Origin of the sequence: Methylobacterium oxalidis (assembly GCF_007992195.1) — a bacterium.
Taxonomy (GTDB): Bacteria; Pseudomonadota; Alphaproteobacteria; order Rhizobiales; family Beijerinckiaceae; genus Methylobacterium; species Methylobacterium oxalidis.
On record NZ_BJZU01000052.1, the window covers coordinates 1 to 86186 of the forward strand.

An 86186-nucleotide genomic window follows, 5' to 3' on the forward strand; every position below is an offset into this window, starting at 1 on the left:
CCCGCATCCGGATTCGCGACGTGGACTTGGGATCCAGAAACATGGCGATCAATCCCCAGCGACGCGCCGGCCCCGTCCCCGGCCCGCGGGGACCGGAGGTCTGTCCGACATCCATTGACCGTGTGACGGCCTCCTGCGCGCGGCACCTGCGCTGCCCGCGGCCTGCGGCAGGCACCGGACGCGCTCGCGCCGGTCCGAGAACTGCCGCCGGTCCGCGGACCGATCGTGCCCGCCGAGGCCGCACCGCCGGAAGGTCTTCAGGATCGTCCTGCCAAGCTCCTCGCCGCGAGCTTGATCATACCGATGCCCCCTCCGTCGATGAGCCGTTCGGCTCGTTCGTCTCAGTTGAATCAACGACCGTATTCTTATTTTTGTCGATTAGATCCCGCACAACATATATTCGCGATGCAGATCCAGAAAGCACGCCGGTCGTGAAGATTTATAAACTTTAAATTGCACTCATAATACGAGCGGTAACTACGCAGATCAGAAAAAGTACGCTTTGCGACCGATTTTCTAGATGGTTCTGTCTCGTACGACTCTGTGCGCTGAGAATCTCAGCACAGGGATGCTTGTCCCAAATCGCGATAATTTTCAATAACTCTGTGTTATTAGAACGTATTAGTCACTCGCACCGTACGAGATTGAACAGGATCGGGCGTCCTGTGCAACCGTGTCGAACCGAAGAGGGGAAAATGCGCGGGACGTTGCCGCTGCTGCTCGGGCCACGGCAGTATTGCCGTTTATCAAGACTTGAGAAACCGACTTCAGGACAGGCAAGACGCGGAAAAGCCGCTGTCGAGGCTGGCAGGAGCGTGTCAGGGATGGTCGCGCCTACACTCTGATGTCGACGCGCCGCCGCCGCTCGGTGGCAGCGCCGGCGCCCGGACCATCCTGCCCGCGAGGCTCCGGACGCTGCACGAGTTCCACCGTCACGATGTCGCGGGCATTCTCACCCCGACGCAATTGTGAATTGCGCGCCGACAGTTCGAGATCCGCCTGCCGCAGCAGGCCGATCGAGGTGAGCGGCACGCCGCTGATCATCGGCCGACCCTCCGACAACGCCGCGCGGGTCCGACGCACGGGACGGCCAGTCAGCACGAGGCGCGCGAAGATCCGGTTTCCGAGATCCGTCGAATGCCGCGAATCCGGCTCAGGCCCGCTCGCGCCGCCGCAGCAGGTACTCAAGGCGCTCCTGCCAGCTCTGCGACTGCTCGGCGGCGGAGAGTTGCAGCCCGCGCTTCGTCGCCATGAGATCGAGGATCATGAGGACGATCCAGGGCCCACCGATGCCGAAGAAGAATCCCATCGCCCGTCGCCTCCCGGTCAGCGCGACCTCGAGAATCGCGGCCGCCGATGATAGGCACCCGGACCGGGGCGGCAAGCGTGCGTCCGGTGCGGTATCCTGGCGGATCCGGGAGGCTGGGGTCGGGCGTTGTGTCCGGAGCCCGGTTCCCTTCTTTGTCCAGCACCGGCAGTTGGACGCATATGCGCCGCGGCAGCCCTGGTGCATGATGATCGCGCCCGATCATCTGCGACGCGTTCCTGTTTGCTGACCTCATGCCCCGTTCCGTGACCTACCGGATCACCGACAGACCCGACGGCCGCTTCGACGTCGTCGTGACCCTGGAAGCGACGGGGGCAGACCCCGTCAAGACCTTCCTGCGGGACGGGGTCGGAACGCTCGCCGAGGCCGAGGCCTGGGTCGAGGGCCTGCGCATCCTCATGGCGGCCGTGGGCGCTCCCGTGGCCCGGAGCGAGGACGCAGAGGCGGCCGTGCCCGAGGCCGCGCTGCACCGCTCCGATCTCTGAGGGATCGCCTCAGGGCAGGATCGGCGTGCAGACGGAGCCGGCACCCGGCCCGAGCGGGACCACGGCGACCGGGACGCCGTAGAGGCGCTCCAGGCTCGCCGGGGTGATCGTCTCCTCCGGGGGCCCGAGCCCCGCGAGGCGCCCGTCCCGCAGCAGGGCCACCCGGTCGGCGCAGAGAAAGGCGTGCCCGGGATCGTGCGTCGAGAGCACCACGCCGAGACCCCGTCCGGCGAGGCGGCGGATCTGGCCGAGCACCCGGGCCTGGTTGCCGAAATCCAGGCTCGCCGTCGGCTCGTCCATCACGAGGAGGCGGGGCTCGCCCGCGAGCGCGCGGGCGATCAGGGCGAGCTGGCGCTCGCCGCCGCTGATCTCGGTGTAGACGCGCTCCGCGAGGCGGGCGATGCCCAGGTCGTCGAGCGCGGCCTCGGCGGCCGCGTGATCCGCCCGGCCCGGGCTCGCGAAGGCCTCCAGCCGGCTCGCCCGGCCCATCAGGACCACCTCGCGCACGGTGAAGGGGAAGAGGGCGGCGTGCGCCTGGGGCACGTAGGCGATGCTGCGGGCGAGCCGCGCCCGGGACCAGCGGGCGGCGTCCTCTCCCTCCACCAGCACGCGCCCGGCCTTGGCGGGCAGCAGGCCGAGCAGGGTCTTGAACAGGGTGGTCTTGCCGCAGCCGTTGGGGCCGAGCAGGCACAGCACCTCGCCCGCCGAGAGGGCGAAACCCACCCCCGCGCCGACGATGCGCGCGCCGTAGCCGAAGGCGAGATCCTCCACGCGCAGCAGCAGGGTCTGCGCGCTCACGACCAGCCCCGCCGCGCGGTGGCGAGCAGCCACAGGAAGAAGGGGGCGCCGATCAGCGCCGTGAGGATGCCGAGCGGCACCTCGATCACCGCGACCGTGCGGGCCGCGAGATCGACCGCCAGCAGGTAGCCCGCCCCGAGGAGCAGGGAGGCGGGCAGCAGGCGCCGGAAGTCCGGCCCGACGAGGAGCCGGGCGACGTGGGGGACGATGAGCCCGATCCAGCCGATCACGCCGGTGACCGACACCGCGGCGGCGGTGACGAGGGTGGCGGCCGCCACGAACAGGGGGCGCAGCGCCCGCGTCTCGACGCCGAGCGCGCGGGCCTCCTCCTCGCCGAGGCTCATCAGGTTCATGCGCCAGCGCAGCAGCACGAGGGGCGCGAGGCCGATCAGGATCGCGGGCAGGATCGCGCCGATGTCGGGCAGCGTCACCGCCGAGAGGCTGCCGAGCAGCCAGTAGGTGATGGCGGGAAGCTGGTTGTAGGGGTCGGCGAGCACCTTGAGGAGCGAGATCGCGGCGCCGAGCACCGCCCCGACCGCGACGCCCGCCAGCACGAGGGTCAGCACCGGGTCGTGGCGCCTCACCGCCGCGCCGACCCCGTAGACGATGGCCACCGCCCCGAGCCCGCCGAGGAAGGCCAGCCCCTGGATCGCGGCGACCGGCAGGGACAGGAAGATGCCGGCGACCGCGCCGAGGCTCGCGCCGGCCGAGACGCCGAGGATGTCCGGCGAGACGAGGGGGTTGCGGAAGAGGCCCTGGTAGGTCGCCCCCGCCGCCGCGAGGCCGGCGCCGACCACGAGCGCCCCGGCGACCCGGGGCAGGCGCACCTGCAGGATCACGGTCTCGGCCGTCGCGTCGACGCCGCTCGGCAGGCCGAGGAGCTTGGCGGCGAGCACCGCCACGATGTCCCCCGGCGGCACGCCGTAGCGGCCGGTCGCGAGCGACAGGAGGGCGAGGAGGAGGAGCGCGAGGACGGGCAACAGGCCGCGCAGCAGGCGTCGCGGCAGCGCGGCCGCGGCGCCCGCTCCACCGGTGGCGACGGCGCGCGTCACCGCCCCGCGCCCTTCAGGAGCGTGCCGATCTGCTCGGGCGTGAGCTCGACGTGGTAGAAGAGGCGGTAGAAGTCGCGGGTCGCCGCCTCGATCGGCTCGGGGAACAGGTCCGGGTGCAGCACGCCCGCGAGCCAGCGCAGGCCGATCAGGCGGTTGACGCCGGGCGGCGCGTCGAACCAGCCGAAGGGCAGGCGGGGCGCCTGATAGATCCGGCCGGCGCGCACGGCCCTGAGGCCGCTCCAGAGCGGGTCCGCGGCGAGGCTCGCGCGGAACGGCGCGTCGAGGGTGAGGATCACGTCCGGGTCCCAGGCGAGAACCTGCTCGGGCGAGACCGTGGTGAGCCCGCCCCGGCCCGCCGCCGCCGCGACGTTGCGGCCCCCCGCCACCTCCAGCACCTCGGTGTTGATGGAGCCGGCGAGCCCCGTCTCCAGCCCCTTCGGCCCGCGTCCGTAATAGACGCGCGGGCGCTTCTCCTCCGGGACCGTCGCGACCTTCGCGGCCACCTCCGCGAGCGTGCGCCCGGCGGCGTCCGCGAGTTCGGCGGCGCGGGCTCCCGCGCCAATCGCGGCGCCGAGGCCGCGGTAGGTCTCGGGGATCGCCGCGAAGCGCCCGTCGAGGAGGAGATAGGGTATGCCGGTCTGCTCCTGCACCCGGTCGGCGAGGGAGGCGTAGGTGGGCCCCGTCGAGCCCACGTCGACGATGAGGTCGGGCTTCAGGGCGAGGATCGCCTCGACGTTGGCCGTGTTGCCGCGCCCCGTGAGGCGGCCGGTCGTCGGCAGGTCCCAGGTCTCGGGGGCGAGGTAGGGCCTCTCGTCGGGGTAAGGCGCACGCACCCAGCCGATCAGCTTGGCCGGCGCGAGGGTGTAGAGGAGCACCGAGGCCGGGGGTCCCGCGGCGAGCACGCGCTCGACGCGCTCGGGCAGCGTGACCCGGCGCCCCGCCGCATCGACCACGTCACGGGCCGCGGCCGGAGCGAGGCCGCCGAGGAGGCCGAGCAGCAGGACGAGCGCGCGGGCGGCGAGCCGGGTGCGGGCGCGCGGCTGTGGGGCGGGAGGCATGGCGGCGTGTGTCTCGGCGGGCGGGTCTCGGGCAAGCTTAGTGCGCGGCCGCGGTTCCGCCTATGCGGCCCGCGAGCCCCCTCGCGCGAAGGTGGGACACTCCGCCGGCGAACCACGCCCCGCCCTCGTCGCTTGAGAGAGGCGCGTTCACAACCGAGGGTCTTCCATGTGGTATCTCTACGGCCTCGCGGTGCTGGCCGGCATCGGCAACGCGGTGCAGTCCGGCACCAACGCCGCGCTGGCCAAGACCCTGGCGCAGCCCTTCGCGGCGGGGCTCGCGGTGGCCTGCGTGACCGGAACGACCTTCCTCGTGGTCGGGCTTGTCTCCGGCCGGCTCAGCCTGCCGAGCGCCGAGCAGGCCCTGCAGGCGCCGTGGTGGGTCTGGATCGGCGGCGCGCTCGGGGCCGTCGTCGTGTTGTCCCAACTCTTCGTGGCCCGGCAGATCGGGGCGGCGCCGTATCTCGGCATCCTCGTCACGGCCGGCGTCGCCACCTCGATCCTGCTCGACCATTTCGGCTGGGTCGGGTTCGAGCCGCATCCGGCGGGGCTCTGGCGCATCCTCGGGGCCGTCCTGATGGTCGCCGGCGTGACCCTGGTCGCGGTGACCTGACCCGATCCGTCGATTCCCGCGCGTTCCGGTTGCGGCCGGTTAAGACCTTGCCGGCAGGATGCGATCCGGACCACGGAGACGTGACGGATGCGGTGTCTTCTCCTCTGCGGGGCCGCGGCCCTGACCTTCGCGGGCGCCCTGCCGGCCGAGGCCCGGGGCGGCCGGTTCTCGGGCTTTCGCGCGCACCACACGCCGGTGCGCGCGTCCGAACCCGTTCGCACCCGGGCGGAATCGGCACCGCTCGGCGGCCTGACCCTGCGGCTCGGGCCGGAGGCGGCCTCGCGGCCCGTGCCGGTCGCCGGCGCCCTCCCGGTGCGCCCGCTGGTGGGCGCCGCCACGCCCGTCCCGGTCGCGGGTCCCGCGCCGGTCCGCGAGGCGAGCGCGAAGGAGCCCCGCTGCCCGACCGGGCGGCTCGTCGGCGGAAGCCAGGACCCTGCCTCCGGCTTCTGCCTGATCAACTGATCCGGGAGCCGCGCACGCCCGGGACCGAGCGGACCCGGGGCGCGCGCGGCGACCTTCGACCAAAGTCCGATCGACGGGCGCACGCCACGCGGTAGCCTCAGGCGGGCATCGCGGGGAGGCGGCATGCGGGGCGAGGCTTCAGGGACCGCGTCGGAGACGGCGCTCGCCGAACGGATCGCGTCCGAATTGCGTGCCGCCGCGCGCTTCCACGCGCGGAACGGGCACGGCGCCGTCGCCGAAGCCCTGCACGGCGAGGCCCACCGCCATGCCCGCGAGGCGGCGCAGCTGCGGCAGCGGGCGCTGTCCGCTCTCGAAGCCCCGGCCTGAGCCGGCCGGCGCGGTACGGATCACTCGTCGAGGCCGATCAGCGCCGCGTCGCCGCCGGAGGCGGCGGTGTTGATCGTCACCGTCTGCTCGGCGGCGAAGCGGGGCAGGTAGTGGGGGCCGCCGGCCTTCGGGCCGGTGCCGGAGAGGCCGCATCCGCCGAAGGGCTGCACACCGACCACCGCGCCGATCATGTTGCGGTTGACGTAGACGTTGCCGTGGGGAAGCCGCTCCACCACCCGCGCCACCGTGGCGTCGATGCGGGAATGGATGCCGAGGGTCAGGCCGTAGCCCGTGGCCGCGATCGCCTCCAGCACCCGGTCGAGATTGGAGGCGTCGTAGCGCGCGACGTGGAGGATCGGGCCGAACACCTCCTCGGCGAGATCCGCCGGCCCCGCGACCTCGTAGATCTGAGGCGCGACGAAGTGGCCGCCCGCGGGCGGCCTGCCGTCGAGGTGGATCCGCGCGCGGACCCGCATCCGCGCGGCGTGCGCGTCGAGGCGCCGCTTCGCCTCGGCGTCGATGACGGGACCGACCTGTGTCGCGGGGTCGCGCGGGTCGCCGAGGCGGAGTTCGCGCGCGGCGCCCGCCACCATCGCTATCACCCGGTCGGCCACGTCCGCCTGCACGAGGAGGAGGCGCAGGGCCGAGCAGCGCTGGCCGGCGGAGCGGAAAGCGGAGGCCACGACATCGTCGGCGACCTGCTCGGGCAGCGCCGTGGCGTCGACCAGCATCGCGTTGATGCCGCCCGTCTCCGCGATCAGCGGCACGATCGGCCCGTCCTTGGCGGCGAGTGCCCGGTTGATGCCCCGTGCCACCTCCGTCGAGCCCGTGAAGACGACGCCGCCCACGCGCGCGTCGGCGACGAGGCGGGCGCCGACCGCGCCGTCGCCCGGCACGAGTTGGAGTGCGCCTGTCGGGATGCCGGCCTGGTGGAGGAGGCGCACGGCCTCCGCCGCCACGAGGGGCGTCTGCTCGGCGGGCTTGGCCACGACCGCGTTGCCCGCCATCAGGCCGGCGGCGACCTGCCCCGTGAAGATCGCGAGCGGGAAGTTCCAGGGCGAGATCGCGACGAAGACGCCGCGGCCGCGCAGCGCCAGACGGTTCGATTCGCCCGCCGGACCGGTGAGGGCACGGGGCTCGGCGAACAGGCGCCGACCCTCGAGCGCGTAGTAGCGGCAGAAATCGACCGCCTCGCGCACCTCGGAGAGCGCGTCCTCGATGGTCTTGCCGGCCTCCGCCTGGAGCAGGTGGATCAGGCGTCCGCGCCGTGCCTCGATCAGGTCCGCCGCCCGCTCCAGCGCCGCGGCCCGCTCGGCGGCCGCGGTGGCGTCCCAGGCCCGGACCGCGCGGGCGGCCGCCGCCACGGCCGCGTCGGCGGTCTCCGGAGCCGCCTCGACGACGCGGCCGACGACGCGGCCGTCGATCGGGCTGCGCACGTCGCGGGCCAGGCCCGCCTGTTCGGCCCCGTCGAGGAGGGGGGCGGCGCGCGCCGGCCCCGCGGCGGCGCGCGCCGCGGCCAGCAACGCGTCGAGCTCGGCCACGGCTCCGAACTCGATGCCGGCCGCCACGCGGCGGCCCGGGCCGTGGATCTCCCGCGGCAGGGGCAGGCGCGGGTGGCGGGCGCGCTCCGGCGCGCCGACGCTCTCGGCCGGGCGGCGCAGCAGGGTCTCGACGGGGACGGACGGGTCGGCGGCGAGGGAGACGAAGGAGGAGTTGGCCCCGTTCTCGAGGAGCCGCCGCACGAGGTAGGCGAGGAGGTCGCGGTGGCCGCCCACCGGCGCGTAGACGCGGCAGGCCGTGCCGGGCCGCCGCGCGAGGAGACGCTCGTAGAGGGCCTCGCCCATGCCGTGCAGGCGCTGGAACTCGTAGCCCTCGGGCGTGCCGGCCCGCTCCGCGATGCTCGCCACGGTGAGCGCGTTGTGGGTGGCGAATTGCGGGAAGAGGTGGGGCCGGTGCGCGAGGAGCCGCCCGGCGGCGGCCATGTAGCTGAGGTCGGTCGTGCTCTTGCGGGTGAAGACCGGGTAGTCGGCCAGGCCGCGCTCCTGCGCCCGCTTCACCTCCGTGTCCCAGTAGGCGCCCTTCACGAGCCGCACCATCAGCCGCCGCCCGAGTCCGCGGGCGAGGTCGGCCACGTGGTCGATCACCGGCAGGCAGCGCTTCTGGTAGGCCTGCACCGCGAGCCCGTAGCCGTCCCAGCCCGCGAGCGAGGGATCGGCGAGCACCGCCGCGAACACGGCCAGCGACAGTTCCAGCCGGTCGGCCTCCTCGGCGTCGACCGTGAAGACGAGGTCGTGCGCGCGGGCCGCCCGGGCGAGGTCGAGGAGGACGGGCACGAGTTCGTCCATCACGCGGGCCCGGCTCAAGGGCTCGTAGCGCGGGTGGAGCGCCGAGAGCTTGACCGAGATCCCGGGCCGTCCGGGCAGCGGCGCGTTGCCGGCGGCGCGGCCGATCGCGGCGATGGCCCCGGCATAGGCCGCCCGGTAGGCCTCGGCGTCCGCCGCCGTGCGGGCGCCCTCGCCCAGCATGTCGAAGGAGTAGCGGTAGTGCCGGGCCTCTCCCGTGCCCGCGCGCCGGAGGGCCGCCGTGATCGTCTCGCCGAGCACGAAGTGGCCGCCCATCACCCGCATCGCCTGGCGCGCGGCGGTGCGCAGCGCCGGCAGGCCGATGCGCCGGGCAAGGGAAGCGAGCACGCCCTCGGGCGTCTCGCCGGGCTGGATGATCCGGGCCGAGAGGCCGAGGGCCCAGGCCGAGGCGTTGACGAGGAGGGCGCCGGAGCGCGTGGCGTGGTGAGCGAAATCCCCCTGGCCGAGCTTGTCCTCGATCAGCCGGTCGGCGGTGGCCGCGTCCGGGACGCGCAGCAGCGCCTCGGCCAGGACCATCAGGGCGAGCCCCTCGCGGGTCGAGAGGCTGTACTCGCGCAGCATGTCCTCGACGCCGCCGAGGCCGCCCTCCGCCGCCCGGATCGCCTCGACGAGGTCGCGGGCGAGCGCGTCGACCCGCGCCTCGGCCGCGGCGTCGCGCCTCGGTCCCGCCAGGGGATTTCCCAGGAAGCCCCGAACGAGGGCGGCATCGTCCGCCGCGTAGGGCGCGGCGAAGGCGGGGAGGGCGGGCGGCACCGGGAGCGGCATGGCGGACGTGCCTCGGACGGGCGCGCGGCCCTCTCGCCCGGCGGCAGGATCCGTGCCGGGGATGCGCCTGTCGCGCACGGGCCGGCGGGCGGCGGCATTGTAGGCGGAGGCGCCGTGCCCCGCGAGATCCGCCGCGCGCGTGCTACCGCGCGGGCGGCGTCTTCCAGTCCTCGTAGGCACTGTGGCCGGGCGCGCCCTGGTCCGCGGGCTCGGTGGCGCCGGGCGAGCCCGCTCCCTCGGGGCGGCCGGTCCGGGGCTGATCCGGGTAGGCGCGCGGGCCGGCCGGCGGCTGCGCCGGATCCTCGCCGGGCCCCGGATCGGCGGGTCCGGGCTCGGGATCGGTGATGCGGCTCATGCGCGGGTCTCCTCCGGAATGCCTTGACGCTCCAGGGAGACGGCCGGGCGGCGGAGCGGGTTCCCCCGCCGCTTCGGCCAATCGCGTCAGTGCAGGGCTTGGTGCTCGCGCTTGAGCACGTAGCCGTTATCGGTGAGCCGGGTCCGCCGGGCGGCCGGGACGTCCTGCGCCCGCCAGTAATGGGTGACGAGGCTGCGGCGGGTCTGCGTCGGGTCGAGGATCGGCGCGCCACCGTGCAGGACCTGGCTGTGCCAGATGAGCACGTCGCCCGGCTCGCCGTAGAAGTAGACCGGCTCGATCTCCCGGGTCGTCTCCGCGACGTAGGCCTGAGCGGGCGCGAGGTCGTAACCGAGAGCCGCGATGCTCCCGTTCGGAAACAGGTAGGGCGGGATCTTGTGGCTGCCCGGATAGACGAAGAGCGGTCCGTTCCGGTCCGTGTAGGTGTCGAGGCAGATCGAGGAGACCGCCATCTTGTCCTTGACCGGCGGCGGCATGAACCAGCTGTCGTAGTGGGCAGTCTGCGCGCTGCCGTAGAGGAAGTTCAGGGAGTTGCAGACCATCGGATCGCCGTCGAGGAGCTCGTCGAGCACCTGCGTCAGGCGGGCATCGAGGTTGCACGACCGGATCACGCTCGAATCGAGGAACAGGTCGTTGATCTTGACCGGCCCGGAGAAGGCGGAGGCGGGCACGTCGGCGATCCGCATCCGCCGCCCCGACAGCTCGCCCGAGATGATGTCGACGGTGACCTCGGGGTAGCGGTCGCGATGCTCCAGCAGGCCCCGGACCTCGGCGTTGACCGCCGCGATCGTCTCTGGCGCGAAGAACTTCGGGAGGATCAGGTAGCCGTTGTCGTCCCAGAACGCTCGCTGCTCCGACGTGAGGGCACGCTCGGACGAGCCGGTGATTTTCTTGAGGAAGTTCAACATGGGATTCCGTTCGGATCGATCGGTCCGGTTGGGCGGAGCGATTGGTGGCCAGAGACCGGAACCTGTCAACCGGCCAGGGAGATCATCGCGGGCCGCACACGATCTCGGCAGGACCTGTGTTGAATTCTCGGTACGGTTGCTGGCCGACACGCGTCGATTGATTTGATCGAGCGTATCGTCCGCGCCTGATCCACCGTCGACCTCATCCATCTGGAGGATGATTTCTGCCCTTCTCGGCGGCTTTCTGTAGCGGCCTGCGGAGGGGTTGCCATGCAGAGAGTGACGTATCAGCCGCCCTGGATCGCGCGTCGGGCCGAACGCCTGCGCGCCCGCCGCGGCAAGGGGCGCGTGGTGCGCTGGATCGCCTATGCCGGGTCCCCCGCCGCGGACCGGCCGGACCGATCCGAGACCGCGCCGAACGAGGCCGGCCGGGCGCGGGACGCGGACGGCGCAGAGCCTCCGGGCAACATCGTGCACCTGCGCCCGCGACCCGGATCGAGCCCGCAGATCCCGGGCTGAGGACTCACCGCGGAGCCCGTCCGGCGGCCTCGGGGACGGGGCCGGTCGGCCGGCCCTTGCGCCGCGCCGCGGGATCGCGCACGGGTCGGGCATGAAGCAGCTCGAAGCCCTCATCGCCTGGACTCCGATCCGCTGGGCGGACCTGCGCCCCGAGACGGCCGGACAGGTCGCCGTGCTGCCCTTTCCCGACACCGAGGGACGCGCCAAGGGCTTCATGATGAGCGCGGGCGCGAGTTCCTCCGCCCTGCGGACGCTCTCCGAGGAGCAGCGGATCGCGCGGCTCTTCATCGACTTCAACACCCTGGTGGTGCGCGACGGGCTCGATCCGCAGACGGTGCACCGGGCCTTCCTCGCCATCGACGAGTACCGCTTCCGCATCGCGCCGGACACCGAGGGCGCGGAGTTCGAGGATCCCCCGGAAGAGGATTGAGCCTCGTTTCCGGAAACACTCCGCGACAAAAAACGCCCTCGGCCGCGGACGCCCAAGCCTCGACACCGGCTCCGGTGCCCTACCTGATGGCAGGCCAGACAAGGCCGCGCCGGAGGTTCCATGGCCGGAAGTCCCATCCTCGCGACACGCCGCGCCGTCCTCGCCGGCGCCGCGCTGCTGCCCGCATTCCTGCCCGGCGCGCTCCGGGCGGCCGAGGGCGCGCTGATCCGGCGGCCGATCCCGTCCTCGGGCGAGCCGCTTCCCGCCATCGGGATCGGCACCTCGCGCCGCTACGAGGTGGAGCCCGTGCCGGAGAAGATCGCGCCCCTGCGGGAGGCAGTGGAGCGGTTCGTGGCGCTCGGCGGCACGGTCATCGACACGGCGCCGAGCTACGGTACAGCCGAGGACGTGCTGGGCCAGATCCTGCAGGGGGGCCTCCGGGAGAAGGTGTTCCTGGCGAGCAAGGTCAGCGAGACCGGGCGCGAGGCCGGCGCGGCGCAGATCGCCCGCTCCTTCGAGCGCCTGCGCACGGACCGCATCGACCTCATCGCCGTGCACAACCTGATCGACCCGGCGAGCAACCTCGCGACCGTGCGTGACCTGAAGGCCAAGGGCCGCGTCCGCTACGTCGGCGTCACGGTCTGGCGGGACGGGCAGTTCGCCGAGCTCGAGCCGCTGATGAAGCGCGAGGCCCTCGATTTCATCCAGGTCAACTACGCCATCGACAACCGGGCGGCGGCCGAGCGCGTCCTGCCGCTCGCGGCCGAGCGCGGCATGGCCGTGATGGTCAACGTGCCCTTCGGGCGCGACCGCCTGTTCAAGGCCGTGCAGGGGCGCGAGCTGCCGCCCTGGGCCGCCGAGTTCGATTGCGCGAGCTGGCCGCAATTCTTCCTGAAGTACGTCCTCGCCAACCCGGCCGTCACCTGCCCGATCCCCGGCATGGCGAAGGTCGCTTACGTCGAGGACAATCTCGGCGCCGCCCGCGGGCGCCTGCCCGATGCCGCGGCGCGGGCCAAGATGGAGGCGTTCATCGATGCGCTCTGAACCCACGCGCCGCGCGGCCCTCGCGCTCGCCCTCGGCCTGCTGGCCCTCCCGGCACAGGCCCAGGACGCCGCCGGGAAAAAGCCCCTGCGCATCGGGATCATCGGCGCGGGCAAGATCGGCGGCACCATCGGCACCCTCTGGGTCAAGGCCGGGCACGAGGTGATGTTCTCCTCCCGCCACCCGGAGGAATTGAAGGGGCTCGTGGAGGGCCTCGGCGAGCGGGCGCGGGCGGGCACGCCGGCCGAGGCGATCCGCTTCGGCGAGGCGATCCTCGTGGCGGTGCCCTACAAGGCCTATCCGCAGCTCAAGGCCGATTACGGCGAGCCCTTGAAGGGCCGGATCGTGCTCGATGCCGGCAACGCGACGCAGGCGCGCGACGGCGACCTCTACGCCGAGGTCTCGGCCAACGGCATCGGCGCGACCAGCGCCAAGTACCTGGCCGACGCCCGGCTGGTGCGGGCCTTCAACGCCGCGAACTACCGGGTCTTCGAGGCCAACGCGAACCGGCCCGCGCCCCGCATGGCGGTGCCGATCGCGGCCGACGACGAAGCGGCCCTGGAGATGGGCAAGCGGCTCGTCTCGGATGCCGGCTTCGACCCCGTTGCGGTCGGCACGCTGAAGGACGCGGACCGGTTCGCGATGGGCTCGCCCGGCTTCGGGCACAACCTGTCCGCCCCGGACCTGCGCGCCAAGCTCGGACTCGCCCCGTGAGGCGGCGGGCCACCGCGGCCGATCCTGTCCATGGCTGAGGCGGCCCCGGAGCGGGGTTTCCTCGCCCGGCTCGTCGACGTGCGGCCCGCGGAGGGCCGGGCGCTCGCCTGGTCCTGGGCCTACATCTTCTCGATCCTCGCCGCCTACTACGTGCTGCGGCCGATCCGCGATCAGATGGGGGTGGCCGGCGGCACCGAGAACCTGCCCTGGCTGTTCACGGCGACGCTCGTGGGCATGCTCGCCCTCAACCTGCCCTTCGGCTGGCTGGTGAAGAACCTGCCGCGAGCCCGCTTCGTGCCGCTGACCTACCGGTTCTTCGCCCTCAACATCCTGCTCTTCGCGCTCGCCCTGTACCTCGCTCCGCCGGAGGCCGACGTCTGGATCGGGCGCGTGTTCTTCGTCTGGCTGTCGATCTTCAACCTGTTCGTGGTGTCGATCTTCTGGGCGACGATCGTCGACGTGTTCTCGACGGAGCAGGGCAAGCGCCTGTTCGGCTTCATCGCGGCCGGCGCCACGCTCGGCGCCATCGCGGGCTCGGCGGTGACGGTCTCCCTCGCCCGCTCCGTGCCGACCTGGGCGCTGCTCCTCTGCGCCGTGGTGCTGCTCGAGGCGGCGGTGTTCAGCATGCGGGGCCTGGCACGGCTCTCGGAGAGCCTGCACCGCGTCCCCGCGGAGTCACCCGAGCATGCCCCGATCGGCGGCAGCGCGCTCGCCGGCCTCACCCGGACGCTCGCCTCGCCCTACCTCCTGAGCATCGGCCTGTTCCTGCTCCTGTTCTCGGTCACCACCACCTTCCTGTATTTCGAGCAGCTGAACATCGCCAAGCGCAGCTTCCCCGACCGGGGTGCGCAGACGGCCTTCTTTGCCGGCGTCGATCTCCTGGTGAACGGGCTGACGCTCGGGGTGCAGCTCTTCCTGACCGGGCGCATCGTGCGCAGGTTCGGCGTCGGCTGGACCCTGGCCCTCCTGCCCGCGGCGAGCGTGATCGGCTTCGCGGCGCTGGCGCTCGCGCCGACCATCACGGCCTTCGTCGTCGTCTATGTGCTGCGCCGGGCCGGCAACTTCGCGATCGCGCGCCCGGTCCGCGAGGTGCTGTTCACGGTGGTGCCGCGGGAGGACCGCTACAAGGCCAAGAGCTTCATCGACACGGTGGTCTACCGGCTCGGCGACCAGGTCGGCGCGTGGTCCTACGCGGGGATCGCGGCGCTCGGCTTCGGCGCCACGGCGGTGGCGGTGACGGCCGTGCCGCTGTCGCTGGCGTGGCTCCTCAACAGCCTCTGGCTCGGGCGCGCGCAGGAGAGGCGGGCGCAGGAGAGGCGGACGGACGGAGCCGGCGAGGCCGATGCCGCCCGTCCGGGCCCGGCGCCGGCCTGAATCAGCGCCGTCGGATCCGCCGCGAGCGGGCCGGAGCCGGCGCGAGGCGCAAGGAGGGGCTCGCCGCGCGCGAGGCGGCGAGCAGGGCTGCGAGGCCGGCAAGGAGAGCGGCCGAGGAGAGGACGGTGGCGGCATGAGCGCCGCTCAGGTGCTCGGCCAATGCGACGATCGTCATGGATCTGCCCTCCGATTCCCGTTCCGAAGGGTGGTCGCCGCATGGTTAACGGATCGTTAAGGCCGATCCTCCGGAGCGAGCGCGTCGAGGCGGGCGCGGCCCTCCTCGGTGATCTCCCAGACCGCGAAGGTGCCGCCGATATGCGGGCCCGCCTGTGTGCCGACCCATTGCAGGCGACCGGCCCGCTCCAGGACGCGCAGGCGCGCATGGTCCCGGGGCCAGGCGCGGTCCGGGCTCTGCTTGATCGAGATGCGGCCCTCCACCGCGATGGCGGCCTTGTTGAGCAGACGACGCTCGTGGCGCGGCATGTATCCTCCTGTCCGACGTTCTGCGGCGGCCGTGCGGCCGCGAGGCGAGGGCCATCGCCGCCGGCGCGGGGCGATGGGTGAGGGGCCGTGCGGCCGTCCGCCCAGGAGCGGGGGAGGGCCGTGCGGCGCGGGTGGGATGGACCCGACGTCCCGTCGAGGCCCGGGGCATCCTCCAGGATGCCGTGGCGCTGCCTCCGGCGAGGGGCGGACCGGCCGAATCGGCAGGATCTCGGGAAGCGCCGGCGAAGCTTAACCGCAGAATTGCCACACGCAAGGCTCAGTTGAGACGTTCGATCAAGGCCCCCGCCGAGCCCTGATCATGGCGCCTCCGTCACACCCGCGAGGCACTGGACGGGGGGCCGTCCGGTCCTGTTAAAGGCATTTGTTAACCACGATCCGGGGAACCTGCCGCCGGGCTCCGGGGTCACCCCGGCAGCCGAGCGGAGCCGTCGCGACGCGGCGGGGAACTGGGAGAGGGTGTTTGCAGGGACTGCGCCTCAGCCTCGCGGGCTGCCTCGGCCTCCTGATCGCGCAGCAGGCCGCGCCGCTCCGCGCCGAGCCGTCGGTCGAGCCCCTGCCGGATGCGGCTGCGCCGCCCCTGTTCCTGCGCATACGCCCGCAGGGTGCGCCCCTCGACATCGGCGCGGCCGGGGGCTCGGCGCCGCTCACGGAGGCCGAGATCGCCCGCAGGGCCCTTGCGGCGCGCGAGGCGGTGTGGGAGCGCGCGACCGCCCGCGCGCGCATCGCGATCGCCTCCGTCTGCACGGGATGCCTGAAACCGGAGCCCGCCGCGCCGGCCCCGGCTCCCGAGACCGCGGGGACGGCCCCCGGGACGCCCGCCGCGATCCGCTCGGCCGAATCGATCACCGGAGGAGATCCATGACGCAATCCCATCCGACCAGCGGCGCCACGCCGGACCCGAACTGCCCCGTCTCCCTCGACCTCCTCGGCGAGGTCTACCGGGCCGACGATTACGACCTGCCCGAGATCCTGGCCCGGATCCCGCCGCTGACCCGGGCGAAGCTCGCCGCCTACCTCTACGGCAAGAGCCACATGCACCAGCTCGGCCTGACGGTGGCGCGCGCCTGTGAGCGGGACGATCTCGTCCGGGCCGCGGGCGAGATCGGCTCGGTGATCCACGGGCAGGCCCATCTGAAGCCCGCCCGGCCCGCTCCGAGCGAGCCCGCCGCCCGCCCCGGCGCGGCCAAGCCCGGCGCCCCGCGCAAGATCAGCCTCGGCGGATCGGCCGCCAAGGGCCGCAGTTTCGACGACTGATGCCTGCCGCGCCTCGGCACCGCCCTCATCCGGCTCCCGGACGGACCGGCGCAGGGGCGCGGCGGCTTGACAGGGAGCCCAGGGCCGGGCGGGCGAACGCTCGGCTCGCGGAAACGAGCCGGCCGAGCCCGAGGTCGGCGGCAGGCATGGATGGAGGCGACGGGATGTTCGGTGCGTGGTGGAAGCTCGGGGTCGATGCCACACTGCTGGCATTCGAATCGCAGCAGGTGATCGGCATGCGGCTGGTGAAGCTCTCCGCCGGCGGCGCCGCCGCCCAGGTCGAGGCGCAGCGCATGGTCAACGAGAAGATCATGGCCGCCGGCGAGGCCGCCCTCCTCGTCGCCTCCGGCGGCTCCACCGCCCGGGTCGTGGCGGGCTACCGCCGAAAGGTGCGGGCGAACGCGCGCCGCCTGTCGCGCGGGTAGCCGCGGAAAGGCAGTCCTGACGGCCGCCGTCCGTGGTTTCGCCCAATATTCGCGCGATAGTTGTGCGCAATCTGCCCAACAACTGCCGTTAACGATCCCTTAACCATGCCTTCGCATCGTCCGGACCGGACGACGGAAGAGGATGGACGACCATGTACGAGCAGCAGGTGCGCGAGCGCGCCTATTACATCTGGGAAGATGAGGGCCGGGTCATCGGGCGGGCCGAGGAGCACTGGTTCCGGGCCGAGGCCGAACTCGGCACGGCGCGGGCGGAGATCCCGGCCAAGCCTGCGGTCGAGGCCGCCGCGAAGTCGGCCAAGGCGTCCGCGAAGAGCGCGAAGGCCGAGGCTCAGGCTCCGGCCGAGGCCGTGAAGACGACCGCCAAGGCGCCTCCCAAGACCACCTCGAAGCCCGCCGCGAAGCCGGCCAAGGCCGAGGCCGAGACCAAGCCCAAGGCGCCCGCCAAGGCGGCGAAACCGGTCTCGAAGACCGCCGAGGCTTCGGCCAAACCGGCCAAGGCGGCCGCGAAGGACTCTGCCAAAGCCCCTGCCAAGACCCCTGCGAAGGCGAGCGCCGCCAAGGCGAAGTCCCCTCGCACCGCCGGCGCCTCCCTGCACTGAACGCCGCGGTCCGCCGCGCTTGAAGGGCCCGCCTCCACTCGGGGGCGGGCCCTTCGCGTTTCCGCGCGGAGCGGACCGTCGGGCTCGATCCTGCGGAACGCGCCTCGGGCTCGGCCGTTGTCACGGCAAAGCTTGACCGAACGAGCGGCCTTCGCTCCCGACGCGAACCCGAGAGAGGCGCCCATGAGACCCGCACCCGCCTTCCTCGCCCCCCTCTTGTCCGCCGCGCTCGCCCTTCCGGGCACCGCTCTCGCCGGCCCGCAGGCCGCTCCGTACCGCTACGCGGACCCGTCGGCCGCCCCGCTCCCCGTGACGGTGGGTGGCCGCGCCCCCTGGAGCCGGGACTGGGAGTACGATTCGGGCAGCGACAACGACCGGCGTCCGGAACTGCCCTATTACCAGCAGGGGCGCGGCCAGCAGACCGGCGGCCCGGCCCGCAATCTCCTGCCCGACGACGGGCTGCATCTGTTCCCGCGCTGAGATCCGGCCATGCGCGTGAGAGCGGTCATCTTCGACATCGACGGGACGCTCCTCGACAGCGTGGACCTGCACGCGCGGGCCTGGGTCGAGGCGTTCGCCCATTTCGGCGTGACGACCGCAGAGGCCGACGTGCGCCGCCAGATCGGCAAGGGCGGCGACCAGCTGATGCCGGTCTTCCTGCCCGAGGAGCGCGTGGCGCGCGAGGGCGAGACCATCGAGGCTTACCGCTCGGACCTGTTCAAGCGGGAATATCTGCCTCAGGTGCGCCCGTTCCCCGGGGTGCGCGCCCTGTTCGAGCGGATCCGCGCGGACGGACGCCGACTGGCGCTCGCCTCATCCGGCAAGCGATCCGAGGTCGAGCATTATCAGGAGATCCTCGGGATCGCCGATCTCGTCGACGTGACGACGAGCGCGGACGACGCGGACCGCTCGAAGCCGCATCCCGACATCTTCGCGGCGGTCATCGAGAAGTTGCGCCCGATCGGCCCGCGCGAGATGATCGCGGTGGGCGACACGCCCTACGACGCGGAGGCCGGCGCCAAGGTGCGCCTCGCGACGATCGGCCTCCTCTGCGGCGGCTTCCCCGAGGCCGACCTCTCGGCGGCCGGCTGCACCGCGATCTACCGAGACCCGCAGGACCTCCTCGACGGCTACGCAGGCTCGCCGCTCGCCCGATAGGACGGAGCCGGAAAGCGCCGACCTTGCGGAAAACCCGCCTGTGGGTCGTGCGCCGGCCCTGTTGCGGCGATGCGACATCGGTAACGTGCCGGCTACCAATTCGCCGCGAGATGACTGGCGCGGGGCGCGCAAAGGGTTTAGCGAGCCGCCGCGACGGAACAGGATCCCTTGCGGACGAGCGGAACATGTCTCAGCCGGCCCAGTCGAATTCCGAGACCGACCTCAAATCCCTGCCGGAGCAGGTCGAAGAGGCGGTGCGCAACCGGGCGGTGCCGATCAGCCACCTGCTCCGGCTGATGTCGGCCCTCGACGCGGACGAGAGCGCGAACGAGAACCTGCGGGTGCAGCTGCGCGCCCGCATCGGCATGCCGCTCGGCGCCTGAGGCGACCGGCGGACCCGATCCGCCTCAGCGCCTGCGGCTGCGGCGCGCCTTGCGGGGCGCGCCCGCCGCTGCCCGCTGCATGCAGGCATTCCAGATCTGCCGCCCGATCGCGTGAGGGCCGAGCCCGCGCGGGTCGGGCGTGGCGAAGACCCGCGCCCGCGCCTCGTTGCGGCAGGCGGCGTCCTGAGCGCTGCGGATCGGAGGCTCCGCCCGCGCCTCGCCCCCGGACCCGACGACACCCAGGATCAGGCCGAGGCTGAGCACGACGTGCGGCAGGACGAGGGGAAGGGGACGGCGGCTCTGGGGCGACTCGAGCATGGAGGTCGATCCTCTGTCGGTTGCGCGGCGGACCTCGCGTTCGGCGCGAGGCGCATGGCGGGAAGATAGGGCGATCCGGGCAGGCGGCTCCGCACCCGGCGACGAATGATCTGTCGCGCCGGCGCACCGGCCGGTTCAACGGACGCGTCGAGAAAATCAGCCCTGCCCTCAGGGTAGGAGCCAGAGGCAGCCGGCCGCCTCCCGGACGGCGAGGCACTCGAAGGGGGCACCGCCCACCATCGCCCGCCGCTCGACGGCGCCGATCGCCCCGCGCGGTACCCGGCGGCAGCCGGGCTGCGCGCCGAGCCGCGCGGCGGCGGCCTCCCGGTCGCCCTGCGCGTCCGCCATCAGCAGCCGCAGCTGGACGAGGGAGTCGCAGACGATGGCGTCGGGGGCCTCCTGCGCCGGCGCGGCCCCGCCCGCGAGGGCGAAGAGCCCCGTACCGGCGATCGTTGCCCACCCTCGACCTGTCCGCATGGGCGCCCCCTTCCGCGCGTCCTCGCGGCTGAGCTAGGGCCGCGACCCGGCGGCGGCGAGGGCCGCCAAGTCCGCTCCCCGCGATCAGTAATAGGGGGCGTAGCCGTAGGGGCGGTAGAAGGGCCGCGGGCGGGCGTAGCCGTAAGGCCCGTAGAAGCGCCGCGGCCCGTAATAGCCATACGGACGGTAGTAGCGGCGGCGCCAGTACGGGCGCGGCGGGCCGACGTAGAAGCCGAACTGGGCGGGTGTCGGCCCGGCCTCCCCGGAGATTGTCCTGGCGGCGAGGGCCGGGTCCGGACCGAGCGGGGCCGCCGAGGCCGCCTGAAGTCCGGCGAGGATCGCACCCGCCATCAGGGCCGATGCGAGGAAGAAGCGCTTGCGCATGCCTGTCTCCAATCGAACCGGGCGCCCCGGCGCCGGGGCGCGCGGGCGGACGATCGGTGCCGCCCGCTGAACGCTGCCTGAAGGCGCCGGCGCGGTGCGGCCCCTGCCGCGGCGTCAGCGGCGCGGCCGGTCGGGGGCGGCCTGCGTCCGGGCCGCGGCGGGGGCCGGGGCGGCGGTTCCGGACAGCGTCCAGTGGCAGGTCCCCGTCCCCTGCAGGCTCAGGCAATCGTAGGCGGTGCCGCCGAGTTCCACGTGGTCGGCGAGCGCCTGGACGCGCTCGCGCCCGATCAGGGCGCACCCGAGATGCTCGGCACGGTCGTCGGCCAGGATCGCCGAGACGGCGGCGGGATCGTTGCGGTTCGTGCGCAGGAGAAGGCGAAGGTTCGCCAGGGACGGGCAGGCGACGAACGGCGCCGGTGCGGCCGCGGGCGTCGCCGGTGCGGCCTTCCTCGGCGCGGGCGCAGTGCCCTGGGCAACGCCGGGCGCCACCGTGAGGAGCAGGAGGAGCAGCGGGGCGGCGCGGGCCGGCAGGAGAGAGCGCAGGACGGGGTCTCGCATGCCGCAGCCTCGGTGAGCCTCGGGACGGGGCGGACCCTAGCAGGGGCGGTCGCCCACCGCCACGCGGGGCTCGCCGTCGCCGGCGGCGCTCCCGAGCGTGGACGCCGCCGGCCTCAGCCGCCGCGCTTGCGGAAGCGCTTCAGCACCCGCTCGCGCCGCAGGCGGGAGAGGCGCTCGATCCAGAACACGCCGTCGAGCTGGTCGATCTCGTGCTGGTGGCAGGCCGCCCGGAACCCTTCGGCCGTCTCCTCGTGCCAGGCACCGTCGAGATCCTGGTAGCGCAGGCGCAGGCTCGCCGCCCGCTCCACCGGCTCGGCGATCCCGGGCATCAGCACGCTGCCCTCTGTCGCGCTCGCCCGCTCCGGCGAGCGCCAGACGATCTCGGGGTTCACGAAGATCTCGGCCTCGGCGCCGGGTTCGAGGCGCAGCACGACGAGGCGCTGCAGGCGCCCGATATGCGGGGCGGTAAGCCCGACGGCCTGGGCCGCGTCGAGCGTGTCGCGCACATCCGCCGCCAGCGCGCGCAGGGCCTCGTCGAAGACGTGCACTGGTTCGGCCGGCCGGCGCAGGCGGGGATCCGGGTAGAAGATCAGCGGTTGAACGGCCAAGGATGATATCTCCGGCTGATTGGCAAGGACTCATGCAGCCATGGATTGAGAAATGACGGCGCTCATCAGGCCGACGCCTGATGCAAGCTCCGAGATCGGCGCCGGATCATTGCGATCGACCCCGCGAAAACCCGATCTCTTCCGGCGAGTGGCCGGAACGAAGCCGGCGGTGAGGTGTTGGTCCGCCAACGTTCCGAGGAGAGCCTCATGAAGATCCTACTGGCCGGCGCCATCGCCGCAGCCTCCATCGCCGCCTCCGTGGCCACCACGGTCCCGGCCTCCGCGCAGCGGATCGACATCGGTCCCGGCGGCCCGAGCATCGACCTGCGTTCACGCGGCCAGCGCGAGCGCGACTTCCGCCGCGATTCCTGGCGGCGCGACCGCGACTACGACCGCCGCTACTACCGCACCGAGCGATTCGACGACGACCGCCCGCGCCGCTACGAGCGCCGCGGCTACGGCTACTGACCCGGCTCGCGCGGAGCCCGAAACTTCCCCGGGAAGGGGCCGGTTCGCCGGCCCCTTTCTTGCGTTGCATCATCACGATCGCGTGTTCGCCGCGCCGTGCGAGGTGAATCTCAGGAGCTGCGTGCGTTCCGGCACTGCTCCCCTCTTGTGCAGATCCGGACATCCGGCTAGGGAAACTTTCGCAGATTTATCGGGAGAAAGTGGCAATGAACCTTCGTGTTTCCAGCAGCTTCGCAGCTCTCGCCCTGGCGGTCGGCGTCCTCGCCGCCCCGGCGGCCTTCGCCAAGCCGATGAGCGGCGCCAGCGCCATCAAGATGATAGACACCGACAACGATGCCACGATTGACATGAAGGAAGTGGAGGCAGTGGCCTCCGCGACCTTCGACCGTCTGGAGAAGGACGCCGACGGCACCCTCGACGCCAAGGAGCTGAAGGGCCGCCTCTCCAAGTCCGGCCTGAAGCAGGCTGATCCGGACAAGGACGGCACCGTCGACAAGAAGGAGTACCTCGCGGCCGTGGCCGAGCGCTTCAAGGCAGCCGACCCGGACAACGACGGCACCCTCGACGCCAAGGAGCTCCAGAGCCCCGCCGGCAAGGCGCTGCTCGCGCTGATCAAGTAAGCCCGCCGCACCACGGCCGAGGCGTCGCGAAGGCCGCTCCCACCCGGGAGCGGCCTTTTTCCATGTGCGCCTGCCCCGCTCAGTACTCCCATTCCGCTCCGACGCCCACCGCCGTGCGCCCATCGCTGCCGGCCTCGCCCTGGATCTTCACCCGGCGGGTCACGTCGTAATCGACGGTGGCGGCGGTGTCGGCGGGCTTGGCGCCAGCGCGCACGCCGACACTGAGCCGGTCGCCGATGTAGCGGGAGGCACCGAGCGCCGGGCCGCCGCTCGCCCCCGTCGAGACGTCGAGGCTGTCGAGGCCGAGCCCCTTGCGGGCCTGCTCGAAGACGTCGACGCCGCCCGCGCCTCCCGAGAGCTGCGCCACCCCCTGGGCGAGTTGAAGCGCCTGGAACGGCGAGAGCTTGGCCGCGGCCTTCTTGAAGAGCAGGCGAGACAGCACCTCGTCCTGCGGCAGGCTCGGGTCCGAGGAGAGGGCGAAGGCCGGCGCGTCCGCCGCGCCCGTGACGGCGACGCGGGCGGTGACCTCGGCGGCCTTGGTCTCGGCGACGAAATCGAGATCGGGCGCGGTGAGTTCGCCCCCGAAGGTCAGGCGTCCGCGCGTGAAGTCGAGGCGCTGGCCGACGACGCTGAGGCGCCCGCGCCGCATCTCGAAGGCGCCGACTGCCCGCGGATCCCGCGAGGAGCCCGTGAGGCGCAGCGCGCCGCCGAGCTCGGCATCGATGCCGCGCCCGCGCACGAAGATCCGGTTCGGCGCGCTCACCGCCACGTCGAGGGTGGCGTCGAAGGGGGCGGCTGGCCGGCCCTTGCGCCGGGCCGCCGCTTTGCCTGCAGCAGCATTGCCCGCCTCAGTCCTGCCTCCGAGCCGCGCCCGCATCTCGGGCGGGGTGTTGACGCGGCGGATGCCGGGAAGCGGCTGCACGGTCGCGGGCAGGCGGTCCGGCACCGCGACGTCGATCGAGACCACGTCGACGCGGCCCGACACCCGCGGCGTGCGGGCGAGCGGCCCGCTGACCGAGAGGTCGAGGCTCGCCACCGCCTGCATCAGCGGGCTCGACACCAGCTCGGCGCGGGTCGCCGAGAGGCGGAGCGAGCCGGGGAAGCCCGCTTCCGGCGCCACCGAGACCCGGCCCTCGCCGCGCAGCGTGCCGCCGTTGCGGGTCGCGGCGGTGAGGCGTTCCAGCACGATCGCGTCGCCGCGGCCGACGGCGCGGCCCTCGATGCTCGTGAGGCGGATGCCCTGAAGGGGATCGTCGAAGCTGCCGCCCGAGAGCGTCGCCGAGCCCTCCACCCGCGGGCTCGCGAGCGTGCCGCCGACCGTCGCGTCGAGGGCGACCCGGCCGCCGACCCGCTGGCCGCCGGCGCTGAGGAGAGAGTTGGCGAGCGCGGCCTCCAGTGTGCCCCGCAGCGCCAGGTCGAGGGAGCCGCCCGCCTCGACCGGCAGCGACCCCGTGACGGACGCCTCGACGCCGCGGCCGGCGGAGATGCGCGCATCGAGGCTCGCGCGGCCCTCGCCGAGGGTGCCGCTCGCCCGCGCGTCGATCGGCGGCAGGCCGGCCTTGCGGGTCTCGGGCGTGACGAGGCGGGCGAGCGCGAGGCTGTAGCGCCCCTGCGGCCGGGCAGCGGGGCCGCTCACCGCCGCCTCGCCGTCGAGGGTGCCGGAGAGGGCAAGGCTCGGGCTCGCGATCCGGGCGAGCGAGAGAGGGAGCGCGCGCAGGGCGATCCGCAGGTCGAGATCCGCGCCGGCCCGGCCGGAGAGGTCGAGGCGCCCGCTTCCCGCTGCGATCGCCAGGTCGTCGATACGGACGGCGCCGGGCTCGAAGGTCAGCGCGGCAGGCCGGGCGAGCGCCAGCCGGTCGGAACCCCGCGCGGCCGTGAGGCGGGCCAGTTCGAGGCGCGGGTGCTCGGCGGCGACGAGCCGGGCGGCGCCGTCGAGATCGAAACCGCGGGCCCTCGCCCTGAGCGTCAGGTCGCTCGCCGCCGGACCACCCGCGGCGGCGAGGCGCAGGGTGTCGAGGGTCTCGGCGCCCGCCACGAAGCGGTCGGCCTCGAGGCGCCCGTCGAGAACGGGACGCCCGAGGAGATCGCGGCCCTTCAGGTCCGCGTCGAGGCGGGCGAGACCGACCGTGCCGGCCCGCAGCGAGGCGGCGGTGGCGCGGATCGCCGCGTCCTGGCGCCCGCCGGTCCGCGAGAGGCTCAGGCTCGCCTCCAGGCTGCCGCCGAGCGGGGTCAGGGCGAGGGCGGAGAGGTCGTCGAGATTTCCGGCCCGAGCGCTCAGCGCGCCTTCCGCGAGCCAGGTCGCAGCGTCGAGGGCGGCGCGGCCCTCGACCGCGACGGAGCCGAGCCGGAAGGCGAGATGCGCGAGGGACCACGCCTGCGGCGCGGGCCGCCCGATCCGGGCCTCGCCGGAGAGGGCCTTGCCGGCCACCTCGCCGGAGAGCCGCAGCGTGCCGTCGAGGGCGCCCGTGAGGTCGGCGAGCACCGCCTCGGCCCGGAGATGGCGCAGAGGACGCCCCATCGCGGCGGCCTCGGTCGCAACCACGGTCGCGGCGAGATTCGGCCGCTCCAGGCTGCCGGTGAGCTGACCGTCGAGGCGGGCGCTCCCGGAGAGCTTCGGGTCGAGGGCCGAGAGGTCGCGGAGATCGAGGCCGAGGCGGGCATCGGCGACGCGCGCCGTGGCGCGCCCGTCGAGGCGGACCGAGATCTCGGCCCCGTCGAGGCGCAGCGCCTCGAAGGCGTAGCCGTCGTAGACCTGCCCGAGGCGGCCGGTGAGGCGGGGCCGGAGGCCGAGCAGCCGGACGAGGGCCGCCTCGCCGAGGACGAGGTTCTCGGCGCCGAGATCGAGATCGGCACTCAGCCGGCGCCGGGCCGGGTCGCCGCTCAGGGTCGCGGCGGCTGTCAGCGCGCCTGTAAGGGGCCGGCCGGCGAGGTCGGCGAAGGCCGAGAGGTCCGAGAGCCGCGCCTCGGCCCGGCCGGTGAGCGTGTTCTGGCCGATCCGGCCCGCATAGCCGGCCCGCACGGTCGGCCCGTCGAGGCGCAGCGTCTCGACGCTCAGGATCGCGTCCGGCTCGAGATGGCCGCGCAGCGTCAGGGACGCTTCGCCGCCGAGCGCGCGGCGCAGGGCCGGGTCGGCGGGCGAGAGCCCCTCGACCCGGGCATCGGCGGCGAGCGCGAAGCGGGCGGTCCTGAGGTCGGCGCCCTCGGGGGCGGCGCGCAGGCTCGCCTCGACGCGGCGGAGCGTGCTGCCCCCCGCGCGCAGGCCGCCTGCCCGCAGCGACCCCTCGATGCGGGGACGGGCGAGGGGGCCCTTCACGCTCGCGTCGAGGACGAGGGTCTCGAGTTCCGCATCGCCGGCCCTTGTGAGGCCGCCCTCCGTCGGCACCGCGCGGGCGGAGAGGGTGAGGTCGGCCTCGCGGCCGGCGCTCAGGCTGCCGCGCGCGTCGAGCCGCGCGGTGCGGGAGGTCAGCTCCAGGCGGTCGAGGCTGAGGGCGCCGCTGTCGGCGAGCCGCATCCCGCCCTCGAGCTTCGTCGTGCCCGCGAAGATCGCGGCGGCGGGGCCCGGCAGAAGGCCCTCGATGCGGGAGGCGAGATCGAGGCTGAAGCGCCGCTCGGCGCCGGCGCGCGCGATGCGGGCCGTGCCCCTCGCTCCGACGCTCTCGCCCGCGTCGAGGTCGAGCCGCGCGTTCCAGGCGTCGAGGGTGCCGCGCCCGTCGAGATCGAGCCGGATCGGCGCCTCGCCCGGCACTCCGAGGCCCTTCGAGAGCAGGCCGCCCGCGGCCTCGGTGAGGGACGCGGTGACGTCGAGCCGCTCGCCCTTCGGCACGAAGAGCAGGCGGGCGGCGAAGGCGCCCGGCGCGTCGAGGCGGCGGATCGCGAGGTCGAGGTCGAGCCCTTCGGCCGGCGCCCCGAGCTTCGCCTTGCCGGCGGCGGAGAGCCGGGCCGCCTGGCCCGCGATGGGTTCGCCGAGGACGAGCTCGGCGAGCTTGAAATCCTTGATCTCGACCTTGACGGGCAGGTCCGGCAGGAGCGAGCCGTCGGGCTCGGGCGTCGCCGAGGCGGGAGCGGGCAGGGGCCGGCGCAGCACCTCCAGACGCCCGACCTCCAGGCTGTCCACCTCGAGCCGGCCCGACAGGAGGGCGATGCGCCGCCAGACGATGCGGGCCCGGTCGAGGCGCAGCCAGACCCCGTCGCGGTCGCTGATCGCCACGTCGCGGATGACCGCGTCCGAGGAGAGTGCCCCGTCGACGCCGCCGATGGTGACGCGGGAGGAGGGGGTGGAGAGGGCCCGCGAGAGCAGGCCGCCGAGCACGGTCTTCTCCCCCTCCTCGGCCGCCCGCCCGATCCCGGACGAGGCGACGGCGAGGAGGCAGAGGATCGCGAGAAGGGCGAGGATCCCGCTCCTGCGGGAATGGGCACGCGGCGCCCTGCGCATCCTGTCGAGCGTCGCGCGCATCAGAAGGCCTGGCCCAGGCTGATGTAGAGGGCGGCCGGCGGGTTGCGGTCGCCCTTGATGCGGTCGAGGGGGAAGGCGAGGTCGACCCGGATCGGTCCGATGCCGGTGTAGTAGCGGAGCCCGATGCCCGCCGCGTAGCGGATGCGCTCGTCGAAGTCCGGCAGGCTGCCGGCGAAGGCCGTGCCGGCGTCGACGAAGGGGACCACCCCGATCGTGTCGGTCACCTTGATGCGGGCCTCGAGCGACGCCTCCAGGAGGCTGCGGCCGCCGACCGGCAGGTTGAAGGGTCCGCGCGGCCCGAGGGTGCGGTAGGCGTAGCCGCGCACCGAGCCGCCGCCGCCCGCGAAGAAGCGGATGTTGGCGGGGATCTCGTCGAGGTTCGCGCCCGAGATCGAGCCGAAGCCGAGCCGGCCCGCCAGCACCGTGTTCGCCTCGTCGTCGAGGGCCCAGTAGGCGGACCCCTGCGCCTTTGCGACGAAGATGCCGGGGTCGGAGCCGAGGAAGCTCGGGTAGGGGGTGGCGGAGGCGGTGACCCGGAACCCCTCGGTCGGATCGAGCAGGCTGTCCGTCGAGTCGTAGGAGACCGAGACCGGCACGCCGACGAGGCGGTAGTCGATGATGCCGAGCGCGTCCTGCGAGCGGCCCACCTGCCCGTCGAGGCCGACCTGGGCGAAGGCGGTGTCGGAGAACCGGTAGCGGAGCGCCGCGGTGCCGCCGGCCGCGTCGACGACGTAGCTCTGCTGCGCCTCGCGGCCGCCGAACGCGTTGGCGACGAGGTCGGTGCGGGTGCCCCAGAGGGCGGGCTTCACGAAGGTCGCGGAGAGCCGGCCGCCGAGGCCGTTCGAGTCGATGCCGGCGAGCTTGCGCTGGCGCGCGTAGAGATCGTTGCCGAGATAATTGATGTCGGCGTCGATCCAGAGCGTCTCCGCGCCGCCGAACAGGTTGCGGTTGGCGTAGTAGCCGCGGAGGCCGGGGCCATCGACGGTGGAGTAGCGGGCGGCGACGCCGATCAGGTTGCGCTCCCGCTCGGTCACCTCGACGAAGATGGGCAGGTTGCCCTGGGCGTCGAGGCGCTCGCCCTCGCGGACCCGCACCGAGCCGAGGCCCTCCACCTTGGCCACCGAGCGGCGCATGTCCGCGAGCGCCTTCGGGGAGTAGGGGTCGCCGGGCTCGGCGTAGATGAAGGAGCGCACCACCGCCGGGTCGATCTCCTGCGTGCCGCCGACCGCCACCTCACCGATGCGGGCGAGGGGACCGGGATCGACCGTGAAGGTGACGTCCATGACGTGGGCGGCGTCGTCCACGACGGGGTCGCGCGAGACCGCCTTGGCGAAGGGGTGGCCGAGGGCCCGGAACCGGTCGACGATGCGCGCCTCGCGGGCGAGCACGGTGGCCGAGCGGGCCGGAACCTCCCCGTCGACCCGGGTGAAGCGCTCGGGCAGCACGGCGTCCGGGAAGGGCGCGCCGCGCGGGTCCCGCACGGTGACCGAGCGGAGCGTGTAGAGCGGCCCGGAATCGATGGCGACCTTGACCGGCACCAGGGCCCGCCCCCGCGCGCCCTCCGCCGCGCGGGCGGCGGCGGCCACGCTCGCCTCGGTGCCGAGCGCCACGCCGTCGACCCGGATCGCGACGCGGCCCGCGTAGTAGCCGTAGCCGGAGAGTGCCTCGGGCAGGCGGCGGAGATCCGCCTCGGCCCGGCGCACGAGGCCCTCGCCGTCCGGCGGCGGCTCCCGGCGGAGGCGGTGGAGGGCGGAGGTGTCCTGCAGGGCCTTGAGGAGGTCGTCGTCGTCCGTGCCCGTGATCCGCACGGCGTAGGGCAGGGCGGCCGCGCTCGGGGCGGGAGGCTCCTCCTCGGAACCGAACAGGCCGAACAGGTCGAAGGCCGAAGCCGGCGCGGCGGCCGCGAGCAGCCCCGCGGCGAGCGCGAGCGGGCGCAGCCAGAGAGAGACCGGATGCAGCCAGGACGATGCGGACGAACGGCCCCGCCTCGGGGTCACGGAAACCACCCGCCGACGCGTCTCCTCCTCAGTCCCGTTCGCGGCAGGCGAAGGGCCGGGAAGGGTGCCGGAGATTCGTTAAGGCGCTGGTCTGCGTCATCTCAAAGCCCCCGCTTCGACGCCGGATCGCGGAGGGCGGAGCAGCCGGGTCAACCCCGTGTCCGGCCCCGGAGGAGCCGTGCCCGCGCTGCCGCGCTCGATCGGCCGAGCCTAGTCGCCGAGGATGGGCGAGGCAACCTGGGTGCGGCCGAGCCCGCACGTCACGGCTGCGCGAGGCCGTGCCTGCGAGGGTGTCCGGATGCGGTCGAGCCGATGCCTTCGCTCGGCAATCCGTCAGGCCGTCACGCGTGCGGGGAAGCACGCACCCGCGCGGACCCGCCTTGCCGCGGCGACACCGGATCCCCAAGTCCCGTCTCGACCCGGCCGGACACCGCGCCGGGCCTTCTCTCCTGGACGCCGCGCCCTTCGCGCGGGCCGGGTGATGATTGGCAAACTGCCGCTCCTGTGAGGCTTTTGGGAGACCGTTGCCGAACTTTTCGCGCGGCAGGCCGTTCTGACCGCCGGAGAGACCTGCCATGCGGGGAACTTCGGTTGCGTCCAACCGGATGCTGAGGCATTGGCTGTCCCGTCTCGACAGGTCCTGCTCGGGACCTGAAGCCGGCGGCACCCTTCTTGCCGACCGAGCCGGCGGCGGACACCGCCCAAAGCCAAACTGAGACACCGAATGAGAAAGGTCAGATGAGCGCATTCGACTACAGGAATTTCGACGACCGCCGCCAGAACTCCCAGAATGCCAAGGCGGCCCTGTTGGCCAAGTTCAAGGCCCGCCCCGCAGCCGATGACCCGGAGATGATCGCCAAGGCGCGGGCACGCGCCGAGGTCGCTCGCGCCCGCGACGAGCGCATCCGGGAGCGCGAGGCGGCCCGCATCGCCGCCGAGAAGAAGGCGGCCGAAGAGAAGCGCGCGCGCGAGGAGGCCGAGCTCGCCGCCCAGATCGCCCGCGAGGAGGCCGAGCTCGCCGCGTCGCAGGAGCGCAAGGCCGCCGAGCTCGCGGCCAAGAAAGCCCTGCGCGACGCGCGCTACGCCGCCCGCAAGGCGAAGGTCAAGTCGCGCCGCTGACGGCGCGTCGCCGGGGCCGCAGCGGCCTCGGCCCGGACCTCGAACCTCCCGATGCCAAAAATCCCGTGCCGGCCCTCGCCGGCGCGGGATTTTTTCGTGGCCCGCGTCCCGGGACGGGACGCAAGCCACCCCGTGCATCCCGCGTTGACGCGCGCCGGCAGCCTGGCCGACACTGAGCTCCGCGGAGCCGCGATCTGCGGCAGGAGCGACGGGAAAGGATGCGGCCATGACCAGCGTCGATGTCGAGATGGTGAAGTGCGCCTGCCCGGACTGCGTCTGCGTGATCTCCGTCGGTCAGGCCATCACCCGCGACGGCAAGGCTTTCTGCTGCGACGAGTGCGCGGACGGGCATCCCGACCACCAGGGCTGCGACCACGCCGGCTGCACCTGCCACGGCTGAGGCGCAGCCCCCTCAGAACCGCGCCTTCAGGAACAGGCGGACGCTTCGGCCCGGCAGCAGGATCTCGTCCTTCTTGCCCGAGGCCGAGTTGCGGATGCGGTCGTCGAGGAGGTCGCGTCCCTGCAGGCCGAAGGTGATCTCGCTCGCGCCGAAGACGGCCGGGTCCAGGGGCGCCGTCCGGTTGATCTCGGCGCGCCGGTCGTTCCAGCCGGGCGTGACCGTCTCGAGCGGCGCGACCTCGGTGTGGGCGAAGGCTGGAGCAGGGTCACCCGCGCGAACCATCCGTCCGCCCGCAGGAACAGCCCGCCGCCGACCCGGTGGGGTGGGATCCTGGGTACGAAGGTGCCGTCGTCGAACTCGGCGCGGACGAAATCGTACTGCGCCTCGACGCCCGCGAAGCCGTCGCCGATCGTCAGGAGGTCGAGCTGAGCGCCGATCTCGCGCCGGCTCGACTGGAGACCGAGAGCGCGCGTGAGGGTGCCAAGGCTCGTCGGCACCGGCACGGGCTGCAATTCGAGCCGCCCCTCCGCCTCGCGGTTCTTGAAGGTCGCCCGCACGCCGTCGGTCCCGCCCTCGGACAGGCCGCGCTCGTCGTGCCGGTAGACCCAGCCGCCCGCCCAGAAGCGGATCACCTCGAAGGGCCCCTCGGCCGGCCGGTACTCGCCGCGCCGGGCGCGTAGGTCGAGGCGGAGATCCCGGGACGCTCGCCGAGGGCATCACCGAGCGTCCGCGGCTGGTCGCGCAGGATCTGGTCGCGCGTCACCACGGTGACGGGCGAGAACGTGTCGGTGACGACCGGCAGCATACCGGGACCGGGACCAGGGCTCGGCGCGGGAGAGGGCCGGGCCTCGATCGGGCTCACCGAGGTGACGGTGAGTTCGGGCAGGCTGGCAGAAGCCTGCTTGCGCCGCGGCCGGCACCACCAGGAGTGGCAGCGCCGCCAGAGGCAGGACAGCCCGCGTCGGAAGCGCTCTCATCCAGAAGGATCCGTCCGGACCGGCCCGCATCACACCTTGAATGAACGTTATATTGTTTCATTGCCCGCGTGATGCGAATGCGCAAGAGGGTCTGCGAGTGGGCTGACCCCTCGGGAAGGGCGCGTGGCACGGACGCATCACAGGGATGCGGCTTCGGGAGGGTGATGATCAGGGCCGGGTCCCATGAGGAACAGTAGGAACCGGCAAAGTCCTGGAAGAAGGCAGAGGGCGCTTCGTAAAAGGACTGTCTGATTTCATACGTTCCTGGTTCCGCACTCGGCGAACTAGAGAAATTTTTACACAGCCCTCAGAAACCCTTAGATTTCAGACACAAAATAGATCAAAAGTTTCGACTCCCGTTTGAATTTGACTGATTTCCCGCTAACATACGATCGTTTCGCTGAGCGCCAGGGTGGAGTCGGATCAGATCCCGGCGCGGCAGCGAGCGCGGCGGCCGGGCTGCCGGATGTCTGCGGATCCCGCGGGCGAGCCGGTCCGAGCCCCGAACCGAGGAGGGGAGCCTCGTCAGGAGCCGGTCCGGCGTGAGCCGTTCCGGGAATCGTTCAGGAAGGCGCGCTGGCAGGGGCCTCGCGCCGCAGGGCCGAACCTCCACGATGCGGCGCGTATCGGGCCGCGGGGGATCGGCCTGAGGGAGTCGCCGATGGACACGCTGCCGCGCTACGCGGTTCCGACTCCTCGCACCGGGACGGCAGCCCTCGGCGCACGTCGCGGGAGCGGATCGGACACCGCGCCCGAGACGCCGGGCGGCCTTCTCGCGCGCAAGCTCGGGAACTTCGTCGATCTGTCGGATCAGGAGCGCGAGGTTCTGGACGATCTCGTGCGCCAGCACCGCCAGTACGGCCCGCGGGAGCATCTCAGCCTGGAGAACGGCCACTCGCGCTCGGTCAGCCTGATCCTGGAGGGCAGCGCCTGCCGCTACAAGATCCTGCCCGACGGGCGGCGCCAGATCCTGACCCTGTTCATCCCGGGCGACCTGTGCGGGCGCTGCCTGCCGGATCTCGACCTCGGGGACGAGTCGATCGTCACCCTGACGGCGGCCACCGTGGCCGTCATCCCGCGCCAGGCCTTCGCCCCGATCATCGAGTCCTACCCGCGGGTCGCTCGGGCACTCGCCTGGAACGCCATGGTCGAGGAGGGCGTCCACCGGGAATGGATCGTCAACATCGGCCAGCGCACGGGCTACGAGCGCATCGCGCACCTGTTCTGCGAGCTGTTCCACCGGCTCGCCGCGGTCGGCCTGACGCAGGGCCTGCGCTGCGAGCTGCCCCTGACGCAGGGGGAGCTCGCCGACGCGCTCGGCCTCTCGGCGGTCCATATCAACCGGACGGTGCAGCAGCTGCGCAGCGACGGCCTCATCTGCCTGCGGGGGCGCGAGCTCACGATCCTCGATTTCGCCGCCCTGCAGAGCGCGGCGATGTTCGACGGGCAGTACCTCCACCTGTCGCAGGCGGCCCGCCGGATCGAGGCCGGCACGATGCGGACCTACCCCGACCTGTGAGGCCGGGCGGCGCGTAGCCGGCACGCTGTCCCGGGTGAGCGGACGCGGCGGATCGGGCCGGCGCCGGTACGAAGGCGTCTCGACGGCATCCGGCTCAACTTTTGTGAATGTATCGGGAGGGCGGCGCCCGGCTTAGTGGGGCGCCCGGCGGGACTGTCCCGGCCCGGGGTTTCGCACGCGGCCCTCGCTCGCCGGGGCGCCGCGGCTGCGGGGAGGGCGGCTCACGCGATGGACGCGGTCTTGCCCCAGGTTCCCTCAGACGCTCCGCGAGAGATCTCCGCGCCCGCGATCCGGAACCGGCTGCTCCGGACCCTGCCGGCGGAGGACCTCGCCCTGCTGCGGGGCCGGGCCGAGACGGTGGCGGTGGAACCCGGCATGCGCCTCGCGCCCGCGAACGCGCCGATGACCGACGCCTACTTCCTCGAGAGCGGGCTCGCCTCCGTCAGCCTCGCCACCGCCGACGGCAGCCGGCTCGAGGTCGGCATCTCCGGGCGCGAGGGGCTGGTGAGCCCCGCGCTCGTGCTCGGCGTCGAGCGCACGCCCTTCGAGACCGAGGTCCGTGTCGGCGGACAGGCCCTGCGCCTCGGCGCCGAGACCCTGCGCGAGGCGATGGCGCGCAGCGAGGCCCTGCGCCGCCTGCTGATGCGCTACGTGCAGGTCGTCACCCTCTGGACGAGCCAGACCGCCCTCTCGAACCGGCGTCACAAGACGGAGGAGCGCCTCGCGCGCTGGCTGCTGCTCGTCCACGACCGCCTCGACGGGGACGATCTCGCCCTCACCCACGAGACCCTCTCGACCATGCTCGGCGTGCACCGGCCGGGCGTGACGGTGGCCGTGCATGAACTGGAGAGCGGCGGCATGATCGCGACGAAGCGGGGCCTCATCACCATCCTGGACCGGGACAAGCTGGTGCGGCTCGCGGGCACCAGCTACGGCTTCGCCGAGGCCGAGTACGAGCGCCTGATCGGGCCCCTGCGCGCGCCTGCCTGACGCGCTCCCGGACGCCGTCGCGGCACTGAGCGTCAAGATGTTCTTTAAGGTTCGGAAGTAGAAGTGGCGCAACCAAAGGTAAACGCGGCCGGCGAAGGTTGATCCCAGGGCGGGCCGCAGGGGAGCGCCATGTTTCCAGCTGCGCCCGGCGAGGCGGACCGCGTCCAGGCCCTGCACGCCCTCCGGATCCTCGACACCGCGCCCGAGGCGCATTTCGACGCGATCTGCCGGACGGCAGGCGCGCTGTTCCGGGCGCCGATCGCCCTCGTCTCCCTCGTCAGCGAGGACCGGCAATGGTTCAAGGCGCGCTGCGGCCTTGACCTCGACGGCACCTCGCGCGACGTCGCCTTCTGCGCCTACGCGATCCTCTCGGAGGAGGTCTTCGTGGTCGAGGACGCGGCCGCGGATCCGCGCTTTCGCCATAACCCGCTCGTGACCGAGCACGGGGTGCGCTTCTACGCGGGCGCGCCGCTGATCCTCGGCCCGAACCTGCATGTCGGCTCGCTCTGCGTGATGGACACCGTCCCGCGCGGCTTCCGGCCCGACGAGATCCGGCAATTGCGCGACCTCGCCGCGGTGGTGGTCGCGCAGCTGCGCCTGCACCGGACGGAGCAGGATCTGCGCGAGCGCGAGGAGCGTCTGCGCCTCGCCCTCCGGGCCGGTCGCATGGTCGCCTGGGAGCGCGACCTGCGCACGGGCCATGCCACCCGCTCGGAGAACGCGCAGGATCTCCTCGGCATCGGCTCGGGGCCGATCTCCCTGATGCTCGACCGTGTGCACCCGGACGACCGCGCCCACGTGGACCGCTTCAGCGCCTACGGCGGCACCCTCGACGCCGTGGAGTTCCGCTACCGCACGCAGGCCGGGCGCCAGCTCTGGCTGTGCATGCGGGCCGAGCAGACCGAGCCGGACCGCATCGTCGGCATCACCTTCGACATCACCGACCGCAAGGTCGCGGAGGCGCGCCTGTGGCGGGCGGCCAACCACGACCCGCTCACCGGCCTGCCGAACCGCGCCCTGTTCCAGGAGCGTTTCCGCGAAGCTCTCGGCCGAGCCGAGCGCACGGGCGCTTGCGTCGGCCTCCTCCTCATCGACATCGACGATTTCAAGGACGTCAACGATACCCTCGGCCACGACGCCGGCGACGCGCTCCTCATCGAGATGGCCGCCCGCCTGTCGGAGATGGCGCGGGCGGGCGACACGGTGGCGCGCCTCGGCGGCGACGAGTTCGCGGTGATCCTGGCGGGCTCGCCGCGGCTCGAGGCGGCCTCGGTGTTCGCCGCCAACCTGCTCGACCGCCTGCGCCAGCCCTTCGCCTACCGGGGCCGTCCGCTCCCCACCAAGGCGAGCATGGGGCTGGCGAGCTTCCCCGAGCATCACCGGCTGCCCGACGAACTGATGAAGGACGCCGACATCGCCCTCTACAGGGCCAAGTCCTCTGGGCGGAACCGGGTCACCGTCTACGCGCCCGAGATGCGGGCGCTCACAGAGAGGCGGGTCACCGTCTCGGCGCAGATGCGGGATGCGCTGCTCGGCGGGCAGATCGTGCCGTTCTACCAGCCCAAGGTCTGCCTCGCGACGGGGCGGATCGTCGGTTTCGAGGCGCTCGCGCGCTGGCTGCACCCGGTCGAGGGCGTGCTCGCACCGGGCTATTTCGGCTCGGCCTTCGAGGATCCGGAGCTCGCCCACGCCATCGGCAGCCGCATCGTGGCGCAGGTCGCCGCCGACATGCGCGGCTGGCGCGCCCGCGGGCTCGATTTCGGCCAGGTCGCCGTGAACGTGTCGTCGGCGGAGTTCCACCGGCCGGACCTCGCCGAATCGGTGCTCGCGACCCTGCAGGCCGAGGGGGTGCCGCCGAGCTGCCTGGAGATCGAGGTGACCGAGACGGTTTTCCTCGGCCGCGGCTCCGACTTCGTCTCCGCCATCCTCCGGCGTTTCCACGAGAGCGGCGTCACCCTGGCGCTCGACGATTTCGGCACGGGCTACGCCTCGCTCACCCATCTCAAGCAGTTCCCGGTCGACCACATCAAGATCGACCAGAGCTTCGTGCGGGGCCTCGACCAGGACGGGGACGACGCCGCCATCGTGGCGGCCGTGATCGGGCTCGGCCGCGCCCTCAACACGCGGGTGACGGCCGAGGGCGTCGAGAGCCCGGATCAGGTCCGCCGCCTGCGCGCCATGGGCTGCGGCTTCGCGCAGGGCTACCTCTACGCCAAGCCGACGGCCGGCTCGCGCGTGCCCTGGCTCATCGCGAACTGGCCGGCCCTCGACGAGAGGGCCGCGGCCGGAACACAGGCCGCACCGCACCGCGCCGCCGCGGGCTGAGCGGCCCGACGGACCCGAGGCCCGCGCAACGGCTCCTTCACTCCCCGCGTGCCAGGCTCACGCCGAGCGGGGAGGGGCGGCATGCGGACCTACGACGTCGTGGTGGCGGGCGCGAGCATCGCTGGCTGCACCGCCGCGATCCTGCTGGCCCGGCGGGGCCTCAGCGTGGCGCTCCTGGAGCGCAGCCCGCAGGCCGGTGCCTACAAGCCGCTCTGCACCCACTACATCCAGTCCTGCGCGCTGCCCGTCATCGAGCGCCTCGGCCTCGCGGCGCCGCTGGAGGAGGCGGGCGCGGTGCGCAACGCCATCGACGTGCACACCCGCTGGGGCTGGGTCCGCGAGCCCGACGCCGACGCCGCCCACCCCGCCCACGGCTACAACGTCCGGCGCGAGACCCTCGACCCGCTCCTGCGGGGCATCGCGGCGGCGACGCCCGGCATCGACCTCCATCTCGGCCATGCGGTGACGGGCCTGATCCGCGAGGGAGGGCGCGTGCGGGGCGTCACCGCACTCGGCCCGGCCGGCGTCCCGCTGAGGCTCGGTGCGCGGCTCGTGGTCGGCGCGGACGGGCGCGCCTCCCGCGTCGCGGCGCTCGCCGGAATCGAGGGCCGCACGTCGCCGAACGGGCGCTTCTTCTACCTCGCTCAGTACCGCGGCCTGCCGCGGGAGGGCGAGCGCTCGCGCATGTGGTTCCTCGAACCCGACATCGCCTACACGTTTCCCAACGACGACGGGATCACCGTGGTCGCCGTCTCCCCGGCCAAGGCGGGTCTCGCGGCGTTCAAGGCCGACCGCGAGGGCTCCTTCGCGCGCTTCGTGCGGGCGCTGCCCGAGGGGCCGGCGCTCGATGGTGCGGAGCGTGTCGGGCCCATGATGGGCTTCGTCGACTGGCCGAACCAGGCGCGGCCGCCTACGCGGGCGGGTCTCGCCCTCGTCGGCGACGCGGCGCTCTCCGTCGATCCCGTCTGGGGCACGGGCTGCGCCTTCGCCTTCCGCTCGGCCGAGTGGCTCGACGCGGCCGCGGGCCCCGCCCTCGCCGCGGCGGCAGGCGATGCGCGCGGGGAGGGCGCGCGGGACTCCGCCCTCTCGGCCGCCCTCTCGGTCTACGCGCGCCGCCATCGGGCGGAGCTGTCCGGGCACGCGTTCCACATCCGCGACTTCGCCGCCCGCCGCTCCTGGCGCTGGCCCGAGCGGATCCTGCTCTCGGCCGCGGCCCGCGACGAGGATTGCGCCCGGGACCTCTTCGCCTACGCGGCGCGCAACATCGGGCTCGCGCGGTTCCTCTCGCCCGCCGCCCTGCTGAGGGCGGGGCGGGTGAACCTCGCCCACCGCCTGCGCCGCGCCCCGCGGCCGGAGGCGGAGGCGCCGGCCCTCGGCTGATCAGGCCGCCCGCGCCGTCCCGCCCGGTGCGGGGAAGGGCTGCAGCAGCACGCGCCGCCCGGTGAGATCGTGCACCGTGACGCGCCACTCCGCCCAGTCGGCCCGGCGCCCGAGGTTCCGCATCACCCCGTCGGCGACCCGGCGTGCCCGGTCGCCGAGCGCGTCGGGACGGCGCACCACCACGCCCCGCGCGTCGAAGACGCACTCCGTGCCGTTCGTGCAGTGGAAGCGATAGCGTGCCATCCGCGTCGGTCTCCGCCTGTTCGAGCCTGTGATTGATGTCCTGTTTGTTCTAGTTATGTTCTCTACGAAGGCGAGGGTGGACAGCCGCGCGAAGTGACGCAGCGCCGCCCCGCCGCCGAAGGCCGATGCGACGTCTCCCGCATTCAATGCGGCGGATCGCAAGCCTCCGTTAAGGCTTCCGTGGCGATCTCGTCGCAGGGAACCGGGAAAGCGCTTCCGAGCGGCTTCCCTCTTGGGCGGCTCGGACCCGCGATCGGCCGACGCGGCCCGCGTGCCGATTTTTCGGCCGATTCTGGGACTAGCCCGGTTTGTGCTTCGCCCCTGGCGGATCTCATCACTCTGCGACGGACCATGACCCCGACCTTGAGTTTCACGCTGCGCACGACCCTCGTCTCCCTCCTGCTCTCCGGCGCCTCTCTCTCCCCGGCCCTCGCGGCCGAGGCCGGGGGCGGCTCCACGATCAGCGGTCCCGCGACCGTCATCGACGGGGACACGATCGAACTGCGCGGGATTCGCATCCGCCTCTACGGGATCGACGCTCCCGAGGCCGCGCAGACCTGCGAGGACAGCGCGGGCCGGAGCTATCGGTGCGGGCGGGCCGCCGCGCACGCGCTGGCCGGGCGGATCGGCTCGGGCACCGTGACCTGCGAGCCGCACAAGGATGCGAGCGGGCGCAGGGCGGCCGTCTGCCGGATCGGACACGAGGATCTCGGCGCCTGGATGGCCTCGCACGGCCATGCGGTCGCCGACCGCCGGCAGTCGACGCACTACGCGGGCGCCGAGAGCAAGGCCTGGGCGACGCGGCGCGGCATCTGGGCCGGCACTTTCGAGGAACCCGCCGAGTGGCGCCGGGCGAGCCGCTCGGCCGAGGCCGCGGCGGGCGCGCCGCGGGAGGAGTAGAGCCTCTCGACGGGGCGGGGGCGCCCCCGAAGGCTTCTCGCCGCCGGGCTCCCGTGCGAACAGCGCGACATGCCCTCGCTCCTCGCCTACGCCGCAGCCGCCCTTGCCGAGATCGCCGGCTGCTTCGCCTTCTGGGCCTGGCTCCGGCTCGGACACTCGGCCGCGTGGCTCGCGCCGGGGCTGCTGGCCCTGGCGCTGTTCGCCTATCTGCTGACCCGCGTCGAGGCGGAAGCCGCGGGCCGGACCTTCGCGGCCTACGGCGGCGTCTACGTCGCCGCCTCGATCCTGTGGCTCTGGCTCGCGGAGGGGCAGCGCCCCGACCGCTGGGATCTCACCGGCGGCGCGGTCTGCCTCGCCGGAACGGCCATCATCCTGCTCGGACCCCGGGCCTGAGCGTCGGCAGGCGCGATTCCCTCACGCGACAGCCTCGAGCCGCTGCGCCCGTCCGCTGTCCGCGGGCGGTCCGGCCTGGGGCTGGGGCTGGGCGTGTACGAGGCGCAGCGGGGCGGCCCTCGGCTCGGTGCGGGCGGTCATCAGGGCCATGCCCGCGTCGGCGAGGCGTCCCCTCTCGCCGGGCCCGAGTTCGCCGAACAGGTCGTCGATCGCGCTGAGCCAATCCTCGCGCGACGGCTCACCTGTCTGACCGAGGAGGAACAGCATCACGTCGACGAGGCGCTCGCGCATCGATCGCGGCTCGCGATCTGGAACCTCGGAGGTTCGGTGGACGCCGGGTAGGGAGCCTGGCGGCCGCAACTCCGCCTCGCGCGGTAAATCACCTTGGGGAGCCGGCGGGGCGGAGGCTGTCCCGCCATCCTGACGCACAAGCGCGAGACAAGCGGTGCCGACGGCGCGCAAAGTCGCAAACATGCCCCCACCCTGCCCGTTGGCCCCCGATTCGGAGGCGTCGAAGGCCGCATTTCAATCAAAGGCTACGTATTTTTCCGGCAGTCGTCTGTCCGCGCTCGTACCCTCGACCCCACCCGCGAACGCAGTTTGAAGACTCAGTGCGGTTTCGGGCGAAGGGCCGCACGCCGAAGGTTCGTCGCGGACCCACGGCGATCTCGCACGGTCTCCCGAGAGATGGGCGCGACTGAAATCCATGCAGGATCTGCACGATATTTGCACCGATTGGCGACGCATTGCCCAGACGCGCCCCGAAGGACGCTTCTATATTGATCACGACTCGCGATCGGAGGTGCAGGATGCGCACGCTTCAATGGCTCATCCTGGGCTTCGGGCTCGCGGCTGGCGCGGTCTGGGTGACGATGCCGCCGCGGCCGTCTCACTCGCAGGTCCGCATGCAGGCGCGGGGGACCGTGCCGGCGATGCCGGCAACCCTGCCTCCGTCCGCTGCGGCTCCGGACGATCGGGACCGCTACGACGCCGACGATTTCGACGCCTTCTAGGGTCGGGCGGACGCTTCGCGCCGCAAAAAGAAACCCCGCGCGCCGTGCGGCCGCGGGGCCAAGTCGGTCGGACAGTCGGCCGGCGTGAGGGGTTGCAGGCGCTCCTGACCTATTGGCGTGAGAGCCAATAGGCAGAGAGGTGGGTCAGTGCGGGCGTTTCCGAAACCGGCCGGCCTGGAAAGGTGAATTGCACCTCTGAGATCGCTGCCGCTCGGCCCATCCGCCGATGCAGGAACCGGTCGTTGCCCGCGGAGCACACCCCGTCGGCATTCGGTTGCGCGCACCTTGTCAGTGCACAATCCGGGGATTAGGCGTGGGGGCAGCAAAACGCTGCAAAATCAGTAGTTTAGCATCATTCAAAAGTACGGCGCCGCGGGCTCGGTACGCGCGGCGAACGCGGTCGCTTGCGCGTCCCCGAAGGTCGGCGCTTGTCTCGAGGCAGGGTCATGAAGTCGTTCCGGCACCCACATCCGACAAATCGCATCCGGCGTCTCGCCCTGTCGGGCGCGTCGCTCGCGGTCCTGGCCGCCGGCCTCCTCGCGCAGGCGGCGCTCGCCCAGGAGGCGACGTCGCCGCGCCGGGGATCGGCGAACCCCTCGGCCGCGGGCGCCAGCGCGCAGCTCGGGGAGCTGAGCGTCGAGGGCGTGGGCAACGGCCGGGGTATCGGCGTCCCCGAGGATCCGCGAGGGCCCATCAACGGCTACGTCGCCAACCGCTCGACCGCCGGCACCAAGACGAACACTCCGCTCCTCGAGACGCCGCAGGCGATCACGGTGATCGGCCGCCAGCAGCTCGACGACCAGAAGCCGGTGAGCCTGCAGGAGGCCCTGCAGTACTCCCCGGTGCTCGGCGCGACCTTCGGCTCGGACACCCGCAACGACTGGTTCCTGATCCGCGGCTTCCCGGCCCAGGAGGTCGGCCTGTTCCTCGACGGGCTGCAGCTCTTCGAGACCGCCTACGCCACCTGGAAGCTCGAGCCGTTCGGGCTGGAGCGGATCGAGGTGCTGCGCGGGCCCTCCTCGGTGCTCTACGGCGGCACCGGCCCGAGCGGCATCGTCAACGCGGTGAGCAAGCGCCCGCCGCTGGTGCCGCTGCGCTACGTCGAGGCGGGCGTCGACGAGTACGGCAACGCCTACGGCGCCTTCGATATCGGCGGTCCGGTCGCGACGACGGAGGGGCAGGGCCAGTTCTTCTACCGGCTGGTCGGTCGCGCCCGCGGAGGCGGCACGCAGGTCGACTACATCAACGACGACAGCTTCTACATCGCGCCCTCGTTCACGTGGCGGCCGGACGCGTCGACCTCGTTCACGGTGCTCTCCTCGTTCAGGCACGACGACACGAAGGGCCAGAACTTCCTGCCCTACGTGGGGACCGTGCGGCCGGCGCCCTTCGGCTTCATCTCGACGAGCCTGTTCACGGGCGATCCCGGCATCGACAAGTTCACCCGCGACCAGGCCCTGATCGGCTACGAGTTCGAGCACCGCTTCGACAACGACATCGTGGTCCGCCAGAACGCCCGATACGGGCAGCTCGACGTCAACTACCGAACCCGCTTCGGCGGCGGCTACGCGACCACGCCCGCGGCCGCCGACCTCAGCCGCTTCAACTTCCTGGCGCAGAACTCGGCCACCCAGGCCGACATCGACACGCAGGTCATCGCGCCCTTCCGCACCGGCTTCCTCGACCACACGCTGCTCGGCGGCGTCGAGTACCGGCGCTACGACATCAACAACGTCCAGGATTTCGGCTTCGGGCCCTCGCTCAACCTGATCAACCCGGTCTACACGCCGAACGCGCCGTTCACTGTCGCGCCCTTCCAGAACAACTTCCTCACCCAGAACCAGGTCGGCCTCTACCTGCAGGATCAGATCAAGTTCGACCGCTGGACGCTGGTGCTGAGTGGGCGCAACGATTGGGTCAACACCGACAACGACAACCGCCTCGGTCCGAGCGGGAACCGCGACGTCAGCGCCTTCAGCGGCCGGGTCGGGCTGATCTACACGAGCGACCTCGGCGTCGCGCCCTACATCTCCTATGCCCGCAGCTTCAACCCAATCGTTGGCGTCAATGGCGTTGGCCAGATCCTGCGGCCCGAGACCGGCGAGCAGGTCGAGGTCGGCCTCAAGTACCAGCCGCTCGGCTTCGACGGCTACATCGGCGCGTCCGTGTTCGACCTCTACCGGCAGAACGTGCTCGCGACGAACCAGGCCAACGTCCTGCAGACCATTCAGAATGGTGAAGTCCGCTCGCGCGGCGTCGAGCTCGAGGCGGTGGCCAACCTCATGCCGGGCCTGCGCCTCGTCGGCACCTACACCGCCTACCAGCTCCAGGTCACCCGGGACACGGACCCGACGATCATCGGCAAGACGCCGACGAACACGCCCCAGCAATTCGGCTCGATCTTCCTCGACTACACGATCCCGACTGGACCCTGGAGCGGCTTCGGCTTCGGCGGCGGCGTGCGCGGGGTCGGCGCCTCCTATGCCGATCCGCAGAACCTGTTCAAGGTCTCGCCCTACATCGTCGGCGACGCGGTGGTCCACTACGACTGGGAGGGCTGGCGCTTCGCGCTCAACGTCCGGAACATCTCGGACGAGCGCTACGTCGGCAGTTGCTCCACGGTCTCGGCCTGCTTCTACGGCGACCGCCGCCGCATCCTGGCGAGCGTCGGCTACAAGTGGTGAGGCGGGGTAGCCCCGTCCTCTCGGTGCGCGGGCAATCGATTCCCTTCCGCATCCGGACGTTGTAGCGTCGCGAAGGATTCGGGAGGGAAGCCCCGATGAGGCCCGATCGCCGCCGCTTCGTCGCCTGCGCCTGCTGCGCCGTCCTCGGAGGCCTTGCCCCCGCCGCGACCGCGATCCCTCCGGCACGTGCTGCCGGAGCCAAGCGCACGGATCTCAGCCCGGACCAGGCCCTCGCGCTCCTGAAGCAGGGCAACCAGTCCTTCACGACGGACGCGCCCTTCCGGCGCGAGGCGTCCGACCGCGACCGGCGCATCGAGATCGCGCGGGGCCAGACGCCCTTCGTCGTCCTGGTCGGCTGCTCGGACAGCCGGGTGCCGCCCGAGCTCCTGTTCGGGCGCGGCCTGGGCGAGCTGTTCATCGTGCGCAACGCCGGCAACACCGTCGACACCACGGCGATGGGCTCCATCGAGTACGGGGTGGTCGAACTCGGCGTCCCGCTCGTCGTGGTGCTCGGACACGAGAAGTGCGGCGCGGTGCAGGCGGCCGTCAGCGTCGTGACGGACAACGCCGTGTTCCCGGGCAGCATCGGGAAGATGATCGAGCCGATCGTGCCGGCCGTCCTGAGGGCGCGGGGGCAGCCTGGGGACTTCATCGACAACGCGGTGCGCGAGAACGTGCGGCGCACGGTGCAGCGTCTGCGCACGGCCGAGGCGCTCTTGGTGGATCCCATCCGGGCCGGCAAGCTCAAGATCGTCGGGGCGCGCTACGACCTCGACGACGGCAGCGTCGACTTCTTCGAGGAGGGCTGAGCCTCGCGAGGCCGCCCGTACCCTTCCGGACTCAGCACTTCTCTGGCGCGGCGCACCGCGAACCGCCGAAGCTTGAGCATACTTGTCGGAGCGGGGGTCCCGAGACGGCTCCCGTGAGGGAGTCGTTGATGTCCTGCGGTAACATACCGACGGTTGTGGTCGCCTCGAACGCCCTGGCCCGGGAGGGGCTGAGGTCGCATCTGCACGGGTCGCGGTTCGCGGTGATGCCGGGCGATGGGGCGGCGGGCGGCCCGGCGCCGCTCCTCATCGTGGCGATGCTCGACGAGCCCCGCAGCGCCGAGACCGTTCGCACCCTCCGCGCGGCCTGGCCCGAGGCGCGGCTCGTCCTGTTCACCGGCGCCGCCGGCCTGCCGCCGGAGGACCTCTGCGCCGCGGCCAACGGCATCCTCGACGGCGCGGCCGGACCGGCGAGCCTGATCGGAGCGCTCGAACTCGTGATGGAGGACGTGGCCGTGCTGTCGCCGGGCCTCCTCGGCCGCCTCATCGAGCATGCCCGCCCGGCCCTGGCGAGGCCGGCCGCATCCTCCGCCCAGGCGGCCGCCCCCGGCCTCGCCGCGCCCCTCTCGACCAGCGAGGTGAAGGTGCTGCGCTGCCTCGCGGGGGGCGCCTCGAACAAGATGATCGCCCTGCGCTACGCACTCGCGGAGCCGACCGTGAAGATCCACGTCAAGAACATCCTGCGCAAGCTGAAGGCGCAGAACCGGACGCAGGCCGCCATCTGGGCCCGCGAGAACGGGCTCCACCCGCTCTGAGGCGTATGGCTTCGCCGCATCGTCTCACGCCGAGCCGGGACGCCGTCCGGCGGAAGAGGCTCCGGCGCCCCGATCCGAACCTGTCCAGCGCGCGCTCAGGCCTCGCGCTCGCCCCGCCCCTCGGCCTTCACGGCGGTGAGCCTGCGCAGCACCGTGCGGACATGGGCGCGCACCTGCTCGCGGCGGGCCACCGTCTCGTCTCTTCCCTCGTTGCGTGATCCGCCGGCCGTGCTCATGGAGTGCCACCCGTGTCGATGCGCGGCCCGCGCTCGCGCGCCGGCAGCAGGTGTACGGCTGAAGAGTTCGCCTCTTAATCCGTCTGCGCCAGACACTGGACTGAAATCATAAAACACGGGCTCAATAAAGGTATATAATCCGAATCGTTCTGTTAGGACGTCATTAATCTAAACGACTGATGAATTGCTGATGGCCTACCTCAAGCTGACAACAGCATCGCGTGCGAGATCCTGCCGCGACGTCTCCGCAGAGCGGACGGAGGCGGTAAACCGGACGACCCGGCGGGCGGACACCGCGCACAGCGCCGCGGCCCGCGGCCGTCAGGGAGGAGCGAACCCGTGCTGAAGCGCTTCTACTTCGACCTCGTATCCCGGGAGCGTGTCATCCCGGACAGGACGGGCATCGAGGCGGCGGACCTGGAGGAGGCGCTGGAGGAAGCGGAGGCGGCCCTGCAGGAGATGCGCGAGAGCGGCGAGGCGGCCGAGTTCGACGAGGGCTGGAGCCTGCTGATTCGCGACGAGGCCGGCGCCTCCCTCCGGAAGCTGCCGATCCTGGTCTATCTCGCCTTCACGCAACTGATGATGGATGCGGGCGAGCTGCTGATGTTCGTCACCGAGACTTGAGGGCCCGAGCCCCATCCGAAAGAATTCCTCGCTCTCGTGCGAAGACGGTCGACAATTTTCACATCTCGTCAACCAGTACGCGCCTTCGCAGGCGCGAATTTCGCGCGACATCGAAAAAGCATCGTTTCGAGTGCCCGCCCCATTTAGGACGCCTTTAGTATCTCAATGGCCAAGCTAGAACTCTAACCGAGGGGGAGCGCATGGCCGACTACGTGCTGGAGGGTCCGCGGTGGGGCGCGGGGGCGCGGGGAACGAGCGGCGGCACCGTGACCTGGGCGATCGACGCCGCCCTGCCGGCCGCCTTCGCGAGCGTCATCCAGTCCGCCTTCGCCACCTGGGCGAGCGTGGCCAACATCAGCTTCCAGCAGGTCGCCTCCACCGCCACAGCGAACATCGACCTGACGCAGGGCGCCATCGACGGGCTCGGCAACACGCTGGGCTACGCGAGCTACAACTTCTCCGGTCAGCGCATGAGCGCGGCCACCGTCACCTTCGACTCGGCTGAGGGCTGGCGCGCCTCGGGCAGCAAGGTCGTCAGCAACCAGGGCACCGACTTCTACCTCGTGGCCCTGCACGAGATCGGCCACGCGCTCGGGCTCGACCATTACAACGGCAAGCCGGAGGTGATGAATTCGATCATCAGCCCCGCCATCACCGGCCTGATGGCGGGCGACATCGCGGGCATCCAGGCCCTCTACGGGGCGGCCCCAGCCGCCCCGCCCGTCTCGACCGTCACGCCCCCGGCGCCCGTGAGCCCCGCGCAGCCGACCGCCTCGGCCTCGGGCGTCACCGCCGTCTACCGCTTCTACGACGCGAGCACGGGCGACCACTTCTACACGACGAGCACGGCCGAGAAGGCGCAGATCCTCAAGACGCTGCCGAGCTACCAGTACGAGGGCGTCGGCTGGGCAACGCCCCAGGACGGCCCGAACACCATCGACGTGTTCCGCTTCTACGACACCAAGACCGGCCAGCACTTCTTCACCACCGACGCGGCCGAGCGCGACACCATCCTGAAGACGCTGCCGAGCTACCACTACGAGGGCGTGGCCTTCGAGGCCTATGCCAGCGCGGCCGCGGCAGGGGCGGGCGGCGTGACGCTCGAGCGCTTCTACAACACGCAGACGGGCCTGCATCACTACGCGGCCAACGCCGCCGAGGCGGCGGCCATCAACCAGGGCTCGGCCGGGCCGGGCTGGGTCGACGAGGGCCGCGCCTTCACCGTCCACATCCCCACCGACGGCATGCTCTTCGCCTGAGCCGGACGCGCGCCGAACCGGTGCTCGCCCCGCGGAGCGATCCGCGGGGCCTCCCGTTCGCGGCGGCCGCCGTCAGATGTCCTCGCCGGGCCGCGTCAGAGGTGCGCCGGCGGTCGCGGTCGCCGGCTGCAGCGGCCGCTCGTTGCGCACGGCCATGATGTTCCACACGGCCAGGGCGAGGTAGGGACCGACGAAGACCAGGAAAAAGACCAAGCTCATGCTCGCCTCCCGTCAGGTGAGGAGACCAGGCCCCGAAAGCGGGCATGCGACCCTGCACCCTTGACGCTTAAGTCTCGAGCGGTGGGTTCCGTTTCAAGCGAAGGTTGCATCACCGCGGCGGGACCGCGAGCGTTCGCGGCACATCGCCCGCTGACGTGGCGGCGGACGGCGTATTCGCCAGACGACCGGGCGTATCGCTGCCTTGCCCGCGGGTCACGGATGGTTCCCGCCATCGAACGCGTTGGTCCAGTGGCAGTGTCGCCGTCGCGCTCGCAAGCACCGGCGAGCTGAAGCGGGAAGAGGCACTTGCGGGCGCGCCGGCTCATCGATGGGAGCGGCGCCGAATCCGAAGGCGGCAGGCAGAGGCTCGGTCGCCCGCCGCGCCGTCCGCGCCCTATCGTACGCAATCTCCCGACGCGGCGTAGGGCTTCAGCGCGTGGCGTGAGAGGCCGCGTCGGCCCGGCCGGGCACCGACCCGCGCATTCCAGCAGACGGTCCGCATCGGGAGCGGATTGGCTGACACCCTGGTGCGCTGTAGGATGGCTCCCTGTGGCCTCCTTCGAGGGTGTTGCCATGACCATGAACCTCCTGGTCTTCGCCGCCGCGCCGCTGCTGATCGGACTGACGGCAGCCATCGTCGTCCTCATCGCCGAGCGTCGGAACGAGCGCACGCCCTGAGCCGGCCCGAGGCGTGCTCGCGATCGGGCGGCAGCCGTTCCGGCGACCGCCTACACCCTGCGCGGTCGAGCCAGGAGGATGGCCGTGCCGACCGTCGATCGCTTCACGCGGGACGACACCAATGAGCTGGCCAGGACGGCTCCTGCCAGGGGGTAGGCCTGAAGGGCCGCGGCGACATCGAGCACGAGCCCCAGGACGAGCGTATGCGTGCGAAGTTCCGGAGCAGCGATGTAGTTGTCGACGAGGCGAGCCACGGCCTCGGGCCGGAGAAGCCCTCGATCCAGCAGCTCGAGCACGGTCGGGTCGGAAGCAGGAGCTGTGGCCATGGCGCTGTCTGGCAGGTGTCTGAGGCTGGGCTAGACGATCGGCCGAGCACATCCAACCTCGAAGCGTAGCGCCGGACGACCCACCGGGAACTTGTGCTCCGAGCACAACAGAGCGACGACGATGACGGGATCCGGAGACCGGATTCGGATTGATGTCTTTGCCAAGCAGACGAAGCCGCAGTCGAATTCCAAGCGTTCCGTCAAGTTTCAGACAGTGACTGAAGCGCAACACCGCTGCCATCCCACTCCAGCGCAGGCGGAAAATTGCAACTTCTAGTTTGACGCGCTCCGAGCGGTGTTTCAGATCTGGTTAACGGCGGTGAAACTGCGTGGAAGCCTCGCATCCATCAGGGCCGTGAGGGAATTTGCGCTCGTGGATCAACTCAAGGCGTTCTCCTGGGACAGCATCGTCGATCGAAAAGCTGAGCCAAAGCCGCCTGAGAAGCATGCGCCCGCCGAGGAGCGCATCACGACCGTCCTGCGACTGATGAATTCTTCCGACGATGCGGCAAGCTCCGGACCGCCCACGCGCAGATCGTCGCCCGAGGACTGGGTCAGCCTGATCGAGCGGGTTCGCTCCGCAGCCTCGCGCGTCAGGGAGGTGGAGAACCACGCCCACGAGCAGGAACTGCGGGTGCAGGATCTGCTGGAGCGGGTGCGCGAGGACATCGCGAGCGCGAACGAGCGCGTGAAGATCGCGGAAGCGCACGCGCGAGACATCCAAGCGCGGGCGGATGCCCTGCTCAAGGCGGCTGACGAGCGGGTCAAGGCAGCCGAGGACCGCGCCCGCCTCGCCGAGGAGTGGCTGGCACGCGTCTACGACACCATCGCCAGCGAGTTCGCGTTCGCCCAGCCCGAGAAGCGCTCCGCATGATCGCGCAGGCCGCTCCGGCGCGGACCGGCGTTGTCCGACAGGACGCGCAGCAGAACGTCGTGCCCCTGTTCGCGGAGCACGACGCTTCCGGAAGCCCGAAGGCCCAGGATCCGGCGGAGGAGGCCGACTGGCCCGGAGCCATCCAGCTCGTCCGCGATGTCGGCGCACGGGTGCGGCGTGCGCGTGAGCTGGCGCACGATCTCACCAGGCAGTCGCAGGTTCTCGTTCAGCGCAGCATCACGGATGCCGAGGCGGCGGAAGAGCGCGCTCGGGTCGCGGAGGCCGCCGCACAGAGCGCCATGCGGCGCGCGGCCAAGTCGGAGAAGGCCGCGCGACTGGCTGAGGAGCGTGCTCGCCTCGCCGAGGAGCAGATGCAGGCCGCCAAGGCGAGCGAGGCCGAGGCGCGGCTGTGGCTGGGCCGGCTGTACAGCTGCCTCAGAAGCGAGTTCGACAGCCTCACGCTCGAATGACGTGGCCGATCCGGGGGCGATGGTCCCGCCGGCAGCCAACGGATGGCGGGCACCTGTGAGAGGATCGAGAGGCCCGCCCCGCGTCTCGTCGTCCCGGCGCCGCGCTTCAGACCTGTGCCAGGCCACCGTCCACGCACAGGTCCGCGCCCGTCACGAAGCTGCTCTCGGCGCTGGCGAGGAAGAGGGCCGCAGCCGCCACCTCCTCCGGTCGCCCCAGCCGTCCGATCGGGATCCGGTTCGTGAGCGCCTCGCGAACCTCGTCGGTGACGGCCTGGAACAACGCCGTGTCGATGGGGCCGGGGCTGACGACGTTGACGCGTATCCCGCGCGGCGCCAGTTCACCGGCCCAGGTCCGCGCGAACGAGCGGATGGCGGCCTTGCTGGCGGCGTAGACGCCGTAGCCCGGCGTGCCGATCAGGGCCGCGATGGAGCCGATCAGCACGACAGCGCTGCCCGCCCCCATATGTTCCGCCGCCGCCTGCGTGGCGAAGGCGAGCGCGCGCGCGTTCAGGCCGAAGGTGCGGTCGAAGTGCTCCTCGGTGAGATCGGCGAGCGGCCGCTGCTCCGACGATCCCGCACTGACCACCAGGATGTCGATCCTTCCCCGCTCGGCCGCGATCGCCTCGATCGCGCGTCGGAGGGCGTGCGGATCGCTGGCGTCAGCCTGGATCGGGCGGACGCCGGCGCTCCGGTCGACCGCCGCTCGCAGCGCCGCCTCGTGCCGGCTCGTCGCGAAGACCTCCGCGCCCTCCGAGGCGAAGCGCTCGCTGATGGCGAGGCCGATGCCGCTGCCGCCTCCGATAACGACCGCCACCTTGTTCCCGAGCAGGCCCATGGCGAAGATCCCCTGATCCGCCGCGCAGGCCGACCCTATCAGCAGCGGAAGATCGGAAGAAGCGCGGGGACGGCGGGCATCTGTACAAGCCAAGCCGTTACAGCAGAGAAGGCCCCTCTCGCGCCGCATCTAATACTTTGTATCGTATGCGGCCATACCATTGTGAAGTGAAATAAGCCGAAATATGTCAATTTATCTGCTGCCCGAAGCATAGAATAGGGCACTCAATCTCTGTTTGTTTTGATTGAGGCAGCCAATGTCTAAGCACGCCTCCGGCTCGAAGCATCATTATCATCGGGATAAGCCTGGATCGCTGTCGCTTGACGGCTTGACCGACGGTCGCGCGGTCGAGGGACAGGCCATCACAGCCCACGTCGCCGATCCGAATGGCGACCCGGATTGGGCGATCTACACCTTCTGGGCCGATGGGCAGATCGTGCAGAAGGGCCGGTCGGCCACCTACACGCCGGGATACGAGGCGGCGGGGCAGGTCGTGACCGTCAGAGCCTGGTACGAGGATGGGGACGGGCACACCGGGACCGTCCGGGCCTCGGCCGGGGCCGTCTCGGACTCGGATCGGCCGGGCACGATCACACTCGCGGGGCTGAGCGGCGGCAACGCGGTGGAGGGCCAGGCGATCACCGCCAGCATCGCCGATCCCGACGGGCTTCCGGCGAGCGGCATCATCTACACCTTCAAGAGCGGGAGCACGGTCCTGCAGACCGGCAACGCGAGCACCTACACGCCGGCCTTCAACCTGGGCGGCAGGGCTCTCACGGTCGAGGTGAGCTACACCGACGGCCAGGACCACGCGACGACGCTCGTGCAAGCCGCCGGCAACGTCGTGGATGTCGACCGCGCCGGTGCCATCACGCTGGCCGGTCTGACGAGCGGCAACACGGTGGAGGGCCAGGCGCTCACTGCCAGCGTCACCGATCCCGACGGCGTGCTGGCGACCGGCATCACCTACACGTTCCGCGCGGGCACGACCGTCCTGCAATCCGGCACGTCGAGCACCTACACGCCCGGATACGATCTCGGCGGTCAGGCCATCACGGTCGAGGCGGCCTACGCGGACAGCCAGGGCCACAGCGCGGTTCTGACCGCGTCGGGCGGGATTGCGCAGGATGTCGACCGGCCCGGCAGCTTGACCCTCGCCGGCCTGTCGAGCGGCAACGCCGTCGAAGGGCAGGCGATCACCGCGTCCCTGGCGGATGCGGACGGCGTGCCGGCCGGCGCCATCTTCACGTTCCGGGCCGGCACGAGCGTTCTGCAGACGGGCACGGCCAGCAGCTTCACACCGGGCTTCGATCTCGCGGGCCAGATCATCACCGTCGAGGCGGCCTACACGGACGGCCAGGGCCACAGCGAGGCTCTCAGCCAGACCGGCGGCGTGGTTCAGGACGTGAACCGCCCCGCCACCCTGACCCTGTCCGGCCTGAGCGGCGGCGCCGCGCTCGAAGAGCAGACGATCACCGCGACCGTGGCCGATGCCGACGGCCTGCCCGGCGGCGCCGGCGCGATCACCTACACGTTCAGGGCTGACGGCGCCGTCCTGCAGAGCGGCGCGTCCAACGCGTTCACGCCGGGCTTCAACGCGGTCGGGCGCCTCGTCACCGTCGAGGCGTCCTTCGTCGACGGCCAGGGCCACAGCGAGGGGCCGACCGCAGCCGCCGGGGTCGTGCAGGATGCGCCCCCGCCGCTTTCCATGATCTTCAACTACGCGTTCGCCGAGGCGAACCTGAGCTTCGTCGACCAGCGCAACATCATCACCGGCCCGGACGGCGTCCCGCACGACGTCACCGGCGTGAACACGCTGAGCTTCTCGGACGGCAGCATCCAGGTCCGGGACGGCCAGCCCTTGGTGGACGATCTCTACTACTACGCGAAGAACCTCGACGTCTGGCAGGCGAGAATCGACCCGGATCTGCACTACGCGGCCTTCGGCTGGAGGGAAGGCCGCGACCCGAGCGCGCTCTTCTCGACGAACGGGTACCTGGCCGCCAACCCGGACGTGAAGGCGGCCGGGATCAACCCGCTGCAGCACTACGATCAGTTCGGATGGCGCGAGGGGCGCGACCCGTCGGCCCTCTTCGACAACGAGCAGTACCTGACGGGCAATCCGGACGTGAGGGCGGCCGGGCTGGACCCGCTCGCGCACTACCTGGAGTTCGGACAGGCGGAACGGCGGTCGATCGACGCCGCTGTCGGACGGGCCGGGGACATCGGCGCGGATCGTGGCTTCGACGCCGAGTACTACCTGCTTGCCAATGCGGACGTGGCCCGCGCCGCAACCGCGGCAGGAGGCAGCAGCTACGCCTTCGCGCGCGCTCATTTCGACGCCTTCGGCTGGAAGGAGGGGCGCGATCCGAGCGCCGTGTTCGACACGAAGGGCTATCTCTCCGCCTACGCCGACGTGAAGGCGGCCGGGATCAATCCGCTGGCGCATTACGATGCGTTCGGCTGGAAGGAGGGGCGCGATCCGTCGACGGGCTACGACACCTCGTCCTACCTGGCAGCCTACGCCGACGTGCGGGCAGCCGGCGTCGATCCCATGCTGCACTACCTGCAATTCGGGATCCTGGAGGGCCGCCTCAGCTTCGCCGACGGCAGCTTCAGCGCGGGAAGCGTCGGCTGAGACCCGGGTCGAGCGCCTCTGCCGGTCGTCTCGGTCCGTCTCCCGTCCAGACACGAGCTCCGCCTGCCGGGGCGGGATGCCGGCGCAGGGCATTTGGCGCGGCGGAGCGCCCCGGGAGAAGGCGGATGAGAAATGTCGTGCGCCGGTCCTGATCGACCGGCGCCTTCGCTGCGGCAGGCGAGGACGTCGAGGGCTCGCATCATGCGGGTCTCGTTTGCCGAACGAGTCTGCCAGATGCTGACCCAGTCAATTTCGCGACCGTCAAATGCCTCTATCGGAAGCGTGCGTTTCTGAACGGAATGACGCGCTACGCTCGACAGATATCGAAGTCGTATCTAACCATCTCGATCATATTCCGGCGACCGGAGCGGCGTCATGACTTTCTGCGACGCAAAAAACGCTCAGGTTGTCAATGAGATCAGCGTCGCTGTCCTGTCGAAGGCCCTCGGATCGCTGATCATAGCTTGCGAGCAGCTGAACCCGCGCGTCAGCGTGCATCTCCGCCCGGCTTTGCTGGCGGGAATCCGGCGCGACCTGCAGCTCATCCGCGACGCGTACCCGGTCGCCGAGGTGCCCGATCAGAGTCTGAGCGCGCTCGACGGATATCTGCGCTTCGTCGTCGAGACCGCGCTGGCGGACGAGGATTTGCCCTCCGTCCATACGCACTGAGCGACCGTCGGCGAGGCAGGCCCGCGCGCTCGCAGCCGTCCCGCGCCGTGCCGGTCGCGCGGCTGCGCCCGAGCGCCGGTTCCTTCCGCAGGCGGGAAATTGCTTCCCGGTCGACGCGTAAAATCCGACCGACCGCGGACATATCTCGCCTACCCCTCGCTCGGCAGAAACGAGGACATAAACGCCAGAACGTGGAAGCCAATGCAGCTTTCTTCCGATGAACTCGTGCAGATGCCGCCCGTAGCCGCGAAGATCGGACTCAAGTTCTGGCCGCGACCATTGACATGCAGGGCTGTGCTCACGGGCCAAGATCGCGCCTTCGTCTCGATCAGCCTCGCAGGTAGCCTTCCGGATCGCTTCTCTCTTGCCGTGGAGCCGGACTTCGCGCCGCGCCCCTGCATCGTGACCTGGAGGGGCGAAGGGGCGATCGAGGTGGCGCTGTACGATTGAGCGTCGATCTCCGGCGCCATGCTGCGGGTCCGGCGCCTCGGGGCCGTCGCGGCCCCGCACCTCGCAGCTTCACTCCGCTCGGAGCCCCATCCGCAGGACTACGACGGACCTTCGCACCGCGACCGGCATCATGAAGACCGTGTTAACCTGCCGTTCGCCACGCGAACTCAGCCGGAAACAGTTTCAAGGCGCCCCGATTCGCTCTACGATGGCCTCACTGCTTGCGGGGACACATCATGGCCATCGGACAATCCTTCGGCATGGGGGAGGCACGGAAGTCGCCCGGCTCGGCACAGGGCTCGATCCGCAAGCATCTCATGATCGGGCTGGGTGCCTGCGCCCTGCTGGTCGCGAGCGCGAGCTTCGCCGCAGTATCGACCCTCTCCGGTGCCGTGATCGCGTCGGGCCGGATCGTCGTCGAGACGGACGTGAAGAAGGTTCAGCACCCGACAGGCGGCGTCGTCGGGCAGCTTCTCGTTCGTGAAGGCGCCCGCGTCTCGGCGGGGCAGGTGCTGATCCGGCTCGACGAGACCCAGACGCGCGCCGAACTCGACATGGTCCGCAAGGCCCTGGACGAGCTCTCGGCACGCCAGGCGCGCGAGGAGGCGGAGCGGGACGGTGCGGCCAGCATCACCTTCCCGGACGACCTCCTGGCGCGCGCCACGAGCGATCCCACCGTCCGGCACCTGGTCGAGGGCGAGACGCGGCTCTTCAAGGCGCGGGTCGCCGCGCGCGAGGGCCAGAAGGCCCAGCTGCGCGAGCGCGTGGCGCAGTTGCACGAGGAGATCGGCGGGCTCGAGAAGCAGGTCGCAGCCAAGACCCGCGAGATCGCGCTGATCAACGACGAGCTGAAAGGGGTCCGCGACCTCTATTCCCAGAATCTCGTGCAATTCGCGAAGCTGAACGCCCTGGAGCGCACCTCTGCAGGATTGTTGGGGGAGCGGGGCAGGCTTGTGGCGGTGATCGCGCAGACGAAGGGCAAGGTGACCGAGACGGAGCTGCAGATCCTGCAGGTGGACGGCGACATGCGCACGGAGGTGGGCAAGGATCTGGCGGAGATCCGGAGCCGCTGGTCGGAACTCGTCGAGAAGCGGGTGGCGGCCGAGGATCGGCTGAAGCGCGTCGAGCTGCGCGCGCCGCAGGACGGCTTCGTGCAGGAACTCAAGGTGCACACGATCGGCGGGCTCGTGACACCGAACGAGCCGGCGATGCTGATCGTGCCGTCGGCCGATCAGAGGGTTGTGGAGGTCCAGGTTCAACCGCAGGACATCGCCTACGTGAAAGCCGGGCAGCTCGTCTCGCTGCGCTTTCCGAGCCTGAACCAGTCGCGGACGCCTGAGATCAGCGGCAGCGTGATGCGGATCGCCGCGGACGTCAGCCAGGATCAGAAGACCGGCGCGCCCTACTACACGGTGCGCATCCGGCCCACCGAGGGCCAGGAAGCGCTCCTCGGCAAGTCGGTCCTCCTGCCGGGGCTGCCGGTCGAGGCGCACATGAACATCGGTGATCGGACCGTCATCAGCTACCTGGTGAAGCCGCTCGCCGAGCAGATCGAGCGGCGGATGGGCTTGATCACGGATAATCCGGTGGATCACATCCCGACATTGGACCGGCAAGCGACCAACTGACCGCAGCGCCACCGAGATCGGTGCCGAAGCCGCCTCGCCTCACGATTGTCGGGCCTGGTCCCGCGCGTGTGCAATCCTTGCGAGCCTATCGCCGGCTTGCGCGCGGCCCGGATGCCGGGACGGCGCCACGACCCGGCTCGACGCATTTGGAAATGCCCTTTCCAATTTCGGGGCTTTGCGCCGCGAGGCGACAGGCTAGCTTCCCTCCCGATGGTGTGCTGCCGATCCTATGCCCGCTGCCCGGCGGCTCGGAGGGCAGGGGTATTCGGATCATCGACACACGAAGTCCCGGTTAGGTGTCGCCCGCGCGAGCGGTCCGAAGGGGCACACACCATCGGAAGCGGCCTGTGCCAAGGCGCAGCCCCTCGTATCACCTCCTCGGCCCGCGGGCCGAGGAGGATGAAGCTGCACGCGTGCCGGAGCAACGATGGTCACCCGGCGCCGTTGGTTCGGCATGGCCACCATCGCCATCATGATCGCCACGCCGCGTGGGCGACGCCTTCTGGCCGCGTCCTCGGAGCGGGAGGCCGCGCTCACCGCCGAACTGGTGCTGCGGACGCTCGACCGTCTCACCCTGCCGACGGCGATCTGGGTCCAGTGCGCGGATCTCGACGTGACCTTCAGGCTCATGGGCTATCTGACCGGCGTGCAGGACGAGATGATCGGGGCTTGAGCGGTCGGACGCGCTCAGCATCGTCCCGGTTCATCACGGCAAGCCCGCATTTTGTATTTTGAGTTTGATGCGGAGCACCGACGAAATCCTGTGGTCGCCCGGATTGCTGGCGCTCTATGCTCGGCGCCTCGACCGCAGGAGGTGCGTATGCGTGCACTCGCTTTGCTGGCCATCGCTTTCGTGCTCGCCACAGGTGCATTCTGGGCGACCATGCTCACGGCACCGCCCAAGTCGGTGGCGAAGGGCCAGATCATACCGGCCGTTCACATCCCCCTCGTGGCCGGGAGCAAGGACCCTGACCGCTACGACGCGGATGAGGGCGACGTATTCTGAGGGCTCAAGCCGGCGCGAGCGAATTTCCCAAGTCCGCCATCTCCTGCAACGGTCGCTGCGCTGGACCGTTGATCGTCACAGCCACTGTGGAGATCGAGCCATGAAGCTGACCAAAGAAGCCGCCAAAGCGATGGCCAAGGCGTGGGCGATGCCGAAGGTGAACGAGTCTTCGAAGGACCAGCCTGCGAAGAAGCAGGGCTGACATCGTCAGGAGGGACGCGGCGTCATCGCATCCGGCGCCTGCCTGAGCGCCGCCGCCCTGCCGGCGGCGCCGGATACGGATTCGCGGCGCCGCCGGGCGGCATCGCCGGATCGGCGCTCGATCCGCGCTGATCCGGACGGAGAAGGCGCATTGCTGATCGGCTCCGTGGCCTTCGACGCTGTCTCACCACGCGCCGACGCGGCCGGATGGGGTACCACCTTCATCGCAACCTGGTTCGCCGCGAAACGTTCGAACGTCATGCGAACCGCTTACCTCGCACAGGATCATCGCCACCGCGCCGAACACTGGCGCCGCCTGGCTCAGAGCTGGGCCATTGCCGGCAATGAGGAGGCATCGGCGCAGTGCCGACGGAAAGCCGAGATGTGGCGGCGGGCAGCGATGCGCGCGGATGCCGCCGACACGTCAGCAAGCCAGGAGGCGGGCTTCAGCTGAGGTGAAGAAGGACCGGCATGACCGGTCCTCACATCCACGCCCGACTCGGACGCCGGCGCTTACCGCGCGCCGGTCGATGTGCCGCCGGTTGCGCCGCCCGTGCTCTTGGCCGTGCCGCCGCTCTGAGGATTTCCGGCGCCCGCGGTGCTGCCGGTCGTGGCACCGGTGGCCCCGGCCGCGCCGCCGGTCGCCGAGCCGGTGGAGCGCTCCATCGCCTTCTCGCTGTTGCTCTTCACGCTGCCGGGGCTGTTCATGTTGCCCTCGGCGCTGCCGCCGCCGGCGGGGGTCTGAGCCCAAGCGGCGCCGGTCAGCGGCAGAGCCAACGCGGCAGCGATCACGATCGTCTTCATGGTCATGGCATTTCGTCCCTAGGTTGTACCGAGGATCAAACCGCCGGACGCGGCGAGATGTTCATCTCGCCCGCCGCCCCTTCTGCCGCACCGAGGTTCCGCCCCTCGCCGCCATCCCGCCGCCCGAGCGTCCAGCAAATCCGCTGGGCCCCAGAGGCGCGCCGCAAGACCAATCTGGCGGGGCATTCCGGCCCGGATCACGGGCGAGGCCGCCGTCCCGGGTGTGCCGGTCAGGATCCGGTCCTGGCCCACACGGTCTCGAACCGGCAGCGCCGCCTTAGGCGGTGTCTATCGGCGGCCGCTGCGTCCATCGCTTTCCACATCTCTGCACAGCCTTGTCGGTCGGTCGCCGATGCGCGCTTGAACGAATCGCAGGGCGCGCGTTTGTTCCGCATCCGTTCCATCTTCGCGAGGGCGCAGGGATGCATGATCGACCCGCCGAGATCCGGCCGTCCGAGGCCGAGCGGATCGCGTTCGCCTACCGGATGGCGGCCCGCGGCGATGCCTGGCTCGCCCTCGTGCGCGCGATCGAGGACGCGCTCGTCGACCTCGATCGCGCCGACCGGCATGTCGAGCGGCAGGCCGCGCTGACCTCGCGCGGCTATGTCCGCGGCGGGTCCGATCGCGCCCACCGGTAGATGGATCGGCTCCGCGACATCCGGGCCGAGCGCCTGCTGGTCGCGTGCACGTCCTGCCGCAGAACCGGCTCCTACCGCATCGCCGGCCTTGTGGAGCGCTTCGGCGGCGACATCCCGCAACGCGACCTGCTCGCCGCGCTGACCGCCTCCTGCCGCTACCAGCGCGGGCCAGAGGCGGCCGCGCCGCGCAAGTACGAGGTGCAGTGCCAAGCCCGGCTGATTCTGCCCGAGGCGGCCCTGGCGGAGGCGGCGGCGCCGGCGGGCCGGCCCTTCACGATCGAGGTCTGGAAGCCGGGCGCGTCCGGCATCCAGTGCCACATCGCCACGATCTGGAGCCTGGATCTCGCGCGCGCCGCGTTCGCCACCGCGACGGAGATCTGGCCGGAGGAGCCGCTGACGCTGCGCCAGGGCATCCGGATCATCCGGAAGCACCGGATGCCGGATTAGAAGGATAGCCTCCGTGAGACCACCCTGGGGACAGGCTCAGCTGTCGGCCTTGGAGCCGCCGAGCGTCAGGTCGAGGTAGGTCTTGGTCACCGGCTCGATCAAAGCCGCGATCTCGTCGGCCGCCTTCGTCTCCTCCTCGACCGCTGCCCGGAAGAACGACACTTGGTCGGACTTGCCGGCCCGCTCCGCGATGACGGTCAGCGAGCGATAGGCCGCGACCTGATCGTACTGGTAGGCGTAGCCCGCGTAGAGATTCTTCAGGGTCTCGTCCTGGGCCGCAGCGTGAACGGCCGCGCCGATGGAGCCCGCCACGCTTGTGACGGTCTCCTTCAGCGTCGAGGGGCTCTCGCCAATGGCGCCCAGCGCCTTGTCGAGACGGTCGATCTGGACCTTCGTCGTCTCGACGTGGCGGCGCAGGACGGCGGCGTATTCGGGATAGCGCTCCAGGCCGGAGAGTTGCCGCTCCATCTGCTCGAGGCCCTGCTTCTCCAGCGCGCGGGTGTTGCGAAGGGCTCCCGCGTAGATCGTGCCGATGTCCGTGCTGGCCATGCCGCTGAAACTCCTGGTTGTGTTGGGATCCGCCCGCCAACGTGAGCGGCTGTGCGGCGTTCCTGGCCCGGCCTGCGGCGGATGCGCCACGTCACGCTTGGGCCGCCTCACGCCCGGACGGCGGCGCGACCGCGTTCAGGTGCCGGGGCGGCCGTCACTCCCGGAGATCGCTGCTAGGGGCCCGGGGGCCGGAGCAGCACCAGAACGAGGACGGCTGCGAGCACCATCAGGATCGCGGCCATCCCGTAGTGATCGACGAGAGACTGCATGGCGTCACCGCTTCTCCGGCGGCGCCGGCAGGCTTGCCGTGCGCGTCGCGGTTCTCTCCAGGTGCCCGCTTGCCATGATGTCGCGCCTGTTCCCAACCCGTTCCGCTGGGCCTTATAGCGTGCCGATGTCCGCTGCCACCTCGATCTTCGCTCCCGACGACGTCGCCCATGTCATCCAGGTCGCCCTGGCTCCGGCCTTCCTGCTGACCGCGCTCGCCACCCTTCTCAACGTCTTCTCGACCCGTCTCGGGCGCGTGGCCGACAAGGTCGATGCCGCGGCGGCGACCGTGCTCGGTGCGGACCCCGCCGAGGCCGAGCGGATCTCGCGTCAGCTCTCCTACCTCCGCCGCAGATCCTTCGTGCTCGACGTGGCCGTCGTGCTCGCCTCCCTCGGAGGGATCATGACGGGCATCGCGGTCCTGACCCTGTTCGTGGGTGCGCTGAGGGACGCAGCCACGGCCTCGGTCCTGTTCGCTTGCTTCGGTGCGGCTCTGGTCTGCACGGTTGCCGCCGTAGCGGCCTTCCTCGTCGAGATCCTGATGGCCGGACGAGGCGTCCGCCACGAAGTCGACCGCCAGAAGGAGCAGGCCGGCGACCTGGGCGCGGCCTGACCCCTGTCGCGGCGGGGCAGCGGCTCCAGTCACGCTCCTCATCCGACCTTGAGGGGGGCAGGATGAGCGGCTCGAGAACGCGATTTGTTCCTGGCCGCCCTCGAACAGCACCTGGCCTAAGGGATGGCCTCCTGTTCAAGTCCGGGAGCGACCGTGACCCGCTGCCGGCTTCACGCCGGATCTGATTCCGGGAAGGGCTCGGCGGCGAACCGGACATCGCGGATCGCGAGCTTGAGCTTCTGGTGGCCGCCCTTGGTGAGGGGAGGCCGAGCAGGTGGAAGGTGACGTGCTATGAGCCGGGCCCTTGGGAGCCGCCTGCGGAAGATCGAGGAGCGGCACCAGCCCAAGAATGCATTCGGCCATCTCGGCTTTGGGCCCGCCATCACGATCATCCCGGAGAACGACGAGGACCAAGCGCAGCAGCTCGCGGCGCTGGAAGTGCCGGGCAGTGCCGGCGTGGTCAGTTCGTCATCGCTTGGCGCATTGTCGATCCACCCGCCTACCGCAGGCCCCACGCATGACCATCGCGAACCTGTCGAAGCCACTGGAGAAGATCGAAGCCGCGCGCCACGTCGGGCAGCCCACCAAGATCATCGCGAACTATCCCGTGGGGGACGAGGAAGCCCGCGACGCCTCGGTGAACTGGCGGCAGTGGGTGGCGGAGGAGCGAGCATCCGTGAAGGGCAAGGTGCTCTGGCTGATGCAGCCGCCGCTCACGGTCGAGGAGTGGGCGGCGCGTTACACGCCGCAGGAAGGGCAGGTGCACTGAACGGTTCCACTGAGGTCTCAAACGTTCGCCGACAGCGCGTCCCAGAAGCCCGAAACCGATCTCTTGGAGTGGGTTTGGAACGGTCCGCCCCACAAGAGTGCGCGGCAGAAACTAACCCCTGTGATGGCGCCGGGCTCACATGGGTGCAAGATAGCTCGCATCATCAGCGGGCCCGCCACAGGTGCTGATGGCCGGGAGAGACGTGCGCTTCCACCTGCGACGCAAGGTGAAGCTGCCATGTCCTCAGCTCCCGACGACCACTCCCTCGACATGCTGATCCGTAAGCTGGAGAGCATCGCCACGCTCTCCGACGAGGAGCGGCAGGCCATCCGCAGCCTGCCGGCCAAGACGCGCGTTCTTCAACCGCGTCAAGACATCGTGCGTGACGGCGACAAGCCCTCGCAGTGCTGCCTGATCCTCGATGGCTGGGCCTACCGCTACAAGCTGATCGGGGGAGGGCGCCGGCAGATCTTCTCGTTCCATGTGGCCGGCGACATCCCGGACCTGCAGAGCCTGCGCCTCCACACCATGGATCACAGCCTGGCCACGCTGACACAGGCCACGGTCGCCTTCCTGCCCCACGAGAGCCTGCGCGACCTGACGACCCGCTTTCCCAGCCTCACAGCGATCCTCTGGCGCGACACGCTGATCGATGCGGCGGTCTTCCGCGAGTGGATGACCGGCATGGGCCGACGCGACGCGTTCGAGCGGATCGCGCACCTGTTCTGCGAGCTGTACCTGAAGCTGCAGGCGGTCGGACTGGCCCAAAGCTATCGCTGTCCTCTGCCGATCACCCAGGTGGATCTTGGCGACGCGCTGGGTCTCTCGAACGTGCACGTCAACCGCGTGCTGCAGGAGATGCGCGGGCGAGGGCTGATCACGCTGCACAGCGGCACGCTGGTGATCGAAGCTTGGGATGAACTTATGCGGGCCTGTGAGTTTGACCCGACGTACCTGCATCTGGAGAAGCGAGCGGCTGCATGACCCTGAGACTGCAGCCAGTCTGTGTCCGGACGGGCAGCACCGACGCCGAGAGCCAGCTCGTCTTCGAGGATGGCTCTCTCGTCGCGGTTCTGACCCACCTCTCGGATGAGTACGGCGACGAGGCAGGCATGTGGTTCCTGGAGGTGGGGTTCGGGCCGGTCGATGATCCACGCTCGCCCAAGTTCACTGACCTTGATGAGGCTCAGAACTGGATCAGGCGCAAGCTGACCGACTTCTCGGCACACGGCGGTCCATAACGCCCAGTCGGCGAATGGCCGAGACTGGAGCCGCAGCTTCGGACAGGGTCAAAAGAGCGGACGTCCCAGCCCTGCCGGCGAAGTCACTGATCAGCCTTCGTGACATCTTCGCGCGAGACGTTCACTCACGTTGTGGCACGCTCCTCTCCGATCTGCGTACACGTGGACTATCGTTGGCTTTGAACTCGGGCGTCAGCGACTGCGAGACCTGCGTGCTCCCGCCTACTGTCCGCGGAGAGCCACATGCCGCGCTACTTTTTCGATGTTCACGACAGCGGTCCTCAGTTCGACGATAGGGGAACTGTGCTTGCGGGGCCGGACGAGGCATGCGCGAAGGCCAAGTCCCTCTTGGCGAGCATCGCACACGAGGACATTCCCAAAGGTGCCGACCAGCACACGTTCATGGCGCAGGTGAGGGACGAGGATGGCAACTCCATCTACGCGGCCACACTGACGTACTCCGGCATCCGGTCGCAGCGGCAGAGGCATCCGTGACTGAGAAGGCCAATCACGTTGGCTGGGCGACGAGATGTGATGTCCAACAAGCAGACCGACACTGATCGGCATCTGAAACGGCCCCCAGCGCGGCCGCACATGACAGTGCATCACAAGCCCGAGCCGTGAACCCAGGACCCTGAGTGGCACGAGTCAGCCGGCCGAACCGGGGAGAACAAGACCACACGTTCGAAGGCAGAGCGGAGGCGCTGAGACGCCGCTCGTTGCATCGTTGGATGATGCGCCATGGCATGTCAGCCAAGCGGCGAAGACCCGTCAGCCCGCCCGGTTCACCGGAGCTGGCTTTCTCTTGCCGCGCCTCCCCTGCGTGAGCTCCCGGGCTCTGGCACAGTGTCAGGGTGTCCTTGCTGAGGGTGCCCATCTTGGCATGGCTCCGCTGGCTGACGATCACCGTCGGTTCGCTGGCAGAGCCGCATCTCCTTCCCAGGCTGTCCACTGGCCCCGCAGCCGAACGGCTCGTGGCGCCTTTCGTTGATGCCAGCGCTGCAGCCGACTTCATGCTCATCACAAGAACGCGAGGACCGGGGCAGTTGCGCAGAGGATGAGATCAGTTTCTCCTCACCGCCAGTGCCGTCAGGCTCATGAGAAATTCGCATAGTTTAACGCAGCCGGGGCCACGCTGAGGTAGGTGGCCTACAATCGCGGCGACGGTCACCGGCAGCACCGCGAGTGAGGGTCAAAGCCCCCGCCGTGCAACGCCACGACCCGGGTCCCTCAATGCCGCGCTACCACCTCAACGTCTACGACGGCGTGAGCCGACCTGATGCGGAGGGCGTCGACCTGCCGGATTGGCAGGCCGCGCGTGTAGAAGCGATCCGAAGAGCCGGCGAGTTTCTCAAGGAAGATGCACAGCGCGTGGCCCTCGGCGAGGACTGGCGCATCGAGGTGACCGACCACACCGGTCTGATCCTGTTCCAGATGACCTTCCTGGTGGTCGAGGCACCTGTGATGCTGAGAGGCACCCCTCCTGCGCCTTGATGTGACGCGAGCTTCGGCAGGGATAGAACGCCTGCGCGTGCTGATCGTCGACGACAACGTGTTCTACGCTGAGGCACTGCGCGTCCTGCTGGAACGGGAGCGGCACGACGTGGTCGGCGTGACAGACCACGCCGCTGAGGCTCTGGCCGTATCGCGGGCCGAGCAGCCTGATCTCGCGCTCGTGGACCTGACGCTCCGCGATGGCTGCAGCGGCCCCGAACTTGGCCGCTGCCTCGCTCGTGAGGGCGTGTGCGTCCTGTTCCTCACGGCGACGCCGGGTTTGGCGCCGATGGGTGAGTTGGGTCTCCTCGGCGTGCTCCCGAAGCCGGGTGGCGACGCTCGCCTGCTGCGAGCGATCGCAACGGCTCGGGATCACCTCCGCCACCGCAAGGCCCGCATCTGAATGAACAGCATGGTCGACGATGGCCTCAGATTGTCTCTCGTCACGCTTCACCTGCGCAAATGTCCGAGTGTCGCCGCCTGGCGCAGACTGGATGAGCTAGGGGCGGCCTGGAGGGGCACGCTCCCGGCGCGGCCCCGCCGGCCTCCTCAAGCGCGAGCATCGACTGGCGGGGTCGCATTTCTCATCGAGACGGTCGTTAGGTGAGAGCCCTGCAATCTGTGGGGCTGAGGCGCCGTCGATGGATTGCGAAGATCTGATGAAGTTGCAGCCTGGGCTCCTCTATCGCACACGCGACGGCCGAACCGCGGGCCCTATCGAGCGGACCACCGTCAGTGATCCGCACCCATGGACAGGGTCGGTTGAAGGCGAGCGCACAGCTGGCGTCTGGACCGACGAGGGCCAGTTCTTCTCAAGTGGCTCGTTCCACAATCTGGATCTGGTGGGACGCATACATAGATCTCGCGACAAGGCGATCGATCAGATCACGCTGGAAGATTACCGCCGCGGCGTCGCCAAACTTCGAGCCTTGCTCTAACGGGGCTGCTGCCCGCTGAGTTTGCCTACAAGGCGCGCCCTCTTCGGCAGGCATGCGGTCAAGACGGTGGTGATTGACAGCCTCGACGGCTCCCAGCCGAAGCTGCGTCGTCAGCGATGGGCGATCCCAGCTTGGGGGTAGACCAGATCCATAACGCTCAGCCAGCGAAGGGCTAGGGTTGGTCGGTCAGGTGGGCTCTCAGGCGCTTCGTGCGGAGCGGATAAACCACTGTGTGCGTCGCCCTACCGAGCACAGCCGGGCCGGAACCCCACCGGCGTGGGGCGCATGACTTCGCTGGTGCTACCGAACGTCTGAGGGGGCCGCATGAGCCGCGCCCGCGCCATCCTCGCCGGTTTCGGCTTGGCGTTCTCGTCGGCCATGGCGCAGGACCTCAACATCACCCGCGCATTCGACGATCTGCATGACGCCGCCCGTGCCCAGAGGCAGGAGGCTGAGGCCCTACGACGGCTCCAAGTGATCCAGCGAGAACGCGTGCGGCGAGCCGAGGAGCAAGCCCGTCGCCAGATCGAGCGTGACAGCCGATAGCCTGCTCCGTTAGACCGGCGCGGCGTTTTCAGCGTCGCTTGCTCGCACGGGTGAGGATCGCCCGTTCCTCCGTCCGATCTCAACGGATTGTCGGCGCCGTCTAACAGGCGCAGCGTTGTCCCGCGCCCTGCGGCGCGACGCGGGTGTGGCAGTCATCGGCCCGGCACGCCACCCATCCCCGACGATGCCGAGGTCGGTGACCCGCCCCAGCCTGCCGCTTACGCGACCGCCCGCTCCGCCGCGTGACGCCACTCATCACGCTCACGCTCGGTTTCGGAAAGTCGGGCCCGCAGCATCTCGATTTCGGCCTGTAGGTCCCCGGCGTCGACTGCCATCTAGATGCACTGCTCCTGCGCCTCGGCAAGCTGCAAGTGTAGCGCTGCGTTCTCCGCTGCGAGGGCGAGCAGTTCGGCTTCCAGCGCGTGAGCATCCGTCATCGAGCGGCTATCGGCCTGCGAGACGCCTCCATCAAGGCCGTATCATCCTGGCAAGGCTGAGCGGTTTAGCACGAGATGAGGCTGCCCTGCCGCCCCGATCTGATCACGGGCCGGCGGGGCGTGTCGTGTCCACACGACGCTGACCGGGCCGGTACGCAACATGGCCAGCGGACAGGGTTCAGCGCGGCGGTTGGTCGAACCTAAAAGGGTCAGGATCGGAGTAGGCCCAAGCCGAGACCCACGCTCGCCATCCGAGGGCAGCTTGACAGCACCGGGATAGCGGGCGTCTGCGCGATCCGCGCGGCAACCCCACGCAAGCTCACTTCTCCTAAGGCGGCGGGAGGTTGTTCTTCACGAGGTACCGGAGCCCGCGATCAAACGAGGTATCGTTGTCGCCGCGAATATCCACACTGTAAGCCTTCTCGGGTGTGTTGGCCTTGAGGTCCTTCACGTACACGTTGATGTTGAGGATCAGGTTCGAGACCTTCTGGATCTCGCCCGTGATGACCACATCGGCACCGAGCTTCTTGGCATACTCCTCAGCGCAGCCGTTGCAGTGTCGCAGGTCGGGCCCCTTCACAACCTCGGTTTTGACCGGGGCAGTCGAAACGATCTGATACCGCCCGCTATCCTGCAGTAGTGAGCGCAGCAGGTCGCTCAACGGGCCGAGCCGAGCCTTGTCGGCATCTGTTGGCCCTTGAATTCCCAGGTTGGCGAGCTGGAAATCGAACACCGCGGCCTTAGGGGGCTCGGCATGAGCGGCCGAGGCGGTGAGAAGCATCGCAGTGAGAGCGAAAAGCAGCCGGACCTTGGCCTGCATGGATATCTTGTCCTCATTTGTGTAGGGCGGAACGCATATCCGCACGTCGCGATCGATGCTCGTATCGGCCGGGCTTGCTCGAACGGAACGGCCCGAAGTTGTTCGAGTAGAGTGGCTTCAGGATCTTGGAACGTGTTGCGAGAGTGCGCCTACTAGCTCATTGGAGCGATCCGGGTTGAAGCTCCTTCCATTCCTCAGCCTTTGGAGGCGGCGTCAGGTTCCCGCCAGGTGCGGTCGGCGCCGTCAGGTGGAAATGCTTTCGATCGTCCGTGACGGCCTCCGCCAGCCCACCGATGACGTCCACGATGCCGCTCGTAGCCAAGTAGACGGGCAAGTTGATGGGAGCGCGGGACAGGACCCTGATGCACTCCTTCCGCCAGAGCGCGGCGCGGTCGAAGAAGTCCCGCTGCTCAGGCCCGACAAAGATCCGACTGCGCGGCACGCAATGGCCAAGCTGCTGATGTAATCATACGACGATACAAACTCAAAGAAACGCTGTTTAGACTGATTTTAAATCAACCACGTTAAGATTTATACCAAATTGTAAGGAAAAGAACGGCAGAAATTTTGCCCGAGCGTCGCGGAATGCTAGGTTCTCAGCATCTCATACAAATTGCTGAGCTTGCCTGTGCATGACAACAAGCACCATCTCCCACATACGTGTGTCATCTACGACCCGCCCGCCCCGAATGTGCCCTGGCTCTTGGCGTTCTTCGGACCGGATCGAGAGCTTTTGTCCGCCGAAGCGTTCGAGACAGTATCTGCAGCACTGAACCGTCTGTCGAATTCCGTGAACGTGTTCATAGAGGCTGCGCCAAGGGGGCCGGGTCAACGTGTGTGGCGCGTGAAGCTTGCTGACTGAACTGGAGGTGAGCGCCCTTACAGGAAGCCGCTCCCCGAGCGATCCTTGAAGGCGTTCGCGCGTCGGATGTAGCCCACCACCGTCCGCGGGTCGCGACGTCCGGACGATTCATGATCCGGGCGAGGTCGGCGCCGCGCTCGGCGGCAGTGCTGATGTGGCCGGCCCGCAGAGAGTGTGCTCCGAAGGCTCGGGCATCAAGGCCTCCTTCAAACTCAACGATGGGATCTGCGCTGCCACGCATGGTTGAGGATCCAGCCGTTGGTCCTGATGCCGCCATCGTGACGCGTCCACGGCAGACGCCAGGTAAGGCTGCCGAACCACAAGCCGTAGTGGCTGAGTGGGCCGTTCGACCAAGTCCTACGATACCCCCAGAAGCGGCGATGAGCGGGACGATAACGCCACCAGTACAGCACCCAGCGGTCACCTCGCTGACCGCCGCACGCGATCCCGCTCCAACTCACGTCCAGCTTCACGACGCGTCCTCCCCGGAGGGAAGGCAAGGTCGAACCGGCTGAAGACGTGGGCTGCCGGTCCATGAGACGGCCACCGGTCCGATCACCTCGGATTGTATCACCGCGGCGAGCACGCCGAACCTGGAGATCGCTCGGCGGGCATGAGACGAGGATGCCTGCCCGGATTGGGCTCGGCGCGCTCCTGCACCGCGCTCGCAAGCGCGCCGCGCCGAACGTTACCGATCCCTCAGCGGCTTCGGGCGGTTTGCCGAACCATCTCCAAGTCGGCCCGGCAGGTCGCGAGTGCAGTGCGAAGACGACGGCTCCGGACGGGCGAGGCGGTTTGCACCGGACTGCTCGACCGGGCTTGCTCGGCGACGGCGTCGGCGGGACGATAGGCGCGTCCTACCATGGAGGCGGCAGCGACGCCGACAAGCGCGACAACAATGATCCCGAGGGCGCGGACATACTGCCTTGTCGTGATGGTCATGGGCGTGCTCCCATGTGATTGAGCACACGCCTGATGCCTTGATCGTCTTGTCGCTTCTGTGAGGCTGGTCACAGTCATCGGATTGCGACCGTGCCACGCCCCGCTCGGCTGCCGCGTTCAATCGGCCTCATCGTCATCCGTGCGCAGCTTCAGCGGGCTCCATTCCAGCTCGCTGAACACCTCCGGCTCCACCGTCCGGTCCGGCGCGAAGCGGTGGGCATGCTCCGCCAGCAGAGCTCAGGCTTTGTCGATGGCGGCATCCTTGCTCGCGCGGCGCTCCTCCACATAGTCGATCTCGCGAGCCTCGTGACGCGCCTCGTCCCGGTGCATCACCCGCACGCTCGCGTACCAGGCACCTCTACCCCTGCGGTAGCGGGCTCGGATCTCGCGCCGCCGCTCGGCCTCCGCGCCTGCCGCCTCGCAGTACGGCCCCTCGCTCACGTACAGCCGCGCGCAGCGGCGCAACTCGTACGCCAAGCCCTTCAGCGCCGTCTCCGTCAGGTGCTCCATCGCCAGCGAGATGTCGGTGATGCTCGATAGGATCGTGTCGCGTGCCCGCTGACCCTCCCGCGGCAGCGGCGGCACCTTCGGCGCCGTGCTGCGCACCGCCCGGACCGGCTCACGGGTCTCACCCGCCCACGGCCAGATCGCGGCGGTGAGCCGATCCAGATCCTCGGCCGTCACGTCCCAGAAGCGGCGCGCCCGGCGCTGGCGCTTCTCGATCTGCGGGCGCAGGTTCACCACCTTGCCGCGCGGCTTGGGCAGGTCGAGGTCGCGGAACCAGAGGTTCACGTCGTCGAGCTCGGTCTCGCCCTTGGCGTCGAAGGTCCAGAAGCGGCCGCGGGCATCCAGCATGCGCACCGGCTTGCCGTCCTCGTTCTCCAGCACGACCTCGATCGCGCGTTGCGTCGTGCCGGCGTAGTCGGGCAGCGCGTCCGTGCCCCGATAGATGCCGCTGACCACGCGCATCGGCACGTGGCGCAGGCTGCCGCCCTCCTCAAGCAGGTACCAACGGACGGAGATGGTCATGCGGGCCTCCCGTTCCGGCTCAGGCGAGGGCGTAGACGAGGAGCAGCACGGCGGCGGTCAGCACGTTGCCGCGTCCCGCCTCATGGCCGGCTCGTGCGAGGAGATCGCGCTGCCAGCGGCGCAGGCGGTCGAGACCGCGGGCGAGAGCCGGCAGGCCGAGGGCGAGCGCGGCGCGCATGGTCAGGCGGGCCTTCACGAGCGCGTCTCCAGAGGCTGGTCGAGTTCGCCGTCGGTATCGGAGCCGCGCAGCCAGGCGATCTGGCTGGTATGGCCCTCGGGTGCGCCAAGGGAAGGCTCGGCGTCGCCGCCATCCTCCCGGTCGGTGTCGCCATCCATGTCGTCGAGGAGGGCGATGAGGCAGTCGGCCGTGTCGAGGGCGGCCTGTGCCGCATCTTCGATGGCGGTTCGCACGTCGATCTCGGCGGCAGGCTTTCGCGGCGGGAAAGGGTGAACCGTGCCCATGGTTCAGGCCCGCTTCGCTGTCGTCCAGCGGCCAGCCTCAGACCGGGCAAACGCCCGCTCGATCTGGGCCGGCGTCCTCGCCGCGATGGCGGCAGCCTTCTCCCAATCGCCGTCCGCCAAGGCCTTGCGCATCAGCCATTCGCCTTGTTGATCAGCCTCGGTACCGTCGGCAGGCTCTCGCTTGGCAATCTCGTCCACGATGGCGTCGAACATCTCGGACATGCGATCACCCTCGCTGATCACGAGGTTCTTGCCCGAGTGCTCGCCGTCGTCGCCCGTCTTCGGCCAGAAAGCGCCGACGTGGAAATGCCGGGACGCGCTGTCGTAGAGATCAGCGAGGGCAAACAGGCTGTCGAGCGGCAACACGGAAAGGTGGGGAGCCGGCCCCCGCGTCTCAGCACGGACCGCACGGGCGAGGGCCGAGTAGGCGCGATCAAAGATCGTATGAGCACCGTTCTGCGGGCTTTCGTGCAGTTCGATCTGCCAATCGGCAAACGCGACCAGCGCAGGGCGCCCCTCGGGCGTCGTCGGGATGGTGGTGAGAGCTTGGTGCACGGTCGCGCTTTGGCGCACGGTCAGTTCCTCCTCACGGGCGAGCCCGCCGACCGCTTCGAGGCCCTTCGCCTCATATGCATCGTTCCGAGCTTCAACGGCCGCATGCGCAGCGCGGGCTTGCCTGATGGCCGCGAAGACCGGATCAGATCCGTGCTCGACGGGGGGGCGGCACTCGTCTGAGCAGCCTGCGTGAGTTCGGCGTCAAGGACAGCAGGAGCGTTCGGCGTTGCCTCGCCATCGCCGAGTGGGTTGCGCCGCATGACACGGGCGGCGGTGACCTTCAGGGCCGCCGCGCTGGCGCAAGGACGGCTTGGCATGGTCGCGGCAGGCGAGGCGAGCAGGGCGGAAAGTCGAGGTTGAGCGAAGCCGCCAGATCGGCAGTCCGCGCCTGCATGGCGGTGTCGAGCACCTCGTCGTGCTCCAGATGCCAGCGCAGGTGGAGCAGCAGCGCCAGCTCACCGAAGCGGGTGGCGCAGGGTGTGGCCAGCAGGCGGGCCGTGGCTGCGCAGAGTTCGGCGTGGCGCTGGGAGACGGCGGCCTCGGGCGCGACCTGGAAGACGGCCCACGCCTCGCTGTGCGCGTCGATGGCCGCGAGGATGGGGTCGGCGTGGAAGGGGATGTGCTCAATCTTCAGGGTATGGGCGCGCGACATCGTTCGGGCTCCGGCTGGGGCTCGTGGCAGAGGGCTGACGGTGAGAAGGGGGTGGGTCCGGTTTGGGCGCCGATCAGACCGGCGGCGCGCGCGGCTCGCTCGGATCGGAGAAGCCGGCGCGGAGCGTGCGGCAGTGCGCGATAGCCCAGCCGTGCTGCTCACGGAGAGCGGGCTCACCGCGGCTGATGCGCAGGCGACAGGAGGCCGCCAGCCGCAGGCAGATGGCGTGGTCCTCGCGGGCGCCGCGCAGGCGCACGGCCGGCAAGCGCTGAGGCAGGGGGAGCATCATCGTCGCAGCTCAGTGCGCAGCAGCGCGGCGCTGCGCCTTGGCAGCGGCCCAGGCCTGCTTGAGAGCGCTGCCGATCAGAGTGCGGTAGGAGCGGCCGATGATTGCGGCCATCTGCTCGCGGACGATCGCGACGGCGAGGTTCATGGTGGCGCGGCGGTCGTAGCCGGCGGCAGAGGCAAGCGGCTGAGCGGCAGCCCGGGCGAGAGTGGCGCGAGCCTCGCGGTAGGCGCGGACGCTCTCCGCGCGCGCGTGCTGGCGAGCGATGCGCTCGACCAGGGTAGCGGGTGCTGCGACGGAAGAACGATCGGCGCGGATATCGCGGAGGGTGGCAGGCCAAGAAAGGGAGCGGGGGGAGGGCGTTTCCAGAGGCTCATTGAACCGCGGACGCTTCATTTTCGCCCGCCGATGAGCCACATTAGACCATCGATGGTCCAAGTCAGACCAATTTGGACCGTGTGCTGTACATTTTCGACCACAAGAAGGTAGCGGTTGCTGACAGGGGCACAGATGCGCATGGCTCGTGGCTATCTGCGTTGGTCGGCAAGGGATCTGTCTGAAGCGTCTGGTGTGTCAGGGACAACCATCAAGCGGATGGAGGAAACTGACGGTGTGCCCAAGTCGATGGCGGACAATGTGGCGGCGATCCAGCAGGCCTTCGAGAAGGCTGGCATCCAACGTATTCCGCGGAACGGTGGTGGCCCTGGCGTTCGCCTACGCGAGCCGCAGGGATCATGAGGCTGGCATCTGCCCTTGTCAGCCTGCTCGCCGCTTTCAGCGCACCCTCGCCCGCTGTTGCCACTGAGCGCACACGGCTGATCATCTACACCGCGCTTGAGCCTGAGCAGCACGCACCGTTCAAGCAAGCCATTGAGGCTGCTGTACCTGAAGTCGAGGTCTCGTGGGTCTGGCACCAAACTGGCGTGCTGACCGATCGGATCCTCGCCGAACGCGATCACATGCAGGCCGACATGGTGCTGGGGCTCGCTGCCACCAGCCTCATCGCCTTCGAGAAGCTCGGCCTTCTCCTATCCTACGAGCCCGTCGGCGCAGACCAGCTTCGCAGGCCGTTTCGAGATCCAACAGCGCCCTACACTTGGACCGGCATGGACGCGTATCTCGGCGTGATCTGCCTGAACAGCGACCTTGCCCACCGCGGTCATGTTCTCACGCCGACGCGGTGGCAGCACCTTCTCAGGCCGGAATGGAAGGGTCGCCTCGTTCTACCCAGCCCGGTCATGACGGGGACGGGCTACCTCCTCGTCGCGAACTGGATCCAGAACATGGGTGAGGACGCGGCTTGGGCCTTCATGGATGCCCTGGATCAGAACGTCGTCGCCTACCTCGCCACCGGGTCTGGTCCTTGTGAGGAGGTCGCCAAGGGGCGCCATCTTGCTGGCTTGAGCTACGACATGCGGGCTGCGCTGCTGAAGGAGGGCGGAGCGCCGATCCAGATCCTCGTTCCCGCCGATGGTGTGGGATGGGAGCTTGAGGCTTTCGCCATCAATGCGGGTTCACCTCACGCTGAACTCGCGAAGCGGGTGGCAGATTGGGCAGCAAGCCGTGCTGCCAACGAACTCTACGCCCAGACCTTCGCTATCGTTGCGCATCCAGAAGTTTCCAATCCGCCCTCCACCTATCCGCCGCACATCGAAGCGCGCATGGCGAAGAACGATCTCTCGTGGATGGCCGAGAACCGAACACGGGTGCTAGCAGAATGGATACGGCGCTATGGAGCGAAGGCGCAAGCGAACTGATGCTTACCGAGCACCTGAAGACGAAGAGCTATCTGAAATGAGCACGGCGATCCGCCGGCACTCCCAGTGTAGCGATGACGGAACTTAGCCGCCTCCCACCGCCTTGGCACGTCGTCGAGCTTGAGGATGCCTATCGCGTCGAGGACGCCAACGGCCTCTTGGTTGCCCAGGTGCGCTTCATAAGCGATCCGGAACAGCACGGCCTCACAGGTCGCCTGTCAAAGACGAGGCTTGGCAGGTCGCGCTTCAGGTGGCCAACACGCCAACCATGCAGTTCGTCTTGATGGAACTTGAGAAGGAGCGAGCGGAGACGCGGGCTGCTGCGGCACCGAAAAAATAAATACGTGGCGGCTTCGGCCGCCGCCCTCTTCATCGAGGAGAATAACGAGGATTGGATGTGGCAGAGAAGATTGGAAAATCAGCCGGCAGATGGCTTCTGATCGGAGCCATTCTGGTCTTCATCCTCTGGATCGCGTTTCATCTCCGCTGAAGACTGACGCGCCGACATTCATGACAGAGGCCAGGCAGCGGCGTTCAGTGCCGGACGGTTCCTTGGCAAGAGGCTAGAACATACCTTTGTCACGCTGTCCCCTCTGACGCATTTGCAGCTGGCTCTTCGCCACATCGGTCAAGGGTTCAATCAAGCTTTCTTCGGTGCGGCTTGGACGGAGATGCAGGTAATCTGGAGCGAAGCCGGAAAATCGCTTCAGCTCCTCGATGTCAAGCAGAACAAGGCTTCGCCATTTTTGATCAACAAGTCTTAAGCTTTTTAAATTTTGCAGAACTCTGTTTACATGGACATGTGAAATTCCGGCCGTATCTGCAAGCTCTGATTGGGTTATCGGTAGTTTATAACTGTTGCCGCGGATGATGCCTACAGCCTCAAGGCGCACCATCATCTCACATAGGAAGTGCGCGACTTGCTTGTCAGCCGAACGCCTACCGACGCCGACAAGCCACTCTTGCAGAATGGCTTCGTCTACCAACACAGACCACCACAGAGCCTTGTAGATGTTGGGGTGATATGCAGCCAATTCCTTCACGGTGCGGTATGGGATCGCCGCAACCGAGCAAGGAGTGAGCGTGCCGATTGAGTGCACCATCTGGTTCAGGATGGAAGCGTGGAGGTCGCATCCGTCTCCGGGGATCAAGTAAGCGACGATCGAACGGCTCCCGTCCGGCAGCAGCTTATAGCGGCAAGCAAAGCCGTCCAGGATGATGAACGCATGCTCCGGTGCATCGCCCTGAGAGATCAGATCACGATGCGCTTCGACCTGCACGACCTTAGCTGTTGCCTGTTCAAGCGCTTGGCGGTCAGCATCGGAGAGAGGGGCCCGCAGCCCGAGCTTCTTGATAAAAAGGTTCGCCATTTGCCGATTAGGAAGCAGACTAGGGAACGCCATAAATCAACTATGTTAACGCAGTCGAGATCGGCGCACGACGTATCAAAGGCAGACGCTCGTTGCCTTGTGCGCAGTCCCGAAAGTACGGTTGCTACTCAGCAGGGAGCGCGAGCCTCATTATTCTGAAAATCAGGAAATGATATTTCTGCGCGCTTTGGTACGAATGTAGTGTGAGCCACATAGAGGCCATTTGCGCTCATGGCTTGGGAGATATGCTATGTCATGTGCAAGTAATGGGGCGCAGCTGGATCCACCGCACAATGTTGACCAACAATCGCTTGGCAGACTTTCGGCGACCTGTGATCAAGACGCAGTTGTGCGAGCGCATGTGCGCACGGTCCTGCGCAGATTGGCGCACCGTTCACGGAGAGATCTAAGGAAAATATAGTAATTTTATCAATTGGCCAAATTCATCTCGCACTTCGAGGTGTCAATTTTTCTCTACCTCAGATAACAGACCTGCCTCACGAAACTCTTTGATTGTCGCCAAAGCTTCGGAACGAACTTGATCATCGCCGTCAGCGACAACACCCGTCACGTCCTCAATTGCCATTGATCCACTGATCAACCGAAAGAAGTCGCGCGCCGGCATCTGATGTCACACGCCTACAGGGGTTCATGAAGCGAGCAGAAGCTGCGCTGTGCTGGATTTACATTCATCAGGCGTCTCGCCAACAGGCGTGTAAATCCTACGGCAGGGGTTTTGCGGCTTAGCGGACAAAAGCAAAAGATTTACGCTGTCCCCACCACGTATGCGGCGCGTGAAGGCTCAGCCTTTTGAATGAGCCCCCGGTGCTCACGCAACGCCTGCCTCAGAGTTCCTCCAGAGGACCAGCAACCTTGCGGCCCTTCAGGCAATCTTCGGACGCCGAACGGTCACGATGACGATGCGCCACGCTCACGTGGCAACGAATCATCTCCACGAGGCGATGGCGAAGTTCGGCACGAATGCCGGCGGACCTGAAGGGGTTTTTGCTCCTTACACGAAAGAGGAGTTTCGGGTAAGCATCTGATATCATTGGCGGAAGGGGTGTCCGCCAAATCAGCGTCCGCTGAGATTTCCGTGCGTCCGAAGATGCGTTGATTTCACTGCGCAATTCGCTGCAGTCGCGCTTCCGAAGTCCGCCGTCGTTCGCTACAATCCGTGTCGCCTGTTGGGGTAAATGTTGGGGTAAGGGGAGGGCGGATGGCGCGTTCGGTCAAAAAGTTGAGCGCCCGCTCCGTCGCGACCCTGAGCAAACCCGGACGCCATTCGGACGGGGAGGGGCTCTACCTCGTCGTGGACGCTAGCGGCGCCAAGCGCTGGCTCTTCCTGTTCCGCTGGCAGGGCAAGCTGAAGGAGATGGGGCTGGGCGGTCTCTCCACCGTCTCGCTGGCCGACGCGCGGGAGAAAGCTGCCGAGGCACGCCAGACCCTGAAAGCTGGCCACAACCCCATCGAGAAGCGCCGCACAGCCAAGGAAGAGCGCCTTGCTGCCATCACCTTCGGTGCCTTCGCCGACGAGGTGGTGAAGAGCCTCCAGAACGGCTTCCGCAATGACAAGCACAAGGCGCAGTGGACCTCGACCCTGAACACCTACGCTGCGTCGCTGCGGACCATGCCAATCGAGGCAATCGGCACGGATGACGTGCTCGGCGTGCTGGTGCCGATCTGGCAGACGAAGAGCGAGACCGCCTCGCGGGTGCGCGGCCGAATTGAGCGCATCCTCGACGCTGCCAAAGCCAAGGCGCTGCGAACGGGCGAGAACCCCGCGCGCTGGCGCGGGCACCTCGACAAGCTGCTGCCCGCCCGTCGCAAGCTGACCCGCGGGCACCACGCCGCTATGCCGTTCGAGGATGTGCCGACCTTCATCGCGGATCTACGCGAGCGTGAGGCGGTTGCCGGCATGGCATTGGAGTTCTGCATCCTGAACGCCTCTCGCTCAGGCGAGGTGCTAGGCGCTCGCTGGAGCGAGATCGACCGCAAGGCAAAGGCCTGGATCATTCCTGCCGAGCGCATGAAGGCCGGCATCGAGCATCGTGTGCCGCTGACGGAGCGCGCCCTAGCGATCCTAGACCGAGCTGAGGCGATCCGCTCCAGCGAGTACGTCTTCCCAGGCTACAAGCGTGGTCGGCCGCTGTCCGTGATGGCGATGGAGATGATGTTGCGGCGGATGAACGTGGACGTGACGGTCCACGGCTTCCGCTCGTCGTTCCGCGATTGGGCAGGCGAGCGCACGGCATTCCCCCGCGAAATCGCAGAGACAGCACTAGCGCACGTGGTGGGCGATCAAACCGAGCGTGCCTATCGGCGCGGGGATGCTTTGGAGAAGCGGCGCAAGCTGATGGTCGCGTGGAGCGCCTTCATCGGCAAGGGCAGACCGACGGACATTCAGACGAACGTGGTCGCCCTGCGTCAGCAGCCGGCCTAGGTTACCTGTTGGCGCGGCTAGGTTTGGCCGCCGAAGAGCCCGGACCGCACTGGGCCTGCCGCGCCATCCTCATTGCGGAAGTCCCATGCGGAGGGGCGAAGTCGGTGAGCGAAAAGAAAGGCGATCTGTCTCAAAAATCTGGCGCTTATGAACGTGCCGAACAGACTTTTGAGTATAGTTTTGGAACCGAGAGGAGAGTTGCGGAGGTCCGCGGGCTTCGATCAAATCTGTCGAGAGTTTTTTATGACGCGTCAGGCAAGATCAATGTTCATCTTACCGCTGCACAATCGTCGCTCGATGGCAAGGAACCAGTCGATAAATACTTGAAGCTTTTCGAGGCGGCAGACAGATTTTTACGAGCAAAGGGTGAGATGGGTTATTCAGAGGCATCGTCTTTGCTTGGGACTGAGCCTCTTGAGGGAATGTCACTTAGCCCTGAAGAATTCTCGCTGCTGCTCTGGCAATCTCAAATTGTCCAAAAATATGGATCAGTCTCTCAAGAAGCTTTAGCTGCTCGTTTCATCTGGCTTTCCGAGGGAATTAGCAGACTGGCTGCTGAAAATGAGAAGCAGCTTTCCTCAATATTTTCTTTCAGCGAGGCTTGGCACGAATGGCAATCGGAGATTGAGGGCGAGCACTTAGCTGCTGTCCAATCTACCAACGCTCGCTCAAATCTTCGCAAATCAGGATCCGCACGCACAGCAAAGAAAGATTTGCGGCTATCTATTGTGGCGGAATGCGCCATGCGCCTTTGGCAGGACAAGCCGCTCTACCGTCGAAATGCTAGCGGGACAGCGGCCTGCATCCTCGGCGAGGTCAATGAGAAAATGCGATCCGCCAGCCTTAATGCATACACCGAGGGCACTCTTGTCAAGAAAGTTGGTGACCTGATTAGATTGCAGCAGGCTCAGACAAGCTGAACGCATAGACGATGCGTTCAGAAATGGCTCGAATGCATCGTCCATGCGTTCAGAAAGCCTAGTAGCGCAGCAACACGCTTATAGGGATGCTCCTCCGAACCCCAGCACACTTGCTGGGCTCTACGGAGAAACGCAGTGCCTCAGCCCAACGTCTCTGAGCCCGAAGCACCTCTTGCTCTCGGCATTGTGGAAGCAGCTCGTGCCGCCGGCATTGGTCGCTCGACAGTCTTTGAGGAGATCAATGCCGGTCGCCTGAAGGCACGCAAAGCGGGCCGCCGCACCCTGATCCTGCGTGACGATCTCGCGGCGTGGCTCGCCGCCCTACCGCAGCGTCAGAAGGTTGCCGCCTAAACGAAACCGCCGGCCCCAAGCGGGAACCGGCGGCGGATGTTTAGGTGTGCGTCTGGACAGCGCCCTCTCTACAGTATCCGCGCGTTGCGCGCCACCGCTTTTCGGTCGGCACCTCACCAGAAGGTGCCAAATGCCTGATCTCGACATCATCACCGAACGCCGCATCCGCTGGCTCGTCTACCGCCTCGGCATCAGCGCCGACCGCGCTCGCCTGCTTGCAGGCCTCGCCTACGGGGAGGGCGCCACCCGATGAGCCAGCCCCGAACCTTCGCCACCCTCCGCAAGGGCAACAGCGGCGAGATCCGCATTCGCCTTGCCGAGTACCAGGGCACCCAAATGGTGGACGTGCGGCTGTTCTCGCCGCGCGCCCGTTCCTGCGGCGAGCCTCTGCCGACCAAGCAGGGCGTCTGCATCGCCCGCCATCGGCTCCGCGAGCTGATCGCGGGATTGCAGGCCATCGAGCGCGACGGGAGTGGCCGATGAACGCCCCTCTCACCAGCAGCCGCTTTCAGGCCGTGGAGGACACCCCCCACGGCTCCCCCGAGATGACGCGTGAGTGCCTTGCCGATCTCCTCTGGCAGATCGGTACCCGCGCGACCATCGCCTTCAACAGCTTGGACTTGGGCGACGACTTCGGCCTGACGCGCTCCATGAGGTGTCTCGCTGCTGAGGTCGACACTGCCCTCGGCCTCCTCGTGCAGATCAAAGCCGAGACTATCCGAGAGCGAGAGCGCCAGCAGGCACGCAACTCCGAGAAGGTGCCCGCATGAGAGCAGAGACAGGCCGCTTCAGCGGACATCTTTCGGAGTTGGACGGCATCGACGCCGAGCACCATCCCGGCACCGACCCCGCCAACGTGCACCCCTTCGAGCGACGGCCCTTCGTCTCCGTTGAGGACGACGAAAGCAGGTTTCCGCCGTTCGGCCAGAAGGCCGCCAAGCCTGCGTCCGCCGTCCTGCGCTGGCATGGCGATGCTGATCCAAACGCTGATCGCGCGTGGCTAGTGAGAGACCTGATCCCTGAGGAGGGAAAGGGCCTCATGGCGGGCCAATGGGGAGCCGGGAAGACTTTCGGCGCGCTGGATCTGTCTGCCTGCGTGATGACTGGCTTGCCGTTCGCCAATCGAAGGACGGAGCGGATCGGCGGCGTCCTATTCATCGCACCCGAGGGCGCATTTGAAATTCCGATCCGCCTTCGCGGCCTCACCGAGTGCAAGCTGAGGCAGGCAGTCGAGGACGGCAGCATTGACGAGGATGCCGCTGCCCGCGTCGAACGGCTGCCGTTCGCATGGGCGGAGGAATGCCCCAGGCTCGTGGATCGAAACGCGGCCGAACAGCTCATTGAAACCGCGACGCTCGCCCAAGAACACCTGCGCGATGTGTTCGGGCTCCCGCTGGCGCTCGTCATCATCGACACCGTCGCAGCAGGCGCCGGCTTCAACGACGAAAATAGCGCGGCCGAGAGCCAGAAGGTGATGGACGCCATGCAGGCCCTCGCGCGCGCGACCGGGGCGTTCGTCTTGGGCGTGGATCACTTCGGCAAGGCGTCCGAGACCGGCACCCGCGGCTCGTCCGCGAAGGAGAGCGCCGCCGACGTGGTGTTGGCCTTCCTCGCCACCCGCGATGAGGCCGGCAACGTCAGCAACACCCGCATGGCCCTACGCAAACTGCGCGGCGGCAAGGTCGGCATGGAGACCGCCTACAGCCTCGACGTGGTGCAAGTTGGCGAGACCTTCGCCCGCGAGCCGATCACCACCTGCGTCGTCAACTGGCACTACTCGCTTGGCGAGACAGTCGCGGCGGCGGTGAAGGAGAAATGGCCCACGTCTCTGCGGGTGTTTCGCACAGCGATGGAGAACACCATCGCAGAGCATGGGAAGCACCTACGGCCTTATGGAGGTGAGGGGCCTGAGGTTAGGGCGGTGTCTGAACCTGAATTGCGAGCCGAGTTTTGCGCCCTCTATCCAGCCAATGGCGAGACCTCGGAGAAGAGGGCTGAGGCCAAGCGCAAGGCTTTCATCCGCACGATGAAGACGGCGTTAGATCGATCCTTGGTTGCCTCCCGCGAAATCGGTGGAGTGGATCATCTCTGGATGGTGGCCCCCGATGCAGCCTGATTTTGGGTTCGAACGGACAGCCGGACGGACAGGACACTCTCTAGTGTTCGTGTCCTGTCCGTCCGGTTTGTCCGGTCCGATCGGACGCGCCGGACATAGGCGGACAATGTCCGGTTTGTCCGGTTTGTCCGACAAGCCGAGGTCCTATCGATGATCCCCATGGCCGAAGCCCTCGGAACGTGGCCCCCGAACCTCGAACCCGCCAAGCGGCTGACCTGGCGTGCAGCTATCGGCTGCTCGGCTTGCGAGCCTGCAAGATCGGAGTGCCCGATCTCACGACAGCAAGAAGGGCCAGCCTCAGTCAGAAGCCGGCCCCTCCGTTCAGTTGCTCACCCCGTCAGCAGGTTGCCAGCTCTCACGGTCATTGAGCGCGATAGAGCCCTAAGCGAAAGCCGACGCCGTCAAAGCGCCGAAGACGCCAAGGGTCACTATGGCAGCGGCAACAGCGGAAACGATGCGTGTGAACATCGCGGTATCCGATCTTCTAAGTACGGTCCCCGACAGAAGGCGGTTGGCCGAGGGTTCTTGCATGTTGATGATGTGGGGTGGCATCTGCCGAGCCGGCGTGCAGTTTGGCACCCATCATCCGCACCAAGCCGTCGAGGCAACCTGCGCGGTCCCGCAGTGGACTTCGCCAAGGCCGGCAGCCCACGGCAAGGGTCAGCGGCCTCAGCAGATCTCCCCGGTCTCGGCCTTCAGATGCCGCTCGACCTTGCCGATCACTGTGCAGGGGTCGTAGCCCCGCCGCTTCGCGAGCAGCAGCAGATCGGTCATCAGGTCGACGATATCGCAGGCAGGCTCTCCGCCGGTCCATCTGCGATCCGCGCCTTCAGCGTGGATGAAAGCATCCAGTGCGAGTTGGGCGAAATCGGCTCTTTCAGCTTCCGTGGCCATGGGCGTGCTACTCGGCCGCCCGGCCATTTGGTTCACTCGGCCCGGTTCGGCCCCGCGCGTGTTGCGCTTAAGCCAACGGCCGAGAAGGCTCTGCGGTTCGAGGAAGTGCTATGGCCCAGCAGTCAACCGCAAGAGGGTCTAGACCGGCTGCGTGGATCAGATCCTGCGCTCGCTGAGCAATGCGCCGTCACAATCGAAGATGCCTTCCCATGCCGCAGCGACGGCCCGTATCGTGACACGCGACCTGCCCTCATCGTCGTCACGGCCTGGGTCGACGCGGCTGGAAACGAGCCCCAGCGACATCTGACGCTTGAGGTAGCTCACAGAGACGCCCAGCCGGGTAGCGAGGTCGCGAGGATCGACCAGCCAAGATCCATTTGGGTCGAGATCAAACCGCATAGGGCAGTCTCCTGCCAGCGCAGCAGCAGAGAGGGGCCGGCGGGCCGTAAAGCGGCGGCTCCTAGAGTGCTGTGCGGCCCATATAGGGCGAACAAATCAGGCGGCCAGCTTTTCCTTTTCCGCAAAAAGCGCAGAAGTCAGGCTCGGCTGCTCTGCAACCCGCCGGATCACCTTGGCAAAAAGCCGAGCAATATCCTCGGAACGGGCCAGCTCGGCCCACGACACCGTAGCGTTTCGCGTGCAAAGCGCGTCGGCATTGAACACAGTCAGTCCCAACGTGGTAAAACGCAATTCGAGGATAGTGCCCGTGCGCTCACACTCTTCCTGAGCGTAGATCCAAGCCGCCTGAAGCACTTGCGCAAAATCTTCCTGTGTCAGGCACGTCATCCTAGCACTCGCATCGCTTCAAATCTTCATGCTCATCATAGTTTGACGCTGCGGTTTGAGGCTGTACCGCGAGGAACACACAGGCGTTTCGGACAATCACTGTGTCAGTCGGGTCACATACGTTCGAGTGGCAGGCTGCCGGCTGAGCTGTCGAGAGGCACTTGTGGCGCGCTGCGCATCGACGCTGACGCCTGTTCTTGACCACTAATTTCAGGAGGAAGCGCCCGATGAAGCCCGGCACGTTCCAGAAGGGCCAGAGTGGCAACCCGGCAGGGCGGCCCGTAGGCTCTCGCCACCGCTATACAGTGCTGGCCGAGAAGCTGATGAGCGACGACATCGAAGCGATCACGACCTCGGTGCTCAATGCCGCGAAGAGCGGCGACATGACCGCCGCGCGTCTCGTGTTGGATCGGATCGCGCCAATTCGACGTGATCGGCCCGTCACCTTCCAACTGCCGCCCATTGAGACCACGGCAGACCTTCCGAAAGCAACGAACGCGCTACTGCAGGCGGTGGCCTCCGGGGATCTCACGCCGGCCGAGGCATCCGACATCGGCAAGGCCGTGGACGCCCATGTGCGGGCCATCGAGGCCGCCGACCTTCACCAACGGCTTCTCAGGATCGAGGCGAACCAGCAATGACGATCACAAGCCTGTCCCGTCGCCTTGAGAAGGTGGAGGCCAAGCGCCCGCCGGGGACATCCATCTTCATCGCCTGGGGCCGCACGCTCGAGGCGGCCGAGGGCGAGATCGCGCTCCGCCAGCGCGCCGGCATGATCCGGCAGGGCGAGAGCGCCGTGGCCCTCCTCTGGCCCGATCCCGAGCCGCTGCCCGCCTCCCGCCGTGTGCTGTTCAACGGAGGCCGCGGCCGCGAGCCGAAGATCAGCGACCGAGAGCTTGCCTTGCTGGCCGCCGCATTCCGGGCCGAGGCCGTTGACCGAGAGCGCGCTACCGCCATCAAGGCCGGCGAGAACGTGTCCGGCTTGGACGAGACGGATTTCTATATCCGGTCCCTTCGCCGCGAGAGCCGCAACCTGGATCAGGATCTGCGCTTTCTCTGCCGCGAGGAAAACCCAGAACCGGAGATCCACTGGCCCGAGCGCCAGAGCAACGGCTTGCACCGCCCCTGCGCCTGTCCGACGTGCCTGTCCGACAAGACGACGCCGATGGGCGCCCACAAGGCGCACGCCACCCGGCAGGCCGCATGGCTCGCCCGCTACCTGCCTGGGGAGGGTCTGTTCGTATGAGCCGGAGCCTTGAGACCCGCCTGCGTAGGATCGAGGAGCGGTGCAGGCTAGTGAACGAGTTCGGGCATCTCGGCTTCGGACCCGCTGTCCGGATCGTCACGCACAGCGACGAGGATCAAGCCCAGCAGCTCGCGGCGCTTGAGGCTGCCGGCCAGTACCGGCCCGGTCAGTTCGTCATCGCCTGGCGCATTGTCGATCCACCCGCCTACCGGAGGCCGAACGCATGACCATCGCGAACCTGTCGAAGCGCCTGGAGAAGATTGAGGCCGCACGCCACGTCGGCGCGCCCAAAGGGCTCGTCTCCTTCGTGCCCCTCACCGATGAGGAAGAGGCGGACGCGAAACGTAACTGGCGTCAGTGGGTCGCGGATGGTCGAGCCAAGCTGCAATGGGGCTGCATCGTCATTCCGGCGCCGAAGCTGACAGTCGAGGAATGGGTTGCAGAGACCACCAAGTATCGCGGAGAGCCCGTTCATTGAACCGCGATCTGCAGCGACGCCGTGACAGCGAGGGCAGCCTCACACGGCAGTTTACGAGAGACCAATTCGGTTCGACTTGGGACGGTAGTCAATTTTGCCAGTGAGCCAAGTGAACTATACCCATGAGCGCAGATTGTTCGCCTGTAACTCACTTGTGCTGGCGCATCCCAGAACGTTACGCCACGACTAACAATTGATGGAGTGGGCGAGTGGACGAGATTGCTTCATCGAGAACGATCTATGCCGATATGGTGGCCGAGATCGTGTCAGCCTATGTGTCCAACAACTCCGTTCCACCGGTTGAGCTTCCGGGCCTGATTGCCTCCGTACACGGGGCACTTGGACGGATGAACCAACCTGCTGGCCCGGCTGCGGAGCCGATTGAGAAGCCAACCCCTTCAGAGATCAAGAAGTCGATCACGCCTGATGCCCTGATCAGCTTCGTTGATGGTAAGCCCTACAAGACGCTCAGGCGCCATCTGACGAGGCACGGTCTCTCCTTCGAGGAGTATAAGGCCCGCTACAGCCTGCCGAGGGACTACCCGTCCACGGCAGCCAGCTACTCGGCACAACGCGCAGAACTCGCCAAGAGCCTTGGGCTGGGCCGGCAGCGCCAGAAGGGAGAGGAGGCTGGCACAACCGCTCCGAAGGCCACCAGAGGCCGCCGCAAAGCACAGGAGGCCACTGTCGCGGAGTGATCCCATGCTACTCTGACGAACTGGCACCAGTGGGTACCGGGCGGACGAGCATCTGTGAAGGGCAAGGTGCTCTGGCTAATGCAGCCGCCACTTACCGTCGAGGAATGGGCGGCGCGCTACACGCCGCGGGACGGGCAGGTGCACTGAGCCGTTCCACTCAGGTCTCAGACGTTCGCCGGCCGCGCGTTCCAGAAGCCTGGAGCCACTCTCTCGAAATGGCTTTGGAACGTTCCGCTGGAGCAAGCCCTATTGGAACGCGGAGGGTGCCTCAGGTCCATGGTATGAAGGGCTGATCCCTCTCCTGCTGTTCGACACCATCCATGCTGCGGAAGCCCAGCCGAGCCGAGACATGCGTCCAGGTGCTCCTCGCCATCCTGTTGGCTGGTGTCACCTGGGAGTACCTCCACGCTCTGGGAGGAAGCTCATGCGGGCTGCCGGCCGCTGACCACGCACAGAGTTGCTACCCGTGGGGCGCGGAGGGACCAGCGGCGGACCGCTGGGAGTATGCGAGCAAAGAGACCTATCTCCGATCGACCCTTGTCATGATGTGGGTCTTTGCAGCCGCGCTCGTCGCGCCGCTCATCACTCCTGGCATGTGGAGTGGTCTTGGTGCTGTCCTCGTCGTCCTGGTGCTTGGCCTGTACCGCGCGGAATGGCTTGCGAGCTTGTTCTGAGAGCCTTGAACGGAACGGCTCCATAACAAAGGGACACAGGCAGATAATGCGAATTCCGTGGGCTCGTCCGATCGGCTATCCGGGCTTACGGAGAGGGGATTGAACGTGAGTGAGACCGCCCCCAGGTGCTTCGAGACGCACTATGCCCGAGCCTTGGCCTAAGCCGCGGAACTGGCGGGTGGCTCTGGGCTTCCTCCTGGCTCCCCTCGCAGGAGCCACTGCCGGGGCCGCCGTGCTCTCTCACGGCAACACCAATCACTTCGGAAGCTGGCTGATGGCGTTCTCGATCGCCGGCTACATCGATGCCTACATCTTCGGGCTGCTCACGTTCATCGCCCTGAACGGCGTCGTGCGCCCCACGCTGATCCGGGTCAGCCTCACGGGCTCGGCCGTCGCGCTCGCTCTCAGCGTCCTGCTCGGGGCGGGCGGCTTCGTGATGGCCGCGCTCGGAGCGACCTTCTCCCTGATGGACGCGCTCCAGTTCTTCGGCACGATCGGTGGGATGGGGCTGGTCGGAGGCTTCGTGTTCTGGCTGATCGTCTACACCGGCCACGAGCACGAGTAGCTTGATCGGACGCCGCCTAGTGCCTGATGTCAGGGGGTTAAGAGTGACAGCAGAGTGCGATGCACAATGAGGAGGGCATCTCGAACTTCTTCGATCGCTGTGAGCCTCCTGTTGGCCGCCACTTGCTGTGCCTCTGCGCAGAGAAGCGAGATACCCCGTCCGAGCGAAGTCGATCTCAAGGAGGCAACCGACCGCTTCGTGCGGCTGTTCGATCGGACCTGCTTCCAGCACAGACACTCGCTTCAGCAAGTTCGGACGGTCGCGGCCGACAATGGATGGCAGGAACTGCCTGGGCCTTTCCCCTATCGGAAGGAGGAAGATCAGGGCACGACGCTCATCGCTTGGGGACTTTGGCTCGGCGGTGTGCCCTACCAGGTAGCGTTGATCTCCTTCGACAACACCGCACCAGCACTGACTTGCACCGTCATGTCCATCGCCGTGGACAAATCATCTCTGCCTGATCGCATGGTGCATATGCTGGGGCTCGAAATCCTGGATCGGTTCAAGACGGAAGAGCAGGATGGCACTAAACTTATCAAAGACGAAGAGCGAAACCTGCGCGTCGCATGTTTTACCGCCCTGCCCGAGCCGGTGCTGATCGGTCAGTGCGGACTGGTCGTCGTGCAGCATGTGGAGGCCGGTTCTCAACGGGAAGGTGGTCGATAGCTTGCGCCGTCTCTCGCGCGATGAAGGGTATCAGCATGGGCACAGAGATCAGCATCATCTACGGGTTCGGCGCTGCCCTCGCCTTCCTTGTCATCGTCGGCGTGCTCGCAGTTGCCTTGCCGATTTGGCTCGGGCTCCGTGCAGCAGAGTGGCGCGCGAGTAGGCGCGAAAAGGCTTCCCATACCGCCTCACACACGCCCGCTACCCCAAACAAAACCTAACAAGCAGCGCGGCGGTCAGCGCTGCTGGCCTTCGCTCTCAACGGATCCGGCGTGGTCTCTATGATCTCGGCGCAGCCTGCTTACAGCCAGAGCAAGAGCAAGAAGGGCTGCAACACCTCCAACTGCGCTTGAGCCCTGGGGCGATCTGCGCCGGCCAGTGGCTCCATAATGCCCAGTT

At 69.1% G+C, this 86186-nt stretch carries 107 protein-coding genes and 1 pseudogene; 68 read left to right on the top strand and 40 right to left on the bottom strand.

The window, feature by feature from the left end; genetic code table 11:
* Nucleotides 1–834 precede the first annotated feature (834 nt).
* Both MOX02_RS13675 and MOX02_RS31205 read right to left on the bottom strand, forming a co-directional pair.
* Nucleotides 835–1044, bottom strand: coding sequence for a hypothetical protein (locus tag MOX02_RS13675; RefSeq protein ID WP_147026348.1), 210 nt, complete (start codon nt 1042–1044; stop codon nt 835–837).
* Between the two features lie 109 nt (nt 1045–1153).
* On the bottom strand, nt 1154–1309 hold the full coding sequence (locus MOX02_RS31205; RefSeq protein WP_170267858.1) for a hypothetical protein: 156 nt from the start codon (nt 1307–1309) through the stop codon (nt 1154–1156).
* A 251-nt stretch (nt 1310–1560) separates the two neighbouring features.
* On the opposite strand from MOX02_RS31205, the gene MOX02_RS13680 reads away from it, so the two are divergent.
* On the top strand, nt 1561–1812 hold the full coding sequence (locus MOX02_RS13680) for a hypothetical protein (protein WP_147026349.1): 252 nt from the start codon (nt 1561–1563) through the stop codon (nt 1810–1812).
* 9 nt (nt 1813–1821) lie between these two features.
* Here MOX02_RS13680 and MOX02_RS13685 read toward each other — a convergent pair whose 3' ends face one another.
* The 3 genes from MOX02_RS13685 to MOX02_RS13695 are packed head-to-tail and all read right to left on the bottom strand — an operon-like array spanning nt 1822 to nt 4720.
* The gene (locus MOX02_RS13685; RefSeq protein WP_147026434.1) at nt 1822–2595 is read right to left on the bottom strand and encodes an ABC transporter ATP-binding protein; all 774 of its coding nucleotides are present in this window, start codon (nt 2593–2595) and stop codon (nt 1822–1824) included.
* Nucleotides 2596–2606: 11 nt separating this feature from the next.
* A complete protein-coding gene (locus MOX02_RS13690; protein WP_147026350.1) occupies nt 2607–3662 on the bottom strand; it encodes a FecCD family ABC transporter permease in 1056 nt (351 codons plus the stop codon).
* Nucleotides 3659–4720 carry an iron ABC transporter substrate-binding protein gene (locus tag MOX02_RS13695; protein WP_147026351.1) on the bottom strand — a complete coding sequence of 354 codons (1062 nt, stop codon included), beginning with the start codon at nt 4718–4720 and terminating at the stop codon, nt 3659–3661. The genes MOX02_RS13690 and MOX02_RS13695 overlap by 4 nt, the downstream gene beginning before the upstream one ends.
* A gap of 166 nt (nt 4721–4886) precedes the next feature.
* On the opposite strand from MOX02_RS13695, the gene MOX02_RS13700 reads away from it, so the two are divergent.
* The 3 genes from MOX02_RS13700 (at nt 4887) to MOX02_RS13710 (ending at nt 6119) form a co-directional block, all read left to right on the top strand.
* Nucleotides 4887–5330, top strand: a complete 444-nt coding sequence (locus MOX02_RS13700; RefSeq protein WP_147026352.1) for a DMT family transporter — start codon at nt 4887–4889, stop codon at nt 5328–5330.
* Between the two features lie 87 nt (nt 5331–5417).
* Entirely contained in the window at nt 5418–5792 is a 375-nt protein-coding gene (locus MOX02_RS13705; protein ID WP_147026353.1) for a hypothetical protein, read from the top strand.
* A gap of 123 nt (nt 5793–5915) precedes the next feature.
* Complete coding sequence (locus MOX02_RS13710) at nt 5916–6119, top strand: hypothetical protein (protein WP_147026354.1); 204 nt, start codon at nt 5916–5918, stop codon at nt 6117–6119.
* 20 nt (nt 6120–6139) lie between these two features.
* Here the strand turns inward: MOX02_RS13710 and putA are convergent, their stop codons facing one another.
* The 3 genes from putA to MOX02_RS31210 all read right to left on the bottom strand — a co-directional run bounded on the left by putA (nt 6140) and on the right by MOX02_RS31210 (nt 10528).
* Complete coding sequence (gene putA / locus MOX02_RS13715) at nt 6140–9247, bottom strand: bifunctional proline dehydrogenase/L-glutamate gamma-semialdehyde dehydrogenase PutA (RefSeq protein WP_147026355.1); 3108 nt, start codon at nt 9245–9247, stop codon at nt 6140–6142.
* 142 nt (nt 9248–9389) lie between these two features.
* Entirely contained in the window at nt 9390–9602 is a 213-nt protein-coding gene (locus tag MOX02_RS13720) for a hypothetical protein (protein ID WP_147026356.1), read from the bottom strand.
* Between the two features lie 86 nt (nt 9603–9688).
* A complete protein-coding gene (locus tag MOX02_RS31210; protein ID WP_170267860.1) occupies nt 9689–10528 on the bottom strand; it encodes a phytanoyl-CoA dioxygenase family protein in 840 nt (279 codons plus the stop codon).
* 270 nt (nt 10529–10798) lie between these two features.
* Here MOX02_RS31210 and MOX02_RS31215 point away from each other — a divergent pair, with 270 nt between their 5' ends.
* The 5 genes from MOX02_RS31215 to MOX02_RS13745 all read left to right on the top strand — a co-directional run bounded on the left by MOX02_RS31215 (nt 10799) and on the right by MOX02_RS13745 (nt 14607).
* Complete coding sequence (locus MOX02_RS31215; protein WP_170267861.1) at nt 10799–11047, top strand: hypothetical protein; 249 nt, start codon at nt 10799–10801, stop codon at nt 11045–11047.
* Between the two features lie 91 nt (nt 11048–11138).
* Nucleotides 11139–11477, top strand: coding sequence for a hypothetical protein (locus MOX02_RS13730; protein WP_147026358.1), 339 nt, complete (start codon nt 11139–11141; stop codon nt 11475–11477).
* Between the two features lie 120 nt (nt 11478–11597).
* On the top strand, nt 11598–12521 hold the full coding sequence (locus MOX02_RS13735) for an aldo/keto reductase (RefSeq protein ID WP_147026359.1): 924 nt from the start codon (nt 11598–11600) through the stop codon (nt 12519–12521).
* On the top strand, nt 12511–13233 hold the full coding sequence (locus MOX02_RS13740) for an NADPH-dependent F420 reductase (protein ID WP_147026360.1): 723 nt from the start codon (nt 12511–12513) through the stop codon (nt 13231–13233). The genes MOX02_RS13735 and MOX02_RS13740 overlap by 11 nt, the downstream gene beginning before the upstream one ends.
* Before the next feature lie 30 nt (nt 13234–13263).
* The gene (locus MOX02_RS13745) at nt 13264–14607 is read left to right on the top strand and encodes an NTP/NDP exchange transporter (protein WP_147026361.1); all 1344 of its coding nucleotides are present in this window, start codon (nt 13264–13266) and stop codon (nt 14605–14607) included.
* A 1-nt stretch (nt 14608) separates the two neighbouring features.
* Here MOX02_RS13745 and MOX02_RS31220 read toward each other — a convergent pair whose 3' ends face one another.
* Nucleotides 14609–14782, bottom strand: a complete 174-nt coding sequence (locus tag MOX02_RS31220) for a hypothetical protein (protein WP_170267864.1) — start codon at nt 14780–14782, stop codon at nt 14609–14611.
* Nucleotides 14783–14838: 56 nt separating this feature from the next.
* On the bottom strand, nt 14839–15090 hold the full coding sequence (locus tag MOX02_RS13750) for a hypothetical protein (RefSeq protein WP_147026362.1): 252 nt from the start codon (nt 15088–15090) through the stop codon (nt 14839–14841).
* 481 nt (nt 15091–15571) lie between these two features.
* Between MOX02_RS13750 and MOX02_RS13755 the strand changes: the two genes are divergently transcribed.
* The 7 genes from MOX02_RS13755 (at nt 15572) to MOX02_RS13785 (ending at nt 18951) form a co-directional block, all read left to right on the top strand.
* The gene (locus MOX02_RS13755) at nt 15572–15973 is read left to right on the top strand and encodes a hypothetical protein (protein ID WP_147026363.1); all 402 of its coding nucleotides are present in this window, start codon (nt 15572–15574) and stop codon (nt 15971–15973) included.
* Entirely contained in the window at nt 15970–16365 is a 396-nt protein-coding gene (locus MOX02_RS13760; protein ID WP_147026364.1) for a hypothetical protein, read from the top strand. The genes MOX02_RS13755 and MOX02_RS13760 overlap by 4 nt, the downstream gene beginning before the upstream one ends.
* 164 nt (nt 16366–16529) lie before the next feature.
* Complete coding sequence (locus MOX02_RS13765) at nt 16530–16790, top strand: hypothetical protein (protein WP_147026435.1); 261 nt, start codon at nt 16530–16532, stop codon at nt 16788–16790.
* A 152-nt stretch (nt 16791–16942) separates the two neighbouring features.
* On the top strand, nt 16943–17410 hold the full coding sequence (locus MOX02_RS13770) for a DUF2934 domain-containing protein (protein ID WP_147026365.1): 468 nt from the start codon (nt 16943–16945) through the stop codon (nt 17408–17410).
* A gap of 183 nt (nt 17411–17593) precedes the next feature.
* Nucleotides 17594–17890, top strand: a complete 297-nt coding sequence (locus MOX02_RS13775) for a hypothetical protein (protein ID WP_147026366.1) — start codon at nt 17594–17596, stop codon at nt 17888–17890.
* A 9-nt stretch (nt 17891–17899) separates the two neighbouring features.
* Nucleotides 17900–18568 carry an HAD family hydrolase gene (locus tag MOX02_RS13780; protein ID WP_174804924.1) on the top strand — a complete coding sequence of 223 codons (669 nt, stop codon included), beginning with the start codon at nt 17900–17902 and terminating at the stop codon, nt 18566–18568.
* Nucleotides 18569–18753: 185 nt separating this feature from the next.
* Nucleotides 18754–18951, top strand: a complete 198-nt coding sequence (locus MOX02_RS13785; protein ID WP_147026367.1) for a hypothetical protein — start codon at nt 18754–18756, stop codon at nt 18949–18951.
* A 24-nt stretch (nt 18952–18975) separates the two neighbouring features.
* Here the strand turns inward: MOX02_RS13785 and MOX02_RS13790 are convergent, their stop codons facing one another.
* The 5 genes from MOX02_RS13790 to MOX02_RS13810 form a co-directional block, all read right to left on the bottom strand.
* A complete protein-coding gene (locus tag MOX02_RS13790) occupies nt 18976–19269 on the bottom strand; it encodes a hypothetical protein (RefSeq protein ID WP_238178820.1) in 294 nt (97 codons plus the stop codon).
* A 168-nt stretch (nt 19270–19437) separates the two neighbouring features.
* Nucleotides 19438–19746 carry a hypothetical protein gene (locus MOX02_RS13795; protein WP_147026368.1) on the bottom strand — a complete coding sequence of 103 codons (309 nt, stop codon included), beginning with the start codon at nt 19744–19746 and terminating at the stop codon, nt 19438–19440.
* Nucleotides 19747–19830: 84 nt separating this feature from the next.
* Nucleotides 19831–20130: a hypothetical protein gene (locus MOX02_RS13800; protein ID WP_147026369.1), complete on the bottom strand. Its 300-nt coding sequence runs from the start codon at nt 20128–20130 to the stop codon at nt 19831–19833.
* A 114-nt stretch (nt 20131–20244) separates the two neighbouring features.
* A complete protein-coding gene (locus MOX02_RS13805; protein WP_174804925.1) occupies nt 20245–20688 on the bottom strand; it encodes a hypothetical protein in 444 nt (147 codons plus the stop codon).
* Nucleotides 20689–20801: 113 nt separating this feature from the next.
* Entirely contained in the window at nt 20802–21296 is a 495-nt protein-coding gene (locus MOX02_RS13810; protein WP_147026370.1) for a peptide deformylase, read from the bottom strand.
* Nucleotides 21297–21503: 207 nt separating this feature from the next.
* Here MOX02_RS13810 and MOX02_RS13815 point away from each other — a divergent pair, with 207 nt between their 5' ends.
* On the top strand, nt 21504–21764 hold the full coding sequence (locus tag MOX02_RS13815) for a hypothetical protein (protein WP_147026371.1): 261 nt from the start codon (nt 21504–21506) through the stop codon (nt 21762–21764).
* Between the two features lie 206 nt (nt 21765–21970).
* On the top strand, nt 21971–22384 hold the full coding sequence (gene lanM / locus MOX02_RS13820) for a lanmodulin LanM (protein ID WP_147026372.1): 414 nt from the start codon (nt 21971–21973) through the stop codon (nt 22382–22384).
* Nucleotides 22385–22463: 79 nt separating this feature from the next.
* Here lanM and MOX02_RS13825 read toward each other — a convergent pair whose 3' ends face one another.
* Nucleotides 22464–26837: a translocation/assembly module TamB domain-containing protein gene (locus MOX02_RS13825; RefSeq protein WP_147026373.1), complete on the bottom strand. Its 4374-nt coding sequence runs from the start codon at nt 26835–26837 to the stop codon at nt 22464–22466.
* Entirely contained in the window at nt 26837–28774 is a 1938-nt protein-coding gene (locus tag MOX02_RS13830) for an autotransporter assembly complex protein TamA (RefSeq protein WP_238178844.1), read from the bottom strand. The genes MOX02_RS13825 and MOX02_RS13830 overlap by 1 nt, the downstream gene beginning before the upstream one ends.
* 798 nt (nt 28775–29572) lie before the next feature.
* Here MOX02_RS13830 and MOX02_RS13835 point away from each other — a divergent pair.
* On the top strand, nt 29573–29953 hold the full coding sequence (locus MOX02_RS13835) for a DUF6481 family protein (protein ID WP_147026374.1): 381 nt from the start codon (nt 29573–29575) through the stop codon (nt 29951–29953).
* 226 nt (nt 29954–30179) lie between these two features.
* Nucleotides 30180–30353 (top strand): metallothionein, encoded by a 174-nt coding sequence (locus MOX02_RS13840; protein WP_109894736.1) that lies wholly within the window; start codon nt 30180–30182, stop codon nt 30351–30353.
* Nucleotides 30354–30365: 12 nt separating this feature from the next.
* Here MOX02_RS13840 and MOX02_RS33135 read toward each other — a convergent pair.
* Nucleotides 30366–30793 (bottom strand): annotated as a pseudogene (locus tag MOX02_RS33135) (TonB-dependent receptor); the annotation flags it as partial.
* Nucleotides 30794–30981: 188 nt separating this feature from the next.
* Nucleotides 30982–31215 (bottom strand): TonB-dependent receptor plug domain-containing protein, encoded by a 234-nt coding sequence (locus MOX02_RS33140; RefSeq protein WP_238178824.1) that lies wholly within the window; start codon nt 31213–31215, stop codon nt 30982–30984.
* Nucleotides 31216–31991: 776 nt separating this feature from the next.
* Between MOX02_RS33140 and MOX02_RS13850 the strand changes: the two genes are divergently transcribed.
* From MOX02_RS13850 to MOX02_RS13865, 4 genes are all read left to right on the top strand, one after another.
* A complete protein-coding gene (locus tag MOX02_RS13850) occupies nt 31992–32849 on the top strand; it encodes a Crp/Fnr family transcriptional regulator (RefSeq protein ID WP_147026375.1) in 858 nt (285 codons plus the stop codon).
* A 228-nt stretch (nt 32850–33077) separates the two neighbouring features.
* Nucleotides 33078–33839 carry a Crp/Fnr family transcriptional regulator gene (locus MOX02_RS13855; RefSeq protein WP_147026376.1) on the top strand — a complete coding sequence of 254 codons (762 nt, stop codon included), beginning with the start codon at nt 33078–33080 and terminating at the stop codon, nt 33837–33839.
* Nucleotides 33840–33968: 129 nt separating this feature from the next.
* A complete protein-coding gene (locus tag MOX02_RS13860) occupies nt 33969–36164 on the top strand; it encodes a putative bifunctional diguanylate cyclase/phosphodiesterase (protein WP_147026377.1) in 2196 nt (731 codons plus the stop codon).
* A gap of 81 nt (nt 36165–36245) precedes the next feature.
* Nucleotides 36246–37544, top strand: coding sequence for an NAD(P)/FAD-dependent oxidoreductase (locus MOX02_RS13865; RefSeq protein ID WP_147026378.1), 1299 nt, complete (start codon nt 36246–36248; stop codon nt 37542–37544).
* Here the strand turns inward: MOX02_RS13865 and MOX02_RS13870 are convergent, their stop codons facing one another.
* Nucleotides 37545–37787 (bottom strand): DUF6894 family protein, encoded by a 243-nt coding sequence (locus MOX02_RS13870; protein WP_147026379.1) that lies wholly within the window; start codon nt 37785–37787, stop codon nt 37545–37547.
* A 351-nt stretch (nt 37788–38138) separates the two neighbouring features.
* On the opposite strand from MOX02_RS13870, the gene MOX02_RS13875 reads away from it, so the two are divergent.
* Both MOX02_RS13875 and MOX02_RS13880 read left to right on the top strand, forming a co-directional pair.
* Nucleotides 38139–38687, top strand: coding sequence for a thermonuclease family protein (locus MOX02_RS13875; RefSeq protein WP_147026380.1), 549 nt, complete (start codon nt 38139–38141; stop codon nt 38685–38687).
* Between the two features lie 69 nt (nt 38688–38756).
* On the top strand, nt 38757–39080 hold the full coding sequence (locus MOX02_RS13880; protein ID WP_147026381.1) for a YnfA family protein: 324 nt from the start codon (nt 38757–38759) through the stop codon (nt 39078–39080).
* Between the two features lie 21 nt (nt 39081–39101).
* On the opposite strand, the gene MOX02_RS13885 is transcribed toward MOX02_RS13880, so the two are convergent.
* Nucleotides 39102–39371, bottom strand: a complete 270-nt coding sequence (locus tag MOX02_RS13885; RefSeq protein ID WP_147026382.1) for a hypothetical protein — start codon at nt 39369–39371, stop codon at nt 39102–39104.
* 518 nt (nt 39372–39889) lie between these two features.
* Here MOX02_RS13885 and MOX02_RS13890 point away from each other — a divergent pair.
* From MOX02_RS13890 to MOX02_RS13905, 4 genes are all read left to right on the top strand, one after another.
* On the top strand, nt 39890–40093 hold the full coding sequence (locus MOX02_RS13890) for a hypothetical protein (protein ID WP_147026383.1): 204 nt from the start codon (nt 39890–39892) through the stop codon (nt 40091–40093).
* A gap of 446 nt (nt 40094–40539) precedes the next feature.
* Complete coding sequence (locus MOX02_RS13895) at nt 40540–42777, top strand: TonB-dependent siderophore receptor (protein ID WP_147026384.1); 2238 nt, start codon at nt 40540–40542, stop codon at nt 42775–42777.
* A 95-nt stretch (nt 42778–42872) separates the two neighbouring features.
* Nucleotides 42873–43586 (top strand): carbonic anhydrase, encoded by a 714-nt coding sequence (locus MOX02_RS13900; protein WP_147026385.1) that lies wholly within the window; start codon nt 42873–42875, stop codon nt 43584–43586.
* A gap of 128 nt (nt 43587–43714) precedes the next feature.
* Complete coding sequence (locus MOX02_RS13905; protein WP_210250384.1) at nt 43715–44359, top strand: response regulator transcription factor; 645 nt, start codon at nt 43715–43717, stop codon at nt 44357–44359.
* A 95-nt stretch (nt 44360–44454) separates the two neighbouring features.
* Here MOX02_RS13905 and MOX02_RS31225 read toward each other — a convergent pair whose 3' ends face one another.
* Nucleotides 44455–44595 (bottom strand): hypothetical protein, encoded by a 141-nt coding sequence (locus MOX02_RS31225; protein WP_170267866.1) that lies wholly within the window; start codon nt 44593–44595, stop codon nt 44455–44457.
* A gap of 339 nt (nt 44596–44934) precedes the next feature.
* Here MOX02_RS31225 and MOX02_RS32170 point away from each other — a divergent pair, with 339 nt between their 5' ends.
* Nucleotides 44935–45219: a DUF6894 family protein gene (locus MOX02_RS32170; RefSeq protein ID WP_238178826.1), complete on the top strand. Its 285-nt coding sequence runs from the start codon at nt 44935–44937 to the stop codon at nt 45217–45219.
* Nucleotides 45220–45419: 200 nt separating this feature from the next.
* Nucleotides 45420–46478, top strand: a complete 1059-nt coding sequence (locus tag MOX02_RS13915; RefSeq protein ID WP_147026386.1) for a matrixin family metalloprotease — start codon at nt 45420–45422, stop codon at nt 46476–46478.
* A gap of 72 nt (nt 46479–46550) precedes the next feature.
* Here MOX02_RS13915 and MOX02_RS31230 read toward each other — a convergent pair whose 3' ends face one another.
* On the bottom strand, nt 46551–46697 hold the full coding sequence (locus MOX02_RS31230; protein ID WP_170267856.1) for a hypothetical protein: 147 nt from the start codon (nt 46695–46697) through the stop codon (nt 46551–46553).
* 728 nt (nt 46698–47425) lie between these two features.
* The gene (locus MOX02_RS13920) at nt 47426–47671 is read right to left on the bottom strand and encodes a hypothetical protein (protein WP_147026387.1); all 246 of its coding nucleotides are present in this window, start codon (nt 47669–47671) and stop codon (nt 47426–47428) included.
* A 403-nt stretch (nt 47672–48074) separates the two neighbouring features.
* Here MOX02_RS13920 and MOX02_RS13925 point away from each other — a divergent pair, with 403 nt between their 5' ends.
* Both MOX02_RS13925 and MOX02_RS13930 read left to right on the top strand, forming a co-directional pair.
* A complete protein-coding gene (locus MOX02_RS13925; protein WP_238178832.1) occupies nt 48075–48575 on the top strand; it encodes a hypothetical protein in 501 nt (166 codons plus the stop codon).
* Nucleotides 48572–49045, top strand: a complete 474-nt coding sequence (locus MOX02_RS13930) for a hypothetical protein (RefSeq protein ID WP_147026388.1) — start codon at nt 48572–48574, stop codon at nt 49043–49045. The genes MOX02_RS13925 and MOX02_RS13930 overlap by 4 nt, the downstream gene beginning before the upstream one ends.
* A gap of 106 nt (nt 49046–49151) precedes the next feature.
* Here the strand turns inward: MOX02_RS13930 and MOX02_RS13935 are convergent, their stop codons facing one another.
* Nucleotides 49152–49880, bottom strand: a complete 729-nt coding sequence (locus MOX02_RS13935) for an SDR family NAD(P)-dependent oxidoreductase (RefSeq protein WP_147026389.1) — start codon at nt 49878–49880, stop codon at nt 49152–49154.
* 328 nt (nt 49881–50208) lie between these two features.
* Between MOX02_RS13935 and MOX02_RS13940 the strand changes: the two genes are divergently transcribed.
* From MOX02_RS13940 to MOX02_RS13970, 7 genes are all read left to right on the top strand, one after another.
* Complete coding sequence (locus tag MOX02_RS13940; protein WP_147026390.1) at nt 50209–52518, top strand: hypothetical protein; 2310 nt, start codon at nt 50209–50211, stop codon at nt 52516–52518.
* A gap of 375 nt (nt 52519–52893) precedes the next feature.
* A complete protein-coding gene (locus MOX02_RS13945; protein WP_147026391.1) occupies nt 52894–53187 on the top strand; it encodes a hypothetical protein in 294 nt (97 codons plus the stop codon).
* A gap of 201 nt (nt 53188–53388) precedes the next feature.
* Complete coding sequence (locus MOX02_RS13950) at nt 53389–53637, top strand: hypothetical protein (RefSeq protein ID WP_147026392.1); 249 nt, start codon at nt 53389–53391, stop codon at nt 53635–53637.
* 236 nt (nt 53638–53873) lie between these two features.
* Nucleotides 53874–55265, top strand: coding sequence for an HlyD family type I secretion periplasmic adaptor subunit (locus MOX02_RS13955; RefSeq protein ID WP_147026393.1), 1392 nt, complete (start codon nt 53874–53876; stop codon nt 55263–55265).
* A gap of 427 nt (nt 55266–55692) precedes the next feature.
* Nucleotides 55693–55938 carry a hypothetical protein gene (locus MOX02_RS13960; RefSeq protein ID WP_238178834.1) on the top strand — a complete coding sequence of 82 codons (246 nt, stop codon included), beginning with the start codon at nt 55693–55695 and terminating at the stop codon, nt 55936–55938.
* A 147-nt stretch (nt 55939–56085) separates the two neighbouring features.
* The gene (locus MOX02_RS13965; RefSeq protein WP_147026394.1) at nt 56086–56271 is read left to right on the top strand and encodes a hypothetical protein; all 186 of its coding nucleotides are present in this window, start codon (nt 56086–56088) and stop codon (nt 56269–56271) included.
* Between the two features lie 352 nt (nt 56272–56623).
* Nucleotides 56624–56926, top strand: coding sequence for a hypothetical protein (locus tag MOX02_RS13970; protein WP_147026395.1), 303 nt, complete (start codon nt 56624–56626; stop codon nt 56924–56926).
* Nucleotides 56927–56985: 59 nt separating this feature from the next.
* On the opposite strand, the gene MOX02_RS13975 is transcribed toward MOX02_RS13970, so the two are convergent.
* The gene (locus tag MOX02_RS13975; protein ID WP_147026396.1) at nt 56986–57282 is read right to left on the bottom strand and encodes a hypothetical protein; all 297 of its coding nucleotides are present in this window, start codon (nt 57280–57282) and stop codon (nt 56986–56988) included.
* 416 nt (nt 57283–57698) lie between these two features.
* On the opposite strand from MOX02_RS13975, the gene MOX02_RS13980 reads away from it, so the two are divergent.
* Together MOX02_RS13980 and MOX02_RS13985 are read left to right on the top strand one after the other, a co-directional pair.
* Nucleotides 57699–57914, top strand: coding sequence for a hypothetical protein (locus MOX02_RS13980; RefSeq protein ID WP_147026397.1), 216 nt, complete (start codon nt 57699–57701; stop codon nt 57912–57914).
* Nucleotides 57915–58361: a hypothetical protein gene (locus MOX02_RS13985; protein ID WP_147026398.1), complete on the top strand. Its 447-nt coding sequence runs from the start codon at nt 57915–57917 to the stop codon at nt 58359–58361.
* 36 nt (nt 58362–58397) lie between these two features.
* On the opposite strand, the gene MOX02_RS13990 is transcribed toward MOX02_RS13985, so the two are convergent.
* Nucleotides 58398–58910, bottom strand: coding sequence for a DUF892 family protein (locus MOX02_RS13990; protein WP_147026399.1), 513 nt, complete (start codon nt 58908–58910; stop codon nt 58398–58400).
* A gap of 394 nt (nt 58911–59304) precedes the next feature.
* On the opposite strand from MOX02_RS13990, the gene MOX02_RS13995 reads away from it, so the two are divergent.
* From MOX02_RS13995 to MOX02_RS14035, 9 genes are all read left to right on the top strand, one after another.
* A complete protein-coding gene (locus tag MOX02_RS13995) occupies nt 59305–59790 on the top strand; it encodes a DUF2721 domain-containing protein (RefSeq protein ID WP_147026400.1) in 486 nt (161 codons plus the stop codon).
* Between the two features lie 517 nt (nt 59791–60307).
* The gene (locus MOX02_RS14000; protein WP_147026401.1) at nt 60308–60559 is read left to right on the top strand and encodes a hypothetical protein; all 252 of its coding nucleotides are present in this window, start codon (nt 60308–60310) and stop codon (nt 60557–60559) included.
* A 237-nt stretch (nt 60560–60796) separates the two neighbouring features.
* The gene (locus MOX02_RS14005) at nt 60797–61543 is read left to right on the top strand and encodes a Crp/Fnr family transcriptional regulator (protein WP_147026402.1); all 747 of its coding nucleotides are present in this window, start codon (nt 60797–60799) and stop codon (nt 61541–61543) included.
* Nucleotides 61540–61800: a hypothetical protein gene (locus MOX02_RS14010; RefSeq protein WP_147026403.1), complete on the top strand. Its 261-nt coding sequence runs from the start codon at nt 61540–61542 to the stop codon at nt 61798–61800. Before MOX02_RS14005 ends, MOX02_RS14010 begins: the two co-directional genes overlap by 4 nt.
* 243 nt (nt 61801–62043) lie before the next feature.
* The gene (locus tag MOX02_RS14015; RefSeq protein WP_147026404.1) at nt 62044–62295 is read left to right on the top strand and encodes a DUF6894 family protein; all 252 of its coding nucleotides are present in this window, start codon (nt 62044–62046) and stop codon (nt 62293–62295) included.
* A gap of 738 nt (nt 62296–63033) precedes the next feature.
* Nucleotides 63034–63294: a DUF6894 family protein gene (locus tag MOX02_RS14020; protein WP_147026405.1), complete on the top strand. Its 261-nt coding sequence runs from the start codon at nt 63034–63036 to the stop codon at nt 63292–63294.
* Between the two features lie 37 nt (nt 63295–63331).
* Complete coding sequence (locus MOX02_RS14025) at nt 63332–63697, top strand: response regulator (protein ID WP_170267869.1); 366 nt, start codon at nt 63332–63334, stop codon at nt 63695–63697.
* Between the two features lie 238 nt (nt 63698–63935).
* Nucleotides 63936–64232 carry a hypothetical protein gene (locus MOX02_RS14030; RefSeq protein WP_147026407.1) on the top strand — a complete coding sequence of 99 codons (297 nt, stop codon included), beginning with the start codon at nt 63936–63938 and terminating at the stop codon, nt 64230–64232.
* Nucleotides 64233–64556: 324 nt separating this feature from the next.
* Entirely contained in the window at nt 64557–64778 is a 222-nt protein-coding gene (locus tag MOX02_RS14035; protein WP_147026408.1) for a hypothetical protein, read from the top strand.
* 765 nt (nt 64779–65543) lie between these two features.
* Here MOX02_RS14035 and MOX02_RS14045 read toward each other — a convergent pair.
* The 8 genes from MOX02_RS14045 to MOX02_RS14080 all read right to left on the bottom strand — a co-directional run bounded on the left by MOX02_RS14045 (nt 65544) and on the right by MOX02_RS14080 (nt 71219).
* The gene (locus tag MOX02_RS14045) at nt 65544–66035 is read right to left on the bottom strand and encodes a DUF3280 domain-containing protein (RefSeq protein ID WP_147026409.1); all 492 of its coding nucleotides are present in this window, start codon (nt 66033–66035) and stop codon (nt 65544–65546) included.
* Nucleotides 66036–68076: 2041 nt separating this feature from the next.
* Complete coding sequence (locus MOX02_RS14055) at nt 68077–68868, bottom strand: hypothetical protein (RefSeq protein ID WP_147026410.1); 792 nt, start codon at nt 68866–68868, stop codon at nt 68077–68079.
* Between the two features lie 19 nt (nt 68869–68887).
* Nucleotides 68888–69064 carry a hypothetical protein gene (locus tag MOX02_RS31235; protein WP_170267871.1) on the bottom strand — a complete coding sequence of 59 codons (177 nt, stop codon included), beginning with the start codon at nt 69062–69064 and terminating at the stop codon, nt 68888–68890.
* Nucleotides 69061–69330, bottom strand: coding sequence for a hypothetical protein (locus MOX02_RS14060; RefSeq protein ID WP_147026411.1), 270 nt, complete (start codon nt 69328–69330; stop codon nt 69061–69063). The genes MOX02_RS31235 and MOX02_RS14060 overlap by 4 nt, the downstream gene beginning before the upstream one ends.
* A gap of 3 nt (nt 69331–69333) precedes the next feature.
* Nucleotides 69334–69903 carry a hypothetical protein gene (locus tag MOX02_RS14065; protein WP_147026412.1) on the bottom strand — a complete coding sequence of 190 codons (570 nt, stop codon included), beginning with the start codon at nt 69901–69903 and terminating at the stop codon, nt 69334–69336.
* Between the two features lie 262 nt (nt 69904–70165).
* The gene (locus MOX02_RS14070; RefSeq protein ID WP_147026413.1) at nt 70166–70537 is read right to left on the bottom strand and encodes a hypothetical protein; all 372 of its coding nucleotides are present in this window, start codon (nt 70535–70537) and stop codon (nt 70166–70168) included.
* Nucleotides 70538–70610: 73 nt separating this feature from the next.
* Entirely contained in the window at nt 70611–70826 is a 216-nt protein-coding gene (locus MOX02_RS14075; protein ID WP_147026414.1) for a hypothetical protein, read from the bottom strand.
* A gap of 9 nt (nt 70827–70835) precedes the next feature.
* Nucleotides 70836–71219, bottom strand: coding sequence for a hypothetical protein (locus MOX02_RS14080; protein ID WP_147026415.1), 384 nt, complete (start codon nt 71217–71219; stop codon nt 70836–70838).
* Nucleotides 71220–71557: 338 nt separating this feature from the next.
* Here MOX02_RS14080 and MOX02_RS14090 point away from each other — a divergent pair, with 338 nt between their 5' ends.
* Nucleotides 71558–72580: an extracellular solute-binding protein gene (locus MOX02_RS14090; RefSeq protein WP_147026417.1), complete on the top strand. Its 1023-nt coding sequence runs from the start codon at nt 71558–71560 to the stop codon at nt 72578–72580.
* 563 nt (nt 72581–73143) lie between these two features.
* Here the strand turns inward: MOX02_RS14090 and MOX02_RS14095 are convergent.
* Entirely contained in the window at nt 73144–73950 is an 807-nt protein-coding gene (locus MOX02_RS14095) for a Crp/Fnr family transcriptional regulator (RefSeq protein ID WP_147026418.1), read from the bottom strand.
* Between the two features lie 463 nt (nt 73951–74413).
* Nucleotides 74414–74575: a hypothetical protein gene (locus MOX02_RS31240; protein ID WP_170267872.1), complete on the bottom strand. Its 162-nt coding sequence runs from the start codon at nt 74573–74575 to the stop codon at nt 74414–74416.
* A 594-nt stretch (nt 74576–75169) separates the two neighbouring features.
* On the opposite strand from MOX02_RS31240, the gene MOX02_RS14100 reads away from it, so the two are divergent.
* From MOX02_RS14100 to MOX02_RS14125, 7 genes are all read left to right on the top strand, one after another.
* Nucleotides 75170–76393, top strand: coding sequence for a tyrosine-type recombinase/integrase (locus MOX02_RS14100; protein ID WP_147026419.1), 1224 nt, complete (start codon nt 75170–75172; stop codon nt 76391–76393).
* 104 nt (nt 76394–76497) lie between these two features.
* Entirely contained in the window at nt 76498–77313 is an 816-nt protein-coding gene (locus tag MOX02_RS14105) for a hypothetical protein (RefSeq protein ID WP_147026420.1), read from the top strand.
* Between the two features lie 135 nt (nt 77314–77448).
* Nucleotides 77449–77664, top strand: coding sequence for a helix-turn-helix domain-containing protein (locus MOX02_RS14110; protein ID WP_147026421.1), 216 nt, complete (start codon nt 77449–77451; stop codon nt 77662–77664).
* A gap of 130 nt (nt 77665–77794) precedes the next feature.
* Nucleotides 77795–77917, top strand: coding sequence for a hypothetical protein (locus MOX02_RS32670; protein WP_280525318.1), 123 nt, complete (start codon nt 77795–77797; stop codon nt 77915–77917).
* Nucleotides 77914–78147 carry a transcriptional coactivator p15/PC4 family protein gene (locus tag MOX02_RS14115; protein WP_147026422.1) on the top strand — a complete coding sequence of 78 codons (234 nt, stop codon included), beginning with the start codon at nt 77914–77916 and terminating at the stop codon, nt 78145–78147. The genes MOX02_RS32670 and MOX02_RS14115 overlap by 4 nt, the downstream gene beginning before the upstream one ends.
* Nucleotides 78144–78434 (top strand): hypothetical protein, encoded by a 291-nt coding sequence (locus tag MOX02_RS14120; RefSeq protein WP_147026423.1) that lies wholly within the window; start codon nt 78144–78146, stop codon nt 78432–78434. Before MOX02_RS14115 ends, MOX02_RS14120 begins: the two co-directional genes overlap by 4 nt.
* 38 nt (nt 78435–78472) lie before the next feature.
* Complete coding sequence (locus MOX02_RS14125; RefSeq protein ID WP_238178838.1) at nt 78473–79780, top strand: ATP-binding protein; 1308 nt, start codon at nt 78473–78475, stop codon at nt 79778–79780.
* A gap of 669 nt (nt 79781–80449) precedes the next feature.
* Here MOX02_RS14125 and MOX02_RS14130 read toward each other — a convergent pair.
* From MOX02_RS14130 to MOX02_RS14140, 3 genes are all read right to left on the bottom strand, one after another.
* Nucleotides 80450–80674: a hypothetical protein gene (locus MOX02_RS14130; protein WP_147026425.1), complete on the bottom strand. Its 225-nt coding sequence runs from the start codon at nt 80672–80674 to the stop codon at nt 80450–80452.
* Between the two features lie 156 nt (nt 80675–80830).
* A complete protein-coding gene (locus MOX02_RS14135) occupies nt 80831–81073 on the bottom strand; it encodes a DUF6522 family protein (protein ID WP_147026426.1) in 243 nt (80 codons plus the stop codon).
* A 96-nt stretch (nt 81074–81169) separates the two neighbouring features.
* Entirely contained in the window at nt 81170–81460 is a 291-nt protein-coding gene (locus MOX02_RS14140) for a hypothetical protein (protein WP_147026427.1), read from the bottom strand.
* Nucleotides 81461–81687: 227 nt separating this feature from the next.
* On the opposite strand from MOX02_RS14140, the gene MOX02_RS14145 reads away from it, so the two are divergent.
* The 8 genes from MOX02_RS14145 (at nt 81688) to MOX02_RS14175 (ending at nt 85787) form a co-directional block, all read left to right on the top strand.
* Entirely contained in the window at nt 81688–82101 is a 414-nt protein-coding gene (locus MOX02_RS14145) for a DUF5681 domain-containing protein (RefSeq protein ID WP_147026428.1), read from the top strand.
* Nucleotides 82098–82706, top strand: a complete 609-nt coding sequence (locus MOX02_RS14150; protein WP_147026429.1) for a hypothetical protein — start codon at nt 82098–82100, stop codon at nt 82704–82706. Before MOX02_RS14145 ends, MOX02_RS14150 begins: the two co-directional genes overlap by 4 nt.
* 50 nt (nt 82707–82756) lie before the next feature.
* Nucleotides 82757–82933 carry a hypothetical protein gene (locus MOX02_RS31245; protein WP_170267873.1) on the top strand — a complete coding sequence of 59 codons (177 nt, stop codon included), beginning with the start codon at nt 82757–82759 and terminating at the stop codon, nt 82931–82933.
* Nucleotides 82930–83184 (top strand): hypothetical protein, encoded by a 255-nt coding sequence (locus MOX02_RS14155; protein WP_147026430.1) that lies wholly within the window; start codon nt 82930–82932, stop codon nt 83182–83184. The genes MOX02_RS31245 and MOX02_RS14155 overlap by 4 nt, the downstream gene beginning before the upstream one ends.
* Nucleotides 83185–83432: 248 nt before the next feature.
* Complete coding sequence (locus tag MOX02_RS14160; RefSeq protein WP_147026442.1) at nt 83433–83882, top strand: Ros/MucR family transcriptional regulator; 450 nt, start codon at nt 83433–83435, stop codon at nt 83880–83882.
* A gap of 359 nt (nt 83883–84241) precedes the next feature.
* Nucleotides 84242–84556 carry a hypothetical protein gene (locus MOX02_RS14165; protein WP_147026431.1) on the top strand — a complete coding sequence of 105 codons (315 nt, stop codon included), beginning with the start codon at nt 84242–84244 and terminating at the stop codon, nt 84554–84556.
* Between the two features lie 274 nt (nt 84557–84830).
* Nucleotides 84831–85121: a hypothetical protein gene (locus MOX02_RS14170; RefSeq protein ID WP_147026432.1), complete on the top strand. Its 291-nt coding sequence runs from the start codon at nt 84831–84833 to the stop codon at nt 85119–85121.
* Nucleotides 85122–85319: 198 nt separating this feature from the next.
* The gene (locus MOX02_RS14175) at nt 85320–85787 is read left to right on the top strand and encodes a hypothetical protein (protein ID WP_147026433.1); all 468 of its coding nucleotides are present in this window, start codon (nt 85320–85322) and stop codon (nt 85785–85787) included.
* Nucleotides 85788–86186: the final 399 nt, after the last annotated feature.

Excerpts from the sequence above, each read along its gene's own strand:
- MOX02_RS13675 (WP_147026348.1), bottom strand. The coding sequence starts at position 1,044 with ATGATCAGCGGCGTGCCGCTCACCTCGATCGGCCTGCTGCGGCAGGCG.
- MOX02_RS31205 (WP_170267858.1), bottom strand. The coding sequence starts at position 1,309 with ATGGGATTCTTCTTCGGCATCGGTGGGCCCTGGATCGTCCTCATGATC.
- MOX02_RS13680 (WP_147026349.1), top strand. The coding sequence starts at position 1,561 with ATGCCCCGTTCCGTGACCTACCGGATCACCGACAGACCCGACGGCCGC.
- MOX02_RS13695 (WP_147026351.1), bottom strand. The coding sequence starts at position 4,720 with ATGCCTCCCGCCCCACAGCCGCGCGCCCGCACCCGGCTCGCCGCCCGC.
- MOX02_RS13700 (WP_147026352.1), top strand. The coding sequence starts at position 4,887 with ATGTGGTATCTCTACGGCCTCGCGGTGCTGGCCGGCATCGGCAACGCG.
- MOX02_RS13705 (WP_147026353.1), top strand. The coding sequence starts at position 5,418 with ATGCGGTGTCTTCTCCTCTGCGGGGCCGCGGCCCTGACCTTCGCGGGC.
- MOX02_RS13710 (WP_147026354.1), top strand. The coding sequence starts at position 5,916 with ATGCGGGGCGAGGCTTCAGGGACCGCGTCGGAGACGGCGCTCGCCGAA.
- putA (WP_147026355.1), bottom strand. The coding sequence starts at position 9,247 with ATGCCGCTCCCGGTGCCGCCCGCCCTCCCCGCCTTCGCCGCGCCCTAC.
- MOX02_RS13720 (WP_147026356.1), bottom strand. The coding sequence starts at position 9,602 with ATGAGCCGCATCACCGATCCCGAGCCCGGACCCGCCGATCCGGGGCCC.
- MOX02_RS31210 (WP_170267860.1), bottom strand. The coding sequence starts at position 10,528 with ATGTTGAACTTCCTCAAGAAAATCACCGGCTCGTCCGAGCGTGCCCTC.
- MOX02_RS31215 (WP_170267861.1), top strand. The coding sequence starts at position 10,799 with ATGCAGAGAGTGACGTATCAGCCGCCCTGGATCGCGCGTCGGGCCGAA.
- MOX02_RS13730 (WP_147026358.1), top strand. The coding sequence starts at position 11,139 with ATGAAGCAGCTCGAAGCCCTCATCGCCTGGACTCCGATCCGCTGGGCG.
- MOX02_RS13735 (WP_147026359.1), top strand. The coding sequence starts at position 11,598 with ATGGCCGGAAGTCCCATCCTCGCGACACGCCGCGCCGTCCTCGCCGGC.
- MOX02_RS13740 (WP_147026360.1), top strand. The coding sequence starts at position 12,511 with ATGCGCTCTGAACCCACGCGCCGCGCGGCCCTCGCGCTCGCCCTCGGC.
- MOX02_RS13745 (WP_147026361.1), top strand. The coding sequence starts at position 13,264 with ATGGCTGAGGCGGCCCCGGAGCGGGGTTTCCTCGCCCGGCTCGTCGAC.
- MOX02_RS31220 (WP_170267864.1), bottom strand. The coding sequence starts at position 14,782 with ATGACGATCGTCGCATTGGCCGAGCACCTGAGCGGCGCTCATGCCGCC.
- MOX02_RS13750 (WP_147026362.1), bottom strand. The coding sequence starts at position 15,090 with ATGCCGCGCCACGAGCGTCGTCTGCTCAACAAGGCCGCCATCGCGGTG.
- MOX02_RS13760 (WP_147026364.1), top strand. The coding sequence starts at position 15,970 with ATGACGCAATCCCATCCGACCAGCGGCGCCACGCCGGACCCGAACTGC.
- MOX02_RS13765 (WP_147026435.1), top strand. The coding sequence starts at position 16,530 with ATGTTCGGTGCGTGGTGGAAGCTCGGGGTCGATGCCACACTGCTGGCA.
- MOX02_RS13770 (WP_147026365.1), top strand. The coding sequence starts at position 16,943 with ATGTACGAGCAGCAGGTGCGCGAGCGCGCCTATTACATCTGGGAAGAT.
- MOX02_RS13775 (WP_147026366.1), top strand. The coding sequence starts at position 17,594 with ATGAGACCCGCACCCGCCTTCCTCGCCCCCCTCTTGTCCGCCGCGCTC.
- MOX02_RS13780 (WP_174804924.1), top strand. The coding sequence starts at position 17,900 with ATGCGCGTGAGAGCGGTCATCTTCGACATCGACGGGACGCTCCTCGAC.
- MOX02_RS13785 (WP_147026367.1), top strand. The coding sequence starts at position 18,754 with ATGTCTCAGCCGGCCCAGTCGAATTCCGAGACCGACCTCAAATCCCTG.
- MOX02_RS13790 (WP_238178820.1), bottom strand. The coding sequence starts at position 19,269 with ATGCTCGAGTCGCCCCAGAGCCGCCGTCCCCTTCCCCTCGTCCTGCCG.
- MOX02_RS13795 (WP_147026368.1), bottom strand. The coding sequence starts at position 19,746 with ATGCGGACAGGTCGAGGGTGGGCAACGATCGCCGGTACGGGGCTCTTC.
- MOX02_RS13800 (WP_147026369.1), bottom strand. The coding sequence starts at position 20,130 with ATGCGCAAGCGCTTCTTCCTCGCATCGGCCCTGATGGCGGGTGCGATC.
- MOX02_RS13805 (WP_174804925.1), bottom strand. The coding sequence starts at position 20,688 with ATGCGAGACCCCGTCCTGCGCTCTCTCCTGCCGGCCCGCGCCGCCCCG.
- MOX02_RS13815 (WP_147026371.1), top strand. The coding sequence starts at position 21,504 with ATGAAGATCCTACTGGCCGGCGCCATCGCCGCAGCCTCCATCGCCGCC.
- lanM (WP_147026372.1), top strand. The coding sequence starts at position 21,971 with ATGAACCTTCGTGTTTCCAGCAGCTTCGCAGCTCTCGCCCTGGCGGTC.
- MOX02_RS13825 (WP_147026373.1), bottom strand. The coding sequence starts at position 26,837 with ATGCGCGCGACGCTCGACAGGATGCGCAGGGCGCCGCGTGCCCATTCC.
- MOX02_RS13835 (WP_147026374.1), top strand. The coding sequence starts at position 29,573 with ATGAGCGCATTCGACTACAGGAATTTCGACGACCGCCGCCAGAACTCC.
- MOX02_RS13840 (WP_109894736.1), top strand. The coding sequence starts at position 30,180 with ATGACCAGCGTCGATGTCGAGATGGTGAAGTGCGCCTGCCCGGACTGC.
- MOX02_RS13850 (WP_147026375.1), top strand. The coding sequence starts at position 31,992 with ATGGACACGCTGCCGCGCTACGCGGTTCCGACTCCTCGCACCGGGACG.
- MOX02_RS13855 (WP_147026376.1), top strand. The coding sequence starts at position 33,078 with ATGGACGCGGTCTTGCCCCAGGTTCCCTCAGACGCTCCGCGAGAGATC.
- MOX02_RS13860 (WP_147026377.1), top strand. The coding sequence starts at position 33,969 with ATGTTTCCAGCTGCGCCCGGCGAGGCGGACCGCGTCCAGGCCCTGCAC.
- MOX02_RS13865 (WP_147026378.1), top strand. The coding sequence starts at position 36,246 with ATGCGGACCTACGACGTCGTGGTGGCGGGCGCGAGCATCGCTGGCTGC.
- MOX02_RS13870 (WP_147026379.1), bottom strand. The coding sequence starts at position 37,787 with ATGGCACGCTATCGCTTCCACTGCACGAACGGCACGGAGTGCGTCTTC.
- MOX02_RS13875 (WP_147026380.1), top strand. The coding sequence starts at position 38,139 with ATGACCCCGACCTTGAGTTTCACGCTGCGCACGACCCTCGTCTCCCTC.
- MOX02_RS13880 (WP_147026381.1), top strand. The coding sequence starts at position 38,757 with ATGCCCTCGCTCCTCGCCTACGCCGCAGCCGCCCTTGCCGAGATCGCC.
- MOX02_RS13885 (WP_147026382.1), bottom strand. The coding sequence starts at position 39,371 with ATGCGCGAGCGCCTCGTCGACGTGATGCTGTTCCTCCTCGGTCAGACA.
- MOX02_RS13890 (WP_147026383.1), top strand. The coding sequence starts at position 39,890 with ATGCGCACGCTTCAATGGCTCATCCTGGGCTTCGGGCTCGCGGCTGGC.
- MOX02_RS13895 (WP_147026384.1), top strand. The coding sequence starts at position 40,540 with ATGAAGTCGTTCCGGCACCCACATCCGACAAATCGCATCCGGCGTCTC.
- MOX02_RS13900 (WP_147026385.1), top strand. The coding sequence starts at position 42,873 with ATGAGGCCCGATCGCCGCCGCTTCGTCGCCTGCGCCTGCTGCGCCGTC.
- MOX02_RS13905 (WP_210250384.1), top strand. The coding sequence starts at position 43,715 with ATGTCCTGCGGTAACATACCGACGGTTGTGGTCGCCTCGAACGCCCTG.
- MOX02_RS31225 (WP_170267866.1), bottom strand. The coding sequence starts at position 44,595 with ATGAGCACGGCCGGCGGATCACGCAACGAGGGAAGAGACGAGACGGTG.
- MOX02_RS13915 (WP_147026386.1), top strand. The coding sequence starts at position 45,420 with ATGGCCGACTACGTGCTGGAGGGTCCGCGGTGGGGCGCGGGGGCGCGG.
- MOX02_RS31230 (WP_170267856.1), bottom strand. The coding sequence starts at position 46,697 with ATGAGCTTGGTCTTTTTCCTGGTCTTCGTCGGTCCCTACCTCGCCCTG.
- MOX02_RS13930 (WP_147026388.1), top strand. The coding sequence starts at position 48,572 with ATGATCGCGCAGGCCGCTCCGGCGCGGACCGGCGTTGTCCGACAGGAC.
- MOX02_RS13935 (WP_147026389.1), bottom strand. The coding sequence starts at position 49,880 with ATGGGCCTGCTCGGGAACAAGGTGGCGGTCGTTATCGGAGGCGGCAGC.
- MOX02_RS13945 (WP_147026391.1), top strand. The coding sequence starts at position 52,894 with ATGACTTTCTGCGACGCAAAAAACGCTCAGGTTGTCAATGAGATCAGC.
- MOX02_RS13950 (WP_147026392.1), top strand. The coding sequence starts at position 53,389 with ATGCAGCTTTCTTCCGATGAACTCGTGCAGATGCCGCCCGTAGCCGCG.
- MOX02_RS13955 (WP_147026393.1), top strand. The coding sequence starts at position 53,874 with ATGGCCATCGGACAATCCTTCGGCATGGGGGAGGCACGGAAGTCGCCC.
- MOX02_RS13960 (WP_238178834.1), top strand. The coding sequence starts at position 55,693 with ATGGTCACCCGGCGCCGTTGGTTCGGCATGGCCACCATCGCCATCATG.
- MOX02_RS13965 (WP_147026394.1), top strand. The coding sequence starts at position 56,086 with ATGCGTGCACTCGCTTTGCTGGCCATCGCTTTCGTGCTCGCCACAGGT.
- MOX02_RS13975 (WP_147026396.1), bottom strand. The coding sequence starts at position 57,282 with ATGACCATGAAGACGATCGTGATCGCTGCCGCGTTGGCTCTGCCGCTG.
- MOX02_RS13980 (WP_147026397.1), top strand. The coding sequence starts at position 57,699 with ATGCATGATCGACCCGCCGAGATCCGGCCGTCCGAGGCCGAGCGGATC.
- MOX02_RS13985 (WP_147026398.1), top strand. The coding sequence starts at position 57,915 with ATGGATCGGCTCCGCGACATCCGGGCCGAGCGCCTGCTGGTCGCGTGC.
- MOX02_RS13990 (WP_147026399.1), bottom strand. The coding sequence starts at position 58,910 with ATGGCCAGCACGGACATCGGCACGATCTACGCGGGAGCCCTTCGCAAC.
- MOX02_RS13995 (WP_147026400.1), top strand. The coding sequence starts at position 59,305 with ATGTCCGCTGCCACCTCGATCTTCGCTCCCGACGACGTCGCCCATGTC.
- MOX02_RS14000 (WP_147026401.1), top strand. The coding sequence starts at position 60,308 with ATGACCATCGCGAACCTGTCGAAGCCACTGGAGAAGATCGAAGCCGCG.
- MOX02_RS14005 (WP_147026402.1), top strand. The coding sequence starts at position 60,797 with ATGTCCTCAGCTCCCGACGACCACTCCCTCGACATGCTGATCCGTAAG.
- MOX02_RS14010 (WP_147026403.1), top strand. The coding sequence starts at position 61,540 with ATGACCCTGAGACTGCAGCCAGTCTGTGTCCGGACGGGCAGCACCGAC.
- MOX02_RS14015 (WP_147026404.1), top strand. The coding sequence starts at position 62,044 with ATGCCGCGCTACTTTTTCGATGTTCACGACAGCGGTCCTCAGTTCGAC.
- MOX02_RS14020 (WP_147026405.1), top strand. The coding sequence starts at position 63,034 with ATGCCGCGCTACCACCTCAACGTCTACGACGGCGTGAGCCGACCTGAT.
- MOX02_RS14030 (WP_147026407.1), top strand. The coding sequence starts at position 63,936 with ATGGATTGCGAAGATCTGATGAAGTTGCAGCCTGGGCTCCTCTATCGC.
- MOX02_RS14035 (WP_147026408.1), top strand. The coding sequence starts at position 64,557 with ATGAGCCGCGCCCGCGCCATCCTCGCCGGTTTCGGCTTGGCGTTCTCG.
- MOX02_RS14045 (WP_147026409.1), bottom strand. The coding sequence starts at position 66,035 with ATGCAGGCCAAGGTCCGGCTGCTTTTCGCTCTCACTGCGATGCTTCTC.
- MOX02_RS14055 (WP_147026410.1), bottom strand. The coding sequence starts at position 68,868 with ATGACCATCTCCGTCCGTTGGTACCTGCTTGAGGAGGGCGGCAGCCTG.
- MOX02_RS14060 (WP_147026411.1), bottom strand. The coding sequence starts at position 69,330 with ATGGGCACGGTTCACCCTTTCCCGCCGCGAAAGCCTGCCGCCGAGATC.
- MOX02_RS14070 (WP_147026413.1), bottom strand. The coding sequence starts at position 70,537 with ATGTCGCGCGCCCATACCCTGAAGATTGAGCACATCCCCTTCCACGCC.
- MOX02_RS14075 (WP_147026414.1), bottom strand. The coding sequence starts at position 70,826 with ATGATGCTCCCCCTGCCTCAGCGCTTGCCGGCCGTGCGCCTGCGCGGC.
- MOX02_RS14080 (WP_147026415.1), bottom strand. The coding sequence starts at position 71,219 with ATGAAGCGTCCGCGGTTCAATGAGCCTCTGGAAACGCCCTCCCCCCGC.
- MOX02_RS14090 (WP_147026417.1), top strand. The coding sequence starts at position 71,558 with ATGAGGCTGGCATCTGCCCTTGTCAGCCTGCTCGCCGCTTTCAGCGCA.
- MOX02_RS14095 (WP_147026418.1), bottom strand. The coding sequence starts at position 73,950 with ATGGCGAACCTTTTTATCAAGAAGCTCGGGCTGCGGGCCCCTCTCTCC.
- MOX02_RS31240 (WP_170267872.1), bottom strand. The coding sequence starts at position 74,575 with ATGCCGGCGCGCGACTTCTTTCGGTTGATCAGTGGATCAATGGCAATT.
- MOX02_RS14100 (WP_147026419.1), top strand. The coding sequence starts at position 75,170 with ATGGCGCGTTCGGTCAAAAAGTTGAGCGCCCGCTCCGTCGCGACCCTG.
- MOX02_RS32670 (WP_280525318.1), top strand. The coding sequence starts at position 77,795 with ATGCCTGATCTCGACATCATCACCGAACGCCGCATCCGCTGGCTCGTC.
- MOX02_RS14115 (WP_147026422.1), top strand. The coding sequence starts at position 77,914 with ATGAGCCAGCCCCGAACCTTCGCCACCCTCCGCAAGGGCAACAGCGGC.
- MOX02_RS14120 (WP_147026423.1), top strand. The coding sequence starts at position 78,144 with ATGAACGCCCCTCTCACCAGCAGCCGCTTTCAGGCCGTGGAGGACACC.
- MOX02_RS14130 (WP_147026425.1), bottom strand. The coding sequence starts at position 80,674 with ATGGCCACGGAAGCTGAAAGAGCCGATTTCGCCCAACTCGCACTGGAT.
- MOX02_RS14135 (WP_147026426.1), bottom strand. The coding sequence starts at position 81,073 with ATGCGGTTTGATCTCGACCCAAATGGATCTTGGCTGGTCGATCCTCGC.
- MOX02_RS14140 (WP_147026427.1), bottom strand. The coding sequence starts at position 81,460 with ATGACGTGCCTGACACAGGAAGATTTTGCGCAAGTGCTTCAGGCGGCT.
- MOX02_RS14145 (WP_147026428.1), top strand. The coding sequence starts at position 81,688 with ATGAAGCCCGGCACGTTCCAGAAGGGCCAGAGTGGCAACCCGGCAGGG.
- MOX02_RS14150 (WP_147026429.1), top strand. The coding sequence starts at position 82,098 with ATGACGATCACAAGCCTGTCCCGTCGCCTTGAGAAGGTGGAGGCCAAG.
- MOX02_RS14155 (WP_147026430.1), top strand. The coding sequence starts at position 82,930 with ATGACCATCGCGAACCTGTCGAAGCGCCTGGAGAAGATTGAGGCCGCA.
- MOX02_RS14160 (WP_147026442.1), top strand. The coding sequence starts at position 83,433 with ATGGTGGCCGAGATCGTGTCAGCCTATGTGTCCAACAACTCCGTTCCA.
- MOX02_RS14170 (WP_147026432.1), top strand. The coding sequence starts at position 84,831 with ATGGCGTTCTCGATCGCCGGCTACATCGATGCCTACATCTTCGGGCTG.